At 61.1% G+C, this 113,570-nt stretch carries 108 protein-coding genes and 1 pseudogene (2 of these 109 only partly in view); 55 read left to right on the forward strand and 54 right to left on the reverse strand.

What is annotated here, in order from left to right:
- On the forward strand, positions 1-1,333 hold the 3' portion of the coding sequence (locus CAY82_RS08890; protein ID WP_087500894.1) for a NorM family multidrug efflux MATE transporter. It extends 56 nt beyond the left edge of the window; the window shows 1,333 of its 1,389 coding nt (coding positions 57-1,389); the start codon falls outside the window, past its left edge; it ends in the stop codon at positions 1,331-1,333.
- 100 nt (positions 1,334-1,433) lie between these two features.
- Here CAY82_RS08890 and CAY82_RS08895 read toward each other — a convergent pair whose 3' ends face one another.
- A complete protein-coding gene (locus CAY82_RS08895; RefSeq protein ID WP_087500895.1) occupies positions 1,434-3,101 on the reverse strand; it encodes a bifunctional diguanylate cyclase/phosphodiesterase in 1,668 nt (555 codons plus the stop codon).
- Positions 3,102-3,353: 252 nt separating this feature from the next.
- Between CAY82_RS08895 and rep the strand changes: the two genes are divergently transcribed.
- Both rep and CAY82_RS08905 read left to right on the forward strand, forming a co-directional pair.
- On the forward strand, positions 3,354-5,363 hold the full coding sequence (rep, locus tag CAY82_RS08900) for a DNA helicase Rep (RefSeq protein ID WP_087500896.1): 2,010 nt from the start codon (positions 3,354-3,356) through the stop codon (positions 5,361-5,363).
- A 65-nt stretch (positions 5,364-5,428) separates the two neighbouring features.
- Positions 5,429-6,001 carry a xanthine phosphoribosyltransferase gene (locus CAY82_RS08905; protein ID WP_003253535.1) on the forward strand — a complete coding sequence of 191 codons (573 nt, stop codon included), beginning with the start codon at positions 5,429-5,431 and terminating at the stop codon, positions 5,999-6,001.
- Positions 6,002-6,111: 110 nt separating this feature from the next.
- Here the strand turns inward: CAY82_RS08905 and CAY82_RS08910 are convergent, their stop codons facing one another.
- From CAY82_RS08910 to dadA, 5 genes are all read right to left on the reverse strand, one after another.
- Complete coding sequence (locus tag CAY82_RS08910) at positions 6,112-7,974, reverse strand: acetyl-CoA hydrolase/transferase C-terminal domain-containing protein (RefSeq protein WP_087500897.1); 1,863 nt, start codon at positions 7,972-7,974, stop codon at positions 6,112-6,114.
- A 120-nt stretch (positions 7,975-8,094) separates the two neighbouring features.
- Positions 8,095-8,499 carry a cytochrome c5 family protein gene (locus tag CAY82_RS08915; protein ID WP_038408395.1) on the reverse strand — a complete coding sequence of 135 codons (405 nt, stop codon included), beginning with the start codon at positions 8,497-8,499 and terminating at the stop codon, positions 8,095-8,097.
- 154 nt (positions 8,500-8,653) lie between these two features.
- Positions 8,654-9,202 carry a cupin domain-containing protein gene (locus CAY82_RS08920; protein WP_013974777.1) on the reverse strand — a complete coding sequence of 183 codons (549 nt, stop codon included), beginning with the start codon at positions 9,200-9,202 and terminating at the stop codon, positions 8,654-8,656.
- Between the two features lie 109 nt (positions 9,203-9,311).
- Positions 9,312-10,385, reverse strand: coding sequence for an alanine racemase (gene alr / locus CAY82_RS08925; protein ID WP_087500898.1), 1,074 nt, complete (start codon positions 10,383-10,385; stop codon positions 9,312-9,314).
- A gap of 146 nt (positions 10,386-10,531) precedes the next feature.
- A complete protein-coding gene (dadA, locus tag CAY82_RS08930) occupies positions 10,532-11,836 on the reverse strand; it encodes a D-amino acid dehydrogenase (RefSeq protein ID WP_087500899.1) in 1,305 nt (434 codons plus the stop codon).
- Between the two features lie 156 nt (positions 11,837-11,992).
- Between dadA and dadR the strand changes: the two genes are divergently transcribed.
- Positions 11,993-12,481 (forward strand): transcriptional regulator DadR, encoded by a 489-nt coding sequence (dadR, locus tag CAY82_RS08935; protein ID WP_039581953.1) that lies wholly within the window; start codon positions 11,993-11,995, stop codon positions 12,479-12,481.
- 2 nt (positions 12,482-12,483) lie between these two features.
- On the opposite strand, the gene CAY82_RS08940 is transcribed toward dadR, so the two are convergent.
- Positions 12,484-12,837: a YkgJ family cysteine cluster protein gene (locus tag CAY82_RS08940; protein WP_013974780.1), complete on the reverse strand. Its 354-nt coding sequence runs from the start codon at positions 12,835-12,837 to the stop codon at positions 12,484-12,486.
- Between the two features lie 210 nt (positions 12,838-13,047).
- Here CAY82_RS08940 and CAY82_RS08945 point away from each other — a divergent pair, with 210 nt between their 5' ends.
- Positions 13,048-14,340: an FAD-binding oxidoreductase gene (locus tag CAY82_RS08945; protein WP_087500900.1), complete on the forward strand. Its 1,293-nt coding sequence runs from the start codon at positions 13,048-13,050 to the stop codon at positions 14,338-14,340.
- Between the two features lie 144 nt (positions 14,341-14,484).
- Here the strand turns inward: CAY82_RS08945 and CAY82_RS08950 are convergent, their stop codons facing one another.
- Positions 14,485-14,715 carry a DUF1127 domain-containing protein gene (locus CAY82_RS08950; RefSeq protein WP_085615949.1) on the reverse strand — a complete coding sequence of 77 codons (231 nt, stop codon included), beginning with the start codon at positions 14,713-14,715 and terminating at the stop codon, positions 14,485-14,487.
- Positions 14,716-14,893: 178 nt separating this feature from the next.
- On the opposite strand from CAY82_RS08950, the gene CAY82_RS08955 reads away from it, so the two are divergent.
- Together CAY82_RS08955 and CAY82_RS08960 are read left to right on the forward strand one after the other, a co-directional pair.
- Positions 14,894-16,324: a PLP-dependent aminotransferase family protein gene (locus CAY82_RS08955; protein ID WP_170931055.1), complete on the forward strand. Its 1,431-nt coding sequence runs from the start codon at positions 14,894-14,896 to the stop codon at positions 16,322-16,324.
- 60 nt (positions 16,325-16,384) lie between these two features.
- A complete protein-coding gene (locus CAY82_RS08960) occupies positions 16,385-17,941 on the forward strand; it encodes a phospholipase D family protein (RefSeq protein ID WP_087500902.1) in 1,557 nt (518 codons plus the stop codon).
- 44 nt (positions 17,942-17,985) lie between these two features.
- On the opposite strand, the gene CAY82_RS08965 is transcribed toward CAY82_RS08960, so the two are convergent.
- Entirely contained in the window at positions 17,986-19,125 is a 1,140-nt protein-coding gene (locus CAY82_RS08965) for an MFS transporter (RefSeq protein ID WP_087500903.1), read from the reverse strand.
- 129 nt (positions 19,126-19,254) lie between these two features.
- Positions 19,255-20,748 carry an aldehyde dehydrogenase gene (locus CAY82_RS08970; RefSeq protein WP_087500904.1) on the reverse strand — a complete coding sequence of 498 codons (1,494 nt, stop codon included), beginning with the start codon at positions 20,746-20,748 and terminating at the stop codon, positions 19,255-19,257.
- A gap of 195 nt (positions 20,749-20,943) precedes the next feature.
- Here CAY82_RS08970 and CAY82_RS08975 point away from each other — a divergent pair, with 195 nt between their 5' ends.
- Entirely contained in the window at positions 20,944-21,303 is a 360-nt protein-coding gene (locus CAY82_RS08975) for a cupin domain-containing protein (protein ID WP_003258971.1), read from the forward strand.
- Positions 21,304-21,373: 70 nt separating this feature from the next.
- Here the strand turns inward: CAY82_RS08975 and rpmG are convergent, their stop codons facing one another.
- On the reverse strand, positions 21,374-21,529 hold the full coding sequence (gene rpmG / locus CAY82_RS08980) for a 50S ribosomal protein L33 (RefSeq protein ID WP_003253507.1): 156 nt from the start codon (positions 21,527-21,529) through the stop codon (positions 21,374-21,376).
- Between the two features lie 10 nt (positions 21,530-21,539).
- A complete protein-coding gene (rpmB, locus tag CAY82_RS08985; protein WP_003258972.1) occupies positions 21,540-21,776 on the reverse strand; it encodes a 50S ribosomal protein L28 in 237 nt (78 codons plus the stop codon).
- Between the two features lie 361 nt (positions 21,777-22,137).
- Between rpmB and CAY82_RS08990 the strand changes: the two genes are divergently transcribed.
- Positions 22,138-23,745 (forward strand): ABC transporter substrate-binding protein, encoded by a 1,608-nt coding sequence (locus CAY82_RS08990; RefSeq protein ID WP_087500905.1) that lies wholly within the window; start codon positions 22,138-22,140, stop codon positions 23,743-23,745.
- Positions 23,746-24,094: 349 nt separating this feature from the next.
- On the opposite strand, the pseudogene CAY82_RS08995 reads toward CAY82_RS08990, so the two are convergent.
- Positions 24,095-24,262, reverse strand: a pseudogene (locus tag CAY82_RS08995) (JAB domain-containing protein); the annotation flags it as partial.
- 201 nt (positions 24,263-24,463) lie between these two features.
- Between CAY82_RS08995 and CAY82_RS09000 the strand changes: the two are divergent.
- From CAY82_RS09000 to CAY82_RS25940, 4 genes are read left to right on the forward strand one after another with little or no spacing between them, the layout of a single operon-like run.
- On the forward strand, positions 24,464-25,498 hold the full coding sequence (locus CAY82_RS09000) for a site-specific integrase (RefSeq protein ID WP_170931056.1): 1,035 nt from the start codon (positions 24,464-24,466) through the stop codon (positions 25,496-25,498).
- Positions 25,498-27,129 (forward strand): site-specific integrase, encoded by a 1,632-nt coding sequence (locus CAY82_RS25930; RefSeq protein WP_140399093.1) that lies wholly within the window; start codon positions 25,498-25,500, stop codon positions 27,127-27,129. The genes CAY82_RS09000 and CAY82_RS25930 overlap by 1 nt, the downstream gene beginning before the upstream one ends.
- Positions 27,098-29,485 carry a hypothetical protein gene (locus CAY82_RS25935; RefSeq protein ID WP_170931057.1) on the forward strand — a complete coding sequence of 796 codons (2,388 nt, stop codon included), beginning with the start codon at positions 27,098-27,100 and terminating at the stop codon, positions 29,483-29,485. The genes CAY82_RS25930 and CAY82_RS25935 overlap by 32 nt, the downstream gene beginning before the upstream one ends.
- A gap of 1 nt (position 29,486) precedes the next feature.
- Positions 29,487-29,909: a hypothetical protein gene (locus CAY82_RS25940; RefSeq protein WP_140399095.1), complete on the forward strand. Its 423-nt coding sequence runs from the start codon at positions 29,487-29,489 to the stop codon at positions 29,907-29,909.
- Between the two features lie 407 nt (positions 29,910-30,316).
- Here the strand turns inward: CAY82_RS25940 and CAY82_RS09005 are convergent, their stop codons facing one another.
- The 4 genes from CAY82_RS09005 to CAY82_RS09020 all read right to left on the reverse strand — a co-directional run bounded on the left by CAY82_RS09005 (position 30,317) and on the right by CAY82_RS09020 (position 32,196).
- A complete protein-coding gene (locus tag CAY82_RS09005) occupies positions 30,317-30,943 on the reverse strand; it encodes a hypothetical protein (RefSeq protein ID WP_087500906.1) in 627 nt (208 codons plus the stop codon).
- Between the two features lie 184 nt (positions 30,944-31,127).
- A complete protein-coding gene (locus CAY82_RS09010; protein ID WP_087501085.1) occupies positions 31,128-31,334 on the reverse strand; it encodes a hypothetical protein in 207 nt (68 codons plus the stop codon).
- A gap of 13 nt (positions 31,335-31,347) precedes the next feature.
- Positions 31,348-31,557, reverse strand: a complete 210-nt coding sequence (locus CAY82_RS09015) for a hypothetical protein (protein ID WP_087500907.1) — start codon at positions 31,555-31,557, stop codon at positions 31,348-31,350.
- Positions 31,558-31,923: 366 nt separating this feature from the next.
- Positions 31,924-32,196, reverse strand: a complete 273-nt coding sequence (locus tag CAY82_RS09020; RefSeq protein WP_087500908.1) for a helix-turn-helix domain-containing protein — start codon at positions 32,194-32,196, stop codon at positions 31,924-31,926.
- Positions 32,197-32,286: 90 nt separating this feature from the next.
- Here CAY82_RS09020 and CAY82_RS09025 point away from each other — a divergent pair, with 90 nt between their 5' ends.
- Both CAY82_RS09025 and CAY82_RS27040 read left to right on the forward strand, forming a co-directional pair.
- Entirely contained in the window at positions 32,287-32,793 is a 507-nt protein-coding gene (locus tag CAY82_RS09025; protein WP_087500909.1) for a hypothetical protein, read from the forward strand.
- A 170-nt stretch (positions 32,794-32,963) separates the two neighbouring features.
- Positions 32,964-33,356, forward strand: a complete 393-nt coding sequence (locus CAY82_RS27040; RefSeq protein ID WP_087501086.1) for an antitoxin Xre-like helix-turn-helix domain-containing protein — start codon at positions 32,964-32,966, stop codon at positions 33,354-33,356.
- A 106-nt stretch (positions 33,357-33,462) separates the two neighbouring features.
- Here CAY82_RS27040 and CAY82_RS25945 read toward each other — a convergent pair whose 3' ends face one another.
- From CAY82_RS25945 to CAY82_RS09045, 4 genes are all read right to left on the reverse strand, one after another.
- A complete protein-coding gene (locus CAY82_RS25945) occupies positions 33,463-34,929 on the reverse strand; it encodes a hypothetical protein (protein ID WP_140399096.1) in 1,467 nt (488 codons plus the stop codon).
- 4 nt (positions 34,930-34,933) lie between these two features.
- Complete coding sequence (locus CAY82_RS09035; RefSeq protein ID WP_368681555.1) at positions 34,934-37,087, reverse strand: hypothetical protein; 2,154 nt, start codon at positions 37,085-37,087, stop codon at positions 34,934-34,936.
- 107 nt (positions 37,088-37,194) lie between these two features.
- On the reverse strand, positions 37,195-37,887 hold the full coding sequence (locus tag CAY82_RS09040; protein WP_087500911.1) for a helix-turn-helix domain-containing protein: 693 nt from the start codon (positions 37,885-37,887) through the stop codon (positions 37,195-37,197).
- Positions 37,888-38,149: 262 nt separating this feature from the next.
- Positions 38,150-38,812, reverse strand: a complete 663-nt coding sequence (locus CAY82_RS09045; protein WP_306460812.1) for a JAB domain-containing protein — start codon at positions 38,810-38,812, stop codon at positions 38,150-38,152.
- A 128-nt stretch (positions 38,813-38,940) separates the two neighbouring features.
- Here CAY82_RS09045 and coaBC point away from each other — a divergent pair, with 128 nt between their 5' ends.
- The 4 genes from coaBC to argB all read left to right on the forward strand — a co-directional run bounded on the left by coaBC (position 38,941) and on the right by argB (position 43,061).
- The gene (gene coaBC / locus CAY82_RS09050) at positions 38,941-40,152 is read left to right on the forward strand and encodes a bifunctional phosphopantothenoylcysteine decarboxylase/phosphopantothenate--cysteine ligase CoaBC (RefSeq protein WP_003253409.1); all 1,212 of its coding nucleotides are present in this window, start codon (positions 38,941-38,943) and stop codon (positions 40,150-40,152) included.
- A gap of 5 nt (positions 40,153-40,157) precedes the next feature.
- On the forward strand, positions 40,158-40,613 hold the full coding sequence (dut, locus tag CAY82_RS09055; RefSeq protein WP_015272329.1) for a dUTP diphosphatase: 456 nt from the start codon (positions 40,158-40,160) through the stop codon (positions 40,611-40,613).
- Between the two features lie 111 nt (positions 40,614-40,724).
- A complete protein-coding gene (locus CAY82_RS09060) occupies positions 40,725-42,125 on the forward strand; it encodes a phosphomannomutase/phosphoglucomutase (RefSeq protein ID WP_087500912.1) in 1,401 nt (466 codons plus the stop codon).
- Between the two features lie 30 nt (positions 42,126-42,155).
- Positions 42,156-43,061 (forward strand): acetylglutamate kinase, encoded by a 906-nt coding sequence (gene argB, locus CAY82_RS09065; protein WP_003258198.1) that lies wholly within the window; start codon positions 42,156-42,158, stop codon positions 43,059-43,061.
- Positions 43,062-43,235: 174 nt separating this feature from the next.
- Here the strand turns inward: argB and pyrE are convergent, their stop codons facing one another.
- Positions 43,236-43,877: an orotate phosphoribosyltransferase gene (gene pyrE / locus CAY82_RS09070; protein ID WP_003253405.1), complete on the reverse strand. Its 642-nt coding sequence runs from the start codon at positions 43,875-43,877 to the stop codon at positions 43,236-43,238.
- An 80-nt stretch (positions 43,878-43,957) separates the two neighbouring features.
- Here pyrE and CAY82_RS09075 point away from each other — a divergent pair, with 80 nt between their 5' ends.
- A complete protein-coding gene (locus CAY82_RS09075; RefSeq protein ID WP_003253401.1) occupies positions 43,958-44,737 on the forward strand; it encodes an exodeoxyribonuclease III in 780 nt (259 codons plus the stop codon).
- Positions 44,738-44,769: 32 nt separating this feature from the next.
- On the opposite strand, the gene CAY82_RS09080 is transcribed toward CAY82_RS09075, so the two are convergent.
- Both CAY82_RS09080 and rph read right to left on the reverse strand, forming a co-directional pair.
- The gene (locus tag CAY82_RS09080) at positions 44,770-45,138 is read right to left on the reverse strand and encodes a DUF4870 domain-containing protein (RefSeq protein ID WP_087500913.1); all 369 of its coding nucleotides are present in this window, start codon (positions 45,136-45,138) and stop codon (positions 44,770-44,772) included.
- A gap of 23 nt (positions 45,139-45,161) precedes the next feature.
- Positions 45,162-45,884, reverse strand: coding sequence for a ribonuclease PH (gene rph / locus CAY82_RS09085; RefSeq protein ID WP_087500914.1), 723 nt, complete (start codon positions 45,882-45,884; stop codon positions 45,162-45,164).
- 228 nt (positions 45,885-46,112) lie between these two features.
- On the opposite strand from rph, the gene CAY82_RS09090 reads away from it, so the two are divergent.
- Together CAY82_RS09090 and gmk are read left to right on the forward strand one after the other, a co-directional pair.
- Entirely contained in the window at positions 46,113-46,976 is an 864-nt protein-coding gene (locus CAY82_RS09090; protein WP_087500915.1) for a YicC/YloC family endoribonuclease, read from the forward strand.
- Positions 46,977-46,989: 13 nt separating this feature from the next.
- Positions 46,990-47,610: a guanylate kinase gene (gmk, locus tag CAY82_RS09095; RefSeq protein ID WP_087500916.1), complete on the forward strand. Its 621-nt coding sequence runs from the start codon at positions 46,990-46,992 to the stop codon at positions 47,608-47,610.
- A gap of 123 nt (positions 47,611-47,733) precedes the next feature.
- On the opposite strand, the gene CAY82_RS09100 is transcribed toward gmk, so the two are convergent.
- From CAY82_RS09100 to CAY82_RS09110, 3 genes are all read right to left on the reverse strand, one after another.
- Entirely contained in the window at positions 47,734-49,275 is a 1,542-nt protein-coding gene (locus CAY82_RS09100) for an APC family permease (RefSeq protein WP_087500917.1), read from the reverse strand.
- A 113-nt stretch (positions 49,276-49,388) separates the two neighbouring features.
- A complete protein-coding gene (locus tag CAY82_RS09105) occupies positions 49,389-50,162 on the reverse strand; it encodes a gamma-glutamyl-gamma-aminobutyrate hydrolase family protein (RefSeq protein WP_087500918.1) in 774 nt (257 codons plus the stop codon).
- Positions 50,163-50,165: 3 nt separating this feature from the next.
- Positions 50,166-51,548, reverse strand: a complete 1,383-nt coding sequence (locus CAY82_RS09110) for a glutamine synthetase family protein (RefSeq protein ID WP_015272334.1) — start codon at positions 51,546-51,548, stop codon at positions 50,166-50,168.
- A 206-nt stretch (positions 51,549-51,754) separates the two neighbouring features.
- Here CAY82_RS09110 and CAY82_RS09115 point away from each other — a divergent pair, with 206 nt between their 5' ends.
- The 5 genes from CAY82_RS09115 (at position 51,755) to CAY82_RS09135 (ending at position 56,513) form a co-directional block, all read left to right on the forward strand.
- A complete protein-coding gene (locus CAY82_RS09115; protein WP_087500919.1) occupies positions 51,755-52,627 on the forward strand; it encodes a LysR family transcriptional regulator in 873 nt (290 codons plus the stop codon).
- Between the two features lie 261 nt (positions 52,628-52,888).
- Positions 52,889-53,152, forward strand: a complete 264-nt coding sequence (rpoZ, locus tag CAY82_RS09120; RefSeq protein ID WP_003253383.1) for a DNA-directed RNA polymerase subunit omega — start codon at positions 52,889-52,891, stop codon at positions 53,150-53,152.
- Positions 53,153-53,211: 59 nt separating this feature from the next.
- Positions 53,212-55,320, forward strand: a complete 2,109-nt coding sequence (spoT, locus tag CAY82_RS09125; protein ID WP_013974799.1) for a bifunctional GTP diphosphokinase/guanosine-3',5'-bis pyrophosphate 3'-pyrophosphohydrolase — start codon at positions 53,212-53,214, stop codon at positions 55,318-55,320.
- 21 nt (positions 55,321-55,341) lie between these two features.
- Complete coding sequence (locus tag CAY82_RS09130; RefSeq protein WP_009684531.1) at positions 55,342-55,722, forward strand: RidA family protein; 381 nt, start codon at positions 55,342-55,344, stop codon at positions 55,720-55,722.
- 59 nt (positions 55,723-55,781) lie between these two features.
- Entirely contained in the window at positions 55,782-56,513 is a 732-nt protein-coding gene (locus CAY82_RS09135; protein ID WP_087500920.1) for a hypothetical protein, read from the forward strand.
- Positions 56,514-56,643: 130 nt separating this feature from the next.
- Here CAY82_RS09135 and CAY82_RS09140 read toward each other — a convergent pair whose 3' ends face one another.
- Complete coding sequence (locus CAY82_RS09140; protein WP_087500921.1) at positions 56,644-57,501, reverse strand: SDR family oxidoreductase; 858 nt, start codon at positions 57,499-57,501, stop codon at positions 56,644-56,646.
- Positions 57,502-57,691: 190 nt separating this feature from the next.
- Here CAY82_RS09140 and exbB point away from each other — a divergent pair, with 190 nt between their 5' ends.
- From exbB to CAY82_RS09170, 6 genes are all read left to right on the forward strand, one after another.
- Positions 57,692-58,654 carry a tonB-system energizer ExbB gene (exbB, locus tag CAY82_RS09145; RefSeq protein ID WP_087500922.1) on the forward strand — a complete coding sequence of 321 codons (963 nt, stop codon included), beginning with the start codon at positions 57,692-57,694 and terminating at the stop codon, positions 58,652-58,654.
- Between the two features lie 3 nt (positions 58,655-58,657).
- Positions 58,658-59,086 carry a TonB system transport protein ExbD gene (exbD, locus tag CAY82_RS09150; protein ID WP_087500923.1) on the forward strand — a complete coding sequence of 143 codons (429 nt, stop codon included), beginning with the start codon at positions 58,658-58,660 and terminating at the stop codon, positions 59,084-59,086.
- A complete protein-coding gene (locus CAY82_RS09155) occupies positions 59,083-59,814 on the forward strand; it encodes an energy transducer TonB (protein ID WP_085588821.1) in 732 nt (243 codons plus the stop codon). The genes exbD and CAY82_RS09155 overlap by 4 nt, the downstream gene beginning before the upstream one ends.
- A gap of 94 nt (positions 59,815-59,908) precedes the next feature.
- The gene (locus CAY82_RS09160) at positions 59,909-60,835 is read left to right on the forward strand and encodes a hydrogen peroxide-inducible genes activator (RefSeq protein ID WP_087500924.1); all 927 of its coding nucleotides are present in this window, start codon (positions 59,909-59,911) and stop codon (positions 60,833-60,835) included.
- A 3-nt stretch (positions 60,836-60,838) separates the two neighbouring features.
- Positions 60,839-62,917 (forward strand): ATP-dependent DNA helicase RecG, encoded by a 2,079-nt coding sequence (recG, locus tag CAY82_RS09165; RefSeq protein ID WP_087500925.1) that lies wholly within the window; start codon positions 60,839-60,841, stop codon positions 62,915-62,917.
- 78 nt (positions 62,918-62,995) lie between these two features.
- Positions 62,996-64,399 carry an aminoacyl-tRNA deacylase and HDOD domain-containing protein gene (locus tag CAY82_RS09170; protein WP_087500926.1) on the forward strand — a complete coding sequence of 468 codons (1,404 nt, stop codon included), beginning with the start codon at positions 62,996-62,998 and terminating at the stop codon, positions 64,397-64,399.
- A 126-nt stretch (positions 64,400-64,525) separates the two neighbouring features.
- Here the strand turns inward: CAY82_RS09170 and CAY82_RS09175 are convergent, their stop codons facing one another.
- The 4 genes from CAY82_RS09175 to CAY82_RS09190 form a co-directional block, all read right to left on the reverse strand.
- Positions 64,526-64,900, reverse strand: a complete 375-nt coding sequence (locus CAY82_RS09175) for a hypothetical protein (RefSeq protein ID WP_063912243.1) — start codon at positions 64,898-64,900, stop codon at positions 64,526-64,528.
- A 148-nt stretch (positions 64,901-65,048) separates the two neighbouring features.
- Positions 65,049-65,348 carry an HU family DNA-binding protein gene (locus CAY82_RS09180; RefSeq protein ID WP_013974808.1) on the reverse strand — a complete coding sequence of 100 codons (300 nt, stop codon included), beginning with the start codon at positions 65,346-65,348 and terminating at the stop codon, positions 65,049-65,051.
- Between the two features lie 186 nt (positions 65,349-65,534).
- Positions 65,535-66,683: an NAD(P)/FAD-dependent oxidoreductase gene (locus CAY82_RS09185; RefSeq protein ID WP_087500927.1), complete on the reverse strand. Its 1,149-nt coding sequence runs from the start codon at positions 66,681-66,683 to the stop codon at positions 65,535-65,537.
- Positions 66,684-66,699: 16 nt separating this feature from the next.
- Positions 66,700-66,867: a rubredoxin gene (locus tag CAY82_RS09190; protein ID WP_003253349.1), complete on the reverse strand. Its 168-nt coding sequence runs from the start codon at positions 66,865-66,867 to the stop codon at positions 66,700-66,702.
- 247 nt (positions 66,868-67,114) lie between these two features.
- Between CAY82_RS09190 and CAY82_RS09195 the strand changes: the two genes are divergently transcribed.
- Both CAY82_RS09195 and ubiA read left to right on the forward strand, forming a co-directional pair.
- Complete coding sequence (locus CAY82_RS09195; protein ID WP_087500928.1) at positions 67,115-67,672, forward strand: chorismate lyase; 558 nt, start codon at positions 67,115-67,117, stop codon at positions 67,670-67,672.
- On the forward strand, positions 67,672-68,562 hold the full coding sequence (gene ubiA, locus CAY82_RS09200; RefSeq protein WP_087500929.1) for a 4-hydroxybenzoate octaprenyltransferase: 891 nt from the start codon (positions 67,672-67,674) through the stop codon (positions 68,560-68,562). Before CAY82_RS09195 ends, ubiA begins: the two co-directional genes overlap by 1 nt.
- Positions 68,563-68,679: 117 nt before the next feature.
- On the opposite strand, the gene CAY82_RS09205 is transcribed toward ubiA, so the two are convergent.
- The gene (locus CAY82_RS09205) at positions 68,680-69,051 is read right to left on the reverse strand and encodes a hypothetical protein (protein WP_087500930.1); all 372 of its coding nucleotides are present in this window, start codon (positions 69,049-69,051) and stop codon (positions 68,680-68,682) included.
- 173 nt (positions 69,052-69,224) lie between these two features.
- Here CAY82_RS09205 and phoB point away from each other — a divergent pair, with 173 nt between their 5' ends.
- From phoB to CAY82_RS09220, 3 genes are all read left to right on the forward strand, one after another.
- On the forward strand, positions 69,225-69,914 hold the full coding sequence (gene phoB, locus CAY82_RS09210; protein WP_003253341.1) for a phosphate regulon transcriptional regulator PhoB: 690 nt from the start codon (positions 69,225-69,227) through the stop codon (positions 69,912-69,914).
- 48 nt (positions 69,915-69,962) lie between these two features.
- A complete protein-coding gene (gene phoR, locus CAY82_RS09215; protein ID WP_087500931.1) occupies positions 69,963-71,270 on the forward strand; it encodes a phosphate regulon sensor histidine kinase PhoR in 1,308 nt (435 codons plus the stop codon).
- Positions 71,271-71,443: 173 nt separating this feature from the next.
- Complete coding sequence (locus CAY82_RS09220; protein WP_087500932.1) at positions 71,444-72,784, forward strand: hemolysin family protein; 1,341 nt, start codon at positions 71,444-71,446, stop codon at positions 72,782-72,784.
- A gap of 33 nt (positions 72,785-72,817) precedes the next feature.
- Here the strand turns inward: CAY82_RS09220 and CAY82_RS09225 are convergent, their stop codons facing one another.
- The 8 genes from CAY82_RS09225 to CAY82_RS09260 form a co-directional block, all read right to left on the reverse strand.
- Positions 72,818-73,714 carry a M23 family metallopeptidase gene (locus CAY82_RS09225; RefSeq protein WP_087500933.1) on the reverse strand — a complete coding sequence of 299 codons (897 nt, stop codon included), beginning with the start codon at positions 73,712-73,714 and terminating at the stop codon, positions 72,818-72,820.
- A gap of 151 nt (positions 73,715-73,865) precedes the next feature.
- Complete coding sequence (locus CAY82_RS09230; protein WP_087500934.1) at positions 73,866-74,762, reverse strand: response regulator; 897 nt, start codon at positions 74,760-74,762, stop codon at positions 73,866-73,868.
- Between the two features lie 164 nt (positions 74,763-74,926).
- Positions 74,927-75,697, reverse strand: a complete 771-nt coding sequence (gene phoU / locus CAY82_RS09235) for a phosphate signaling complex protein PhoU (RefSeq protein ID WP_087500935.1) — start codon at positions 75,695-75,697, stop codon at positions 74,927-74,929.
- Between the two features lie 187 nt (positions 75,698-75,884).
- Positions 75,885-76,718 carry a phosphate ABC transporter ATP-binding protein PstB gene (pstB, locus tag CAY82_RS09240; RefSeq protein WP_003258171.1) on the reverse strand — a complete coding sequence of 278 codons (834 nt, stop codon included), beginning with the start codon at positions 76,716-76,718 and terminating at the stop codon, positions 75,885-75,887.
- 71 nt (positions 76,719-76,789) lie between these two features.
- Positions 76,790-78,406 (reverse strand): phosphate ABC transporter permease PstA, encoded by a 1,617-nt coding sequence (pstA, locus tag CAY82_RS09245; RefSeq protein WP_170931060.1) that lies wholly within the window; start codon positions 78,404-78,406, stop codon positions 76,790-76,792.
- A gap of 71 nt (positions 78,407-78,477) precedes the next feature.
- A complete protein-coding gene (locus CAY82_RS09250) occupies positions 78,478-80,766 on the reverse strand; it encodes an ABC transporter permease subunit (RefSeq protein ID WP_087500937.1) in 2,289 nt (762 codons plus the stop codon).
- A gap of 139 nt (positions 80,767-80,905) precedes the next feature.
- Positions 80,906-81,904 carry a phosphate ABC transporter substrate-binding protein PstS gene (locus CAY82_RS09255; protein ID WP_087500938.1) on the reverse strand — a complete coding sequence of 333 codons (999 nt, stop codon included), beginning with the start codon at positions 81,902-81,904 and terminating at the stop codon, positions 80,906-80,908.
- Between the two features lie 225 nt (positions 81,905-82,129).
- Positions 82,130-83,419 carry an MFS transporter gene (locus tag CAY82_RS09260; protein WP_087500939.1) on the reverse strand — a complete coding sequence of 430 codons (1,290 nt, stop codon included), beginning with the start codon at positions 83,417-83,419 and terminating at the stop codon, positions 82,130-82,132.
- A gap of 360 nt (positions 83,420-83,779) precedes the next feature.
- Here CAY82_RS09260 and CAY82_RS09265 point away from each other — a divergent pair, with 360 nt between their 5' ends.
- On the forward strand, positions 83,780-84,178 hold the full coding sequence (locus tag CAY82_RS09265) for an acyl-CoA thioesterase (protein WP_003253317.1): 399 nt from the start codon (positions 83,780-83,782) through the stop codon (positions 84,176-84,178).
- A gap of 71 nt (positions 84,179-84,249) precedes the next feature.
- Complete coding sequence (locus tag CAY82_RS09270; RefSeq protein WP_087500940.1) at positions 84,250-85,146, forward strand: D-hexose-6-phosphate mutarotase; 897 nt, start codon at positions 84,250-84,252, stop codon at positions 85,144-85,146.
- 124 nt (positions 85,147-85,270) lie between these two features.
- Here CAY82_RS09270 and CAY82_RS09275 read toward each other — a convergent pair whose 3' ends face one another.
- The 5 genes from CAY82_RS09275 to CAY82_RS09295 all read right to left on the reverse strand — a co-directional run bounded on the left by CAY82_RS09275 (position 85,271) and on the right by CAY82_RS09295 (position 88,883).
- Positions 85,271-85,840 carry a DUF3299 domain-containing protein gene (locus CAY82_RS09275; protein ID WP_170931058.1) on the reverse strand — a complete coding sequence of 190 codons (570 nt, stop codon included), beginning with the start codon at positions 85,838-85,840 and terminating at the stop codon, positions 85,271-85,273.
- 12 nt (positions 85,841-85,852) lie between these two features.
- On the reverse strand, positions 85,853-86,098 hold the full coding sequence (locus tag CAY82_RS09280; protein ID WP_087500941.1) for a GlsB/YeaQ/YmgE family stress response membrane protein: 246 nt from the start codon (positions 86,096-86,098) through the stop codon (positions 85,853-85,855).
- A 96-nt stretch (positions 86,099-86,194) separates the two neighbouring features.
- Positions 86,195-87,277, reverse strand: a complete 1,083-nt coding sequence (locus CAY82_RS09285; RefSeq protein WP_087500942.1) for a 5-(carboxyamino)imidazole ribonucleotide synthase — start codon at positions 87,275-87,277, stop codon at positions 86,195-86,197.
- A gap of 10 nt (positions 87,278-87,287) precedes the next feature.
- Positions 87,288-87,779, reverse strand: coding sequence for a 5-(carboxyamino)imidazole ribonucleotide mutase (purE, locus tag CAY82_RS09290; protein WP_003253304.1), 492 nt, complete (start codon positions 87,777-87,779; stop codon positions 87,288-87,290).
- A gap of 171 nt (positions 87,780-87,950) precedes the next feature.
- Positions 87,951-88,883 carry a LysR substrate-binding domain-containing protein gene (locus tag CAY82_RS09295; RefSeq protein ID WP_161797629.1) on the reverse strand — a complete coding sequence of 311 codons (933 nt, stop codon included), beginning with the start codon at positions 88,881-88,883 and terminating at the stop codon, positions 87,951-87,953.
- A 182-nt stretch (positions 88,884-89,065) separates the two neighbouring features.
- On the opposite strand from CAY82_RS09295, the gene aspA reads away from it, so the two are divergent.
- The 4 genes from aspA (at position 89,066) to CAY82_RS09315 (ending at position 94,059) form a co-directional block, all read left to right on the forward strand.
- Positions 89,066-90,490: an aspartate ammonia-lyase gene (gene aspA, locus CAY82_RS09300; protein WP_003260072.1), complete on the forward strand. Its 1,425-nt coding sequence runs from the start codon at positions 89,066-89,068 to the stop codon at positions 90,488-90,490.
- Between the two features lie 199 nt (positions 90,491-90,689).
- Entirely contained in the window at positions 90,690-91,682 is a 993-nt protein-coding gene (locus CAY82_RS09305) for an AraC family transcriptional regulator (protein ID WP_087500943.1), read from the forward strand.
- Between the two features lie 230 nt (positions 91,683-91,912).
- Entirely contained in the window at positions 91,913-92,956 is a 1,044-nt protein-coding gene (locus CAY82_RS09310) for a histone deacetylase family protein (protein ID WP_087500944.1), read from the forward strand.
- On the forward strand, positions 92,956-94,059 hold the full coding sequence (locus CAY82_RS09315) for a polyamine ABC transporter substrate-binding protein (protein WP_087500945.1): 1,104 nt from the start codon (positions 92,956-92,958) through the stop codon (positions 94,057-94,059). Before CAY82_RS09310 ends, CAY82_RS09315 begins: the two co-directional genes overlap by 1 nt.
- A gap of 80 nt (positions 94,060-94,139) precedes the next feature.
- On the opposite strand, the gene CAY82_RS09320 is transcribed toward CAY82_RS09315, so the two are convergent.
- A complete protein-coding gene (locus CAY82_RS09320) occupies positions 94,140-95,693 on the reverse strand; it encodes a PLP-dependent aminotransferase family protein (RefSeq protein ID WP_087500946.1) in 1,554 nt (517 codons plus the stop codon).
- A gap of 90 nt (positions 95,694-95,783) precedes the next feature.
- On the opposite strand from CAY82_RS09320, the gene CAY82_RS09325 reads away from it, so the two are divergent.
- From CAY82_RS09325 to CAY82_RS09335, 3 genes are read left to right on the forward strand one after another with little or no spacing between them, the layout of a single operon-like run.
- Positions 95,784-96,413 (forward strand): FMN-binding negative transcriptional regulator, encoded by a 630-nt coding sequence (locus tag CAY82_RS09325; protein WP_087500947.1) that lies wholly within the window; start codon positions 95,784-95,786, stop codon positions 96,411-96,413.
- Between the two features lie 11 nt (positions 96,414-96,424).
- Complete coding sequence (locus CAY82_RS09330; protein WP_087500948.1) at positions 96,425-96,871, forward strand: GNAT family N-acetyltransferase; 447 nt, start codon at positions 96,425-96,427, stop codon at positions 96,869-96,871.
- A gap of 7 nt (positions 96,872-96,878) precedes the next feature.
- Positions 96,879-97,550: a GNAT family N-acetyltransferase gene (locus CAY82_RS09335; RefSeq protein WP_087500949.1), complete on the forward strand. Its 672-nt coding sequence runs from the start codon at positions 96,879-96,881 to the stop codon at positions 97,548-97,550.
- Positions 97,551-97,765: 215 nt separating this feature from the next.
- Here CAY82_RS09335 and oadA read toward each other — a convergent pair whose 3' ends face one another.
- The gene (gene oadA / locus CAY82_RS09340; RefSeq protein WP_087500950.1) at positions 97,766-99,574 is read right to left on the reverse strand and encodes a sodium-extruding oxaloacetate decarboxylase subunit alpha; all 1,809 of its coding nucleotides are present in this window, start codon (positions 99,572-99,574) and stop codon (positions 97,766-97,768) included.
- An 11-nt stretch (positions 99,575-99,585) separates the two neighbouring features.
- Complete coding sequence (locus tag CAY82_RS09345; protein WP_087500951.1) at positions 99,586-101,001, reverse strand: acetyl-CoA carboxylase biotin carboxylase subunit; 1,416 nt, start codon at positions 100,999-101,001, stop codon at positions 99,586-99,588.
- A 189-nt stretch (positions 101,002-101,190) separates the two neighbouring features.
- Here CAY82_RS09345 and CAY82_RS09350 point away from each other — a divergent pair, with 189 nt between their 5' ends.
- A complete protein-coding gene (locus CAY82_RS09350; protein WP_087500952.1) occupies positions 101,191-102,153 on the forward strand; it encodes a LysR family transcriptional regulator in 963 nt (320 codons plus the stop codon).
- Here the strand turns inward: CAY82_RS09350 and CAY82_RS09355 are convergent.
- Positions 102,095-102,313, reverse strand: a complete 219-nt coding sequence (locus CAY82_RS09355) for a PA3496 family putative envelope integrity protein (protein WP_087500953.1) — start codon at positions 102,311-102,313, stop codon at positions 102,095-102,097. The two genes, CAY82_RS09350 and CAY82_RS09355, sit on opposite strands and share 59 nt — an antisense overlap.
- Positions 102,314-102,460: 147 nt before the next feature.
- Positions 102,461-103,327, reverse strand: coding sequence for a transcriptional regulator HexR (hexR, locus tag CAY82_RS09360; protein ID WP_011536461.1), 867 nt, complete (start codon positions 103,325-103,327; stop codon positions 102,461-102,463).
- Between the two features lie 103 nt (positions 103,328-103,430).
- Here hexR and zwf point away from each other — a divergent pair, with 103 nt between their 5' ends.
- The 5 genes from zwf to CAY82_RS09385 all read left to right on the forward strand — a co-directional run bounded on the left by zwf (position 103,431) and on the right by CAY82_RS09385 (position 109,117).
- Positions 103,431-104,873 carry a glucose-6-phosphate dehydrogenase gene (zwf, locus tag CAY82_RS09365; RefSeq protein WP_087500954.1) on the forward strand — a complete coding sequence of 481 codons (1,443 nt, stop codon included), beginning with the start codon at positions 103,431-103,433 and terminating at the stop codon, positions 104,871-104,873.
- A gap of 88 nt (positions 104,874-104,961) precedes the next feature.
- Positions 104,962-105,276: a hypothetical protein gene (locus tag CAY82_RS09370; RefSeq protein ID WP_087500955.1), complete on the forward strand. Its 315-nt coding sequence runs from the start codon at positions 104,962-104,964 to the stop codon at positions 105,274-105,276.
- Positions 105,277-105,406: 130 nt separating this feature from the next.
- On the forward strand, positions 105,407-107,593 hold the full coding sequence (uvrD, locus tag CAY82_RS09375; RefSeq protein WP_087500956.1) for a DNA helicase II: 2,187 nt from the start codon (positions 105,407-105,409) through the stop codon (positions 107,591-107,593).
- 148 nt (positions 107,594-107,741) lie between these two features.
- Entirely contained in the window at positions 107,742-108,596 is an 855-nt protein-coding gene (locus CAY82_RS09380; protein ID WP_087500957.1) for a Tim44 domain-containing protein, read from the forward strand.
- Between the two features lie 113 nt (positions 108,597-108,709).
- Complete coding sequence (locus CAY82_RS09385; RefSeq protein ID WP_087500958.1) at positions 108,710-109,117, forward strand: SMI1/KNR4 family protein; 408 nt, start codon at positions 108,710-108,712, stop codon at positions 109,115-109,117.
- Positions 109,118-109,380: 263 nt separating this feature from the next.
- On the opposite strand, the gene CAY82_RS09390 is transcribed toward CAY82_RS09385, so the two are convergent.
- Complete coding sequence (locus tag CAY82_RS09390) at positions 109,381-111,141, reverse strand: cation:proton antiporter (protein ID WP_087500959.1); 1,761 nt, start codon at positions 111,139-111,141, stop codon at positions 109,381-109,383.
- A gap of 342 nt (positions 111,142-111,483) precedes the next feature.
- Between CAY82_RS09390 and CAY82_RS09395 the strand changes: the two genes are divergently transcribed.
- Positions 111,484-111,969 carry an acyl-CoA thioesterase gene (locus CAY82_RS09395; RefSeq protein ID WP_009683536.1) on the forward strand — a complete coding sequence of 162 codons (486 nt, stop codon included), beginning with the start codon at positions 111,484-111,486 and terminating at the stop codon, positions 111,967-111,969.
- On the opposite strand, the gene pdxY is transcribed toward CAY82_RS09395, so the two are convergent.
- Complete coding sequence (gene pdxY / locus CAY82_RS09400) at positions 111,966-112,838, reverse strand: pyridoxal kinase PdxY (RefSeq protein WP_087500960.1); 873 nt, start codon at positions 112,836-112,838, stop codon at positions 111,966-111,968. The two genes, CAY82_RS09395 and pdxY, sit on opposite strands and share 4 nt — an antisense overlap.
- Positions 112,839-112,958: 120 nt before the next feature.
- On the opposite strand from pdxY, the gene CAY82_RS09405 reads away from it, so the two are divergent.
- Positions 112,959-113,351, forward strand: coding sequence for a DUF3301 domain-containing protein (locus CAY82_RS09405; protein WP_013974846.1), 393 nt, complete (start codon positions 112,959-112,961; stop codon positions 113,349-113,351).
- Here CAY82_RS09405 and CAY82_RS09410 read toward each other — a convergent pair whose 3' ends face one another.
- A protein-coding gene (locus tag CAY82_RS09410; RefSeq protein ID WP_087500961.1) for a GTP-binding protein crosses the window boundary here: on the reverse strand, positions 113,352-113,570 show its end. It continues 753 nt past the right edge of the window; the window shows 219 of its 972 coding nt (coding positions 754-972); the start codon falls outside the window, past its right edge; it ends in the stop codon at positions 113,352-113,354.

A 113,570-nucleotide genomic window follows, 5' to 3' on the forward strand; every position in this document is an offset into this window, starting at 1 on the left:
GATCGCCTCGCAGTTGGCGCACATGCTGATGGTGCTGACCGATACCCTGATGATGGCCCGCATCAGCCCGCAAGCCCTGGCCGGTGGCGGCCTGGGCGCAGCGAGCTACTCGTTCGTGTCGATCTTCTGCCTGGGCGTGATCGCGGCGGTCGGCACCCTGGTGGCGATCCGCAAGGGCGCCAACGACATCGAGGGTGCCACCCGCCTGGCGCAGAGCGGCCTGTGGCTGGCCTGGGGCCTGGCGCTGTTTGCTGGGCTGGTGCTGTGGAACCTGGAGCCGGTACTGCTGCTGTTCGGGCAAAAGCCCGAGAACGTTGCTTCGGCCGCCGAATTCCTCACCCTGCTGCCACTGGCCCTGCCCGGCTACCTGACCTTCATGGCCTTGCGCGGCTTCACCAGCGCGCTGGGCCGCTCGACCCCGGTGATGGTCATCAGCCTGGTCGGCACGGTGCTCAACTACCTGTTCAACGTGGCGCTGATCGAAGGCATGTTCGGCCTGCCCAAGCTGGGCCTGATGGGCATCGGCCTGGTCACCGCGGTGGTGTCGATGGGCATGGCCATCGCCCTGGCGCTGTATATTCGCTGGCACCCGGCCTATGCCGCCTACCCGCTGCGCAAGGGCCTGTCGCGCCCGTCGTTGCCGGCCCTGCGCGAGCTGTGGCGGCTGGGCCTGCCGATTGGCGGCACCTACATGGTGGAAGTCGGCCTGTTCGCCTTCGCTGCGCTGTGCATGGGCGTGCTGGGCAGTACCGAGCTGGCGGCGCACCAGATCGCCCTGCAGATCGTCTCCACGGCATTCATGGTGCCGACAGGGTTATCGTATGCAGTCACCATGCGCGTGGGGCTTTACTACGGCGCCGGCAACCTGCTGGCAGCGCGCAGCGCCGGGCGGGTGGGCATCGGCTTCGGGGCGATGATCATGTTTGCCTTCGCCGCGCTGTTCTGGCTGCTGCCCGATGCACTGGTGGGGCTGTTCATCGACCGTGACGACCCGGCATTTGCGGCGATCTTCCAGCTGGCGGTGCAGTTGCTGATGGTGGCGGCGTGGTTCGAGCTGTTCGATGGCATGCAGACGATCGCGATGGGCTCGATCCGTGGGCTGAAGGATGCCAAGACCACCTTCCTGATCGGGCTGGTTTGCTACTGGCTGGTGGGGGCGCCGAGTGCCTGGCTGTTCACCTTCAACCTGGGCGGTGGTGCGGTCGGAGTGTGGTGGGGGCTGGCGTTGGGGTTGGCGTGTGCGGCGGTGGCACTGACCTTTGGCTTTGAGTGGCGCATGAAGCGGCTTTTGGGTAAGGCCGGGATGGGTGGCGCGGTTACGGCTTCGGCCTGACTTGCGGGCCTCTTCGCGGGTAAACCCGCTCCCACAGGGAATGCGCAGAGTCTGAATCCTGTGCAAAGCCTGTGGGAGCGGGTTCACCCGCGAAAGGGCCCTAAAGGGCTGCGCCCAACTGGCAGCCGGTCGCCTGCAGCAAAAACTCTATCAACTCCCCCACCGGCAGCGGCTTGCTGACCAGGAAACCCTGCACCTGGTCACAGCCAAACCCACGCAGCAACGCCATCTGCTCTTCGCTTTCCACCCCTTCGGCCACCACCTCCAGGTTGAGGTTGTGCGCCAGGTTGATCATGGCGTGCACAAGCTTGCGGTTCTCCTCGCGCATTTCCATTTCCGCGACAAAACTGCGGTCCACCTTGAGCAAGGTAATCGGCAGGCTGTTGAGGTGCACGAACGAAGAGAACCCGGTACCGAAATCATCGAGCGAGAAGCGCACGCCCAGGCGTCCCAGGGCGTCCATGGTCTGGCGCACCAGCTCGTTGCGGCGCATCACCGCCGTTTCGGTCAGCTCGAATTCCAGCCAGCGGGCATCCACGCCATGCTCCAGAATCAGGCGGCTCAAGGTCGCCAGCAGCTGGCTGTCCTGGAACTGGCGGAAGCTCAGGTTGACCGCCATGTGCAGCGGCTCCAGGCCACCTTCGCATAGCGCTTGCATGTCGCGCAGGGCACGGGAAATCACCCAGTAGCCCAGCGGCACGATCAGGCCGCTCTGCTCGGCCAGCGGCACGAATTCGCTGGGCGGCAACAGACCGCGCTCGGCATGCCGCCAGCGCACCAGCGCCTCGAGGCCGACGATACGTCCGTCGGCCAGGTTCAGCCGCGGCTGGTAGTGCAGTTCCAGCTCGTCACGACGCAGGGCGCGGCGCAATTCGCTTTCCAGGTCGGCAAGGCTGCGGGCGTTGCGGTTGATGCGTTCATTGAAGACATGATACGTGCAGCCCTGGCTGGCCTTTGCCTGGCGCATGGCAATGTGTGCGTGCCACATCAGCGGATCGGCCCCACCCTGGGCGCGGGCATGGGCCAGGCCCAGGCTGCAGCCCAGCAACAGGCTTTCGCCATCGATCCAATAGGGTTCGGCCAGCGCCTCGACGATGCGCTCGGCCATCCATTCGGCACGGTTGGCGTCACGGCGGGTGTCGATCAGCAGGGCGAACTCGTCACTGCCCAGACGTGCCAGTTGGTCACCCGCCTCCAGTTGCTGCTTCAACCGCGCCACCACCTGCAGGATCAGGCGGTCGCCGCTCTGGTGGCCAAGGGCATCGTTGACGTGGCGGAAGTTGTCCAGATCCAGGTGGCCGAGGGCAAGACCGCGACCGTCGTTCTCGGCCAGGCGCGCGGTCAGCAAAGCCTGGAAGCCCTGGCGGTTGGCGATGCCGGTCAGCGGGTCCTGCTCGGCCAGGCGCTGCAAGGTGGCCACCAGCACGCCGCGCTCGCGCACATGGCGCAGCGAGCGGCGCACGGTGTCGGCATTGAGCTGGTCACGCACCAGCCAGTCGCTGACGGCGCTAGGCGCTACCTGGGGTTCGTGGTCGAGCAGCAGGATGGTCGGCAGCTCGCAGCGCCCGGGCGCGGGCTGCAGGGCCGGGGTTGCAAGCACGACAGCCTGGCGATCATGGCTGAACAGGCTGTCGACAGCCTCCCAGTTCGGTGCCGTCAGCAGCACGGCGCTGCCACCCAGGGCAGGCATGCACGCGCGTAGCAGCCCGGCCCATTCCGGCTCATCGGCCAACAGCAGCAAACGCAATGGTTCGACAGGCGTGGACAAGCGGGCTCCTTAGGGCTTCACGGTGCAACGGAACGGTCAGGTATGCTACTGCATTAATGAAAATGATTTTCACTTTAATACATGTTTCTACGGGCGTAGCATCCCGACGTATTTTGTCGTGCATCCTGCGCGAAACTGCGCCAGCCGGCAAATCCCGTTTACATATTTGACTCAGACGTCAGACGGTCGCGCCACAACCGCCCCATGCCTGTTAGAATGCGCGGCTATTTTCTGGCGACCCCGGTTTCTAGCATGTCCCGACTCAATCCCCGGCAGCAGGAAGCCCGTGACTATGTCGGCGGCCCTCTTTTGGTGCTCGCCGGTGCAGGCTCGGGCAAGACCAGCGTGATCACGCGCAAGATTGCCCACCTCATCCAGAACTGCGGCATCCGTGCCCAGTACATCGTAGCGATGACCTTCACCAACAAGGCCGCGCGCGAGATGAAGGAACGGGTTGGCACCCTGCTACGTCCGGGGGAAGGCCGTGGCCTGACGGTGTGCACCTTCCACAACCTGGGCCTGAACATCATCCGCAAGGAGCACGAGCGCCTGGGCTACAAGCCGGGTTTCTCGATCTTCGACGAGTCCGACATCAAGGCGTTGCTGTCGGACATCATGCAGAAGGAATACTCCGGCGACGACGGCATCGACGAGATCAAGAACATGATCGGTGCCTGGAAGAACGACCTGATCCTGCCCGCCGAGGCCCTGGAGAAGGCGCGCAACCCGCGCGAGCAGACCGCCGCCATCGTCTACACCCACTACCAGCGCACGCTCAAGGCGTTCAACGCGGTGGACTTCGACGACCTGATCCTGCTGCCGGTCAAGCTGTTCCAGGAGCACCCCGATGTGCTGGAACGCTGGCAGAACCGCGTGCGCTACCTGCTGGTGGACGAATACCAGGACACCAACGCCAGCCAGTACCTGTTGGTGAAGATGCTGATCGGCATGCGCAACCAGTTCACCGTGGTGGGCGACGACGACCAGTCGATCTATGCCTGGCGTGGCGCCCGGCCGGAAAACCTCATGCTGCTCAAGGAGGACTACCCCTCCCTGAAAGTGGTGATGCTGGAGCAGAACTACCGCTCCACCAGCCGCATCCTGCGCTGCGCCAACGTGCTGATCGCCAACAACCCGCACGCGTTCGAGAAACAGCTGTGGAGCGAGATGGGCGTGGGCGACGAGATCCGCGTGATTCGCTGCAAGAACGAGGAAGCCGAGGCCGAACGCGTGGCCATGGAGATCCTCACCCTGCATCTGCGCACCAACCGCCCGTACAGCGACTTCGCCATCCTCTATCGCGGCAACTACCAGGCCAAGCTGATCGAACTGAAGCTGCAGCACCACCAGGTGCCGTATCGCCTGTCGGGCGGCAACAGCTTCTTCGGCCGCCAGGAGGTCAAGGACCTGATGGCCTACCTGCGCCTGCTGGTGAATCCGGACGATGACAACGCCTACCTGCGAGTGATCAACGTACCGCGCCGCGAAATCGGCTCCACCACCCTGGAAAAACTCGGCAACTACGCCACCGAGCGTGGCATTTCGATGTACGCCGCCAGCGAGGAGCTGGGCCTGGGCGAGCATCTGGACGCCCGCTACACCGAGCGGTTGCAGCGCTTCAAGCACTGGCTGGACGGGGTGCGCCACAAGGTCGCCCTGGAAGACCCGATTGCCGCGCTGCACGAGATGATCCGCGATATCGACTACGAGAACTGGATCCGCCAACAGACCGCCAGCGACAAGGCTGCGGAGTTTCGCATCAGCAACGTCTGGTTCCTGGTCGAAGCGCTGAAGAACACCCTCGAAAAGGACGAAGAGGGTGACATGACCATCGAGGACGCCATCGGCAAGCTGGTGCTGCGCGACATGCTCGAGCGCCAGCAGGAAGAGGAAGAGAACGCCGAAGGTGTGCAGATGATGACCCTGCATGCCTCCAAGGGCCTGGAATTCCCCTACGTATTCATCATGGGCATGGAGGAGGAAATCCTCCCGCACCGCTCCAGCATCGAGGCCGACACCATCGAAGAGGAACGCCGCCTGGCCTACGTGGGCATCACCCGCGCGCGCCAGACCCTGGCCTTCACCTTCGCCGCCAAGCGCAAGCAGTATGGTGAAATCATCGACTGCACGCCCAGCCGGTTCCTCGATGAGCTGCCACCGGAAGACCTGGCCTGGGAGGGCCTGGACGATGCACCGGTCGAAGTGAAGGCCGCTCGTGGCAACAACGCCCTGGCCGATATCCGGGCAATGCTCAAACGCTGATCAACCATTACTCTTTAATTTTGCCGCTATGTGCGGCCACCTTTGTTACATCGAGGAATACCACAGTGGAAGCACTGCATCAGAAGATTCGCGAAGAAGGCATCGTGCTTTCCGATCAGGTTCTCAAAGTCGATGCGTTTCTCAACCACCAGATCGACCCTGCGCTGATGCAGCTGATCGGTGACGAGTTCGCCCGCCTGTTCGCGGACGCGGGCGTGACCAAGATCGTCACCATCGAAGCCTCGGGCATTGCCCCGGCAGTGATGACCGGCCTGAAGCTGGGTGTGCCAGTGATCTTCGCCCGCAAGCACCAGTCGCTGACCCTGACCGAGAACCTGCTGACCGCCTCGGTGTACTCCTTCACCAAGCAGACCGAGAACACCGTGGCCATCTCGCCGCGCCATCTCAACAGCAGCGACCGCGTGCTGGTGATCGATGACTTCCTGGCCAACGGCAAGGCGTCGCAGGCGCTGATCTCGATCATCAAGCAGGCCGGCGCTACGGTGGCCGGCCTGGGCATCGTGATCGAGAAGTCGTTCCAGGGTGGCCGTGCCGAGCTGGACAGCCAGGGCTATCGCGTTGAGTCGCTGGCCCGGGTGAAGTCGCTGGAAGGTGGTGTGGTCAGCTTCATCGAGTGATGCCACACCGTGATCCCTGTGGGAGCGGGTTTACCCGCGAATGCGATTTCGAATGTGCCATCGCATTCGCGGGTAAACCCGCTCCCACAGGGGACGGTGTGCCTCTGGAATTATCTTGTAGCCTGTAAACCCGCCAGCAACAGCCTCTGGTACAGCTCTTCCTTCAGCCCCTGCGGCTGATCCAGCTGCATCCGCGCAAGGTGCCTCGCATAGCCCTCCGGCCCCGGCGCATCCAGCGCTGCCTTGCCCAGCTCCAGCACCTCGCTCAGCTTGAACTTGCTCTTCAACCAGTTCAGCGCCCGTAGCAAATGCCGTTCTTCAGCCGTAAAGTCCGTGCCCAGCGGATACTCCGGGAACAACCGCGAGTGCCGCGCCCTGATCGCCTCCAGGCGTTGCGGCGTATTGTCGGTAAAGCGCGCCTCCAGTTGAAAATCCCTGGCCAGCTTGCCGGCGTCCTTTGCCTGCTCGATCAGCCCCGGCTGGAACCGCGAATCACATACCGCCAGCAACCGCGCAATTACCTCGCTGTCGGTCTGTCCACGCAGGTCGGCAATGCCGTACTCGGTCACCACGATGTCGCGCAGGTGCCGAGGAATGGTGCAATGGCCATAGTTCCAGAACAGGTTCGAGGTCACCTCCCCGCCCGCCTCACGCCAGCTGCGCAGCAGCAGGATAGACCGCGCGCCCTCCAGCGCATGGCCCTGGGCGACGAAGTTGTACTGCCCGCCCACGCCACTGAGCACTCGGCCATCCTCCAGCTGGTCGGCCACCCCGGCACCGAGCAGGGTCATGCCGAACACGGTGTTGATGAAGCGCGCATCGTGGCGCTGGCGGCGCTTGAGCTCCTCCTGCCCGTACAGCTCGTTGATGAAGCTGATACGAGTCATGGCAAACCGTGCGCGCTGCTCCAGCGGCATGTCGCGCAAGCGTTGGTAGAACGCCTGGGGACCGAGGAAGAAACCACCATGCAGCACTGCCGCCTCCTGCTCATCCGCCGGGCGCCGCAACAGGCCCGCTTCGGCCAGAGCCAGCAGGCCGTTGACGAACATCTCGCTGCAGCCATACAGGCCCTGGGCGAAGGTACCCAGGCCCCCTTCCCGTTCGATCAGCGCTTGCCACGGGCCGACACCCAGCGCGTCGAGCACGCTACGATAACCGGCGTTGTCAGCCTGGCGCGCCAGCAATGCGGCAGCTACTGCATCGCCCATGGCACCAATGCCGATCTGTAGCGTGCCGCCGTCGCGAACCAGGCTGCTGGCATGCAAGCCGATGCAGTGGTCCTGGGTGTTGACCGGCATGTTCGGCGTGGAGTACAGGCGGCGTTGCTCGGCTGAGTCGATCAGCAGGTCGAACGTATCGATGGGTAGCTCGGCGTCACCCGGCATGTAAGGCAGCTCGGCGTGCACCTGGCCAAGCATGAGGATTGTCTCGCCGGCGGCGCGACGCTTGGCGATCATCGGCAGCAGGTCGAGGGTGATGTCGGGGTTGCAGGCCAGGCTCAGGTTCACGGGCCTCTCGGGGGTGGCGGCCACCAGCTGCGCGATCAGGTTCAGGCCCTTGGCGTTGATGTCGCGCGCGGCGTGGCTGTAGTTGCTGCTGACGTAATCCTGCTGGGCCGATTCGCTGTGCAGCAGGCTGCCCGGCTGCATGAAGAACTGCTCGACGCGAATGTTGGATGGCAACGAGTCGTTGCGCAGGTCGGTGAGGTAGGCGAGTTCTTCGTAGTCGGCGAAAACGCGTTCGACAAAGGGTTCGAGAAAGCGCCGTTGCAAACCGTCACCCAGTGGCGGGCGGCCGAGGGACAGGGCCGTGTAGATGGTCAGCTGCCGTTCGGGCAGCTCGCGGATGCGGGTGTAAAGCGCATTGACGAAGGCGTTGGGCTTGCCCAGGCCCAGCGGCAGGCCCATGTGGATGTGAGCTGGCAGGCGCGCCAGGACTTGCTCGACAGCCTGGTCGATGGAGCAGAGGTGCATCGGGGCCTCCTGAGACATCCAAGGGTTCAGGGGTTGGACATGGGCTTTGGCGGGCCGGCACAGGCACCACAAAGACAAAGCCCGCCATCAACGGCGGGCTTTATGCAATTCAGCTGTTTCTCACAGCCCGGACATCTTCTTGATCGCCCCTTTCAGGTCATCATCCGAGCAGTCCGCGCAGGTGCCTTTCGGTGGCATGGCGTTGATGCCGGTAATGGCCTTGGCCAGGATGCCATCCAGGCCGCCCTGGTGGTCGGCGCGTTCCTTCCACGCCGCGGTATCGCCAATCTTCGGCGCGCCGAGCAGGCCGGAGCCATGGCAGGCATTGCAGTGCTTGGCGATGATCTCATCCGGCGTCTTGGCACCACCGCCACCTGCGGCGGCGGCCACCTCCATGCCCTTGCACTCCTGGCCCTGGACGCACACCTGGCCAACCGGCTCCAGGCGCTTGGCGATGTCATCGTTGGTCGCAGCGGTTGCGCTCATTGCCCAGAGGGCGAATACGGCTGCTGGTACGGCCAGCATCTTCTTGATTTGGTTCACGCGAACACCCTCATGGTGGCTAATCACGCTCGCGGCCACGGATCGGCGAGCGTTGAAAAGTATAGCGGGAACCCAGAGGCCGTGAAACGACCCTACACGGGAAAGGGGTATTGCCGAATCAATGCACTGCGCTGGATCAAAAGTTTGAAGGTGTCGCCGCACTGATCAGCCGCGCCGGCCGGTCGAACGGGTTGCGAAAGCGGTGCGGGCGGGTGCTTTCAAAGTAGTAGCTGTCGCCCTCTTCGAGGATGAAGATCTCGTTGCCGACCACCAGCTCCAGGCGACCTTCGAGCAGGATGCCGGTTTCTTCGCCGTCGTGGGTAAGCATTTCGGCACCCGTGTCAGCACCCGGTGGGTACACCTCGGTGAGGAACGCGATGGCACGGTTGGGGTGCGACTTGCCGACCAGCTTCATGGTCACCGCACCGTCGGAGATATCGATCAGCTCATGGGCCTTGTAGACGATCTGCGTGGGGCTTTCAGGTTCCAGTTCGACCGAGAAGAACTCGACCATGGACATGGGAATGCCGCTCAGCACCTTGCGCAGCGAGCTGATCGAGGGGCTCACGCTGTTCTTCTCGATCATCGAGATGGTGCTGTTGGTCACACCGGCACGCTTGGCGAGTTCACGCTGGGACAGGCCCTTGAGCTTGCGGATGGCTTGCAGTCGTTCGCCGACGTCCAAAGCTGGAGCCTCCTGAAACGGTGAAAAGGGGGGTGGATGTGAACGATATCATGGCAATGCCGTTCAGTATTTACAACACACCGCCCTTCAACCTGTCCGCTTCAGCGTGTCATTCGCCGACGTAGTCCCGAGGTACCCGCTTCAGGTTGCAGAAAATCTGGTACGGAATGGTACCCGCGTGCGCCGCCACTTCACTGGCCAGCACATGCTTGCCCCACAGTTCGACCGGACTGCCTACGGTGGCTTCCGGCACATCGGTCAGGTCGATACTGAGCATGTCCATCGACACTCGGCCGATCAGTTGGGCGCGCTTGCCGGCGACCAGCACCGGGGTACCGTTGGGCGCCTGGCGTGGGTAGCCATCGGCATAGCCCATGGCGACCACGCCAACGCGGGTTGGCCTTGGGCTGACGAACTTGGCGCCATAGCCCACCGGTTCGCCGGCGGGCAGCTCGCGCACGCTGATCACCCGCGATTGCAAGGTCATCACCGGCTGCAGGCGCTCGGCCTCGGCCTGGGCCACTTCAAACGGCGTGGCACCATACAGCATCAGGCCCGGACGCACCCAGTCGCTGGGGGCGTGCGGCCAGCCCAACACACCGGGCGAGTTGCGCAGGCTGCATTCGGCGGCCAGGCCTTGGCGGGCGGCCTCGAACACGGCGATTTGCTGGGTGGTGGCGTCGGCATCCAGCTCGTCGGCGCGAGCGAAGTGGCTCATCAGCACAATGCGTGCGACCTTGCCGCTGGCCAGCAGCCGCTGGTAGGCCTCTTGGTAATCCTTGGGGTGCAGGCCAACACGGTGCATGCCGCTGTCGAGCTTGAGCCAGACGGTAATCGGCTTGTGCAGTTGGGTCTTTTCGATCGCCTCCAGCTGCCACAGCGAGTGCACCACGCACCACAGGTCGTGCTCGGCGATCAGGGCAAGTTCGCTGGGTTCGAAGAAGCCTTCCAGCAGCAGCACTGGGGCCTTGATACCGGCGGCGCGCAGCTCCAGCGCTTCTTCGATGCAGGCCACAGCAAAGCCGTCGGCTTCGGCCTCCAGGGCCAGGGCACAGCGCACGGCGCCGTGGCCGTAGGCGTCAGCCTTGATCACGGCGAGGGCTTTGGCACCGGTCAGTTCACGGGCCAGACGGTAGTTGTGGCGCAGGGCCTGGAGGTCGATCAGGGCACGGGCGGGACGCATGGCGGCTGCCTTATGGTGGTTCACAAGTTGAAAACAGTGTTGGGTTCTTCGCGGCTAAAGCCGCTCCCACAGGGGACCGCACAATGTCCGGGAGGTTGCGATCCCTGCGGGAGCGGCTTTAGCCGCGAAGAGGCCGGTACAGGCTATTACTGCTGGTGAGCCGGCGCAGTCTGCCCGTGCTTGGCCACTCCCGGGCTGTTGCCATAACGGAAAATGTCCAGGCCTTCGGCACTGATCTGCGGCTTCTTGCGCGCAATCAGGTCGGCCAGCAGGCGACCGGAGCCGCACGCCATGGTCCAGCCCAAGGTACCGTGGCCGGTGTTCAGGAACAGGTTGCGGAACGCCGTGGCACCGACGATCGGCGTACCGTCCGGGGTGGCCGGGCGCAGGCCGGTCCAGAAGCTTGCCTGGCTCAGATCACCGCCGCGAGGATAAAGGTCGTTGACGATCATCTCCAGCGTTTCGCGTCGACGCGGGTTCAGCGACAGGTCAAAACCGGCGATTTCAGCCATACCGCCGACGCGGATACGGTTGTCGAAACGGGTAATGGCAACCTTGTAGGTCTCGTCGAGAATGGTCGAGGTCGGCGCCATGTCGCCGTTGGTGATCGGCACGGTCAGCGAGTACCCCTTCAGCGGATACACCGGGGCCTTGATGCCCAGCGGCTTGAGCATCTGCGGCGAGTAGCTGCCCAGCGCCAGCACGTAACGGTCGGCGGTTTCCAGCTTGCCGTCGATCCATACACCATTGATGCGGTCACCCGCGAAGTCCAGGCGCTGGATGTCCTGGCCGAAGCGGAACTCCACGCCCAGCTTCACGGCCATTTCGGCAAGCTTGGTGGTGAACAGCTGGCAGTCGCCAGTCTGGTCGTTGGGCAGGCGCAGGGCGCCGGCCAGGATGTCTTTGACGCCAGCCAGGGCGGGTTCTACGCGGGCAATGCCGTCGCGGTCGAGCAGCTCGTAGGGCACGCCAGACTGTTCCAGTACGGCAATGTCTTTGGCCGCGGCATCCACCTGGGCCTGGGTACGGAACAGCTGGGTGGTGCCAAGGCTGCGGTTTTCGTAGGCGATGCCGGTTTCGGCGCGCAGCTCGTCGAGGCAGTCGCGGCTGTACTCGGACAGGCGCACCATGCGCTCCTTGTTCACCGCGTAACGGCTGGCGGTGCAGTTGCGCAGCATTTGTGCCATCCACAGGTACTGGTCGACATCACCGGTAAGCTTGATGGCCAGGGGCGCGTGGCGCTCCAGCAGCCACTTGATGGCCTTCAGCGGCACGCCAGGGGCGGCCCAGGGCGAAGCATAGCCAGGCGAGATCTGGCCAGCGTTGGCAAAGCTGGTTTCCATGGCCACCGCCGGCTGGCGATCGACCACCGTTACCTCGAAACCTTGCCGGGCCAGATAGTAGGCACTGGCGGTTCCGATCACACCGCTACCAAGTACCAGAACTCGCATCGTTTTATCCCTCGCACGCGGCGCGCCGCAGACTTTTATTGAAGTGGCATTAATGCGCGCAGTATAGGAATTTGAGAGCAGTGCAATTCACTATATAAAAGCCTATTATTGGCGAGAATTCTCGGCGAAATCGCCTTTCACGGAGGGGCATCCCCTATGAGAACCCAGCACCAGAGCAAGCGTGAACTGGACAAGATCGACCGTAACATCTTGCGTATCCTGCAGAGTGATGGGCGTATTTCCTTCACCGAACTGGGCGAGAAAGTTGGGCTTTCCACCACCCCTTGCACCGAGCGGGTTCGCCGCCTGGAGCGCGAGGGCATCATCATGGGCTACAACGCCCGGCTGAACCCGCAGCACCTCAAGGGCAGCTTGCTGGTGTTCGTGGAAATCAGCCTGGACTACAAATCAGGCGACACCTTCGAGGAGTTCCGCCGCGCGGTGCTCAAGCTGCCACATGTACTGGAATGCCACCTGGTTTCAGGTGACTTCGACTATCTGGTGAAAGCGCGTATTTCCGAGATGGCGTCGTATCGCAAGCTTCTCGGCGACATCCTGCTGAAGCTTCCGCACGTACGCGAATCGAAGAGCTACATCGTCATGGAAGAGGTGAAGGAAAGCCTCTGCCTGCCGATCCCGGACTGAAGTCAGACCAGCACCTGGCGGGTGGTGGCAATGAACTGGTGGACCAGTTGCTCGGCGGCGGGCTCGATCATCTGTTCAGGGCCACGGCCACGCGGGCAGGCCAGGCGCGGAGTGGTGCCGAACAGGCGGCAGATCATCGGGCGCTCTTCATACACCGTGCAGCCGTTGGGGCCCAGGTGCACACAGTCCAGGCGCTCCAGGGCGGCGTCCTGCTCGGCCTGGGACTTGCGCGGCAGGCGGGCCATTTCTTCCGCCGAAGTGGTGACCGGGCCGCAGCAGTCGTGGCAGCCGGGTTCGCACTCGAATGAAGGGATGAGTTCGCGCAGGAAGTGGATCTTGTGGCGGTTGCAGGACATGGCTGGGTACAAAGCTAAATAGATAAGTTCGATTATAGGCCCATTCGCGGGTAAACCCGCTCCCACAGGATTGTGGATGCATCAGTCATTGCGCTGTCCCTGTGGGAGCGGGTTTACCCGCGAACGAGGGCGCAGCCCTCGCCTGGTTGCCCACCACCCTACCCCGGCTTATCCTCCTCGCCTCAGCCCACCAGCCTCAGGACCTGCCCAATGATCCATAGCGCGCAGCACGCCGCCTCCTATTACGCCGCCAGCAGCGCGCCACACCCTGACCATTCCTTCCTGCAAGGCGAGCACAGCGCCGACGTGTGCATCGTCGGCGGCGGTTACTCAGGCCTGAACACCGCCATCGAACTGGCCGAACGCGGCTTCTCGGTCATCCTGCTGGAAGCCCGCAAGCTCGGTTGGGGCGCCAGCGGGCGCAATGGTGGCCAGCTGATCCGTGGTGTCGGCCACGGCCTGGAACAATTCCTCCCGGTGATTGGCGAGGATGGCGTGCGCAGCATGAAGCTGATGGGCCTGGAAGCCGTGCAGATCGTCCGCGAGCGGGTCGCAAAGCATGCCATCGCCTGCGACCTGACCTGGGGTTACTGCGACCTGGCCAACAAGCCTGCCGAACTGCTGGGCTTTGCCGAAGACGCCGAAGAACTGCGCAGCCTGGGCTACGCACATGAACTGCGCCTGGTCGGCAAGGACGATATCCACAGCGTGGTCGGCGCTGACTGCTATGTGGGCGGGCTGGTCGACATGGGCTCCGGCCACCTGCACCCACTCAACCTGGCCTTGGGCGAAGCGGCCGTGGCCAGCCGCCTGGGCGTAAAGCTGTTCGAGCAGTCCGAGGTCACACGCATCGACTACGGCCCGGAAGTACAGGTGCACACCGCCCAGGGCCGGGTGCGCGCCAAGACCCTGGTGCTGTGCTGCAACGCCTACCACAACAACCTCAACCGCGAACTGGGTGGCAAGGTACTGCCAGCCGGCAGCTACATTATCGCCACCGAGCCGCTGGGCGAAGAGCGAGCCCGCTCGCTGCTGCCGCAGAACATGGCGGTGTGTGACCAGCGCGTGGCACTGGACTACTACCGCCTGTCCGCCGACAACCGACTGCTGTTCGGCGGTGCCTGTCACTATTCCGGCCGCGACCCGAAGGACATCGCCGGCTACATGCGGCCGAAGATGCTCAAGGTGTTCCCACAACTGGCCGACGTGCGTATCGACTACCAGTGGGGCGGCATGATCGGCATCGGCGCCAACCGCCTGCCACAGGTTGGCCGCCTGGCCAGCCAGCCGAACGTGTACTACGCCCAGGCCTACTCCGGCCATGGGCTGAACGCCACCCACCTGGCCGCGCGCCTGCTGGGCGAGGCCATCAGTGGTCAGGAAAGCGGGCGTTTCGACCTGTTCGCCAAGGTGCCACACATCACCTTCCCCGGCGGCAAGCACCTGCGCTCACCACTGCTGGCATTGGGGATGCTGTGGCATCGCCTGAAAGAGCTGATCTGAAAGCTGCACACTGCCCCTTGTGGGAGCGGCCTTGTGTCGCGAAAGGGCTGCGAAGCAGCCCCGGCAATTCATGCAGTGATGCAAATATCCTGGGGCCGCTGTGCGGCCCTTTCGCGACACAAGGCCGCTCCCACAAAGATCGCATCAGTCTTTCCAGAAGGGCTTACGCCCCTCGGTCCGGGCTTGCTCCCAGCTCAGCCCGACATCGCGCAACTCGTCATCGGTCAACTGCAGCAGCGCCCTGCGGGTGTGCCAGCGATGCAGCATCAGCCCCCAACGCCCCAACCCTTCCGGCGCGTTGAACACTTTGGCTTGCTGCCCGGCTTCCAGTTCCTTGGCCAACAGTTGCAAGCGCACATCGCTCATGCCACCCATCACCGCATCCTCTCGTTCAGTTGATACTGTGGAGAAAGCATGCGCGTCGGCAGCACCGGCAATACAGATCCAATACAGCCTTATTATTCCCATACAGAATTGGCCGTCGGCCGACTGAATGATGTATTTTCACCGCAACTGTACCGGTCGCCATGTCATTGCAGCGCAGGAGTATGCCGTGACCCTTTACCTCAACCTCGCCGAACTGCTCGGTGCCCGCATCGAACAGGGCCTCTACCGCCCCGGCCAGCGCCTGCCGTCGGTGCGCGCCCTGAGTGTGGAGCACGGGGTCAGCCTGAGCACCGTGCAGCAGGCCTACCGCATGCTGGAAGACAGCGGCATGGTCTCGCCCCGGCCCAAGTCCGGCTACTTCGTCAACGACCACCGCCACCTGCCGGCCCTGCCCGCCGTCAGCCGCCCGGCCCAACGCCCGGTGGACATCTCGCAGTGGGAGCAGGTGCTGGAGCTGGTGCGCAGTACCCCACGCCAGGGCGTGATCCAGCTCGGCCGCGGCATGCCCGACATCGACAGCCCCACCCTCAAGCCACTGCTGCGCAGCCTCGCCCAGCTAAGCCGGCGGCAGGACATGCCCGGCCTGTACTACGACAACATCCACGGCAACCTGGCCCTGCGCGAACAGGTGGCCAGGCTGATGCTCGACTCCGGCTGCTGCCTGGGCCCGGCCGACCTGGTGATAACCACCGGCTGCCATGAGGCGCTGTCATGCAGCATCCGCGCGGTGTGTGAGCCGGGCGATATCGTCGCGGTCGACTCTCCCAGCTTCCACGGCGCCATGCAGACCCTCAAGGGCCTGGGCATGAAAGCCCTGGAAATCCCCACCGACCCAGTCACCGGTATCAGCCTGGAGGCGCTGGAACTGGCCTTGGAGCAATGGCCGATCAAGCTCATCCAGATCACCCCCAGTTGCAACAACCCGCTCGGCTACATCATGCCCGAGGCTCGCAAGAAAGCACTGCTGAGCCTGGCCCAGCGCTACGACGTGGCCATTCTGGAAGATGATGTATACGGCGACCTGGCCTACACCTACCCGCGCCCGCGCACGCTCAAGTCATTCGACGACGATGGTCGGGTGCTGCTCTGCAGTTCGTTCTCCAAGACTCTCGCCCCCGGCCTGCGGATAGGCTGGGTGGCACCCGGGCGTTACCTGGAGCGGGTGTTGCACATGAAGTACATCAGCACCGGCAGCACGGCCAGCCAGCCGCAGCTGGCCATTGCCGACTTCATCGCCAGCGGGCACTACCAGCCCCACGTGCGGCGCATGCGCAGCCAGTACCAACGTAGCCGCGACCTGATGAGCGACTGGGTGACCCGCTACTTCCCGGCGGGCACCCGGGTCAGCCGGCCCCAGGGCGGCTTCATGCTGTGGGTGGAATTACCCGAACATTTCGATACGCTGCGCCTGAACCGGGCTTTACTTGAGCAGGACGTGCAGGTTGCCGTGGGCAGCATCTTCTCGGCCTCGGGCAAGTTCCGTCACTGCCTTCGCATGAACTTCGCCGCGCGGCCGACACCGCAGATCGAAGCCGCCGTGCGCAAGGTTGGTGAAACCGCCCTTCGTCTACTGGATGAAGAAAGCGCCGGCGCGTAACTTTGCGCCGCCCGCCACGGTCCAACCCATTAAGCCTTTGCTGCACAGGACGATCCACCCTTGAGACTCCAGCGAGCCCTGCCTCTGCTGCTGGCGCTACTACTTGGCCTTGCCGGCTGTGCCAGTATCGGCACGCCCCGCGAAACCAGCCAGGCGCTGCCCGCCAACGACTCAGCCTTCGGCCGCTCGGTACTGCGCCAGGCTGCACCCTACGGCGGCCGTTCGGGCTTTCGCCTGCTGCCCAACAGCAACGAGGCGTTCCGCGCCCGCGCCGAACTGATCCGCAACGCCCAGGCGAGCATCGACCTGCAGTACTACATCGTCCACGATGGCCTCAGCACTCGTGCCTTGGTGCATGAACTGCTACGCGCCGCTGACCGTGGCGTGCGTGTGCGTATCCTGCTCGACGACACCACCAGCGACGGACTGGACGTCATCATGGGCACCCTCGATGCCCACCCGAACATCCAGATTCGCGTGTTCAACCCGCTGCATCTGGGCCGCAGCACCGGCGTGACGCGCGCCGTGGGCCGCCTGTTCAACCTGTCGCGTCAGCACCGGCGCATGCACAACAAGCTGTTCCTGGTGGACAACAGCATGGCCATTGTCGGCGGGCGCAACCTGGGCGATGAGTATTTCGATGCCGAGCCCAACCTCAACTTCACCGATATCGATTTGCTGGGCGTCGGCCCGGTGGCCGAACAGCTCGGCCACAGTTTCGACCAATACTGGAACAGCGCTCTGAGCCGGCCGATTACCGACTTCCTCTGGCATGACCCGGATGCCAGTGACCTGCGCGCCAGCCGCCACCGCCTGGAAGTGTCGCTGGCCGAGGCCAGGACCCAGCGCAAAGCCCTGTATGACCGCTTGATGGCCTACCAGTCGCAGCCGCGCCTGGATGTGTGGCGCAACGAGTTGATCTGGGCCCATGCCCAGGCGCTATGGGATGCTCCGAGTAAAGTGCTGGCTGATGACGAACCAGACCCGCAACTGCTGCTGACCCAGCAACTGGCCCCCGACCTGGGCAATGTGCACCACGAGCTGATCCTGGTGTCGGCGTACTTCGTGCCCGGTGAGTCCGGCCTGCTGTACCTGACCCACAGCGCCGACGCGGGCATCTCGGTCAAGCTGCTGACCAACTCGCTGGAAGCCACCGACGTGCCGGCGGTGCATGGCGGCTATGCCCCGTATCGGCGGGCGCTGCTGGAGCATGGAGTGAAGTTGTACGAGCTGCGTCGCCAACCCGGCGACCCCAGCGCCCGGCACGGTGTGAGCTTCCATGGCAGCTCGGACTCGAGCCTGCACAGCAAGGCGATCGTGTTCGACCGGCGCAAGACCTTCATCGGCTCGTTCAACTTCGACCCGCGTTCGGTGTTGTGGAATACCGAGGTCGGGGTGCTGGTGGACAGCCCGGAGCTGGCCGAATACACCCGCGCGCTGGCGGTACAGGGTATGGCCCCTGCCTTGAGCTACCAGCCGACGCTGGTGGGTAACCAGATGGTATGGGTGACAGAGGAAAATGGCAGCCGGCGCATGCTCACATCCGAACCGGGCGGGATGTGGCGGCGGTTCAATGCCTGGATCAGCAAGGCGGTTGGCCTGGAGAAGATGTTGTAGCGGCCTTGCGTCGCGATGGGCCGCAAAGCGGCCCCAAAAAACCATCAGGCAGAAGCAGGCTCGAAGGCCCCGCGCCGTCGGGTCAACATCACCAACCCGGCAGCCCCCACCGCCATCAGCAACGGCAACGCATGCCCGTTGATCCACTGGCTTCCCGCCCCCGCCAGCAACGGCCCGAGCAGGCAGCCAATGCCCCACAGCTGCGCCACATGGGCATTGGCCCGCACCAGCGCATCATCCCGGTAGCGCTCTCCAATCAGCACCAGCGACAAGGTGAACAAGCCCCCGGCACTGGCCCCGAACAACACCCACAACGGCCAGATCGCCGGCGTGTGCAACAACAGCGGAATCGCCAGGCTGGACAACAGCAAGGTCACCGCGCAGCCGGTAAACAGGGTGCGGCGCGACATATGGTCGGCCAGCGCACCAATGGGCAGCTGCAGCACTGCATCGCCCACCACCACGGTACTGACCATGAACAGGGCGATTTCGGTGCTGAAGCCCTGCTGCAAGCAGTACACCGGCAACAAGGTCAGGATCATCGCCTCGAACGAGGCGAACAGGGCAATGGCCCAGGCGATCACCGGCAAACGCCGGCAGAAGGCGAACAGGTCACCGAAGGTGACGCTGCAGGCCTCTGTACTGGGCGCACCGCCACGCCCAAGGAGAATCAGCGGCGCCACCAGCAGCAGGCCGGTCGCGGCCCAGAAACCGAAGTCGTCATCCGAGCCGAGAAAACCCAGCACCAGCGGCCCGGCCAGCTGACTGAGGGCATAACTGCTGCCATACAGCGCCACCAGGCGGCCACGCCATTGCTCGACCACCAGTTGGTTGATCCAGCTTTCGCCGAGGATGAACACCACGGTCAGCGACATGCCGATCAGCAGGCGCAGCAGCAGCCACAGCGGGTAGCTGGGCAGCAGTGCGACCAGACCGATCGACAGCGCCCCACCCCACAGGCACAGGCGCATGGCCGAGGGCACGCCGACCCACCCGGCCAGGCGACTGGCCAGGCTGGCACCTAGCAGTACACCCAGCGCCGGCATCGCGGCCATCACGCCGATGGCGAAGCTGCCGTAGCCCCAGGCTTCCAGGCGCAGGGATACCAGCGGCATGCTCACACCAAGCGCCAGCCCGACACTGAGCACCGATGCCAGTACGGCGAAGTAGGTACCCCAACGCATCCTTGACCTCTTGATTTCTTGGGGCTGCTTTGCAGCCCATTCGCGGCACAAGGCCGCTCCTACAGGGAACGCATACCCCTGTAGGAGCGGTCTTGTGCCGCGAATGGGCCGCAAAGCGGCCCCTCGGGATTACAGCTTGATCCAGGTCGCCTTCAGCTCGGTGTACTTCTCCAGCGCATGCAGCGACTTGTCACGGCCGTTGCCCGACTGCTTGAAGCCACCGAACGGCGCGGTCATGTCGCCACCGTCGTACTGGTTGACCCAGACACTGCCAGCGCGCACGGCACGGGCAGTCTTGTGGGCCTTGGAGATGTCCGAGGTCCAGATGCCAGCGGCCAGGCCATACGGCGTATCGTTGGCAATGGCGACGGCTTCTTCAGCGGTGTCAAAGGCGATCACCGACAGCACCGGGCCAAAGATTTCTTCCTGGGCGATCTTCATGGCGTTGGTCACGCCGTCGAAGATGGTCGGCTCGACATAAGTGCCACCGGTTTCTTCCAGGGTGCGCTTGCCGCCGGCCAGCAGCTTGGCGCCGTCCTTGTGGCCAGCCTCGATGTACGACAGCACGGTATTCATCTGCTGGGTGTCCACCAGGGCACCGACAGTGGTCTGTGGGTCCAGCGGGTTGCCTGGCTTCCAGCCTTTCAGGGCCTCGACCACCATCGGCAGGAACCTGTCCTTGATCGAACGCTCGACCAGCAGGCGCGAGCCTGCGGTGCACACTTCGCCCTGGTTGAAGGCGATGGCGCTGGCGGCAGCTTCGGCAGCAGCCTGCAGGTCCGGGGCGTCGGCGAAGACGATGTTCGGGCTCTTGCCACCGGCTTCCAGCCAGACGCGCTTCATGTTCGATTCGCCAGCATAGATCATCAATTGCTTGGCGATCTTGGTCGAACCGGTGAACACCAGGGTGTCGACGTCCATGTGCAGGGCCAGGGCCTTGCCCACGGTGTGGCCGTAGCCTGGCAGCACGTTCAGCACGCCAGCCGGGATACCGGCTTCGATGGCCAGCTGGGCGATGCGAATGGCAGTCAGCGGCGATTTTTCGGAAGGCTTGAGCACTACCGAGTTACCGGTGGCCAGGGCCGGGCCGAGCTTCCAGCAGGCCATCAGCAGCGGGAAGTTCCACGGTACGATGGCGCCGACCACGCCCACTGCTTCGCGGGTAACCAGGCCAAGCTGGTCATGCGGGGTCGGGGCGACTTCGTCGTAGACCTTGTCGATGGCCTCGGCGGTCCAGTGAATGGCATTGGCCGCGCCCGGGACGTCGATGCTGGACGAGTCGCCGATCGGCTTGCCCATGTCCAGGGTTTCCAGCAGCGCCAGCTCTTCGACGTTCTTGCGCAGCAGGTCGGCGAAGCGGATCAGCTTGGCCTTGCGCTTGGCCGGGGCCAGCTGTGACCACACGCCGGAGTTGAAGGTGGCACGGGCGTTTTCCACAGCGCGGTTGGCATCGGCCAGGTCGCAGCTGGCAACCTTGGCCAGGAAGCGTCCGTCGACCGGGCTCAGGCACTCGAAGGTTTCACCGGATGCGGCATCGGTGTATTCGCCGTTGATGAAGGCACGGCCTTCGATCTTCAGTTGCTGGGCACGTTGTTCCCAGTCCGCACGAGTCAGGGTGGTCATACGAATCTCCTCCTCTTGTTTAGGTGCAACGCCGCACTGAGGACTCACAGGCGTTGTCAGAATTCTGCCCAAGTGTCGAGGGCATTTTGGCTACCGACACCCTAAACCAGGCAGTGTAAACTATCAATATATTTGACACAGAAGGCTCAAAAGCCTACTGATGTGCATTTTATTAAACAATAACAGGAGCCGCACATGAGCATCGACAGCATCATCGACTTCGCACAGGTCATCACCGAGGCCGAACGCTACCGCCCGGCAGCGGAAAAAATCCTCAAGGGCGAGCCTGACCAGGCCGTCTACAACCATTATTCCAGCCCGTGCGGGCAGTTTGCCGCGGGCGTGTGGGAAGGCGAGGTTGGGCAGTGGACGGTGAACTACACCGAGCATGAGTACTGCGAGATCGTCCAGGGCGTTTCGGTGCTGCGTGACCAGGACGGTGGGGCCAAGACTTTGCGTGCCGGTGACCGGTTTGTCATCCCGGCCGGCTTCAAGGGCACCTGGGAGGTGCTGGAGCCTTGCCGCAAGATTTATGTGATGTTCGAGCAGAAGTGATCTGAGGCCAGCACAGGCATAAAAAAACCCGCATCCTTTCGGAGGCGGGTTTTTTCAGGTCGCCGATCAATTACTTGATCTTGGCTTCCTTGTACACCACGTGCTTGCGAACAACCGGATCGTATTTCTTGATCTCGATTTTGTCCGGAGTGGTGCGCTTGTTCTTGTCGGTGGTGTAGAAGTGGCCAGTGCCAGCACTCGAAACCAGACGGATCAATTCACGCATGACGTTCTCCTTAGAACTTTTCGCCGCGAGCGCGCAGCTCGGCCAGCACTACGTCGATACCACGCTTGTCAATGACGCGCATGCCTTTGGCAGATACGCGCAGACGCACGAAACGCTTCTCGGATTCAACCCAGAAACGGTGGTGCTGCAGGTTCGGCAGGAAACGACGACGGGTTTTGTTGTTTGCGTGGGAAATGTTGTTCCCGGTTACTGGACCCTTACCAGTAACTTGACAGACTCTCGACATGACTCAGCCCTCTAAAACCACATGCCCAACCCGGCATGGGTTGGCCGCTTAATCTCTCAGTCTTTGGCGCCTGGGCGCCGTGATTCTGGAGGTCTTACCGACCGGATACGCTGACGCGACAGGCCGAGCCCCTAGAAAAGAGCGCTGCTTTATACCAGAAAGACTTGGCCACAACAACAGAAGATACGTTTCCGGCGCCGGCCAAGCGCGCCGGGCCAGCATAGCGGCAGGCCCCGCCACCCGTCGACCGCTCGTCGCCAATTTTGTGAAAAAGGGTGTGGTCATTTCCCGACGGGCACACTAGGGTAGGCCTTTTCCAGACTGCACTGGCAGATGGGCCACTGACAGCCAAGGAGTTACCATGCGTGCCGCCGCCCTTTCCTTATTGTTCAACTCCTTGTTCGCCGCCGGCGCCCTGTTCGCCGTCGGTGTTGCCCAGGCCGCACCACTGAGCGTCTGCAGCGAGGCCAGCCCCGAAGGCTTCGACGTGGTGCAGTACAATTCGCTGACCACCACCAACGCCACGGCCGATGTGCTGATGAACCGCCTGGTGGAGTTCGACGCGGCGCAAGGCAAGGTGGTGCCGAGCCTGGCGGCCAGCTGGACGGTATCGACCGATGGCCTGATCTACGACTTTACCCTGCGCGATGACGTGAAGTTCCACACCACCGCCTACTTCAAGCCAAGCCGCGCCCTGAACGCCGACGATGTGCTGTTCAGCTTCCAGCGCATGCTCTACCCCGCCCATGCCTGGCACAAGACCGCACCGGGCGGTTACCCGCATGCCCAGTCACTGCAACTGGGCAGCCTGATCAAGGCGATCGAGGCGCCCGCACCGAACACCGTACGCTTCACCCTCAACCACCCGGACGCCACGTTCCTGGCCACGCTGAGCATGGGCTTTGCCTCGATCTACTCCGCCGAATACGCCGACAAACTGCTCAAGGCCGGCACGCCGGAGAAGCTCAACAGCCAGCCGGTCGGCACTGGGCCGTTCATCTTCCAGCGCTTCCAGAAGGACGCCGTGGTGCGTTACCGCGCCAACCCTGACTACTTCGCCGGCAAGCCGGCGGTCGACCCGCTGATATTCGCCATCACTACCGATGCCAACGTGCGCCTGCAGAAGCTCAAGCGCGGCGAGTGCCAGGTGGCCCTGTCGCCCAAGCCGCTGGACATCGCCGAAGCCGGCAAGGACGGCAACCTCAAGGTGGCCACCACCCCGGCGTTCATGACCGCTTTCGTCGCCATCAATAGCCAGCACCCGCCGTTGGACAAACCGGAAGTGCGCCAGGCCATCAACCTGGCCTTCGACAAGCAGGCCTACCTGAAGGCGGTGTTCGAAGACTCCGCGGTGGCCGCCAACGGCCCCTACCCGCCCAACACCTGGAGCTACGCCAAGGACCTGCCCGGCTACCCGCTGGACCTGAAGAAGGCCAAGGTCCTGCTGACCAAGGCCGGCCTGGCCCAAGGCTTCAGCACCACGATCTGGACCCGCCCGTCGGGCAGCCTGCTCAACCCCAACCCCAGCCTCGGTGCGCAGATGCTGCAGGCCGACCTGGCCAAGATCGGCATCAAGGCCGAGATCCGCGTGATCGAGTGGGGCGAGCTGATCCGCCGCGCCAAGGCGGGCGAGCATGACCTGCTGTTCATGGGCTGGGCGGGCGACAACGGCGACCCGGACAACTTCCTCAGCCCGCAGTTTTCCTGCGCCGCGGTGCAGTCGGGGACCAACTTCGCACGCTTCTGCGACAGCCGCCTGGACCAGTTGATCAGCGCCGGGCGCACCACCAACGACCAGAGCGTGCGCAGCCGGCTGTACCAGCAGGCGCAAACCCTGATCCAGCAGCAGGCGCTGTGGGTGCCGCTGGCGCACCCGACGGCGGCGACCCTGCTGCGCCAAGGGGTCGAGGGGTATCAGGTGAGCCCGTTCGGGCGGTTGGATTTCAGCAAGGTGTCGGTGAGCCGGTAAGCTTTGGGGGGCCTGTCTTGAGGGTTGTGGCGCCTGGAAGATCGAGCGCCGCCCGCGCGGCGCTTCGCGGGGCAAGCCCGCTCCCACATTTGTTGCAACGTGGCCATGCCTGTGGGAGAGGCGTTGTCAGCCTTGGTGCAAGCCTTGAGACAAGTGGGACGGCAGCAGTGCCAACCCTGAAATCCAGCTAGCCCACCAAGGCTAGCAACCATGGCCTGACAGGTTCGGCACGTTGCAACAAATGTGGGAGCGGGCTTGCCCCGCGAAGCGCCGCGCGGGCGGCGCTCGATCTCCCAGGCGCCACAACCCTCAAGACAGGCACCTGGCAGCCCTGACCGCATTGACCTGCCTAAGCCACAATCCAACCATGCTCGACCATCGACAGCGGCTCCCCGTCACCGATGATGATGTGATCCAGCACCCGCACATCGATCAACGCCAGCCCCCGCTTCAGCGACAGGGTCAAATGCACATCATCCTGGCTCGGCTCGTTGTTGCCTGAAGGATGGTTGTGGCACTTATGTAACATGTAACGCATAACGTTGCATGAGCCATTCGTATGTACCATAACCCTCCTTCCTCGTACCAAATACGTCGCTTTGTTCGCGACCATGAAATTTGCCCTTATCTCTTGCGAGACGGTGTCCCACTCATTCTTCCTAGCCTCTGGGTAGAGGAGCTAAGGATTGCCGCGCGACCTAATACTCTTGAAAGCTATTTGAGAGACCTATCAATAGTTTATAAATGGGCGGAATTTGAAGCCATTGATATTGAAGAGCGCTTCTCAAGCTTCAGAGGATTTTCCACCCCAGAGCTAACTTCTATCGCACAGAAACTCTGTACTACCAAGAGTGGGCCAGCAAGTCGCTCAACATGCCAACGTCGACTTGAAGCTTTCAGGGACTATATCAAATTCAGTTACGATTACAATATAGAAAACGCCAAATTGTCGCTCATAGAGCAAGCTCAGGCTGAAAAAAATCGCGACAATCAGTTAAAAAAACTCACAAAAAGAATGACCCGCCATTCAAACCTATCCCCTGAGCCCCGATGCTCTACCGACCTTACTAAATCAGAGGTAGATGTCATTCTAGCTGCAATAGACCCTGGCTCCCCTAGCAACTGCTTCAAAGAAGAAAGAGTAAAAGTGAGGAACTTTGCACTCATTGCTCTTGCCTTGGAAACATTTGCCAGACGGAGTGAGCTTGTTTTGCTCGAAACGACAGACCTAGATCTGGGGTACGAACCTACCGTAACGATCAAAAAGCCCACGACGGTTAATCAGCTCAAAAGAAGAGATGGCGCGAGCATGAAAACAAGAGGCCGCATAATTCCAATCTCCCTGGAGCTTGCGAGTGTCTTGAGGTTCTACCTTGATCATGTAAGGGATGAGTTTCTTATACCGAAGCGCCCGACGACGTCCCTATTTCTGAGTTCTCGCGATGGTAGACGTATAGCAGCGATGAGCCTCAACCATATTTTGAAAAAAGTTTCTCAGATTCCAGAAATCAAACAGCTGGGAGTTAGAATCCATCCACATGGCCTCAGATCAACAGGCGCAACTGAAATAAGGCGAAAAATCGATGCTAATGGCGTTTCTTCCGGCATTATGATGGAGGAGGTGTTGAGCTATTTGGGCGGATGGGTCTCAGGCAGCCCGATGGTACGGCGCTACACGAAAACCGCTCTTTCTGAGAAGCTGGGAGCAATGGTTAGGGGTAAGAAAGCAGTTCTGGAAAGGCTAACCCCATAATGAACGAGCCGACATTAAACCCAGTAAAACTGGCTGAGAGCGTCGCCCTTACCTACGGAGTCGAAACCGAAGCCTATCCCAGTACACTTATAACAGTTTACGGTCAAGTCGTGGACCTTGTCGACAGCACCGGAGACTGGGCCAAGAATCTACATTTCGAACATTTAGCTTATGTTTCTCGCAAAGTCACGTGGGGTGAGCGATTCCACGATAATGATTACGTTGAGTGGATTATTCGTGGATGGACGATTGATAGCTTGGAGCGAAATTTGAACGTCACAGCCATTGCTGTCGTGCGGTCAAAGATAGCTGCTCTTGAGATCTATGGATCAACCGGCAATGACATCGCTGAAGCACTTTTTCAATGGTGTGAAAAATTAGTACACGAAGGGGCAGCAAGTACCGATTACGCCCCGGCTGCATCGGCAAGATCCTTGTATGAATGGGGGCTTGAGGAAGATTTAGTTGGTTTCAGCGAGCATCGACTATTTTCATTGGCCCAAGTTCGTAGAGCACGCCAAAGCACTGGCGCATTAGTCAGCATGCAAGATACAGACTTCGGGCCTTTTACTAGAACTGAGCTATCTTTCATAGAAGAAGCTATGAAGAGCTTCGTCGAAGTCACTACAGCCGAAAGAGCCGCTTATTACCTGGCTAGGGACTGGGGGCTTCGACCAATTCAAATGGCGCTGCTGCATATTGAAGATTTAGGAGTAGACGAACTTGGTCCGTTTATTTCTGTACCGTGCGTAAAAGGAACTAAACGATCAATTCTAAGGCGAGCGAAAAGCAATTTTGTAAGACGATATATCGCCGACGACACTGCCGAAGCAATCCAGTGCCACATCCCGACAGCACAAACAGTTGCGGAAAATATGCGCACTAGAATCAGCTTATATATAGGCGAGAAAAAAGCAGCAAAACTGGGTACACCTTTGTTCCCTGCGAAGGCGCGCAGCGACCTAAGAATACAACGTTACTGTCGCAATGAAAAATTACTACCATACGCATTACATTGCGACTCGCACTCAATATCAAAGATGATGCGAGACCTTACCTATAAACTTAGAATACCAAGGACCAAGGACCGTTCAAGAGAAACTGATGATTACTACTTGAACATATCCGCTTATAGATTCCGGCGTACCAAGGGAACCAGCATGGTACTCGCTGGAGCCACACCCGAAGAGGTTGCTGAAGCGCTGGATCACGTCAGCGTCGACTCAATAAAATATTACTTTCGATACAACCTAGAGCTTCATGACTTTATAAATCGAGTCCATTCCGAAAGCCCTGATATTGTTAGAGCAGTTGAGGCGTGGCAAGGGCGCCTGACCAACGCCAACGAAACCTTGTCTAGTGAAATCAATATAGGCAACCTTGGTAAGTGTACACGTGGGTCTGCCTGCCCCTTTCACCCCACCGTAAGTTGCTATTCTTGCGTAAATTTCAGACCAAACAAAAACGCGAACCACAGGCAAGCACTGGTTGACATCGAAGAATTCCAAGCCTTGATGACTGATACTTCAACAGGTCCAATCAGCCAGCAACTAGAAGTAGCTATACACGGCGCTAAATCATTAATACTGGCTATTGAATATGAAGCTAGGGGAAAGAATGCAGCCTCTTGATATCCTCAATCACATATACGCGAACGCAAAATTGGTTTTCCTGCAACTTTCTGCGAAAGGTATTGTATCAGGATCGTTCAGTGACGAATCTTGGGGATATAAAGGGCATAGGCTGCTTTTTTCCGAGATTGGGTCGGGCCGGAAGGCGAAAACTTCAAAGTCAGATTTGAGCGACACAGCTGGAAAAATAGCTCGATGCTATACCGTCAGAAACATTCTTGATAAAAGCTCTCCTAGCTTAGTAATTTGCCGCCTTAATAGCTTCCGATGGCTAGCCCTCACCGTGGGTAACAATGACCATCTATGGATAAATTTTTCGCGCGCCACATTAAATTCTACAATTCTAAACATTAAGTCTGTGAGCACTATCACAACCGCGTACCACCGAGCCTGCAGCCTTACAAACTTTGTGAAATATCTAAACAATTTGACATACTCAACCAATGGCCGAGACCACCGCTTCATTGAGAAAATAATAAATTGGAAGCATGGAATTGAAAACCCTATACGTTCAACTCTCGACATAACCTCAAGCGAGCACAAGCTGAAAAGAGAAGCGCTATTCGAGGAAAATATCCATCTGGCGATTTCTCAAGCCCGGTCTTTGTTAAAAGCAAATCCGTCGCTAGAGCCTGCTCTTGGGTACGATCGAATTCGCCTGGAGTCACTATGTTTCGCAATGGCATTAGGCTTGCGCGTCGGCGAAGTATGTAGCCTACCAAAGCGAGCTGTTAAGAAAGACGAGACAACAGGACATCATTATTCTTTAATCGCAACTGAAAAAGGAGCTCTACCCTCCGCCACTGCTCTGGCAGACATATGGGTGGAACCCATTAATGAAGCCTTTACTTATTTGCTTGATTCTTGCGAAGGCCCCAGAGCGCGAGCCAAGGAGATCGAGGCTTCGGGTTTTTCCTTCGTAAAAAAGATGTTGGCAGAGTATCGACAAATAAATCCCTTAACGCCCAACAGGATCGCGCAACTCGATACAGCTGAGCTTCCTCATGAGGAGCATTATTTCATTGATGAGCTCGTCGCTACGTTCTCCGTATCTGCCAAAGAGTTCTCGCAGGGAGGGAGACGAAATAGCTGCGCTGTCCCGCTCCCACGTGAAGGGGCTGCAAAGCTCGTAGCATGGCTGGACGAACGATTTAACAATTGGGATTGGTCTTCTTACTCAAAAAACTTTGGCGGTTACAAGCTACTGTGGGGCGATATATCGACATATTCCGGCGCATCAGCTTCATCTATAAACAAATCAAATTGGTTTATTGCCGACCTAAGGAAATTGCTGGAGGAGATGACGGACGAGGGGATCTTTGACCCGGCGCACATCGTAAATGACCAGTCAAAGTGGCACAACCAATGGACTGATGTAAAGCGATCCGCTCTTAGCAACACTGGCGGTAAATCATGCGTGGCGATAAATATTGAAAAACTCATAGACCAATTAAAGACTCGATATGCCGGATTTCTTGCCGCCCACTTCAACGAAGAATTTGATGGCGAGGGAAACAAAACAGCTGACGGGTACCAAGGTAACAATGTTCGAGTAGGCATGGAAAAGAAGCTTAGCGAACATCTTATTGTGGTTTGGGAGAACCATTTCTCAGGCGGCGCTGAGCTGGGTATCATTCCGCGGCCGATTCTGCGCTCTGATTACTACAACTATTTATGTGATAAGGGCCAAAAAATCACCGCATTCAAACGGCTTGGCATTTTAGATGAGCGAGGCGCGCCTTATTCTTTCAGTCCTCACGCTATCAGAAGGTGGGTCACCACAGCTATTTTGCGATCAGGCCCCTCTGAGGCCGCAGTCGACCTATGGATGGGACGCGCCCCCAGGCAGACAAGGCATTATGATTATCGAACAGCCAAAGAACGGGCAGAGTATGCGAGGAGCAAATATATGCGTCCCAATAACTTGCCGAATGATTTTCTGGGCAGGTCAGTCGTTAGATGGCGAGAAAATGACATGGAGGAAAACCAGATTGAGTTTCTCATATCTGAAAAGCTTAGAGCACTTCACTTTACCCCTTGGGGTACCTGCTCGCGGGAACTATATGTCTCACCATGCGACAAAGGCCTGATGTGCGTCCGAGGATACGGCACTTCTGGCGCTTGCACTTCGTTTCAGGTAGACCTTGAAGACCAAGAAGCAAAACATGCAATCATTAAGCTTCGTGACAAGTATTTTTTAATGCTTAGCTCCCTCGATGCCAATTATAAATGCGTTTCCAGCAGTATTTTGGCCGAACTTAATAACGCCGAACCTTTGGATCAGCATATTGCATTTGCAGCCGATATAGTTAGAAGCTGCGACACTATCATCGCAGAATATGGAGATGGTGTTTGATATGGTTACACTCAAAGATTGGCGCAAAAAAGCGCACACCATTTTAGACGAACACATCGTCAACAGATCATTACGCCGATTAACTAAAGAATCACTCGCGAAAGAACTCGGGATATCCCGTCAAACCCTTTGGCGCGATAAGTCCGTAATGGATAAATTTGAGAAATATCGAGCAGGGTCCCGACTAGCTCCAAAGAGGAGACCACAGGAGTTACGCATCGCAGAACTTGAGGCAATTGTTTCACAATTAAAAAACGAAAATGGAATTTTGATTCTTAGCTTTATTCTCGCGTGCAACAAACTAAGAGAGAACAATCATGACCCACGCTTATACTTCAGCGAAGTTGCAACTGACATTGAAAAGCATTTCCCTTCATTCACCCCCGATCAGCTTTATGATCAGTATAAAAAAAACCCAAAATAATCTAAATTCTAGATCAATACCGAGGACTCACAAACGTGGGCGGCTTAAGCTACCGAGGCTGGGGCGGCGCCTTCACACCACATGTGGTTTGGTTACCATTGACGTTCTCAGTCACATAGGGAACGCGAACAGGTTCGCCCATAACTTTGATAAGAAAGAGAACGAGCGCTCAGCGGGAAACCGAGCGTTTGCTGTAGTAAAACAGCCTGCTTATGGGCAAAGCCTTTCAGGCTTCTGGTGATTGTAGAGCGGCGGTGAACTCGTTGCGGCCTATTTTTGTAGTGTAACCGCGCTGCCTCCATAACTGGGTGAAAGTCGATTCCTGCTACTGATAGTCGCTAGCCAGATCATCGCCTCAGCCCTACAAGATCATTTTGGTAGATGGAAAAATCGAGGTCTTGACTGAGTTACTGTCTATCTAGAGGGTAGATTGAGATGAGAGCTTGCAAGCTCTCAGGAGCCGCGTCCGACCAAGTCTGGTCCTGCACATCCGTCAGCGCGCGCTGAGTTGAAATAGGCTCAAGTACCTGTTTCGTTGAATCGTAGGTGCAAACGTGAAGGCCTAGCTCTATCGCACGAGACACCTGCCGGAACCAGTAAAATTTTCCGTTACCCATGAGCGCATCCTCCGTGAAGAGAAGGTCATAGTCGTGAACGAGATAGCTATAAAGCACCGCTCGAGAAATATCTCGAAGCACTTGCGAATGGCGCATACTTGCCGATCGCCAGACCCGATGTCTTGCGACGGGTCGGCTACTCGCTGCAGGAATCTGCAGTAGCGTTACTTTCGCATAATAAGCCACCGAGAATTCGACGTCATCCACCAGGGCGATCTCGAACTCATGTCCACCCACCTCATCCAGCCGGTGGTCGACACGAATCAAGCGGTAGCCAGACTCGATACTGAATTCCGCCTTCTCACCGATATCGCTGATCCCAACAGCTCCAGTAAGAGCTGTGTATAAAGCAGAATTGTCCGCAGAGCACGAGCATTGCTCTGGGAGCTCATCGCATTCGTTGTTAGCAAAAGGCATAAACGGTTGCCTCGTTGAAAGGTGAATTCATTTCGCTGGGCAGATCAAGATAGTTGACACGCGTAGCTGGAGCAATCGCCAATGACGGCAGCAGCATTTTGTTGGCTACGATCAGCGCATCGAACTGCTATTTAGCAGATTTAACTCAATCGCTTCAGCCGCTAGCGCATGATACTTTCGCCGATTAGTGATCGGTACCGCCGGCAAGGCCGAAGACTCTCATTTGGTAGTCTGTTACAGACTGGAACATAGACTCAGCAATCATACGTAGCCTTTCTACTTCGATCGCAGGCGCGCCTGAATCCTGAGCCTTGTGGTATCGGCGCATTGCCTCAACCGCCTCGGTGTAGGCTGGGTGATCAGGCAGCAGGAATTCGATTTTCATTGAAATCAGCGCTTCAGAGTTAGTGTATCGAGTCGGGTAGGGTGCCGGTCTCCAGCAACTGGAAATCCACGACGGCGTGATATAGAGAGTCTGCCAACAATCCAAGGCGCTCTACCTCTTCACGAGGAGCACCTAAATCCTGAGCAGTTCGATGTGCTCTTATCGCTTCAAGGGCTTCACGCAGCAGCGGCTCACCGGCTTTAGCCATGCCTTCCAATGTTCGCTTCATCCCCGTCCCCTCACGCCAGATTAAGACATTATAGGGCGCTAGCGAAGGCCGAGGATGGGATATACCGCCAGCAGGGTTGGTTCAACCGATTGCGCGCGCTAGCCGTCGAGATCGCTGACACATAAATACTTCGTGGGACAGACGATCGAAAGGCCAAGGAGTCGAATGATGGCGGATCCTAGCACCATAGCACAGAGTTCCATGATGGAACTTTTTCACGAAATGGGCGGCATCGTCACACCCATTTCAGACTGCACCGAGCTGACTTGATGCGAGGAGGTCTCCTTGATCCTAACCAAAAGGCCAAGCCCTGACCGTTGGCATGGAGTGCTAATCGTGAGCGAGACGACGATCCGGGAAGGATCATTACCTCCCTAGGTCGCGCTTGATCTTGGAGAAAATCACCTCGATGTCAGCCTCCTCATCAACGAGAAGGAAGACTTCAGTAAGCAGGCTGAGTGGATGCACATCCATTTTCGCAGCGATTTCCACCAGTTTATCCAGGGTTGGGCTTTTAATACCACGCTCCAACGTGCTCATGTAGGTTCGGCTGCTCACATCAGCAAAATCTTCCTGTGTGAGACCACGCGCTGCTCTGGTCTTACGTAACGCCTGACCGAAGGCTTGCTTAAGCTCCATTTGCGTTCAATCCACAAAAGGAATTATCAAGCCTCTTTGAATCCTATAGGACTACAATCTATAGTGTTCATTTTGATTGGGAGGTGAAAAATGCCGACTCTGCGAGTGGATGTGGAGATATTCCGCGAACGGGCGAGCTCCAACGATTCGTCGACATTTCTCGTTGTTTGTATTTTGGACCTCAGCGCTCAGGAGGATGTGATTGACGTAAAAATATGCCCAACAGGGCAGATCGCTCTCGACCTACTGAACAAGCTTGATAGACCAAATTCAGACGCGGCCGTAGTTGGTGTCCAGATTGCCCTGCCTCCTCAGCTGGGGACGGAGGGTGTTTGGACTGTGGAGCCTATCTTAGAATTCATGAGAATGGAGGTAGGAACGGCTAGTGGGCATTGCGATATCTATGCTTACCATGTCGCATCCGGTCGCTTCTTTGCAGATAACCAAGAAATTGCGCGCAGCAGCATCAAAAGCCAGCGAAGCATTTACCAAGCATCCAACGTGGATACTGACGTAGACCCAGAATTGGAAGCTTTTCAGGCTTGGATAGCTCAATTGCTTAGTAAGTTGATGAATGAGCCTTGCGTGGAAATCTGAGGGTCACGGTCGGTGTATCTGCACTGAGATTTCGAAATCGCCGCTTCTGCACAGAGGCGATTAAAGACTTGGTTGACGAGCAGAAGAGGCCGCGCTTGCTTATAGCGGTTCAGCCAGTGGCAGTCGCTAGCGGAGTCAGCGCGTATTTGGCTAGGGAATGTAAGAGGCATATTGTGATAAGCAAACAGTTTTCTAAAGAGCAATGCTCGGTCGGTCTAAAGGTAGCACTTCGCATTATTGATAAATGGCAAGCGTCACCTCGACAAGCATGCAGGATTCTTCGGATCTCCCAGTCAACTTTTCGCCGCGTTAATCAAGGCCGAAACGCAGGTGGCAGGCTTGATATAGATCAGCAGGAGCGTATCGGCCTGGTAATTGGCATTCATGCAACGCTACGGACAGTCTTTAGAGACCAATTGAATGTGCACAGCTTCCCCGGCCTAAAGAACGACAATACTTTTTTTGATGGACGATCACCACTTGACGTCATGTCCCATGGCGACATAATTTCGATTTACGAGACCTTCAAACGCATTCAGCAATTGGAATGGCTAGATCAATAATGATGGATGCGCAGGACTGGGGCTCAGAATGCTCTGCACACACGGTTATTTGCATCGCCCCCATCCTGCAACACTCGAGTTAAAAACGAATATGCGCAACAGAAAATTAATGAACTATTGTCACATCTGAATCTTTCTGTACGTTAGGTTTAAACGCAACCGCAGTCTTCCCCCAAGTAGAACGCCACTCGACAAGTCCGTAGCCATGTGGGCTCGATTTTACAAATGCCGGTTCGCAGACACGCCCGTCTTCCCCTTCTAACCCTACTCTGGGGCCTACAGCCAACCCACAAGGCTGCTCGTTCTTCTTCAATTTTTCGACCATTGACAAGCTGCTGGCAATCAGAAATCTGGCCTGGGATATAGCACTGAGCTCATACGCGCGCTGATGAGCCCAACGCTCTGTGCCCGTTCCCCAGTCCATGATTGGCACAAACACCCAGTCAGGTTGATAATTCCGTAAGATGTCCGAGGCTAACGGATAAGACTGAATATCTTGGCAGATTAAAATGACACAGCGGCCTAAGCTATCGATGTCTGCTACGACAACTTCTGTCCCAGCATGATTTTTCTCCATGAGCCTACCTGTCGGGCCAGGAATTAGATTGAGGTCTTTGGCCCGGGCTGCATCTAAACCTGCCTGCCATATTTTCTTTTGCCGCCAAAGCTCGACACCCAAGCCGTTTAGCACTCTAGCTTCATTCCAGGGTAGATCATCTTGTGTCTCGACGGTATTCCCTGAGCCGGCCATTAATAGCCTAGTCCTAATAGGCTTTGCAGAAAGGAGAGGCCCCAGCCTATCCGCAGCAGCGGCGTCGACCACCAGTTCGCCTGACATGACGATATCAGCAAACCCAACCTCATCTAGTACGCCGTCAATAACTGCAGCCGCGTCTAGACTCTCATGAAGACGAAAGTCTACATAGGAACAGTTATCTGACTCGGTCTGAGTGATAACCAAATGTTCATCTAACTGCGCGACGGGTATAAAGGCTACCTTTTCAGCTCCCGTTGAGCTAGGTGATAGTCCTGCCCCCTGACTCAAAGACCTATCAATGACTCGGGTGAAAACCTGAATAGGCCTATCATCGATAGACATTTCTCTCACTACAACTGAAAGAAACGCAAACTGGTCGGAGAATGCATATCCACTAGATGCAAACTCTTCACGAGAAGATCTGAGCAATGGCCCCCGAGGGACCAACTGATGCGATTGCGTGTAGCAATATGCCCCCTCCTCATTCCTTGAATAAACAAGCTTTCTCAACCAATGATTAAGCGGCAGCTTTTCAATCAACTTAGCACGGCTCTGGGTGCGAGGATGTACGATCTCAAAAAAGCTATCTATCGCCCTGAGAATGCAAAACATCCTCCCATTTTGAACTTTCGGATTCTCTCCTTTCTGTAAATCCAGAAGGGCTTGATATGAGTCAGATCCGTCAGTCAACTGAAGGCTTTCTTGAACTGAAATTTCAAACTCTGCACACGGAGTTACAAAATTCTGGACGTCAGGACCACTCCACTTACGAGCATGGTTCCAATTTTCAATGAACAAGTCAGCGGGCGATAACATTTAATTACTCGTCCTCTTCAGCGGGCCGACCAAGATGTGTATTTCGCATAAACAGTCGATTTTCGAGATCGCTTGCATGAGTTTCAACATGCACACCGACTCGATCGAAGAGCCCCGTCAAAAGGTCGAACTCGTTCTCCAACGCACTCCAAGTTTTATCATTCATGGTACGGCGACGGCGAATTAATCCCTTTCGAACGTTCGATGCCGCGTCAGAAAACGATGAGCAGATTGGATAGGAACGAGCCCTATCCTCATGCCTACTTATGATAACCACAAGTTCACGAACAATCTTGAAAAATTCTAGAGCCTGCTCAGGGTATCGACCATAATAATTACCCAACAGCAGACTTACTTTATTATCAGTATTGAATAGCGCCTCGCAAAATTGCACCGCCAACGAATCACAAGAACTTTGCACAACAAAGCTGCCAAGTGATATGAATCGGATAACTAAATGTTGCGATGTCCACGAATTCGAAGCTGCAGCCACAGCGTGCTCAGCTGCTTCCCGAACACTCATATAAGCCCTAGGAAACTCTGTCAATCGTATATGAATGTAGAACTTCATTCTAGATAGCATCGCAGACTCGTTTGCTACCGAAGAATGAGAGATAACAGTCAATGCGTTTAACAGCTCGCTACGCGCAGGCTGGTAGGAGTCCTTCTGAATTTCGATTTCAGCCCTAAGACGATGCACATCTGCATCAGTAGCGATCGCTTCCGCCAATTGATCCTGGGCAAGTCTGAAGCCTGCCAAATCTTTCCTGAGTGTAATAATCTCCCCAATCGTCCGCTTTAGCGGATCAATATTCTTGGCTTCGACATACACCCAAGCAGCTTTCCTTCTGAACTCAATTCTACGCAGTTTAAGATTAATCGTAGAAGAGTCAGTCAGAAAAATATCAAGCTCTTCCAGAAGCGCTAATTGTGACTCGTGTTCTAATCCATAACCGTAGTAATCTACCATTTCCGCAAGCTTGTCAACAAGCAACAAACTCCATGTATCTGGAGCGACAAAGGCGAGCGCCCTAAGCAAATCAACCGCTGACATTTTTATTGAAATGATTTCGGTCAAATCACCTAAATTGTCAGCCAATCCATCGCAAGCTTTAACAAGAGCTTTCACATAGTCAGAATCAATATAGTCTTCGTTAACGACTGACTCAAGTGCACTTTGCATCAACTGCTGAAGATCGGTAACTGCGGACTCTGGATCACGCGATTGCAAATTATCAAGATACTCTTCGGTTGCGTGACGAGGCTGCAGCCTGCGCCTGACCAGCTCTAGTGTCCTTGGATTCAAAACTGGAACCGGCAGTACTTTCCCTACAAGCTGGCTAGCTAGCTGAACATAGTTTAATGTCAACTGGTCAAATTTTGGATCCGACACTATGAAGGGTGCTAATGTTTCATATGACGGAAATTTTAGCACTGCGGGTATGGTTAAATTTTTGAAATCTTCATGTACGGCCGTGCTTGAGAAACCTCCCACCCTCACTAACTCGCTTATCGCCCGAGCTTTAGCATCGCTAACTTCTGAAGAATCGCCCGCACCACCACTCACGCGCATGGGGACCGCGCGAATAGTAATTTCTTCGTTACGCCGTTCTCTTATTGCTGATGCCACACGCGCTACGCCGTCTATATTTTGTCGGTTAAGTACAAAACATAGAGCGACCTCATCCGGCATTTGCATAGTACATATACCAGCAACATCAGCAAAACCAGTTCGACTGTCGACCAGTATCAAATCGTAATTAGATTTAGCCCAAATTTTGAGTTGCTCAAGCAGTGCGCCACCAGCATACCTTTCGAAGAAGTCCCCCCATGAAAATCTGGAAAGCGCGTCCTCATATAACAATTCATCCTTTCCGACTTTTAGCGCACCAGCGCTAAAATAGTCTAGGGTTAGTTGTTTGCCGAACAATCCAGGCTCTACCAATTGCCTTACGCACGCCGCAAAGATTTCACCCGATTCAGCTTTATTAAATAAATTTTGGACGTCTTCGTCGCTCTCGGCTTGCTCCGCCTCTACACTCCAATCCCAAAAAATATCCAATAGGCCGCGTGTGTCTTTGAGTGACTTTGCTTCGGCTGCGTCGTGAAGCCCGCGGAAATAATATGATAAACCAGGCGCCTCCATATCCCAGTCCATTACTAAGACTCGCAGTCCATCAAGCGCGGACAAGAAAGCGACGTTCGCAAGACTCATCGTACGGCCAGCCCCACCCTTGTAAGAGTAGAACGTGACTATTTTGGGCTTCATAATGCAAGCGCCCCCACCGAGCGGCTGAATCCAGGCTGATGCTGCATATAATTAGATGCAGAAAGTTTTTTGTTTTCAAAAGCCTGATTGACAGCAGCCTTAGACTTAAAGCGTTGTTCGGCCTCAAATGTTTGAATCGTACCAAGATCATTAAGTGACTGCTTGGCCGAGGCGGTAATTGAATTCATTACAGCAGTGCCAACTTTCTTGGAGTAGACAATACCCAACTCTCTGAGGCGCTTAAGCTTTCTGCTCACGGTTTCCTCAGCTTGACCCACTGTGATGGAGAGTTCCTTGTTTGTTCTAGGAGATTCCCACAGCGCTTTCAAATAGGACAAATTGGCTCGCTCAGTTAGAGCTTCAGTGAATTCTGAACTCACTCGTCTATCTAGCGATTGGGCAGCCAAAAGCTGAGCCAGATCGAGCTGACCCATTCTGTAAACTTCTTTCAGTAATACATCAGCTGCGCCATTTGCAAGAATTACCTTCTTTGCCTCTTCTGAGCACTGTGCCAGAGCTGCTTGGAAAGTCTCGATAATAGCATCATGGATTTCAACAGCTTTTTGGTTCGAAGAGCTCAGCAAAGCCTCTTCCAACCAATCGGCAAGGATTGCTCCGGTTTGTCGGCTGAGGCCCAAAGCCTCTTTGGGATTGTGCAGCAGTTCCATAAGAACTTTACCGGCCGTCATAGCGCATTCCTCCTGGTCTAGATCCACTATATGCAGAAATCAACTATGGATCAACGATGCCCCCCCCGATTAGCAGCCCTTTCATCCGAAGGAAAGGGAATCCGCCCAATATTCGTCAGAAAAACATCGCACACCTCAAAAAAGCCATTTTATTGACGCCAATGTGCGGGCTGGAATATGACTCATTGATGACTTCTTGCAAAGCAGTAGGCTCTAATAGAGGACCACCTCAATAAAACGACCCTAGGCCCTAGGCTCACCATTACCCAACGGCCTGAGCGGGCCACAAACCCGACGCGGCCCGGGAAATGCAACATTGCGAGATGTTACGTTTCTTAACCTCATTTACCTGCAAGCCACGTATCTTTACGCCTGGTAGAGATGCAACATTTTTTCTTGACATGTAACCCTTGAGGATCAACGCCGCCGCGTTGTGCAGCAGTGCCCGCCGCACTACCTCCCGCGGGTAGACACTCGCCCGGTCTATCGTGCCCCTGAACAGGATCTCGAACGCCAACGGCCGGTGCTTGGTATCCAGAAACAGGCAACCGAATACTTCACTGATCTCATGGCGCAGCATGGCCTTGAGATAACGCCGCACCGCCGCTGGGCTTTCGAGAGCCGCTGCGCGCTCGATGTCCTCATCCAGATAACGCCGGCCAATTTCCAATAGCGCCTGCAACTGTGCGTATTTCACAGCGCCAATGCCCGGCTCGCGAAGCACTGCTGCGCGATCGGCCTCGAGAAACTGCCTGAGCCCACCAAAACGCCCCAGCAGCCCCCGCGCAAGGTCCAGCACATTCCGCCCGGCAACCCCCGACCCCAACAGCACGGCGAGCAGTTCGGCATCCGACAGCGCTGCCGCCCCACGCTGCAGCAACTTCTCCCTCGGCCGCTCTTCAGCCGGCCACTCCCTAATATTCATCCCGCTCCTCTGCCCTTGCTGCGGCCCATTTCGGCCCTGTGTTAATCTATTTCGCCTCGTACATGCGACGTTCCGCCGCAGGCATTTTCAAACGTCGCCGCCCGCTCTCACTGGAAAAAGGCAAGCCTATGCAGCGGCTGTATCGCAAGCGCATCGTTCTCGGCGTGGGTGGCGGCATTGCCGCCTACAAAAGCGCCGAACTGATTCGCCGACTCCTGGAGCACGGCGCGCAGGTGCGCGTCGTCATGACCCGTGGTGGTGCAGAGTTCATCACCCCGCTGACCCTGCAAGCGCTGTCGGGCCACCCGGTGCACATGGATCTGCTCGACCCTGCCGCCGAAGCGGCCATGGGCCATATCGAACTGGCCAAGTGGGCCGACCTGGTGTTGATCGCCCCGGCCACCGCCGACCTCATGGCGCGCATGGCCCAAGGCATGGCTGACGACCTGCTGACTACCTTGGTACTGGCCACCGACGCCACCGTCGCCGTGGCCCCGGCCATGAACCAGGCGATGTGGCGCGACCCGGCCACCCAGGCCAACCTCGAGCTGCTCAAGAGCCGTGGCATCCAGGTGTTCGGCCCGGCGTCCGGCAGCCAGGCCTGTGGCGATGTCGGCCTGGGCCGCATGCTCGAAGCCACCGACCTGGCGTGGTGTGCCGCGGAAAGCTTCAAGCGCCAGGCACTGACCGGCAAGCACGTGCTGATCACCGCCGGCCCGACCCAGGAAAACATCGACCCGGTGCGCTACATCACCAATCATAGCTCCGGCAAGATGGGCTTCGCCTTGGCCGAAGCGGCCGCCGAAGCCGGGGCTCGGGTCACCCTCGTCACTGGCCCTGTGCACCTGCCGACCCCCGACCGGGTCAGCCGCATTGACGTGGTCAGCGCGCGGGACATGCTCGCGGCCTGTGAAGCGGCCATGCCGTGCGACCTGTTCATCGCCTCGGCGGCGGTTGCGGACTACCGCCCGGAAGTCGTTGCCACGCAAAAACTCAAGAAAGATCCTACGACCGGCGACGGCATGCTGCTGCAGATGGTGCGCAATCCCGATATCCTTGCCACCATCGCTGGCCGCGCCGACCGCCCGTTCAGCGTCGGCTTCGCCGCCGAGACCGAACACTTGCTCGATTACGCCACGCGCAAGCTCAAGGACAAGAACCTCGACCTGATCGTCGCCAATGATGTGGCCAACCCCAGCATCGGCTTCAACAGCGAAGAAAACGCCTTGACTGTGATCGACCGCCAGCAGCACCAGACTCTCTTCGCGCAGACCAGCAAGGGCAAGATCGCCCGGCAACTGGTCGCCTTCATCGCCGAACGGCTCAATCAGGTTCAATAAGTTACATGCACGCTCTTCAAGCCAAGATCCTCGACCCACGCCTGGGCACCGAATTCCCCCTGCCGCAGTACGCCACCCCCGGCTCCGCCGGCCTGGACCTGCGCGCCCTGCTCAAGGAAGACACCGTCCTCGAGCCAGGCCAGACCCTGCTGATCCCCACCGGCCTGTCGATCTACATCGGCGACCCGGGCCTGGCGGCAGTGATCCTGCCGCGCTCGGGCCTGGGCCATAAGCATGGCATCGTGCTGGGCAACCTGGTCGGGCTGATCGACTCGGACTACCAGGGCGAGTTGATGGTGTCGTGCTGGAACCGCGGCAACACCCCGTTCACCATCGCCGTGGGCGAACGCATCGCCCAGCTGGTGCTGGTACCGGTGGTACAGGCCCATTTCGACATCGTCGAAGCATTCGATGAAAGCCAGCGTGGCGCTGGCGGCTTCGGCCATTCCGGCAGCCACTGAGCCGAGAAATGACCGTTCAGGCCAAGGATGGCGAACTCTCTGGCGAAACCACCGTCCAAGCGTTCAGTTTGCGCCTGCCCAGAAAGCCTTTGACTAATGGAGCTTCCAGAGATGAACGACATGGCCCACCTGGTACCCGCCGCACTGCCAGACAGCATTTTCCGCGCATATGACATCCGTGGCGTGGTCGGCAAGACACTTCACGCCGAAACCGCTTACTGGATCGGCCGCGCCATCGGCGCGCAGAGCCTGGCCCAGGGCGAACCGCAGGTTTCGGTCGGCCGCGATGGCCGCCTGTCTGGCCCTATGCTGGTCGAACAGCTGATCAAGGGCCTGGTCGATGCCGGCTGCCAGGTCAGCGACGTTGGCCTGGTGCCCACCCCGGCGCTGTACTACGCAGCCAATGTGCTGGCCGGCAAGTCGGGTGTGATGCTGACCGGCAGCCACAACCCGTCGGACTACAACGGCTTCAAGATCGTCATCGCCGGCGATACCCTGGCCAACGAACAGATCCAGGCCCTGCTGACTCGCCTGAAAACCAACAACCTGAGCCGCGCCGACGGCCGTGTGGAAAAGGTCGAGATCCTCGACCGCTACTTCCAGCAGATCGTCGACGACGTGAAGCTGGCCAGGAAGCTCAAGGTGGTGGTGGACTGTGGCAATGGCGCCGCTGGCGTGGTCGCACCGCAACTGATCGAAGCTCTGGGCTGCGAAGTAATCCCGCTGTTCTGCGAGGTCGATGGCAACTTCCCCAACCACCACCCGGACCCAGGCAAGCCGGAAAACCTCGAGGACCTGATCGCCAAGGTCAAGGAAACCGGCGCCGACATCGGCCTGGCCTTCGACGGTGACGGCGACCGCGTCGGCGTAGTCACCAATACTGGCAGCATCGTCTACCCCGACCGCCTGCTGATGCTGTTTGCCCAGGACGTGCTGTCGCGCAACCCGGGCGCCGAGATCATCTTCGACGTCAAATGCACCCGCCGCCTGACCCCGCTGATCGAGCAGCACGGTGGCCGCGCACTGATGTGGAAGACCGGTCACTCGCTGATCAAGAAAAAGATGAAGCAGACCGGCTCACTGCTGGCCGGCGAGATGAGCGGTCACATCTTCATCAAGGAACGCTGGTACGGTTTCGACGACGGCATCTACAGCGCCGCGCGCCTGCTGGAGATCCTCAGCAAGACCGGGCAGAGCGCCGAAAACCTGTTCGCCGCCTTCCCGAACGATATTTCCACGCCGGAAATCAATATTGATGTGACCGACGAGGGTAAATTCAGCATCATTGATGCACTGCAACGCGACGCCGACTGGGGCGAAGCCAACCTGACCACCATCGACGGTGTACGGGTGGATTACGCCCACGGCTGGGGCCTGGTTCGCGCCTCCAACACCACCCCGGTGCTGGTACTGCGCTTCGAGGCCGACAGCGACGCCGAATTGCAACGTATCAAGGATGTTTTCCGTACCCAGTTGCTGCGGGTTGAGCCTGAGCTGCAACTGCCGTTCTGACCGACTATCTGTTCCTTACAGGAGCCCTGCATGACCCTCGATCGCGATGCCGCTTCCCATGTAGCCGAGGTTTTGTCCGAAGCACTGCCTTACATCCGCCGCTTTGTCGGCAAGACCCTGGTGATCAAGTACGGCGGCAACGCGATGGAAAGCGAGGAGCTCAAGACCGGCTTCGCTCGTGACATCGTGCTGATGAAGGCTGTGGGCATCAACCCGGTGGTGGTCCACGGTGGTGGCCCGCAGATCGGCGACCTGCTCAAGCGCCTGTCGATCGAAAGTCACTTCATCGACGGCATGCGCGTCACCGACTCGGCGACCATGGACGTGGTGGAGATGGTGCTGGGTGGCCAGGTCAACAAGGATATCGTCAACCTGATCAACCGCCACGGCGGCAGCGCCATTGGCCTGACCGGCAAGGACGCGGAGCTGATCCGTGCCCGCAAGCTGACCGTCAGCCGTCAGACGCCCGAGATGACCACTCCGGAAATCATCGATATCGGCCACGTGGGCGAAGTGGTGAGCGTGAACACCGACCTGCTGAACATGCTGGTGAAGGGCGACTTCATCCCGGTGATCGCGCCGATCGGCGTGGGTGCCAATGGTGAATCGTACAACATCAACGCCGACCTGGTGGCGGGCAAGGTAGCCGAGGCGCTGAAGGCCGAGAAGCTGATGCTGCTGACCAACATCGCCGGCCTGATGGACAAGCAGGGCGAAGTGCTGACCGGCCTGACCACCGAGCAGGTCAACGAACTGATCGCCGACGGCACCATCTACGGCGGCATGCTGCCAAAGATCAAGTGCGCGCTGGATGCGGTGCAGGGTGGTGTGAACAGCTCGCACATCATCGACGGCCGCGTGCCGAATGCGGTTCTGCTGGAGATCTTCACCGACAGCGGCGTGGGTACCCTGATTACCAACCGCAAGCAGCGCTGATCGTTAACCTGTCCCGGCCTCTTCGCGGGTAAACCCGCTCCCACAGGTACAGCACCGCCTTTGAGGGCTGTGGAGATCCTGTGGGAGCGGGTTTACCCGCGAATAGGCCGGAACAGGCGACACAAAAAAGGCGACCTTCACAAGAAGGTCGCCTTTTTCATTTCCAGGCCCGGATCAGATCCCGTACTGCGCCCGGTAAGCCTCGACAGCCGGCAGATGCTGCTTCAGCTGCGGGTCATCAGCCAGGAACTCCAGCACCTGGGTAAGCGAAACGATGCTGACCACCGGGATACCGAAGTCACGCTCCACTTCCTGAATCGCCGACAACTCGCCATTGCCACGCTCTTCGCGGTTCAGCGCGATCAGCACGCCAGCGGCCTTGGCCTGCTGGGCATTGATGATCTGCATGACCTCACGAATGGCGGTACCGGCGGTGATCACGTCGTCGATGATCAGCACGTCACCGGCCAGCGGTGCACCGACCAGGCTGCCACCCTCACCGTGGTCCTTGGCTTCCTTGCGGTTGAAGCACCATGGCACATCGAGCTGATGCTGATCGGCAAGGGCCACGGCAGTAGTCGCTGCCAGCGGGATACCTTTGTAGGCCGGGCCGAACAGCACATCGAACGGGATCTTGCTGTCGACGATGGCTGCGGCATAGCAACGGCCCAGTTCGGCCAGGGCGGAACCGGTGTTGAACAGGCCGGCATTGAAGAAATACGGGCTGGTACGCCCCGATTTCAGGGTGAATTCACCGAAACGCAGTACCCCGCGATCGATGGCAAAACGGATGAAGTCGCGCTGATACGGCTGCATGGATAGTCCCGGACACCACGGATTTAGCTAAATGGGTTGAGCTCGGGTATCATACACGCACGAGATTTTTGGGGCCATTTATGCGGATCATCAGTGTGAACGTAAATGGCATTCAGGCTGCGGCCGAGCGTGGTTTGCTCAGCTGGCTGCAAGCCCAGAATGCCGACGTCATCTGCCTTCAGGATACCCGCGCCTCGGCCTTTGAACTCGATGACCCAGCTTTCCAGCTCGATGGCTATTTCCTTTATGCCTGCGACGCGGAGGTGCCTGCCCAAGGTGGTGTGGCCCTGTATTCGCGCATGCAGCCCAAGGCAGTCATCACCGGCCTGGGCTTCGAGACAGCCGACCGCTACGGGCGTTACCTGCAAGCAGATTTCGACAAAGTCAGTATTGCCAGCCTGCTGCTGCCTTCGGGTATGAACGGCGACGAAGACTTGAACCAGAAGTTCAAGTTGATGGACGACTTCGCCAAGTACCTGGACAAACAGCGTCGCAAGCGTCGCGAATACATCTACTGCGGCTCGTTCTACGTGGCGCAGCAGAAGCTCGACATCAAGAACTGGCGTGACAGCCAGCAGTCGCCGGGCTTCCTGGCGCCGGAGCGTGCCTGGATGGATGCGATCACCGGCGAGATGGGTTACGTCGATGCCCTGCGCGAAGTCAGCCGTGAAGGCGACCAGTACAGCTGGTGGCCGGACAACGAGCAGGCCGAGATGCTCAACCTGGGCTACCGGTTCGACTACCAGATCCTCACCCCGGGCCTGCGCCGCTTCGTGCGCAATGCCCGCCTGCCGCGTCAGCCGCGCTTCTCCCAGCATGCGCCGCTGATCGTCGACTATGACTGGACGTTGACCATCTAAAAGCAATTGGGGCTGCCTTGCAGCCCCAATTGCTATTTGATCGGCCGCCAGATCATCGGGTAGCGATACGGCTTGCCCTCATTCGCCCGCACCGCCGCAATGATGATCAGGATCAGCACCGCGACCATCAGCATGGCGAACAGCACCAGCCCGATGAACACGAACATCAGCAGGAAGCAGATGAACCCGGCAATGGTCACGCTGATCTGAAAATTCAGCGCCTCTTTGCCCTGGGCGTCGATGAAAGGGTCTTGCTCGCGCTTGAGGTGCCACAGCACCAGCGGGCCCAGCAGGTGCCCGAGCGGCACCACCAGGCCCAGCAGCGCGGAGAGGTGGCAGAACATCGCCCATTGCCGGATTTCGGCATTGGGCGGGGTGATCGACAGATTCGATTCGCTCATGCCCCGCACCTCCCTGGCTGGGTTCAGTCGGCCAACGCCGCCTGCTGCAGTTCGAAGATCTCGCTCATGCCCTTCTGTGCCAGGGCGAGCATGGCGTTGAAGTCTTCAGGCTGGAACGGCGCGCCCTCGGCGGTACCCTGCACTTCGATGAAACCACCGGCGCTGGTAATGACCACGTTCAGGTCGGTTTCGGCGGCGGAGTCTTCCAGGTAGTCCAGGTCGAGCACCGCTTCGCCCTGGTACATGCCCACCGATACTGCGGCGATCATGTGCTTGAGCGGGTTGCCGGCCTTCAGGCCACCGCGCTTCTTGATCACCGCCAGAGCATCGCACAGGGCGACCATGGCACCGGTGATGGACGCGGTACGGGTGCCACCATCGGCCTGGATCACGTCGCAGTCGACGTACAGAGTGATGTCACCGAGCTTGCTCATGTCCAGCGCGGCGCGCAGCGAACGGCCGATCAGGCGCTGGATTTCCAGGGTGCGGCCACCCTGCTTGCCACGGCTGGCTTCGCGCTGGTTACGCTCGCCAGTGGAGCGCGGCAGCATGCCGTATTCGGCGGTGAGCCAGCCTTGGCCCTGGCCTTTGAGGAAGCGCGGCACACCGTTTTCCACGCTGACCGTGCAGATGACCTTGGTGTCACCGAACTCGACCAGTACCGACCCTTCGGCGTGCTTGGTGTAGTTGCGGGTGATGCGGATCGAGCGGAGCTGATCGGCGGCGCGACCACTTGGACGTTTCATCTGGGATACCTGTACTGGGACTTTGAATCTGCCGAGCATTATAAAGCCCGCAGCCCGGGGAAGACATGCCTATTGTCGCGCCCGGCACAGCCCGTCGCCTTTTCCTGCTGGCCAGGCCACCCCTCTGTAACATGGGTGGATTGGGCGCCACGGCCCCACTGCGCTACAATCCTGCGCCTTGCAGCCGAGAGGCTCCCACCGTTCATTCATCTACGCGAGGTACTCCCCATGGTGCACAGCATGACCGCTTTTGCTCGTGTCGAGCGCGCCGGCAGCCAAGGCACCCTGGTCTGGGAGCTGCGTTCGGTCAACCACCGTTACCTGGAGCCGCACCTGCGCCTGCCCGAGGCCCTGCGCGACCTCGAAGGCGCCGTGCGTGAAGGCCTGCGCCAGGGCCTGTCGCGGGGCAAGGTGGAATGCACCTTGCGCCTCAACGAAGACAGCAACGGCAAACCGCTGAAGGTGGACCGCGAGCGCGCCGCGCAGCTGGTTGCCGCCGCCGAGGAAGTGGCCAGCCTGATCAAGCAGCCGGCACCGCTGAACCCGCTGGAGGTGCTGTCGTGGCCAGGCGTGCTGGTGGCCGACGCCAGCGACCCGCAGGCACTGAATACCGAAGCCATGGCGCTGTTCGATGATGCGCTGGCCGAGCTCAAGGCTGGGCGCCAGCGCGAAGGGCAGGAACTGGCCCGGCTGATCAACGAACGCCTGGACAACATGGCCAGCGAAGTCACCACCCTGCGTGCCCTGGTGCCGCAGATGCTGGCGGCGCAGCGGCAGAAAATCCTCGACCGCTTCGGCGACATGCAGGCCGAACTCGACCCGCAGCGCCTGGAGCAGGAGATGGTACTGCTGGCCCAGAAGAGCGACGTGGCCGAAGAGCTTGACCGCCTCAGCACCCACGTCACCGAAGTGCGCCGGGTGCTCAAGGGTGGCGGCGCCGCCGGCCGGCGCCTGGACTTCCTGATGCAGGAGCTCAACCGCGAGGCCAACACCCTCGGCTCCAAGGCCTTCGACCCACGCAGCACGCAAGCGGCGGTCAACCTGAAGGTATTGATCGAACAGATGCGTGAACAAGTACAGAACATCGAGTAAGGCCACCCCGACCATGAACCACAGCAGCGGCACCCTCTACATCGTTTCGGCCCCTTCGGGCGCGGGCAAGACCAGCCTGGTCACCGCCCTGACCAAGGACGACCAGCAAATCCGCGTCTCGGTTTCGCACACCACCCGCGCCATGCGCCCGGGCGAGCAGCACGGGGTGAACTACCACTTCGTCGTCCACGAGGAATTCAAGGCGCTGATCGCCCAAGGCGACTTCCTGGAGCATGCCGAGGTGTTCGGCAATTTCTACGGCACCTCGCGCAGCGCGCTGCAGCAAACCCTGGACCAGGGTTACGACCTGATTCTGGAAATCGACTGGCAGGGCGCGCAGCAAGTGCGCAAGCTGATGCCGCAGGCGTTGTCGGTGTTCATCCTGCCGCCAAGCCAGCAGGCCCTGCGCCAGCGCCTGGACGGCCGCGGGCAGGACAGCGAAGAGATCATCGCCGGGCGCATGAAGGAAGCCGTCAGCGAGATGGTGCACTACGACGAGTATGACTACGTGATCATCAACGATGATTTCGACGTGGCGCTGGAAGACTTGAAGGCAGTGTTCCGCTCGAACCGCCTGCTACTGAAGAAGCAGCAACAGCGCAACAGCGGGCTGCTGAAAGAACTGCTCTCCTGAAAGACCGCATGGGCTGCTTTGCAGCCCATTCGCAGCACAAGGCTGCTCCTACATCGACGGCGTACATCGCGCCATTGTAGGAGCAGCCTTGTGCTGCGAATGGGGCGCGAAGCGCCCCCAGCCTTATTCCTGCAACGGCAGGGTAGCCTGCTGACGCAGGGTAGCCCCCAGGAAGTACGCCGGCGCCCGCATGCGCGACAGCATCATCAGCGCGATGCCGAGCACCGAAATGATCGCGGCAATCACGAACACCAGCCCCAACCCGCCCACATGCGAGCCGCTACCGAAGTCTGGCGAGGCGCTGTCGATGGCGGTACGCGCAAAGATCACCGACAAGATCACCCCACCCACCAGTGGGCACAGGCCGCGCATGATGAAGTGGCGCAGGCTGTCGAACAGACTGTGGCGGAAATACCAGACGCAGGCGAACGCGGTCAGCGAATAGTAGAAGCAGATCATCATGCCCAGCGCGGTAATGGTATCGGCCAGCACGTTCTCGCTCAGGGTACGCATGGTCACGTAGAACAGGCCTGCGGCCAGGCCGGCGCAGATAGTGGCGTAGCGCGGGGTTTGCGAACGCGGGCAGACGCTGGCGAACTTCTGCGGTACCGCGCCGTAGTAACCCATGGCCAACAGGGTGCGCGCCGGCGCCACGAAGGTCGACTGCAGCGAAGCCGCCGTGCTGGCCAGCACGGCAATGGACATCAGGATCGCCAGTGGCCCCATGACCGGGCCGGCCAGGTGGGCAAACACGTTTTCCTGGATGCGCGGGTTGTTCAGGCCCAGGCCAGTTTCACTGATACCGGCAAACTGCAGGGTGGCGATGGCGGTAAACAGGTACAGGCCGAGGATCAACATCACGGTCCAGGTGGCGGCCTTGCCCGGCACCTCTTCACTGCCCACCGACTCTTCGCTGACAGTCAGGCACGTGTCCCAGCCCCAGAAGATGAAGATCGACAGCGACAGCCCGGCGGCAAAGGCCGAGAACGACTCGACGCCGAACGGGTTGAACCAGGCGAAATCGAATTCCAGCGGTGGCGGCGCGGTGGTTTCGCCGAAAGCGGCAAAGGCGAAGCCGATAAGTACCAGCAACTGCAGGGCTACCAGGCCGTACTGCACGGTCATGGTGGTGGTCATGCCGCGGCAGCAGATCCACACCGCCAGAGCGATGAACACGCAACAAGTGGTTATGTTGATGAGCAGGTTGTCGGCCAATGCCGCCAGCTCATGCTTGCCGGTGATCTGGCCAAGGAACAGGTAGAAGAAGTCGACCGCCACCCCTGCCAGGTTCGACAACACGATGGTGGTAGCGACCACCAGGCCCCAGCCGCCGATCCAGCCGATCATCGGGCCGAAGGCACGCGCCGACCAGGTAAACGAAGTACCGCTGTCCGGCTCCGCCGAGTTCAGTTCGCGGTAACCCAAGGCTACCAGCAGCATCGGCAGGAAGCCGACGATGAACACGGCAGGCAGGTGCGCGCCCACTTCACGCACGGTCGGCCCAAGGGCGCCGGTCAGGGTGTAGACCGGGGCGATGGTGGAAATGCCCAGCACCACGCTGGCCAGCAAGCCCAGCCGGCCTGAGGCCAGGCCCTTGCTGCGCTGGGTGTTGCCCGCGTCGGTCGCCACGTCGGGTGGGCGGCCGGCTTCTGTGTAATTGCTCATGAGTATTTGCCGTATATTTTGGAATTGTTTTCACAGGCCTTGCGTACAAGGCCCGCTTTCACTCATTGAAAGCTTGCTGCCGGGAGCAAGTCATCCGAGACCTTCGGGTGACGTCAGAATGCCTCCTGCCGTGCGCCCTCCCGTGCTGCGTAGGCCATGCAGGCCTCGCGAAACGCCTGGAACAGGCGCAGCGAGACCGGGTTCTCGGTAAATCGCCACTCCGGGTGCCACTGCACGCCGAGCACAAAGCCCGGCGCCGCAGGCATGGACACCGCTTCGATCAGGCCATCCGGGGCCCGTGCCTCGACCCGCAGGCCCGGGGCCAGGCGGTCGATGCCCTGGCTGTGCAGCGAGTTGACCTCGAACTGCGCCGCCAGGCCCAGGCGCTCGAACAACCCGCCAGGCTCGATGCCGACGGGGTGACGAGGGCCGTATTGCACCTCCAGGGGTGCGTCCTCAGGTTCACGGTGGTCGAGGTAGCCGGGCAGTTCCTGCACGCGCTGGTGCAGGCTACCGCCCAGGGCTACGTTCAATTCCTGGTAGCCACGGCAGATACAGAACACCGGCACACCGGCGGCAATGGCCGCCTGCAGCAGCGGCAGAGTCAGGCGATCGCGTGCCAGATCATGCCGGGTGCCCACCGCGCTGGGGGCGCCATTGTAATGATGCGGTTCGATATTTGAAGGTGAGCCGGTAAAAACAATGCCATGCAGATGGGCCAACAGCGCCTGCGTGTCGCTGCCCCTGTCACGGGCCGGCAGGATCAGTGGCAAGCCGGCAAAGCCGGCAGCCTCGATATACTTGTCGCCTACCGTATGCGACGAGTTCTTCCCCACCTGCTGGCGGCAGGCGCTGACACCGATCAAGGGGACCGTATTTGCGCTCATGGGTTACACCGTGTGCAGGTACCAGTTGTACTCGAGGTCGGAAATCGACACTTCGAACTCGGCCAGTTCGCTTTCCTTGCAGGCCACGAAGATATCGATGTAGTCCGGGCTGATGTATTGGTTGAGGACTTCGCTGTCGTCCAGCGCGCGCAGGGCATCGCGCAGGTTGTTCGGCAGGCTCTGCTCCAACTGTTCGTAGGAGTTGCCTTCGATCGGTGCCTGGGGCTCGACCTGGTTGGTCAGGCCGTGGTGAACGCCGGCGAGGATCGCCGCGAGCATCAGGTACGGGTTGGCGTCGGCACCGGCCACGCGGTGCTCGAGGCGCACGTTGTCGCTGCTGTCAGTGGGCACGCGCACGGCCACGGTGCGGTTGTCCAGGCCCCAGCTTGGCGCATTGGGCACATAGAACTGCGCGCCGAAGCGGCGATAGGAATTGATGTTCGGACAAAGGAAGGCCATCGACGCTGGCATGGTCTCCAGCACACCACCGATGGCGTGGCGCAGCGCGTCGCTTTGCAACGGGTCGTCGCTGGCAAAGATGTTCTTGCCGGTTTTCTTGTCCAGCAACGAAATGTGCACGTGCAGGCCGTTGCCGGCCTGGCCCGGGTAGGGCTTGGCCATGAAGGTGGTGTCCATTTCATGGTCGTAGGCGACGTTCTTGATCAGACGCTTGAGCAGGATCGCGTAGTCGCAGGCCTTCAGCGGATCGGCCACGTGGTGCAGGTTGACCTCGAACTGCGCCGGGGCGCTTTCCTTGACGATGGCGTCGGCGGGCAGGCCCTGCTCCTTGGCGGCTTCGAGCATGTCCTGCAGGCAGTCGGCATATTCGTCGAGATCGTCGATCAGGTACACCTGGGTAGACTGCGGGCGCTTGCCCGAAATTGGCGAGCGCGGCGGCTGCGGGCGACCGTTGAGGTTGTCCTGGTCGATCAGGTAGAACTCCAGCTCGAACGCGGCGCAGATATCCAGGCCCAGGTCGTCGAACTTGCTCACCACCTGTCGCAGCACTTCACGCGGGTCGGCGAAGAACGGCTGGCCATCCAGTTCGTGCATGGTCATCAGCAGTTGGGCGGTGGGGCGCTTCTGCCACGGCTCGTCCGACAGTGTGCCGGGGATCGGGAAGCAGATGCGGTCGGCATCGCCGATGTCCAGGCCAAGCCCGGTGCTCTCGACGGTGGAACCGTTGATGTCCAGGGCGAACAGCGATGCCGGCAGGTTGATACCCTTCTCGTACACCTTGTGCAGGCTGGCCCGCTCGATGCGCTTGCCACGTACCACGCCGTTCATGTCGGAAATCAGCAGGTCGACGTACTGCGTGTCCGGATGGGCCTGGAGGAAGTCATTCATCTCGCTGGAAGAACTGGCGCACGGGGTTACCGACGTCATGGCTGTACATCCTTTGATTTGCTGCGGCGATGTGGGGATACGGCTGGCGCCTCACGGGCGACGATGGTTGCAGCTGTTGTTCTTTTCACTTTCCCATCGTGGGGATTGGTCACCCGACCGGGCACATTGATTCCCGGGGGCCGTTCCACTATAAAATGGCCAAAACGCAACAGACATTGGCAATTCGGCAAGCAGAGCGTGCACCAATGCAATATCAGATTACCCATGCCGACCTTTCCCTGGTCCTGGCCCTGGAACGTGGCCGCTCGCTGGCCAAGGCTGCCGAGTTGCTCAAGGTCGATGTGTCGACGGTTTTCCGCTCGATCCGGCGGCTGGAATCGGCGCTGGGCACCGCCTTGTTCGTCAAGAGCCGCAAGGGCTACCTGCCGACCGACACCGCCCAGGCCCTGGCCGAGCAGGCCGAGCGCGCCGAGCAGGCGCTGGAGGCGGCGCGCATCGCCATGACCAGTGGCGAGCAGGTGGTCAGCGGCACGGTACGGCTGACCTGTACCGAAGCGGTGATGCACAGCCTGCTGCTGCCAGCGCTGGCGGATTTCATGCCCAACTACCCGGCCCTGTCGCTGGAAATGGGCACCTCCAACACCTTCGCCAACCTCAGCCGGCGCGATGCCGACATTGCCCTGCGCCTGACCAATACGCCGCCGGAGCACCTGGTGGGCCGCAATCTGGGGTCCACCTCCTACGTGGTCTGCGGCCAGCCGCAGTGGCGCGAGCGCCTGGCCGAGTCACCTGTCAGCGTACCGTGGATCGCCCCCGACGATTCGATGCAGGACCACCCCACGGTGGTCTGGCGCAACCAGCAGCATCCGGGGTTGAGCCCGCGCTATCAGTGCAGCAGCATGTCGACCATCGCCCAGCTGGTTACCGCCGGGCTTGGCGTTGCGGCGTTGCCGGACTACATGGTGCACGCGCTGCCCGGGGTAGATGCGCTGAGCGGGCCGCTGCCGGGTTGCGACACCCAGCTGTGGCTGCTGACCCGGCCGGATTGCCGGGCGTTGCGCTCGGTGCAGACTCTGTTCGAGGAGCTGACCCCGCGGTTGCGTGACGCGATGCTCTGAGGTTATCGTCAGGCTCAAGTGATAGGGTGTCTGTTCCGGCCCTTTCGCGGCTGAAGCCGCTCCCACAGGGTGCGGTGATGAACCTGAGAACGATGCGGTCCCTGTGGGAGCGGCTTTAGCCGCGAAGAAGGCAACATAGGGCTTGAAGGTAACCACCCGACAAAACAGCGCTTCCCTATTGGCTGGTGATTTTTTAAACTATCGAGTCCGCCTGCCCACTATTGGGCTGCACGCCCACCGCAATTGCTACTGAGGAAGACCATGGCCCGCGTAACTGTTGAAGACTGCCTGGAACACGTGGATAACCGCTTTGAGCTGGTCATGCTCTCGACCAAGCGCGCTCGCCAGCTGGCGACCGGCGGCAAAGAGCCACGCGTTGCGTGGGAAAACGACAAGCCGACCGTTGTTGCCCTGCGTGAAATCGCCGAAGGCATCGTCACCAACGAGTTCATCGCCGCTGAAGAGATCGTCACCGAGGATCCGGTGTTCGCCGCGTTCGAGGACGAGAACAACGAGGCTGTCTGATTGATGCCAGGTCGACGTCGCACGGCGCAAGGCCCTCTTCCTCGGCAGGAGGTGAACCCATGCCGGGTATAGAAGCCTTGGCCGAACGGCTGTCGACCTATCTTGGCCCCGAACAGGTCAACCTGGTCCGGCGCGCCTATTTCTACGCCGAACAGGCCCACGATGGGCAGCGCCGCCGCAGTGGCGAGCCCTACGTGACCCATCCGCTGGCAGTGGCCAGCATCCTCGCCGACATGCACATGGACCATCAGAGCCTGATGGCAGCCATGCTGCACGACGTGATCGAAGACACCGGCATCGCCAAGGAAGCCCTGAGCCAGCAGTTTGGCGAAACGGTGGCCGAACTGGTCGATGGGGTCAGCAAGCTGACCCAGATGAACTTCGAGACCAAGGCCGAGGCGCAGGCCGAGAACTTCCAGAAGATGGCCATGGCCATGGCCCGCGATATCCGGGTGATTCTGGTCAAGCTGGCCGACCGCCTGCACAACATGCGCACCCTGGAAGTGCTGTCCGGCGAAAAACGCCGACGCATCGCCAAGGAAACCCTCGAGATCTACGCCCCCATCGCCAACCGCCTGGGCATGCACACCGTGCGCGTGGAGTTCGAGGACCTCGGCTTCAAGGCCATGCACCCGATGCGCTCGTCGCTGATCCACCGAGCGGTGAAGAGTGCACGCGGCAACCGCAAAGAGATCGTCGCCAAGATCGAGCACTCGCTGGCCAACTGCCTGGCCGCCGACGGTATCGAGGGTGAGGTCAGCGGCCGGCAGAAGCACCTCTATGGCATCTACAAGAAGATGCGTGGCAAGCGCCGCGCCTTCAACGAGATCATGGACGTGTACGCCTTCCGCATCGTCGTCGACAAGGTCGATACCTGCTACCGCGTACTCGGCGCCGTGCACAACCTGTACAAGCCGCTGCCCGGTCGCTTCAAGGACTACATCGCGATCCCCAAGGCCAACGGCTACCAGTCGTTGCACACCACGCTGTTCGGCATGCACGGCGTACCCATCGAAATCCAGATCCGCACCCGCGAGATGGAAGAGATGGCCAACAACGGCATCGCCGCACACTGGCTGTACAAGTCCAACGACGACGAGCAGCCCAAGGGCAGTCATGCCCGCGCCCGCCAGTGGGTCAAGGGCATCCTCGAGCTGCAGCAACGTGCCGGCAACTCGCTGGAATTCATCGAGAGCGTGAAGATCGACCTGTTCCCGGACGAGGTCTACGTGTTCACGCCCAAAGGCCGCATCATGGAGCTGCCCAAAGGCTCGACGGCCGTCGACTTTGCCTACGCGGTGCACACCGACGTCGGCAACAGCTGCATTGCCTGTCGCATCAACCGCCGCCTGGCACCGCTGTCCGAACCACTGCAAAGCGGCTCGACGGTGGAAATCGTCAGCGCCCCGGGCGCACGACCGAACCCGGCCTGGCTCAACTTCGTGGTTACCGGCAAGGCGCGCACGCACATCCGCCACGCGCTCAAGCAGCAGCGCCGCTCCGAGTCCATCAGCCTGGGCGAGCGCCTGCTGAACAAGGTGCTCACCGGCTTCGACAGCAGCCTGGAAATGATCCCCCAGGAGCGTATCCAGGCAATTCTCGCCGAGTACCGCCTGGAGCTGATCGAAGACCTGCTCGAAGACATCGGCCTGGGCAACCGCATGGCCTACGTGGTCGCACGCCGCCTGCTGTCGGCCGAAGGCGAGCAGTTGCCGGCACCGGAAGGCCCGCTGGCGATCCGCGGTACCGAAGGCCTGGTGCTGAGCTACGCCAAGTGCTGTACGCCGATCCCGGGTGACCCGATCGTTGGTCACCTGTCGGCCGGCAAGGGCATGGTCGTGCACCTGGAAAACTGCCGCAACATCAGTGAAATCCGCCACAACCCGGAGAAGTGCGTGCAGCTCTCCTGGGCCAAGGACATCACCGGTGAATTCAACGTCGAGTTGCGTGTCGAACTGGAGCACCAGCGCGGCCTGATTGCCCTGCTGGCCAGCAGTGTCAACGCCGCCGATGGCAACATCGAGAAGATCAGCATGGACGAACGCGACGGCCGTATCAGCGTGGTCCAACTGGTGGTCAGCGTGCACGACCGCGTGCACCTGGCGCGTGTGATCAAGAAGCTGCGTACCCTGACCGGTGTGGTCCGCATAACCCGCATGCGTACGTAGTCCGCCAACCAAGGAGTCATCATGAGCAAGACCGTCATCAACAGCGACAAGGCCCCTGCCGCCATCGGCACCTACTCGCAGGCGATCAAGGCCGGCAACACCGTCTACATGTCGGGCCAGATCCCCCTGGACCCAAAGACCATGGAACTGGTCGAAGGCTTCGAAGCCCAGACCGTACAGGTGTTCGAGAACCTCAAGGCCGTGGCTGAAGCTGCTGGCGGTTCGTTCAAGGACATCGTCAAGCTGAACATCTTCCTCACTGACCTGAGCCACTTCGCCAAGGTCAACGAGGTAATGGGCCGCTACTTCGAGCAGCCGTACCCGGCCCGCGCCGCCATCGGCGTTGCCGCGCTGCCGAAGGGCGCCCAAGTCGAAATGGACGCCATCCTGGTCATCGAATGATGCCCCCGGTGACGGGCGCCCTGCCCGTCACCTTCCCTTCTCTGCAAGGTTACCCCGTCATGCGTCAAGCACTGCCCCTCGCGCTGGCAGCCCTGCTTATGGGCGGCTGCGCCAGCCACAAACCTGAAGACCTGAACGGCACCTGGATCAACCAGAATGCCATCGATGAGGTGGTCGAAAGCGGCCGCGTTACTCAGACACTTAACAAAAACGGCATTGAACTCGAATGGAAGCTGGACGTTGCAAACCAGAAAGCGAGCTTCAGTAACGGCTTCGAAGGCGTGGATGGTCAACTGGTCATCAATGAAGACCAGTGGCAGGTTAGTACCGAAGGTGGAGAACCTGCCCGATTGATTCTGCGTGGAGACGAATTGAAAGTGGCAAACCCCACCTTCGGTGAACAGACTTTCGTGCGCGTCAAATCACCACCTGCAGCAAATGCACCGCTAGGCGGTAGCTTCGAGAAGGCACTGTACAAGGCCTACCTGGGCGGCAACTGGAAGATCGTCGAAGGCCAGGGAAAAGGTGCCAGCGTGCGCTTCGGCGACACCGGCAATGTCACCGGCCTGCCAGGGCCAGACCGTTTCGCCCTCTGCTTGACGGGCGATTGCGCGGACATGGGTGGCAGCAATGACAGCCTGTGGCTGGAGCGTAACCAGCGTGGCGCGCCGTTCATCCTCAAGCGCGATGGCGACAAGCTGGAGATCTTCCAGGCAGTAAACCGTGCGCAGCCGGATGAAAAGCCAGTGTTGGCGGCCGGCAAGCGCCAGTGGGTGCTGGAACTGAACTGAAGCCTGCTGTAATCGTGGTCGAACACACCGGCCTCTTCGCGGGTAAACCCGCTCCCACAGGTACACCACCAGGCTTGAAACCAGCGGTGCACCTGTGGGAGCGGGTTTACCCGCGAACAGGCCAGTAGCCTCAGCACCCGCCTTTCAGGATCGCCGCATAGCCTTCCTTGTAACTCGGATACACCGGTGCCCAGCCCAACGCCCGCGCCCGGGCATTGCTGCAGCGCTTGCTGCCGGTACGCCGTACCCGCTGCTCATCCGACCACTCGGTTACCCCCATGTACGCCCGCAGCCAGGCCACCACGTCGGCCAGCGGCGCCGGGTCGTCGTCGACGCCGATGTAGCAGTCATCCAGCACCTTGCCATCGGCATCGGCCTGCAACAGGAACGCCAACAGGCTGGCGGCGTCCTCGGCATGAATACGGTTGCCATACAGCGGAGGCTCCTTGGCCACGCGGTAGCCTTGGCGCACCTGACTGAGCAGCCACTCGCGGCCGGGGCCATAGATGCCGGTCAGGCGCACCACGCTGGCCGGGATGCCGCTGGCCAGTGCCAGCCGCTCAGCCTCCAGCATCAACCGCCCGGAATAGCCTTCAGGTTCGGTGGCCGCACCTTCCTCGATCCACTCGCCGTCCTTCTGTGCATACACACTGCTGCTGGACACGAACAGCAGGCGCCGTGGGCGTTGGCCGCGCTCGGCCAGCCAGGCCAGCACATGGCGCAAACCATCAACATACGCCGCCTGGTAACCCGCCTCGTCGTGCTGGCTGGCCGCCACGCAGTACACCAGGTAGTCCGGTGCACGCTGCGGCCAGGCGGCGGGAATGGAGGGCTCGGACAGGTCTGCAGCCACCGGCACGACACCCGCAGGCAACTGCCCGATCGAGCGACGCAGGCCGCACACCTGCCAACCGCGCGCAAGCATTTGCCGGGCAAGACGCCCTCCTACATCACCACAACCCACCACCATCACGGAAAGGCCTGACATCTCTAAACTCCCTGGACCAATTGATCAGCCCGCCCACGCTACACGATGGGTAGCTAGACCATAGGCGAAAAAAGCAACAAGATTACTTTTGTTAACAAGAATTACTTGCAATAATGGCCACCAAATTGTTCTCGGCCTACCTCGAGGCCTTGGAGAACGTTCACTTCATTCTTCATCAGGTCCGGCCAGCATGACACGTACTCAACCTTCCGCTTCGCCAACCCCGTCGCGCGCCTGGCGCGCCATCGCCGCGCTGACGCTCAGCCTGGTGCTGGCCCCGGTGGCCATGGCCGATGAGCCAACCGCCAATGCCACCGCGCCTGCTGCCACTACGGCACCCTCTGCTCCGGCCGCAGCGCCGGCTACCGGCGCAGTTGCCGCCACCCCGGCTGCTGCCCAGGTCGCGGTAGACCCAAGCGTCGAAGCCCTGGTTGAAGACTCCTCGCTGGGCATGGCCCATGACCTGTCCCCATGGGGCATGTACAAGAACGCCGACGTTGTGGTGAAGGCGGTCATGATCGGCCTGGCCATCGCCTCCATCATCACCTGGACCATCTGGATTGCCAAAGGCTTCGAGCTGATGGGCGCCAAGCGTCGCCTGCGTGGTGAAATTGCCCTGCTGAAGAAATCCGCCAGCCTCAAAGAAGCCAGCGACGTTTCCAACAAGGAAGGCACCCTGGCCCACACTCTGGTCCACGACGCCCTCGAAGAGATGCGCCTGTCGGCCAACGCCCGTGAAAAAGAAGGGATCAAGGAGCGCGTCAGCTTCCGCCTGGAGCGCCTGGTACACGCCAGCGGCCGCACCATGAGCAGCGGCACCGGCGTACTCGCCACCATCGGTTCCACTGCGCCGTTCGTCGGCCTGTTCGGTACCGTATGGGGCATCATGAACAGCTTCATCGGCATCGCCAAGACCCAAACCACCAACCTGGCCGTGGTTGCCCCGGGTATCGCCGAAGCCCTGCTGGCCACCGCCCTGGGCCTGGTCGCCGCGATCCCGGCCGTAGTCATCTACAACGTCTTCGCCCGCTCCATCGCCGGCTACAAGGCCCAGGTGTCCGACGCCTCCGCCCAGGTGCTGCTGCTGGTCAGCCGTGACCTGGACCACCAAGGCAGCGAGCGTGTTGCCCCGCACATGGTGAAAGTGGGGTAAGCCATGGGCCTGCATCTCAATGAAGGTGGCGACGACCTCGCCGAAAACCACGAAATCAACGTTACGCCGTTCATCGACGTGATGCTGGTGCTGCTGATCATCTTCATGGTCGCAGCCCCCCTGGCCACGGTCGACATCAAGGTCGACCTGCCGGCCTCGACCGCCAAGCCGGCGCCGAGGCCCGAGAAACCGGTGTTCGTCAGCGTCAAGGCCGACCAGAAGCTGTACGTCGGCGACGACCAGGTCCCTGCCCCCGACCAGCTTGGCCCGATGCTCGATGCCAAGACCAAGGGCGACAAGGAAACCACCATCTTCTTCCAGGCTGACAAAGGCGTGGATTACGGTGACCTGATGGAAGTGATGAACAACATGCGCACGGCCGGCTACCTGAAAGTCGGTCTGGTAGGTCTCGAGACGGCAGCCAAGAAATGACTAGAACGCGCTCAAACATGGCGCGCTACGGTGGCAGCCTGGCGATCGTGCTGGGCGTGCACGTGGTCGCCGTGCTGCTGACGCTCAACTGGTCGGTGCCCCAGGCTATCGAACTGCCCCCGGCAGCCATGATGGTCGAGCTGGCACCGTTACCGGAGCCTGCGCCACCACCACCTCCCAAAGCGGCTCCGCAGCCACCGGCGCCGGTCGAGGAACCGCCGCTGCCGAAGCTGGCCGAGGCACCCAAACCCAAGATCGCCATTCCCAAGCCGCCCAAGCCGAAGGCCAAGCCGCAGCCGCCGAAGCCTGAGAAAAAGCCTGAGCCGCCGAAGGAAGCACCGCCAACCGAACAAACGGTAGACGCACCGCCCAGCAACACGCCACCGCAGAAGTCCGCGGCACCGGCACCGAGCATTGCGTCCAACAGCAATGCCCTGCCGACCTGGCAAAGCGACCTGCTGCGTCACCTGGCCAAGTACAAGCGTTACCCGGAAGACGCGCGCCGTCGCGGCCTGCAGGGCATCAACCGCCTGCGCTTCGTGGTTGACGCCGAAGGCAAGGTAGTGTCGTACTCCATGGCCGGGGGCTCGGGTAGTGCCGCCCTGGATCGGGCGACTCTTGAAATGATCCGTCGGGCCGGCACGGTACCCAAGCCGCCACCCGAGTTGCTGAACAACGGCACGATCGAGGTCGTGGCACCGTTCGTCTACTCGCTGGACCGCCGCTGAGACTTTTGTTTCTGTCACAAATCGGCAAGTCTGATAACGTGCGTCTATCGATTGCAGCCGCTATGCTGGGCTCGCAACTTCATGGACGCACGTTATGACCCTCACAGAATTACGCTACATCGTCACACTCGCCCAGGAACAGCACTTCGGCCATGCCGCCGAACGCTGCCATGTGAGCCAGCCGACCCTGTCGGTCGGTGTGAAGAAGCTCGAGGATGAGCTTGGCGTGTTGATTTTCGAGCGCAGCAAAAGCGCGGTACGCCTGACCCCGGTTGGCGAAAGCATCGTCGCCCAGGCACAGAAGGTACTGGAGCAGGCCCAGGGCATTCGTGAGCTGGCCCAGGCCGGCAAGAACCAGCTGACCGCCCCGCTCAAGGTCGGTGCCATCTACACCGTCGGCCCGTACCTGTTCCCGCACCTGATCCCGCAGCTGCACCGCGTGGCGCCGCAGATGCCGCTGTACATCGAAGAGAACTTCACCCATGTACTGCGCGAAAAGCTGCGCAACGGCGAACTGGATGCGGTGATCATCGCCCTGCCGTTCAACGAAGCCGACGTGCTGACCCTGCCGCTGTATGACGAGCCGTTCTGCGCCCTGATGCCAGCCGACCACCCGTGGACAGCGAAAAAGACCATCGACACCGCCATGCTCAACGACAAGAGCCTGTTGCTGCTCGGCGAAGGCCACTGCTTCCGTGACCAGGTACTGGAAGCCTGCCCAACGCTGAACAAGGGTGGTGAAGGCTCCAGGCACACCACGGTCGAGTCCAGCTCGCTGGAAACCATCCGTCACATGGTGGCCTCGGGCCTTGGCGTATCGATCCTGCCGCTGTCGGCGGTGCATAGCCACCACTACGCCCCCGGCGTCATCGAAGTACGCCCGCTGACCGCACCGGCACCATTCCGTACCGTGGCCATTGCCTGGCGCGCCAGCTTCCCGCGGCCGAAGGCCATCGAGATCCTCGCCGACTCGATCCGCCTGTGCTCGGTCGCCAAAGCCCCTGCGGAACAACCGGCCTGAGTCATGAGTGAGCTGTCGAAGGTCCCGGTCACGGTACTCAAGGGGGTAGGCGAGGCCATGGCGGAGAAACTCGCCAAGGTCGGCCTGGAGAACTTGCAGGACGTGCTGTTCCACCTGCCCCTGCGCTACCAGGACCGCACCCGCGTGGTGCCGATCGGCCAGCTGCGCCCGGGCCAGGACGCGGTGATCGAGGGCGTGGTCAGCGGCGCCGACGTGACCATGGGCAAGCGCCGCAGCCTGGTTGTGCGCCTGGGTGACGGCACCGGCGTGTTGAGCCTGCGCTTCTACCACTTCAGCAACGCGCAGAAGGAAGGCCTCAAGCGTGGCACCCATCTGCGCTGCTACGGCGAAGCCCGCCCCGGGGCCTCGGGCCTGGAAATCTACCACCCGGAATACCGCGCGCTGAACGGCGACGAGCCGCCACCACCGGTCGAGCAGACCCTGACGCCGATCTACCCGTCCACCGAAGGCCTTACCCAGCAACGCCTGCGCCTGCTGTGCCAGCAGAGCCTGGGCCTGCTCGGCCCGCGCAGCCTGCCGGACTGGCTACCCGACGAACTGGCCCGGGACTACCAACTGGCGCCGCTGGACGATGCTATCCGCTACCTGCACAACCCACCGGCCGATGCCGACCTCGACGAGCTTGCCGAAGGCCAGCACTGGGCCCAACACCGCCTGGCCTTCGAAGAGCTGCTGACCCACCAGCTGTCGCAGCAACGCCTGCGTGAAAGCCTGCGCAGCCTGCGCGCGCCGGTGCTGCCAAAGGCCCGGCGCCTGCAGGCGCAATACCTGGCCAACCTGGGCTTCCAGCCGACCGGCGCGCAGCAGCGGGTGGCCAACGAAATCGCCTACGACCTTAGCCAGCACGAGCCGATGATGCGCCTGGTACAGGGCGACGTGGGTGCCGGCAAGACCGTTGTAGCCGCGCTAGCCGCGCTGCAAGCCCTGGAGGCCGGCTACCAGGTGGCCTTGATGGCACCCACCGAGATCCTCGCCGAACAGCACTACATCACCTTCAAGCGCTGGCTCGAACCGCTGGGCATCGAAGTGGCCTGGCTGGCCGGCAAGCTCAAGGGCAAGGCCCGGGCAACCGCCCTCGAGCAGATCGCCAACGGTGCACCGATGGTGGTCGGCACCCATGCACTGTTCCAGGACGAGGTGAAGTTCAAGCACCTGGCCCTGGCGATCATCGATGAACAGCACCGTTTTGGCGTGCAGCAACGCCTGGCCCTGCGCAAGAAGGGCGTGGCCGGCGAACTGTGCCCACACCAGCTGATCATGACTGCCACGCCCATTCCGCGCACCCTGGCCATGAGCGCCTATGCCGACCTGGACACCTCGGTGCTCGATGAACTACCACCCGGGCGCACCCCGGTGAACACCGTGCTGGTGGCCGACAGCCGCCGCTTCGAAGTGGTCGAGCGGGTACGCGCCGCCTGCGCCGAAGGGCGCCAGGCCTACTGGGTGTGCACGCTGATCGAAGAATCCGAAGAACTGACCTGCCAGGCCGCCGAAAGCACCTATGAGGAGCTGGGTAGCGCCCTGGGCGAGCTGCGGGTTGGGCTGATCCACGGCCGCATGAAGCCGGCGGAAAAAGCCGAGATCATGGCCGAGTTCAAAGCCGGCAACCTGCAGTTGCTGGTCGCCACCACCGTCATCGAGGTGGGTGTGGATGTGCCCAATGCCAGCCTGATGATCATCGAGAACCCTGAGCGCCTGGGGCTGGCCCAGTTGCACCAGCTGCGCGGCCGGGTTGGCCGGGGCAGCGCCGTCAGTCATTGCGTGCTGCTGTATCACCCGCCGCTGTCGCAGATTGGCCGCGAGCGCTTGGGCATCATGCGTGAAACCAACGACGGCTTCATCATCGCAGAGAAAGATCTGGAGTTGCGTGGTCCGGGCGAGATGCTCGGCACCCGCCAGACCGGTCTTTTACAGTTCAAGGTCGCCGACCTGATGCGCGACGCCGACCTGCTGCCGGCCGTGCGCGACGCCGCCCAGGCCCTGATCGCACGCTGGCCGGAGCACGTCAGCCCATTGCTCGACCGCTGGCTGCGCCATGGCCAGCAATATGGCCAAGTGTGACGCTAGTTCCATAATGGATCCAGATTTGCTCCTAGGCTGGTTATACTTCGCGTTTAAGAGAATCAGTGGATACGGACCATGACTGAAGTTGCCCTGGAAACCGCAACCCCACACGCTCCCTCGGTCATCCGGCTGCTGCTCGATAACCTCGGCGTGGCCTACCGCGAGGTGGTCGAACATCCGCACCTGCCCGCAGCGTCGCGGGTACAGGCCGTGCTGCTCGACGACGAGGTCGGGGCCCTGATGGTGCTGTTCCCGCAAAGCCAGCTGCTGGACCTCGACCGCCTGGCCGAACTGACCGGGCGCAAGCTCACGGCGGTTTCGGTGCCACGCCTGAAGCAAATGCTGGACAAGCACCAGCTCAAGGCCCTCCCGGGCATCCCTGCGCTGACCAGCTCGCCGTGCCAGTACGAAAAGAGCTTGCTCGACGCCGAGACCGTGTATATCCAGTCCGGCGAAGCCGGCCTGTTGCTGGAAATCGAGCGCACGCACTTCAAGCGCATGCTGGTCAAAGCCAGCGCCAGCAGCTTCGGCCAAGCAGTCGAGGCCATTAGTCCCAACCTGGACCGCCCCCATGACGACACCCGGGAAATCAGCCAGGCAGTGCAGGCCTTCACCGCCAGGCGCATTCAGAAGCGCCTGGAAGAAACCATCGAAATCCCGCCATTGGCCGACACCGCGCAAAAGATCATCAAGCTGCGGGTAGACCCCAACGCCAGTATCGATGACATCACTGGAGTGGTCGAAACCGACCCGGCACTGGCGGCACAGGTGGTGAGCTGGGCGGCATCGCCCTACTATGGCTCCAGCCACAAGATTCGCTCTGTGGAAGATGCCATCGTGCGGGTACTGGGTTTCGACCTGGTAATCAACCTGGCCTTGGGCCTCGCGCTGGGCAAGACCCTGAGCCTGCCGAAAGACCACCCGCAGCAGGCCACACCGTACTGGCAGCAGTCGATCTACACTGCCGCAGTCATCGATGGCCTGACCCGTGCCATGCCGCGAGCCGAACGCCCGGAAGCTGGCCTGACCTACCTGGCCGGGCTGCTGCACAATTTCGGCTACTTGCTGTTGGCGCATGTATTTCCGCCGCACTTCTCGCTGATCTGCCGCCACCTGGAGGTCAACCCGCACCTGTGCCACACCTACGTGGAACAACACCTGCTGGGCATCAGCCGCGAACAGATCGGTGCCTGGCTGATGAAGCTGTGGGACATGCCGGATGAACTGTCCACCGCGCTGCGCTTCCAGCACGACCCGGCCTATGACGGCGAGTATTCAGCGTTCCCCAATCTGGTATGCCTGGCCACCCGCCTGCTGCGCTCGCGGGGGATTGGCTCGGGGCCGCAGCAGGAGATTCCTGACGAGCTGCTGGAGCGGCTGGGGATTACCCGGGACAAGGCCGAGGATGTGGTGAACAAGGTGCTCGAGGCAGAGAACCTGTTGCGTGAGCTGGCTTCGCAGTTCCACGCACCTCACTGACATGATTGGCCCCTGTGGGAGCGGGTTTACCCGCGAAGATCGCGACGCGGTGTATGGCACTGGCGTCGCCGGTGTTCGCGGGTACACCCGCTCCCACAGGGTATGAGTCAGCAGGCCTATTGAGTTTCAGCCCTTCTTCTTCGGCTTCAGGTACTTCATCAACCCCTGGAACCACATCACCAGCGCCGGATTACCCTTGATCTGGATGTGCTTGTCCTGAATCCCCTGCATGAACGCCAACTGCTTGTTACCCGCCTGCAGGGTGGCGAAGCCATAAGCAGCGTCCTTGAAGGCAATGGCGAACGCCGGCTGCGGGTGTGCACCGCCCTTGCTGCTGATGCGTTCGTTGTTGACGATGAAGTGCCGGGCAACCTTACCGTCCAGGGTCTGCATCTGGAACACCAGGTCCTTGCCCTTGAGCTGCTGCTGGAACGCCGGGTTGTTACGGCTGGCCCTGGCCATCAACAGCCCCATGGCCCAGAGAAGAAAGCGGAACTTCATCAACGCGCCTCGAATTAAAAGTGACTAAGGCGCGCAGTTTATCCTTTTCAAGAACTATTTATGCAAGTTCGAAACATTTTGCCTGCAGAAAGCACAACGGACGCCCTGGGGCGCCCGCTTGGCTGACACTGGGGTTGTCAGGGAGCGATCACTTGCCTTTCTTGGCCGGCTTGACTGGGGCGTTGACGCTGTCACGCAGGTTCTTGCCTGGTTTGAAGGCCACGGTATTGCTGGCCTTGATCTTGACCGGCTCACCGGTTTGCGGGTTCTTGCCGGTACGCGCACCGCGATGGCGTTTTTCAAAGGTGCCGAAACCGACCAGGGTCACGGTGTCCTTGTCCAGGGCACCCGTGATGCTGTCGAGAATCGCGTTCAAAACCTGATTGGCCTTTTCCTTGGTCAGATCGGCCTTTTCGGCGATGACGGCGGCGAGTTCTGGTTTGCGCATAGTGAAGCCTCTTTGACGGAATTCTTGTTGTTATGCCGTGCTGCCCTGGGAGCAGCGCTCAAGGCACCGCAGGCTCTAATCTGCGGCTGACGGAAGTGAGAATGGCACGTGCACCAGGGCCGCGCCAGTATCTGGGCGGCCATTGTGCAAGCAACAACAGGATAAATACGACAGAACGCCGGCTATTTACGCCATTAAGGCCGGCAGCTGACGATTCAGGGCCAGCTTGTCCATCACGGCCGCCCCGGTCAGGGCGTAGCCCAGTAGCTTGCCTTCAGCATCAAGGCATAGCACTTTCAGGTCACTGCCCTGCCCCTCCACCTGCCAGGTGCCTTCGTGGCCCTGGGGCGGCGGCGAGACCACCAGCGGGCAGGCAGGGGTTTTCACGGTGATCGGCATCGGCCCGTAGGCGACCGTTGTCGGCTTGCCGGCCAGGGTTTGTGCCAGGGCCCGGGCACAGCTCATCAGCGGCATCACATAGAGCAGGTTGATGCCATCGACCTCGGCACAGTCACCAAGGGCAAAGATGTTGGCGTGGGACGTGCGCAGCTGGCGGTCCACACAGACACCGCGGTTGGTCCGCAGGCCGGCGGCGGCGGCCAGGTCGGTGCGCGGGCGCAGGCCAATGGCCGAAACCACCAGGTCGCAGGCGATCAAGTTACCATCGGACAGGTGAGCCTCCAGGCCCTGAGCCACCTGCTGCAGGCGTGTCAGTACCGGGCCCAGGTGAAAGCGCACGCCCAAACCTTCCAGCCCGGCCTGCACGGCAGCGGCAGCAGCCGGGTGCAGCAGGGTCGGCATGACCTGCTCGCACGGCGCCACCACATCGACCTGGAAGCCGCCCAGGCTCATGTCGTTGGCGAACTCGCAGCCGATCAGCCCGGCACCGAGGATCAGCACGCGCTGTTTGCCGACGGCGGCGGCACGGAAGCGCGCGTAGTCTTCCAGGTCGTTGATCGGGAACACCCGATCGCCGCCATCGCCTTCGATCGGCACCTGCACGGTCTGTGCGCCCCAGGCCAGCACCAGGTCACGGTATTCCACCGCCTCCTCGCCAATCCACAGGCGCTTGTGGCCCGGGTCGATGCCGCTGATACGGGTGTGGGTGCGGATCTCGGCGTTCAATTGCTCGGCCATGGCGCCCGGCTCGGCCATGCACAGGCCATCGGCGTCTTTCTGCTTGGCAAAGCCGGTGGACAGCATGGGCTTGGAGTAGGAACGACCGTCATCGGCGGTGATCAGCAACAGCGGCGTCTGCGCATCGAGCTTGCGAAATTCACGGGCCAGGTTGTAGCCCGCCAGGCCGGTACCGATGATTACCACAGGGGACGTCATGTCGTGCTTTCCTCGATTAGCCGATGGAGATCATTTCAAAGTCGCTCTTGCCGACGCCGCAGTCGGGGCACAGCCAGTCTTCAGGCACGTCTTCCCAGCGGGTGCCGGGGGCGATGCCGTCGTCGGGCCAGCCTTCGGCTTCGTCGTAGATCAGGCCACAGACAATACATTGCCACTTTTTCATGGGGGTGGGTTTCCTCGGTTCAGGCTGGAGCTTTGTGTTACTGCTGATGGCCCTTTCGCGGCTGAAGCCGCTCCCACAGGGACCGCACAGCATCAGAGGTTGTGCGGTCCCTGTGGGAGCGGCTTTAGCCGCGAAGAAGCCAGCGCGCAATGCGTGGGGCTTTGTAGCGGCCCTGTCGGCAGTATGCAAGCAGTTGGGGCAATCATGCTAAGCTCGCCGCCTCTCTGGTTGTAACAAGCAGACCGACGTGTCGTACGAATCCCCGCAAGCAGCCGCTGTCGCGTGGCTGCCGTATTCACAGCTGGCGACCGACATCGACCAGCCCACCCTTGACTGGCTGTTCGACGAGGGCTCGCTGACCCGCCGCTTGACCCGCCTGTCCGACGACCACTTCTCCGTCACCCCGCTGTTCGAAGGCTGGCAGCCGCTGCGCGACGATGAATGCCAGGCACTGGGCATCACCACTGGCGCCGAAGGCTGGGTGCGTGAGGTGTACCTGCGCGGCCATGGCCAACCCTGGGTGTTCGCCCGCAGCGTCGCCAGCCGCAGCGCCCTGGAGCGCGGTGGGCTAGACCTGGAAACCCTGGGTAGCCGCTCGCTGGGCGAGTTGCTGTTCTGCGACCAGGCATTCATCCGTCACCCCATCGAGGTATGCAGTTATCCACAGGCCTGGCTGCCGAGCGAAGCCGCCCATGCCGCGCTGTGGGGCCGTCGTTCGCGCTTCGAACGTGGCGGCCTGGACCTATTGGTGGCGGAGGTATTTCTGCCAGCATTATGGCAAGCGGCCAAGGAGGAAAACCGCTGATGTACCTGCAACTGCTCAAGTCGCTCAACCGCCTGCACCCACGGGCCTGGGACTTCGTCCAGCTCAGCCGCATGGACCGGCCGATTGGTATCTACCTGCTGCTGTGGCCGACCTTGTCGGCGGTGTGGATTGCCGGCAACGGCTCACCAACCCTGGCCAACGTGCTGATCTTCGGCCTCGGCGTGGTGCTGATGCGCGCCGCAGGCTGCTGCATCAACGACTTTGCCGACCGCAAGGTGGACGGTCACGTCAAGCGCACCGCCGACCGCCCCCTGGCCAGTGGCCGGGTCCGGCCACGCGAAGCACTGGCGCTGTTCGCCATCCTGGTCGGAGCGAGCTTCCTGCTGGTGCTGTGCACCAACAGCCGCACGGTGTGGCTGTCGTTCGGCGCGGTGGCACTGGCGTTCTGTTACCCGTTCATGAAGCGCTACACCTATTACCCGCAGGTGGTGCTGGGGGCGGCATATTCCTGGGGCATTCCCATGGCCTTCACCGCAGCGGGTGGCGAGCTGCCGGCCAGCGCCTGGCTGCTGTATATCGCCAACCTGCTGTGGACGGTGGGTTACGACACCTACTACGCCATGGTTGACCGTGATGACGACCTGAAGATTGGCGTGAAGTCGACCGCGATCCTGTTCGGCGACGCCGACCGCACCATCATCCTGACCTTGCAACTGCTGTCGCTGGGCTGCCTGTTGCTGGCCGGCAGCCGCTTCGAGCTGGGTGGCTGGTTCCATCTGGGGCTGCTGGGCGCGGCGGCGTGCTTTGCCTGGGAATACTGGTCGACGCGCAGGCTGGACCGGGAATCGTGCTTCAAGGCGTTTCTGCACAACCACTGGGCGGGGATGCTGGTGTTCATCGGTGTGGTGCTGGATTACGCAATGCATTGAAGATTCAGGGGCTGCCTTGCAGCCCTTTCGCGACACAAGGCCGCTCCTACAAGGTATCGCGCACTCCTGTAGGAGCGGCCTTGTGTCGCGATGGGGCGCAAAGCGGCCCCGGCAATCTCAAGGCTTGGCAACGTGCCAGACGTCCTTCAGGCCGTCACCGGTCATATCGCCGGCCTTCTTGTCCTTGATGAAGGTGTACAGCGGCTTGCCGTCATAGGCCCACTGCTTGGTGCCGTCATCGCGCATCACCACTGTCCACTTGTCCTTGGCCGGTTCGTCATTAGCCTTGACCATCAGCGGCGGCCAGTTGGTGGCGCAATCGCCATTGCACATCGACTTGCCACCCGCATCCTTGTCGAAGGTGTACAGGGTCATGCCGGCATGATCGACCAACATCCCGCCCTTCTCCATCGCATGGTCGGCCAAGGCCACCCCCGGGAGCGCCAGCGCAGTGAAAAGGGCCATCCAGCTCAGCGTTTGTCGTGTCATTGGATTCACCATTATTTCGGGGGGGATTGAGTTCGGCTTGCCACAAATGCGGCCCTTTCAAGCCTAGTTCAGTCATGGAATGTCGCCAGAACGGCCAACGCCCTGTCACACAGCTGCAATAATTCCGTTATCTAATGCGGGCCAAGACACCGTATCCAGGAGAGGTTTTGAGCATGGTTGGCAGGAACATTCTGATCGTCGACGACGAAGCGCCGATTCGCGAGATGATCGCCGTTGCCCTGGAAATGGCCGGCTATGACTGCCTGGAAGCGGAGAACTCCCAACAGGCCCACGCGATCATCGTCGACCGCAAGCCGGACCTGATCCTGCTCGACTGGATGCTGCCGGGCACCTCCGGCATCGAGCTGGCCCGCCGCCTCAAGCGCGACGAGCTGACCGGCGACATCCCGATCATCATGCTTACCGCCAAGGGTGAAGAGGACAACAAGATCCAGGGCCTGGAAGTGGGCGCAGACGACTACATCACCAAGCCGTTCTCGCCGCGTGAACTGGTCGCCCGCCTGAAAGCCGTGCTGCGCCGCACCGGCCCGAGCGACAGCGAGGCACCGATCGAAGTCGGCGGCCTGCTGCTCGACCCGATCAGCCATCGCGTGACCATCGACGGCAAGCCCGCCGAAATGGGCCCCACCGAATACCGACTGCTGCAGTTCTTCATGACCCACCAGGAGCGCGCCTACACCCGTGGCCAGCTGCTGGACCAGGTGTGGGGTGGTAACGTCTATGTCGAGGAACGCACCGTCGACGTGCACATCCGCCGCCTGCGCAAGGCGCTGGGTGAAGCCTACGAAAATCTGGTACAAACCGTCCGGGGCACCGGCTACCGCTTCTCGACCAAGAGCTGATCGAGCTGAAAAGCGCCAAGCTGCACGTCGTTGTACAAGGACCGTCAATTGAACCAGAACTGGCACGCGACCCTGATTCGTCACCTGCTGCTGCTGATCACCGTCTGCCTGATCGGCGGGCTGGTCAGCGGCTACTATGGCTGGAGCCTGGCCATCGGCCTGGCGCTCTACCTGGGCTGGACCCTCAAGCAACTGCTGCGCCTGCATGACTGGCTGCGCAACCACCAACCCGACGAAGCACCGCCCGATGGCTACGGCCTGTGGGGCGAGGTGTTCGACAGCATCTACCACCTGCAACGCCGCGACCAGCGCGTGCGCGGCCGCCTGCAGGCGGTGATCGACCGGGTCCAGGAGTCTACCGCCGCACTGCGTGACGCGGTGATCATGCTCGACAGCGACGGCAACCTGGAATGGTGGAACCGCGCCGCCGAGACCCTGCTGGGCTTCAAGACTCCACAGGACGGCGGCCAGCAGGTGACCAACCTGGTGCGCCACCCGCGCTTCAAGGAATACTTCGAGGCAGGGAACTACCTCGAGCCGCTGGAAATCCCCTCGCCGATCAACGACCGCATGCGCGTGCAGCTGCACATCACCCGCTACGGCAACAACGAGCACCTGATGCTGGTGCGTGATGTTACCCGCATCCACCAGCTGGAGCAGATGCGCAAGGACTTCGTCGCCAACGTGTCCCACGAGCTGCGCACGCCGCTGACGGTGATTACCGGCTACCTGGAAACCCTGCTGGACAACGTCGAAGACGTGAACCCGCGCTGGAACCGAGCCCTGCAGCAGATGAGCCAGCAAGGCTCGCGCATGCAGACGCTGCTCAACGACCTGTTGCTGCTGGCCAAGCTGGAGGCCACCGACTACCCGTCGGACAACCAGCCAGTGGCAGTCGATGCCTTGCTCGCCGCGATCAAGAACGACGCCCAGGCCCTGTCCGGACCACGCAACCAGCGCATCACCCTGGATGCTGAACCCGGCGTGCAGCTGAAGGGCAGCGAGTCGGAGCTGCGCAGTGCCTTTTCCAACCTGGTGTTCAACGCGGTCAAGTACACCCAGGACGAAGGCAGCATCCGTATTCGCTGGTGGGCCGATGCCCAGGGTGCGCACCTGTCGGTGCAGGACTCGGGGGTGGGTATCGATGCCAAGCACCTGCCACGCCTGACCGAGCGCTTCTATCGGGTCGATTCCAGCCGTGCGTCGAATACCGGCGGCACCGGGCTGGGCCTGGCGATCGTGAAGCATGTGCTGATGCGCCACCGCGGCAAGCTGGAGATCAGCAGCGTGCCGGGGCATGGCAGTACCTTTACCTGTCACTTTGCGCCGGCACAATTGGCTAACGGCAAAGCTTGAGATCGGGGCTGCTGCGCAGCCCTTCGCGGGCACGCCCGCTCCCACAGGGACCGCAATAATTCCGCCACCCTTTGCTTTTACGGCCCCAGCCGCTACATTGGACCCCCTGTGCCAGCAAGAGCTGGCACTTTTTTTCTCTCTATCTTGAAGACGGACCCCGTAAAAACTCCATCATGGACCCTTCCCCTGGTATCAGCCTCACCTCGTTATTCGCCGATTTCGGCATGATCATCTTTGCCTTGCTCCTGGTGCTGCTCAACGGCTTCTTCGTTGCCGCCGAGTTCGCCATGGTCAAGCTGCGCGCCACCCGCGTCGAGTCCATCGCCGAACTGCATGGCTGGCGTGGCAGCATCCTGCGCAAGGTACACAACCAGCTCGACGCCTACCTGTCGGCCTGCCAACTGGGCATCACCCTCGCCTCGCTGGGCCTGGGCTGGGTCGGTGAACCGGCGTTCGCCCACCTGCTCGAGCCGCTGCTGGCATACGTGGGCGTGGACACCCCCGAGCTGATCAAGGCGATCTCGTTCTTCGTCGCCTTCTTCGTCATCTCGTACCTGCACATCGTGGTCGGCGAGCTGGCGCCCAAGTCCTGGGCCATCCGCAAGCCCGAACTGCTGTCGCTGTGGACTGCCGTGCCGCTGTACCTGTTCTACTGGGTGATGTACCCGGCCATCTACCTGCTCAATGCCAGCGCCAACACCATCCTGCGCATTGCCGGCCAAGGGGAGCCCGGCCCGCACCACGAGCACCACTACAGCCGTGAAGAGCTCAAGCTGATCCTGCACTCCAGCCGTGGCCAGGACCCGAGCGACCAGGGCATGCGCGTGCTGGCCTCGGCCGTGGAAATGGGCGAGCTGGAGGTGGTCGACTGGGCCAACTCGCGCGAGGACATGGTCAGCATCGACGCCCATGCGCCGTTGAAGCAGATCCTGGCCCTGGTGCGCCGCCACAAGTTCAGCCGCTACCCGGTGTACGACGCCGAGCGTGAGGAATTCACCGGCCTGCTGCACATCAAGGACCTGCTGCTGGAGCTGGCCGAACTCGAGCATCTGCCCGAAACTATCGACCTGGACGACCTGGCCCGGCCGCTGGAGCGCGTGTCACGGCACATGCCGTTGGCGCAGTTGCTGGAGCAGTTCCGCAAGGGCGGCGCGCACTTCGTACTGGTGGAGGAAGCCGATGGCAAGGTAATTGGCTACCTGACCATGGAAGACGTGCTGGAAGTGCTGGTGGGCGACATCCAGGACGAGCACCGCAAGACCGAGCGCGGCATTCTCGCCTACCAGCCGGGCAAGCTGCTGGTGCGTGGCGACACGCCGCTGTTCAAGGTCGAGCGCCTGCTGGGCGTCGACCTTGACCATATCGAGGCGGAAACCCTGGCTGGGCTGGTCTACGAGACGCTCAAGCGCGTGCCTGAAGAAGAGGAAGTGCTGGAGGTCGAAGGGCTGCGCATCATCATCAAGAAGATGAAAGGGCCGAAGATCGTGCTGGCCAAGGTGCTCAAGCTGGATTGAGGGCCGGGGGGCTGCTTTGCAGCCCCGACTATCTCAAGGGTTACCCGCGGTGAAGTCAGGCAACCCGCCGATCGGCCTGTCGAACCGATAAGGTATCGACTCCAGCGCCAACCCCACATTGCGCTGCACCACGAAATGCAGGTGCGGCCCGGTGCTGTTGCCGGTATTGCCCGATTTGGCCAGCATCTGCCCTTGCCGCACCCGTTGCCCCTCTGCCACCACCACCGAACCGCGCATCAGGTGCAGATACACACCCATGGTACCGTCCGGGTGCAGGATCCTGACGAAATTGCCCGACGGATTGGGCCCGCGCCCACTCTGGCTGTTCTCTGTCTTCACCACCACCCCTTCCCGCGCCGCGATGATGGTAGTGCCTTCGGGCATGGCGATATCCATGGCATAACGCCCCTTGGGTCCAAAATGGCTGACACGGCCATTGGGACCCTGGGTCACCCGGAACGGCCCGCCGACCCAGGGGAAGGCGTAACGGAAGCCCTGGGGCCGCTTGCCAGGGTCGCCCATGGCTTGCAGCAGGGTCGAGCGGTAATTCAGCAGCATCCCGGGCCGCCCCCTGAGCACGCTGAGCATCTGCGTAGTGCGCGGCGGCAGCACCCGACGCACGATACGCGGGGCATTGCCACCTTGCGCGTTCACCAGATTGTCCAGGCGCAACTCCACTTCCACCGGCACATGCAGCTGGTTGCGGGCCGAAAAGCTCACGCCGCCGTTGAAGGTTATCGCGTTCAGCAGCACCTGGCCTTCGGGTATTTCAACCATGGGTACATACCGCACCAGTGGTTTGGCACCGGGGCCAGGCCGGTCGGAATAGGAGGTCACACGGCCATCATCGGTGATCTCGTAAATGGTCATGCCCAGGCTCGACGCCGAGGCCATGAGCAATGCACAGAACAGCAGCAGGCGGGCGGGCATGATAGTGGCTTTTTGACAGTTGTGATCTGTCGAAGCCTAGCAGCGGGTTTTGTGGCGGGTATGACAGTTGGTCGGATGGCCCTGGGTTGCGCAGCGTTTTGTAGGAGCAGCCTTGTGCTGCTCCTACAAAAAGTGCGGTGTGAGGCTGCGGTCAGGCGCCGGGGGTGAAATGCTTCTGCGCCGTCCCGCGGGCAATCAGCCGCGACAGGTAGTCGAGCTTCTGGGCATCCTGGTCGACGAACTTGAAGGTCAGTTGCAACCAGTCACTCCCTGGCTTGGGCTCCAGTGCCGCGACGGCATGCAGGTAACCGTTCAGGCGCGCGACTTCGGCGCTCTCGCCCTGCTCCAGGTCCAGCACCGCGCCTTCCAGCACCTGCGGCAGCACTTCGCCACGGCGCACCACCAACAGGGCCTCTTTCAGGCTCAGCGCCTTGATCACGCACGGCTGCATGCCGCTGGCCAGGCGCAACTGGCCCTGACCGCGACCGGTCGGCGCGGGAGCAGCGGGCCGAGGGGCATTGGCCAGTGGCCTGGCGGGTGCGGATGCCGGCGCTGGCGCCGTGACCTTCACCGCTTCAGGCTTGCCGGCTGTCAGGGCATTCAGCGAGTCATTGGCGAACGCCGAGTTGACCCGTGCCGGGCCGCTGGCCATCAGGCTGTCGAGCTTGCCGATCTTGGTCAGGGCCTTTTTCACCTTGGTCAGCAACTGCTCATTGGTGAACGGCTTGCCGACAAAATCGGAAACACCCGCCTGGATCGCCTGGATGACGTTTTCCTTGTCGCCACGGCTGGTCACCATGATGAACTGCAAGCTCTTCAACTCAGGCTGCTGGCGGCACCAGGTGAGCAGTTCCAGGCCGGACATTTCCGGCATCTCCCAGTCGCACAGGACCAGGTCGAACGCTTCCTTGCCCAGCATTGCCATGGCCTTGCGACCGTTGACGGCGTCGTCGATGGTCATGCCCGGGAAGGCATTGCGCAGGCATTTACGGACCAGGTCACGGATAAACGGGGCGTCATCCACGACCAGCACATTCACTTTACTCATCGATACTCCTTCTGAATCCCGACTAGCCTACCGCCGAATAATGGCCATTTGCTACAACCTGGTCACGCCGGGACTTCTTCACATCGTTCGCGGGTGCCTGCCGGCTCCTCGACCGCAAACGAAAACGCCCGGCCAAGGCCGGGCGTCGATGCTCGGGAGCAACCTTACTTATCGTCAGGTTCAGCCGGAACATTAGCGTTTTCGGCATCGACGACAGCGGTGCCCTGTACTTCTGCCGTCATGCGCTTGAGGCCCATGTGACGCACGTCTGTGCCACGCACCAGGTAGATAACCAGCTCGGAGATGTTGCGCGCATGGTCGCCAATGCGTTCCAGCGAACGCAGGACCCAGATCACGCTCAGTACCCGCGAAATCGAGCGCGGGTCTTCCATCATGTAGGTCACCAGCTCCCGCAGGGCGGTCTTGTATTCGCGGTCGATGGTCTTGTCGTACTGGGCCACCGACAGTGCCAGGTCGGCGTCGAAGCGGGCAAAGGCATCTAGCGCATCGCGGACCATGTTGCGCACCTGGTCGCCGATGTGGCGCACCTCGACGTAGCCGCGCGGCGACTCGCCCTCCTCGCACAGCTGGATGGCACGGCGGGCGATCTTGGTCGACTCGTCACCGATGCGCTCCAGGTCGATCACCGACTTGGAGATGCTGATGATCAGGCGCAGGTCGGAGGCCGCCGGCTGACGACGGGCGAGGATGCGCAGACACTCCTCGTCGATGTTGCGCTCCATCTGGTTGATCTGCTCGTCGACTTCGCGCACTTGCTGGGCCAGGCCCGAGTCGGCTTCGATCAGCGCAGTGACCGCGTCGTTGACCTGCTTTTCGACCAGGCCGCCCATGGCCAGCAGGTGGCTACGCACCTCTTCGAGCTCGGCGTTGAACTGCTGGGAAATGTGATGCGTAAGGCTTTCTTTGTTGATCATCGTTCGCTCCGCGAAGAAGCTGCAAGCTTCAATTTGTTCGTGTCATACCCTGGCCCACCCTGGCAAACACATCCTGTGGGAGCGGGTTCACCCGCGAACACCGGCGAAGCCGGTGCCAGACACCGCAGCGCCTGCTTCGCGGGTAAACCCGCTCCCACAGGGGCCAGGCACCTGTCCCGAGCGGCTGCTAGCCGTAGCGACCGGTGATGTAGTCTTCGGTCTGCTTCTTCGCCGGGTTGGTGAAAAGAGTGTCGGTATCCCCGAATTCGACCAGTTTGCCCATGTACATGAATGCGGTGTAGTCCGAAACACGGGCCGCCTGCTGCATGTTGTGGGTCACGATGACGATGGTGTACTTGGATTTCAATTCGTAGATCAGTTCCTCGACTTTCAGGGTCGAGATCGGGTCCAGTGCCGAGCACGGTTCATCGAGCAGCAGCACTTCCGGCTCCACGGCGATGGTGCGGGCAATGACCAGACGCTGCTGCTGGCCACCGGACAGGCCCAGTGCCGAATCGTGCAGACGGTCCTTGACCTCGTCCCACAGGGCCGCGCCCTTCAGCGCCCACTCGACCGCTTCGTCGAGCACACGCTTCTTGTTGATGCCCTGGATACGCAGGCCGTAGACCACGTTCTCGTAGATGGTCTTTGGGAACGGGTTGGGCTTCTGGAACACCATGCCAACACGGCGGCGCAGCTCGGCCACGTCTTCGCCCTTGCGGTAGATGTTGTTGCCGTACAGGTTGATGGCGCCTTCCACGCGGCAGCCGTCAACCAGGTCGTTCATGCGGTTGAAGGTGCGCAGCAGGGTCGACTTGCCGCAGCCGGAGGGGCCGATGAAAGCGGTCACGCGCTGCTTGGGAATATTCATCTGCACATCGAACAGCGCTTGTTTGTCACCATAGAACAGGCTCAGGCCCGGCACTTCGATGGCTACGGTTTCTTCGGCCAGGCGAAGGCTCTGCTTGTCGCGACCCAAGGCAGACATGTCGATGCCGTGGGTATGGGATTCTTGCTGCATGGTCAACTCCATACGCTAACAATTCGTTCAAAGGGCCACCCGGTTCACCGGCGGCACGCTTGCAATCAGGATCAGCTGTCGAGGGCCTTGTACTTCTCGCGCAGGTGGTTACGGATCCACACGGCCGAAAGGTTGAGGGCCGCGATCACCAGCACCAGCAGCAACGCCGTGGCGTATACCAGCGGGCGCGCGGCTTCGACGTTGGGGCTCTGGAAGCCGACGTCATAAATGTGGAAGCCCAGGTGCATGATCTTCTGGTCCAGGTGCAGGTACGGGTAGTTCCCATCCACCGGCAGCGACGGCGCCAGCTTCACCACACCCACCAGCATCAGCGGCGCCACTTCACCGGCGGCGCGGGCCACGGCGAGAATCATGCCGGTCATCATCGCCGGGCTGGCCATCGGCAGGACGATCTTCCACAGGGTCTCGGCCTTGGTCGCGCCCAGGGCCAGCGAGCCTTCGCGTACAGTGCGCGGGATTCGCGCCAGGCCTTCCTCGGTGGCCACGATCACCACCGGCACGGCCAGCAACGCCAGTGTCAGCGATGCCCACAGCAGGCCCGGGGTACCCAGGGTTGGCGCCGGCAGTGCTTCGGGGAAGAACAGGCGGTCGATCGAGCCACCCAGCACGTAGACGAAGAAGCCCAGGCCGAACACGCCGTATACGATCGCCGGGACACCGGCAAGGTTGTTCACCGCGATGCGGATCAGGCGGGTCACCGTCCCCTGTCTTGCGTATTCGCGCAGGTACACGGCAGCCAGCACACCGAACGGGGTGACGATCACGGCCATGATAAGGGTCATCATCACGGTACCGAAGATGGCCGGGAAGATACCGCCCTCGGTATTGGCTTCACGCGGATCGTCGCTGAGGAATTCCCAGACCTTGGTGAAGTAGGTGCCCAGCTTGGTGAAGCCCGACATCGCGTTCGGCTGGATGGCATGCACCACCTTGCTGAGGTTGATTTCCACTTCACGGCCGTCGCCATCGCGGGCCACAAGGCTGTCGCGGGCGAAAGCCTGGTGCAGGCCGGTCAGGCGGTCTTCGATGGCCTTGTAGCGGCTGTTCAGCTCGGCGCGCTCGGCGTCCATGTCGGCCTGGGCGGCGGCGTCCAGCTTGCCGTCCAGCTCCAGCTTGCGCGCCTGCAGGCGCAGGCGCTCGAGGCCATGGTTGATGGCACCGATGTCTTTCTTTTCGAGGCTTTGCAGTTCGCTGTTGAGCTGGTTGGCGCGCTTGAGGCGGGCCTGCAGCTCGTTCCAGGCGGCAGCGCCCTCGGCGACCACGCGGCCTTCTTCCTTGACGCTGACCAGGTAGCCGTAGAAGTTGCCCCACTCGCGGCGCTCCAGGGCGATCAGGTCGGTCGGGTGCTTTTCGTCGACCAGCCAGTCGCCGACCACCCAGGTGAAGTCGCTGCCGTTGAGGTCGCGGTTGCCCACCTTGATCAGCTCGCGGGTCATGAACTCCGGGCCCTGGTCAGGCACTGGCAGGCCGGCGCCCTTCAGGCGGGCGCGGGGTACTTCTTCCTTTTGCACCACTTCGCCAATGACCACGTGATCGGCCTGGCCCGGCACCTTGTAGGTGGCCTGGACAAGATCGGCCGGCCAGAAGTGGCCCAGGCCGCGCACGGCAATCACCGCCAGCAGGCCAACGGTCATGATCACGGCCATGGCCACCGCGCCGCCGCTCATCCAGACGCCTGGGGCGCCGCTCTTGAACCAGCTTTTGAGGGAATCCTTTTTCACGGATCGCTACCTTTCTATCAAAGCGACGAGTATTTCTTGCGCAGACGCTGGCGAATCAGCTCGGCCAAGGTGTTCATGACGAAGGTGAACATCAGCAGCACCAGCGCGGCCAGGAACAGCACGCGATAGTGGCTGCCGCCGACTTCTGACTCCGGCATTTCCACGGCTACGTTGGCGGCCAGAGTACGCATGCCCTCGAACAGGTTCAGCTCCATCACCGGGGTATTGCCGGTGGCCATGAGCACGATCATGGTTTCGCCCACCGCACGCCCCATGCCGATCATCAGCGCCGAGAAGATACCCGGGCTGGCGGTGAGAATGACTACGCGGGTCAGGGTCTGCCAGGGCGTTGCTCCCAGGGCCAGGGAGCCCAGGGTCAGGCTGCGCGGCACGCTGAACACGGCGTCTTCGGCGATGGAGTAGATGTTCGGGATGACCGCGAAGCCCATGGCGATACCCACGACCAGGGCGTTGCGCTGGTCGTAGGTTATCCCCAGGTCGTTGGTGATCCACAGGCGCATGTCGCCGCCAAAGAACCAGCTCTCGAGGTGCGGGCTCATGGTCAGGGCGAACCAGCCGGTGAACAGGATGACCGGGATCAGGATCGCCGCTTCCCAGCCATCCGGGATACGCAGGCGGATCGACTCGGGCAGGCGGGTCCAGGCGAAGCCGGCCAGCAAGATACCGAGCGGCATCAGCAGGAACAGGCTGAACACGCCCGGCAGGTGGCCTTCCAGGTACGGGGCGAGGAACAGGCCGGCGAAGAAGCCGAGGATCACCGTCGGCATCGCTTCCATCAGCTCAATCACCGGCTTGACCTTGCGGCGCATGCCAGGAGCCATGAAGTAGGCAGTGTAGATGGCCGCGGCAATGGCCAGCGGCGCCGCCAGGATCATCGCGTAGAACGCGGCCTTCAGGGTACCGAAGGTCAGCGGCGACAGGCTCAGCTTGGGCTCGAAGTCAGTATTCGAAGCAGTCGATTGCCAGACGTATTTCGGCTCGTCGTAGTTCTCGTACCACACCTTGCCCCACAGCGCACTGAAGGAGATTTCCGGGTGCGGGTTGCGCAGGCTCAGCGGCAGCAGCTTGCCACCTTCTTCGATGATGATGCGGTTGGCACGGGGTGACAGGGCCAGGATGCCCGGGCCTTCGGCGACCGGCTCGACCAGCAGGGTACGGTGCGCAGTGCTGTGGAACACGCCCAGCTCGCCTGCGGCGTCGAGGGCGACGAAGCCCTTGCGGCGCTCTTCGGCATCGATCTGCACGACCGCGGCCTTGCCCATCTGGAAGGTACGGATCAGCTTGAAGCGCGATTCGCCATCCGGGTCACGGGCCATGAACCACTGGGCCAGGCCGCCCTTGGAGTCACCGATGATCAGCGAAATGCCACCGACCAGCTGGGTGGTGGCGGTAATTTCGGTATCGGCGCTCTCAGACAGCTTGTAGCGGCCGTTGAGGCTTTTGTCGCGCAGGTTGAACACGTCCGCGGTGGCGCGGCCGTTGATCACGTACAGCCATTGCTGACGCGGGTCGATGAAGATGTTCTTCACCGTTTCGGTCATCTGCGGCAGTTCGATGCGGTTCTGCTCGGTGGTGACCTCTTCGGTCATCATGTTTTCGGTGCGGGTCAGCTCGACCACCTGCAGGTGCGCGCCGGTGGAACCGGCCAGCAGCAGGGTGTCGCCATTGACGTTGACGCTGACATGCTCCAGCGCACGGCCATGCTCGTCGAGCACGAACGGCTGCTCGCCGTACGGGTAGTCAATGCCGGGGGCGATGGTTTTCTTGTTGTCCGGGTAGGTAATCTTGTAGGTGTGGTGGAACACCAGCGCCTGGCCATTGGACAAGCCCAGCACCACCAGCGGGCTGCCCGGCTGGTCGGCACTGATCGAAGTGACCTGGGTGCCTGTCGGCACTGGCAGGTCGAAGCGCTTGAGCTCGTTCCCGGTCTTGGTGTCGAAGAACAGTACCTGGCCCTTGTCCGAAACGCGCATGCCCACCAGGTTCTGCTCTTCAAGCGCGATCATCAGCGGCTTGCCGGCATCCTGTTGCAGCCAGGTCGGCTCCAGCGCCTTCTTGCTGGTCAGCTCGGCGCCCTGGAACAGCGGCAGCACCACATAGGCCAGATAGAAGAAGATCAGGGTGATCGCCGCCAATACGGCAAGCCCGCCCACCAGTACATACCAGCGGGTCAGGCGGTCCTTGAGCGCACGCATGCGGCGCTTGCGTTGCAACTCCGGCGTATTGAAATCAATCCGCTCGGGCTGGGAATTTTGGGTCATTGTGGAGTTGGCCAGATCATTCATGCGCACACCCTAGCGGTCCCGTATGACAAAAACATTACAAAGCAGTGACGCACGAAAGCCCGCCGCACAGGGAGCCTGGCTTCGGGCTGGGAATTCGTGGAAGAGGCCGGGCATCAGCACCGGCCTCCCCCTCAGTTACTTACTTTTTTGCGACGTTACCTGCGTGGGACAGGCCCAGATCAGCCAAGGTCTTGTCGACGACTTTGGCCGGCAGCGGGATGTAGCCATCCTTCACCACGACCTGCTGGCCAGCTTGCGACAGCACCAGCTTGACGAACTCGGCTTCCAGCGGGGCCAGAGGCTTGTTCGGAGCCTTGTTGACGTAGACATACAGGAAGCGCGCCAGCGGGTAGGTGCCGTTCAGAGCGTTGGCTTCGTTGTCTTCGACAAACTCGCCGCCTTCCTTCTTGGCCAGGCCAACGGTCTTGACGCTGGCGGTCTTGTAGCCGATGCCCGAGTAGCCGATGCCGTTCAGCGAGGAGCTGATCGATTGCACGACCGAAGCCGAGCCAGGCTGTTCGTTGACGTTAGGCTTGAAGTCGCCTTTGCACAGGGCTTCTTCCTTGAAGTAGCCGTAGGTGCCCGATACCGAGTTACGGCCGAACAGCTGGATTGGCTTGTTGGCCAGATCGCCGGTCACGCCCAGGTCACCCCAGGTCTTGATGTCGGCTTTGCCACCACACAGGCGAGTGGAGGAGAAGATCGCGTCGACCTGGGCCATGGTCAGGCCTTTGATCGGGTTGTCCTTGTGCACGAACACAGCCAGGGCGTCTACGGCGACCGGGATGGCGGTCGGCTTGTAGCCGTACTTCTGCTCGAAGGCCTGCAGCTCGACATCCTTCATCTTGCGGCTCATCGGGCCGAGGTTGGCGGTGCCTTCGGTCAGCGCGGGTGGCGCGGTGGAGGAGCCGGCAGCCTGGATCTGGATGTTTACGTTCGGATATTCCTTCTTGTAGGCCTCGGCCCACAGAGTCATCAGGTTGGCGAGGGTGTCCGAACCGACGCTGGAGAGGTTGCCCGAAACACCGGTGGTCTTGGTGTAGGTCGGGATCGCAGGATCGACAGCGGCTACCGCGTTGGCGGTTGCAACGCCAGCGGCGGCAAAGGTGAGGGCCGCCATCAAACGCTTCAGTTTCATGCCTTGCTCCTAGCAGGAATATTGGGGTGTTGGATGGAACGGGCCCAAGTATCTGTAGGCCGCATGAATACGATATGACCTGAATATGACAATTGGATGAAAGGCCATCACCGAAAAACAGGTCCGGCCTCTTCGCGGCTAAAGCCGCTCCCACAGGTACGGCATTGCCTTGAAGCCGGTGCGATTCCTGTGGGAGCGGCTTTAGCCGCGAAGAGGCCAGCAGCCTTAACGCTTGTTGGCGAGCAGGTACAGGCCCACGGCCAGACCAACGGTACACAACCCCGCCACATAGTAGGCAGGCGCCATCGGGCTCACTTTCAGCAGCGCGGTCACCACCATCGGCGTCAGCCCGCCAAAGATCGCGTAGGCCACGTTGTACGAGAACGACAGCCCGCTGAAGCGCACCACCGCCGGGAATGCCTTGACCATCACATAAGGCACCGCACCGATTACGCCCACGCACAGGCCGGTCACCGCATACAGCGGGAACAGCAGCTCGGGCCGCGTCGGCAGGCTGTGGTAGAAGGTCCAGGAGGTCGCCAGCAGCAACAGGCTGCCGATAACGAACACCCGGCCCGCGCCGAAGCGGTCGGCCAGGCTGCCAGCGCCGATGCAGCCGAAGCTGAGCAGCACGATGGCCAGGCTGTTGGCCTTGAGCGAGTCAGTGGGGCTGATGTGGTAGATGCTCTGCAGCAGCGCCGGGGTCATCAGGATGAGCACCACGATGGCGGCCGACAGCATCCAGGTCAGCAACATCGACAGGATGATCGCACCGCGATGGTCACGCAACACAGCACGCAACGGCAGCTCCTCGGCCAGCGCCTTGCGCTGCTGCATCTCGGCGAACACCGGGGTTTCGTGCAACCAACGGCGCAGGTACACCGAGAACAGGCCGAACACACCACCGAGCAGGAACGGAATACGCCAGGCGTAATCAGCCACTTCCTGCGCGCTGTAGACACTGTTGATCAGGGTCGCCACCAGCGAGCCAAGCAGGATGCCCGCGGTCAGGCCAGCGGTGAGGGTGCCACAGGCGTAGCCGGTGTTGCGCTCTGGCACGTGCTCGGACACGAATACCCAGGCGCCCGGTACCTCGCCACCGATCGCCGCGCCCTGGATCACACGCATGAGCAGCAGCAGGATCGGCGCCCACATGCCGATCTGTGCATAGGTCGGCAGCAGGCCCATGATCAGCGTTGGCAGGGCCATCATGAAGATGCTCAAGGTGAACATTTTCTTGCGCCCGAGCAGGTCGCCGAAGTGGGCCATGATGATGCCGCCCAGCGGCCGCGCCAGGTAGCCGGCGGCAAAAATGCCGAAGGTTTGCATCAGGCGCAGCCATTCGGGCATGTCGGCCGGGAAGAACAGCTTGCCGACCACCGTGGCGAAAAACACGAAGATGATGAAGTCGTAGAACTCCAGTGCACCACCCAGGGCGGACAGTGAGAGAGTCTTGTAGTCACTGCGGGTCAGCGGCCGCGAAGGCTGCTCGATACTGCTCGGCACGGAAGTCATCGCTCGTTGTTCTCTTTGTGGGCATGCAGGCCGCTTGGCACGCGGCTTCTGGATTGGGAGACAAGCGAAGATAGCAAATAGCCGAGCTACGCCGAAAGCGATACAAAATCCCTACACATATTCATGAATGCGCGGTCGTCGCTGGCCGTTATGCTCTATATACTGGCAGTTCGTAGGAAAAGGTTGCTGCTAGCGTGGGATGTTGTGCGAAAACGCCGGTCATTATGTCAGGCGGTTTCGCAGAGTTTCCCTACGGCCGCCCAGTGAAACGAAATCGGCGTAGTATGTTTCAAGCTGAATCGTTTACCCGGCCTTTGCGCCACACCAACGAAAAGCGTCACGGGTCAGAGGCCCCATCGCATGATTGAGCTCGAACAAGAAGATCCTATCCCGCAAGGTGACCTGGCCTTGCAGATCACCGCACTGCCGCGCGAGACCAATGGGTTTGGCGACATCTTCGGCGGCTGGCTGGTCGCCCAGATGGACCTGGCCGGCACCGCCATGGCCAGCCGTGTCGCCGGCGGCCGCGTGGCCACCGTAGCCATCGACCGCATGGCCTTTCTGGTACCGGTCGCCGTCGGCGCGCAGCTGTCGTTCTATACCCAGACCCTGGAAATCGGCCGCAGCTCGATCCAGATGATGGTCGAAGTGTGGAGCGACGACCCGCTGTCCAGCGAATGGCGCAAGGTCACAGAAGCGGTCTTCGTCTTCGTCGCCATCGACGGCAGTGGCCGCACCCGTTCCGTACCTCGTCGCTGAGCCACGCCAGCGGTAAACTCATTGCATGTGCCCGGGTCCAAGGCCCACTGGCAATCAATGAGATGAATGCAATGGCTACCTTCCAGGTTGTAACCGAGCAACATGGCGAACTCAACTGCTGGCGTATCAGCAGCGACCACGCCGAACTACTGATCGCCCAGCAGGGCGCGCAGATTCTCAGCTACCAGCGCGTTGGCCAGCCACCGCTGCTGTGGCTGAGCGACCAGGCCATCTTCCGTCAGGGCAAATCGGTACGCGCAGGAGTGCCGGTGTGCTGGCCGTGGTTCGGCAACCTGCAACGCAACCCCCAGGCTGTGCAGGCCATGTACCGCGGCGAACAGGCACCCGCTCATGGCCTGGCGCGCGCGCGCGACTGGCAATTGCTGGGTATCGAGGAAGCGGGCGACCGCCTGCGCATCGAATTCGAACTGCCCGAAGCGCAGGGTGACCTGCCTGGCTGGCCTCATGACGTCGAGCTGAAGCTGGTAGTGGAGCTGGGCGAGGACCTGCAACTGAACCTGACCAGCCGCAACATGGGCAATACCCCCGTTACCATCAGCCAGGCCCTGCACAGCTACTTCGCCGTCAGTGACGTGCGCCAGGTGCGGGTCGAAGGGGTTGAGGGGCTGGGCTATATCGAGACCCTGGCTGACTGGGAGCAGCGCCAGCAGCAGGGGCCGCTGGGGTTTGCCGGGGAGACTGACCGGATCTACCTGGCGCCCCCGCAAACCCTGAGCATCGTCGACCCGCATTGGGAGCGGCGCATTACCTTGACCAGTAGTGGATCGCGCTCGGCGGTGATCTGGAACCCTTGGACTGAACGGGCCAAGGAACTGCCGGACATGGCCGATGACGGGTGGCAGCGGATGCTGTGCATCGAGACGGCGAATGTGTGGAATGACCTGGTGGAATTGAAGCCAGGGGGCAGCAGCTCACTGGGGGTCAGGATTGGCTGTGAAATGATCTGAGTTTTGCAGTGCCTGTTCGGGCCCCTTCGCGGGTAAACCCGCTCCCACAGGGTCTCCACAATATTCAGGGTTTGTGGAGACCCTGTGGGAGCGGGTTTACCCGCGAAAGGGCCGGTGCAGGCAATCAGAGGTCTGCGTCTTCCACCACCCTGACCTTCCCCGCATCCAGCGCATAGGCCGCATCGGCCAGGTCATTGCTGACCTTTTCCACTTTCAGCTTGCCGCTGACCCACAGCGGTGTATAGATGTCATCGATCTTCAAGCCCTTCGGGTAGCGCACCAGCACCAGCTGGTTCGGCGGTGGTGGCGGCACATGGATGCACGCGCCCGGGTATGGCACCAGGAAGAACAACGTGCTGTTGCCCTTGGCGTCGCTCTCCAGCGGCACCGGGTAGCCTCCCAGGCGAATGTCCTTGCCGTTCATGGCCGCCACGGTCTTGGTCGAGTACATCACCGCTGGCAGGCCCTTGCCCTGCTTCAGGCCGCCCTTGTCGGTAAAGGTGCCCATGGCTTCCGGCGAGTTGTGGTCGATTTCGGGCATTTGCTCGAGCGCCTGCTGGTCCGACTTGGGCATCAGCTCCAGCCAGTCGGTTTCCGGCAGTTCGGCATGGGCCAAGGTACTGGCCAACAGCAGTGGGATGAGGAAAAAGGCACGCATGGATATGCTCGGCAACTCGAATGAATTGCCGGGCATTCTAACCACTATTTAGCGTTTCTTGATGAATCCGTAGACCACCAGAAGGATCACGGCACCGACCAGCGCGCCAAGGAATCCCGCAGCCTGCCCGGCCTGATAGATACCCAGAGCCTGGCCGCCGTAGGTGGCCAGCAGGGAGCCGGCAATCCCCAGCAGGATGGTCATGATCCAGCCCATGCCGTCGTCGCCCGGTTTGATGAAGCGGGCCAGCAGGCCGACGATAAGGCCGATGAAGATGGTTCCAATGATACCCATGGCAATCCCTCTGCAGTGAAGATGGAACAAGCCAAAGCCTAGACAGCGCTTTGGCTTGTTGCCATTTCAGAGGGCGGGCCGCTGGTAGAAGTTCGATCAGTTGCCGATCAGGGCTTCTACTTCGGCGATCTTGCGCTCGAGGGTGGCCATGTCATGGCAGCGCAGGGTGGCGTGGCCAACCTTGCGACCGGCCTTGAAGGCCTTGCCGTAGTGATGCAGGTGGCAGTCACCGATGGCAACCACCTTGTCCACCGCTGGCACTTCACCAATGAAGTTGAGCATCGCGCTCTCGCCGACCTTGGCGGTCGAGCCCAGCGGCAGGCCGGCGACGGCACGCAGGTGGTTCTCGAACTGGCTGCATTCGGCGCCTTCGATGGTCCAGTGCCCGGAGTTGTGCACGCGCGGGGCGATTTCGTTGGCCTTCAGGCCACCGTCGACTTCGAAGAACTCGAAGGCCATCACGCCCACATAGTCCAGTTGCTCGAGCACGCGGCCCACGTAGTCTTCGGCCAGGGCCTGCAGCGGGTGCGCCTGGCTGGCGACCGACAGGCGCAGGATGCCGCTTTCGTGGGTGTTGTGCACCAGCGGGTAGAAGCGGGTTTCGCCGTCGCGGGCACGCACGGCCACCAGCGACACTTCGCCGGTGAACGGCACGAAACCTTCCAGCAGGCACGGCACGCTGCCCAGCTCGGCAAAGGTACCAACTACGTCTTCAGGCGTGCGCAGCACCTTCTGGCCCTTGCCGTCGTAACCCAGGGTGCGGGTTTTCAGCACGGCCGGCAGGCCGATGCTGGCCACCGCAGCGTCCAGGTCGGCCTGCGAGAGGATGTCGGCGAAGGCCGGGGTAGGGATACCCAGGTCGCGGAACATGCTCTTCTCGAACAGGCGGTCACGGGCGATGCGTAGCGCTTCGGCGCTGGGATACACCGGCACGAATTGCGAGAGGAAGGCCACGGTCTCGGCCGGGACGCTTTCGAACTCGAAGGTGACCAGGTCGACTTCGTCAGCCAGTTGGCGCAGGTGGTCCTGGTCGCCGTAGTCAGCACGCAAGTGCTCGCCCAGCGGCGCGGCGCAGGCGTCCGGCGCCGGGTCGAGGAAGGCGAAGTTCATGCCCAGCGGGGTACCCGCCAGAGCCAGCATGCGGCCCAGCTGGCCGCCACCGATTACACCGATCTTCATGGGTTGAGCCTCAAGCCTGGCGCGGGTCTGGGTTGTCCAGCACGGTGTCGGTCTGTTCCGTGCGGAACTGCTTGAGCGCCGCGTGGTACTGCGGGTACTTGGCGCCGAGGATGCTGGCCGACAGCAGCGCGGCGTTGACCGCACCGGCACGGCCGATGGCCAGGGTGGCTACCGGTACGCCGGCTGGCATCTGCACGATCGACAACAGCGAATCGACACCCGACAGCATCGACGATTGCACCGGCACGCCCAGCACCGGCAGGTGGGTCTTGGCGGCGCACATGCCTGGCAGGTGGGCTGCACCACCGGCACCGGCGATAATCACCTCGATGCCACGGCCCTCAGCCTCCTCGGCATACTGGAACAGCAGATCCGGGGTGCGGTGGGCGGAAACCACCTTCACTTCGTAGGGAATGCCGAGTTTTTCCAGCATATCGGCGGTGTGGCTAAGGGTGGACCAATCGGACTTGGAGCCCATGATCACGCCAACCAGTGCACTCATCGTCGAGCCTCTTCGCTTGTGCGCCCTTGGGCGCGTCAAAAAACAACAAGCCACGCGGGACGACCGGCGTGGCTTGTTTGCTGATCAGGACCGGACGCATCCGGTCGAAAGGCCGCGCAGTATACCGTAAGGTGGTGCGTTTAAGGCACCCCGGCGACCAACTGTCGCCCCTTATTTTTCGGGGCTTTGACTGACTTTTGGGTCAACCATTGCCGCCCCCTCGAGCTTGCGCCACAACAGCCTTACATTGGCCTTGCGCACGAGTGCGCAGCGGTACAGGCGGATTTCCAGCGGCACGTGCCATTGGCTGCCGCCGCAGATCGCCAGCTCGCCTCGCTCCAGTTCACCACGCATCGACAGGCGCGGCACCCAGGCGATGCCCATGCCTTCCAGCGCCATGCTCTTGAGGCTGTCTGCCATGGCGGTTTCATAAACGGTGGTATAGCGCAGGTTGCGCTGGCGCAGCAGCAAGTTGACCGAGCGACCGAGGAAGGCGCCGGCGGTATAGGCCAGCAGCGGCACGCTGCCCTCGCCTTCCAGGTCGAACAACGGCTTGCCGTCGGCATCCACGGCGCACACCGGCAACATTTCAGTGGTGCCCATGTGCAGCGACGGGAAAATTTCGGCATCCATCTGCAGGGCGGCGTCCGGGTCATAGAAAGCCAGCATCAGGTCGCAGCCACCTTCGCGCAAAGCATGCACAGCATCTCCGACGTTGGTCGCAACCAGGCGGGTGGCGATGTTCAACCCGTCGTTGCGCAGCTGGGCCACCCAACGCGGGAAAAAGCCCGACGCCAGGGAGTGTGCTGCGGCCACCTGCACCACCTCACCCTGCCCGCCTTCCAGATGATGCAAATGGCGGAGAATTTCGCTCAACTGGTCGACAACAGTACGTGCCGTGACGAGAAAAAGCTGACCGGCCTCAGTCAGTTCGATCGGCGTGCGGGAACGATTCACCAATTGCAGGCCCAAGGCCGCTTCCAGGCTACGAATGCGCCGGCTGAAGGCCGGTTGGGTGACGAAACGCCGCTCTGCCGCCTGGGAAAAACTGCGGGTGGCAGCCAGTGCGCTGAAGTCTTCCAGCCATTTGCTTTCAAGGTTCACGAAGCACATCTCCTGGCGTGCACCAAAATGGAACACGCTCAAATGTCAATTGGCGTCACATGAAACACTATGCCGTTTGTGCATAGGTTAGCGTGCAACAGCATTGGCCGCAAAATCACCTTCAGGCCTAGGATTGGCGCCATTCCGGCATGTGCCGGGTCAAAATCGAGATGATATACATCATGTCTTCTGCTGCATCGTTCCGCGTCGAAAAAGATTTGTTGGGTACCCTTGAAGTTCCTGCAGATGCCTACTACGGCATCCAGACCCTGCGCGCTGCCAACAACTTCCACCTCTCCGGTGTTCCGCTGTCGCACTACCCGAAGCTGGTCGTGGCCCTGGCCATGGTCAAGCAGGCTGCTGCCGACGCCAACCGTGAGCTGGGTCACCTGAGCGATGCCAAGCACGCTGCCATCACCGCAGCCTGCGCCCGCCTGATCAAAGGCGATTACCACGACCAGTTCGTGGTGGACATGATCCAGGGCGGTGCTGGTACTTCCACCAACATGAACGCCAACGAAGTCATTGCCAACGTCGCGCTGGAGGCCATGGGCCACCAGAAGGGTGAGTACCAGTACCTGCACCCGAACAACGACGTGAACATGGCGCAGTCGACCAACGACGCCTACCCGACGGCCATCCGCCTGGGCCTGCTGCTGGGCCACGACGCCCTGCTGGCCAGCCTCGACAGCCTGATCCAGGCCTTCGCTGCCAAGGGTAAAGAGTTCGACCACGTACTGAAGATGGGCCGTACCCAGCTGCAGGACGCCGTACCGATGACCCTGGGCCAGGAATTCCGCGCCTTCGCCACCACCATGACCGAAGACCTGCAGCGCCTGCGCTCGCTGGCCCCGGAACTGCTGACCGAAATCAACCTGGGCGGTACCGCCATCGGTACCGGCATCAACGCCGACCCTGGCTACCAGGCCCTGGCCGTACAGCGCCTGGCTGCCATCAGCGGCCAGCCGCTGGTACCGGCTGCCGACCTGATCGAAGCCACCTCCGACATGGGCGCCTTCGTGCTGTTCTCCGGCATGCTCAAGCGTACCGCAGTCAAGCTGTCGAAGATCTGCAACGACCTGCGCCTGCTGTCCAGCGGCCCGCGCACCGGTATCAACGAGATCAACCTGCCAGCGCGTCAACCAGGCAGCTCGATCATGCCAGGCAAGGTCAACCCGGTAATCCCGGAAGCCGTCAACCAAGTGGCCTTCGCCATCATGGGCAACGACCTGGCCCTGACCGTCGCCGCCGAAGGTGGTCAGCTGCAGCTGAACGTGATGGAGCCGTTGATCGCCTACAAGATCTTCGACTCGATCCGCCTGCTTCAGCGCGCCATGGATATGCTGCGCGAACACTGCATCGTCGGTATCACTGCCAACGAACAGCGCTGCCGTGAACTGGTCGAACACTCGATCGGCCTGGTCACTGCCCTGAACCCGTACATCGGCTACGAAAACGCCACCCGTATCGCCCGCGTTGCCCTGGAAACCGGCCGCGGCGTACTGGAACTGGTACGCGAAGAGAAGCTGCTGGACGACGCTATGCTCGACGACATCCTGCGTCCGGAAAACATGATCGCTCCTCGTCTGGTTCCGCTGAAGGCGTAACCAGGCCGCTGTAAACAGTCTCACCAGGTCGAGGGACTAGACACCTCTCAACCTTTCCAAGGCCCGAGCCTATGCTTCGGGCCTTTTTTTTTGCCTGAAGGATTTTGCGGCCGCTCAGAGGCTGTGGTTTCCCTTGGACCGCACATATCGGCACACAACTTGCTCCATAATGCGTCCCAGCCCAACGGGACTACCCAGCATGCTGCACAGCCACCTGACCACCCTGAACGCGGTTTCGCTGATCCTCAACGTCTTCCAGGCAGACGGTTGCGAGGCGTCGGTGCTGCTGGCCGGTAGCGGCATAGGCCCGGCAGACCTGGGTCATGCCGATGCGCGCATCACCACCCAGCAGGAACTGCAGGTGTGCGCCAACGCCGTTGCCCGACGCGAGGATATCGGCCTGGAACTGGGCCGGCGCATGCATGTGTCGTGCTACGGCATGCTCGGTTACGCCCTGCTCTCCAGTGCCACTTTGGGTGACGCCTTGCGCCTGGCGCTCCAGTATCCGGCACTGCTGGGAACAGTCTTCAAGCTGCGTTTGCTCAACGACGGCCAACGCGTCTGGTTCCGCGCCAGCGATTACCGCGACAGCCCGGCGCTGACCGCCTTCAACGCCGAGTTCTGCCTGGTGTCGCTGAAGGTCATCTGCGACGACCTGCTTGGCCGCCCACTGCCTCTGCTGGGCGCCCGTTTCGAGCACCCCCGGCCGGGCTACCATGAGCTCTATGCCGGGGCATTCCAGTGCCCGGTCGGTTTCGACGCCGAGGACAATGCATTTGCCTTCGAGCGACGCTGGCTGGACACACCTCTACCGCTGGCCGATCCGATTACCCAAAAGGCCATGAGCGAACGCTGCCGGCGCCTGAACCTGGAGTTCACCGGCCGCCAGGCCTGGCTGGGGCGGATCCGCCAACTGCTGGCGCAGCAACTGGATGCAGCGCCCGGGCTGGAAGGGCTGGCGCGGCAGATGAACTGCTCATCGCGTACCCTGCGCCGGCATTTGCAGGCGTTAGGCAGCAGTTATCAACAGCTGCTGGATGAACTGAGGTTCGAGCGGGCCAAGCAGTTGCTGGCTGATGAGCAGATGCCGATCTATCGGATTGCCGAGTGCCTGGGGTTTAGCGAGACCGCCAGTTTTCGGCATGCCTTCCAGCGTTGGAGTGGCGTCGCGCCCAGTCACTTCCGCGGTTGACCTGTACCGGCCCTTTCGCGGGTGAACCCGCTCCCACAGGGATTGCACCCACTCAGGTGCAGCACTGTACCTGTGGGAGCGGGTTCACCCGCGAAAGGGCCGGTACAGGCCTTCAACAATCCAGCCAAAGAGCTTGGCCACATCGATCCCCTTTTGGCCGTTTGCGTCGTTCTCCCCTACTGGCGTCCCCCTGAAAATGGGCCCACGCCAGTGTCCAAGGGAGAACAACAATGCTGACGATCTATTCCGATGACCACCGCCTGCACCATGGCCGCTGCGAGCTGATTGACGGCAAGCTGATGCCCTGCTTCGAAATGCCGTCCCGCGCCGACCATGTGCTCGACCAGGTAAAAAAGCGCAACCTCGGCGACATCCAGGGCCCCACCGACTTCGGCCGCGCACCGTTGCTGCGCATCCACAGCGCCGACTACCTGGACTTTTTCGAAGGCGCCTGGGCGCGCTGGGCCGCAATGGGCCAGGAAGGCGACCTGCTGCCTTTCACCTGGCCCGCACGTACCCTGCGCCAGGTAAAACCCACCGGCCTGCACGGTGAACTGGGCTACTACAGCTTCGATGCTGGCGCACCAATCACCGCCGGAACCTGGCAGGCCGCCTACAGCGCCGCCCAAGTCGCCCTCACCGCCCAGGCGGCGATCCAGCAAGGCGCCCATTCGGCCTTTGCCCTGTGCCGCCCGCCAGGGCACCACGCCGCTGGCGAAGTCATGGGCGGCTACTGCTACCTGAACAACGCCGCCATAGCCGCCCAGGCCTTCCTCGACCAGGGCCGGCGCAAGGTCGCCATCCTCGACGTCGACTACCACCACGGCAACGGCACCCAGGACATCTTCTACCACCGCAACGATGTGTTGTTCGCCTCGATCCACGGCGACCCGCGCGACGAGTTTCCGTTCTTCCTCGGCTATGCCGACGAAACCGGCGAGGATGCCGGCGAGGGCTGCAATATCAACTACCCACTGCCGGCCGGAAGCGACTGGGCCGCCTGGAGCGCCGCGCTGGAGGACGCCTGCCAGCGCATCGCCGCCTATGACGCCGACGTGCTGGTGATCTCGCTGGGTGTGGATACTTTCAAGGACGACCCGATCTCGCAGTTCAAGCTGGAAAGCCCGGACTATCTGGAAATGGGCAAGCGCATCGCCCAGCTCGGCAAGCCGACCCTGTTCGTGATGGAAGGCGGCTACGCTGTGGAAGGAATCGGCATCAATGCGGTCAATGTGCTGGAAGGCTTCCAGCGCGCCCAGCCAGGAGCCCGGTAATGGTCCGACTCAAACGTCTGCTCGCCCCGTTCATCGCCGCCACCCTGTTCACCGGCGCCCTGCAGGCCCAGGCCGAACAGCGCACCCTGCGGGTGTACAACTGGTTCGACTACATCACCCCGCAAACCCTCACCGAGTTCCAGAAAGGCAGCGGGGTGAAGCTGGTCTATGACATCTTCGACACCAACGAGGCGCTGGAAGCCAAGCTGCTGACCGGCAACTCCGGCTATGACGTGGTGGTGCCGTCCAACGTGTTCCTCGCCAAGCAGATCGAAGCGGGGGTGTTCCAGCCACTGGACCGCAGCAAGATACCGAACTGGCAGCACCTGGACCCGGCGCTGATGAAGCTGATCGAGGCCAACGACCCCGGCAACAAGTTTGCCGTGCCCTACATGTACGGCACCGTGCTGATCGGCTTCAACCCGGCCAAGGTCAAGGCTGCACTTGGCGACAATGCCCCGGTGGACAGCTGGGACTTGATCTTCAAGGAAGAGAATATCGCCAAGCTCAAACAGTGCGGCGTAGCCTTGCTCGACTCGCCGTCGGAGATCATGCCGCTGGCGTTGCAGTACCTGGGCTTGCCACCGAACAGCGACAAACCGGCTGATTACAAGGAAGCCGAAGCGCTGATGCTGAAGATTCGCCCACACATCACCTACTTCCATTCTTCGAAGTACATGGCCGACATCGCCAACGGCGATATCTGCGTGGCCGTGGGCTACAGCGGCAGCTTCTCGCAGGCCGCCAACCGCGCCCGCGAAGCGAAGAATGGCGTGGTGGTGGACATGCGCCTGCCCAAGGAAGGTGCGCCAATCTGGTTCGACATGCTGGCAATCCCGAAGAACGCGGCCAACCCGGAAGATGCCCATGCATTTATCAACTACCTGCTGCAGCCCGAGGTGATTGCGCCCATCAGTGACTTTGTCGGTTACCCGAACCCGAACAAGGATGCGACCGACAAGGTGAGCCCGGCGATTCGCAACAACCCCAACCTGTACCCGACGGCAGAGGCGATGGCCAAGCTGTATACCCTCAAGCCCCTGGCACGGGATGCCGAGCGGGCGCGAACCCGGGCCTGGACGCGGATCAAGTCCGGAACCTGAGTCGCCTGCTTCGCAAGTGAACCCGCTCCCACAGGATCTGCGCCACACCCGAGGCCAGCGCTGTACCTGTGGGAGCGGGTTTACCCGCGAATAGGCCGCCAAGCCTTGCGCAATTTCATCAATGCCTCGGCAATCTCTCCCTCCGGCACCGCCGCAAACCCCAGCACTAAGCCTGCCCTTTTATCCACAGGCACCTCACTGTCCGCCAGCCAGAAATTGCTAAGCGGCGTGACCTCCACGCCCACCGCTTCAGCCTTGGCCACCAGTTCCTGCTCCCGCGCAAAGTTATCCACATCGACTTTCACATGCAGCCCGGCCGCCACTTCCGGCATGCCGCCCAACCCCGGGATATCCATAGGCCAGCCGGCCTTGAGCGCATTGCGCCGGCTCAACGCCGCTTTGCGCATGCGCCGGATATGCCGCTGGAAATGCCCCCGGGCAATGAACTCGGCCATCACGCACTGGCTACTGACCTCCGAATGCCGCACCGCCAGCGCCCTGCCCTGGCTGAACGCCTGCGCCAGTTGCGGCGGCAGTACCAGGTAGCCCAGGCGCAACGCCGGAAAGGCGATCTTGCCGAAGGTACCGACGTACAGCACCCGCCCGTGACGGTCCAGCGCCGCGAGCGGGGCCAAGGGCGCACCGCTGTAACGGTACTCGCCGTCGTAGTCGTCTTCGATGATCCAGCCATCGCTGCGCTCGGCCCAAGCCAGCAATTCCAGGCGTCGCGCCAGGCTCATGGTCACCCCGGTCGGGTACTGGTGGGCCGGCGTGACATAGGCCAGCCGGCAATCCGCCAACTGCCCGAGCTGGCGACAGTCCATACCGTCCTCGTCCACCGGCATGCCATGCAACCTGCCACCGGCCAGCGCAAAGGCATGCCCAGCAGCGCGGTAACCCGGGTTTTCCACAGCCACGCCCTCGCCTGGCTGCAACAGCAACTGTGCACAAAGGCTGATGGCCTGCTGCGCACCACTGGTGATCACAATTTGTTCAGCCGTACAACTCAGCCCACGCGAGCGCCGCAGGTAGGCCGCGATCAGTTCGCGCAACGAAGGCTCACCCGCCGGGTCACCATAACCCAGTTGCGCAGGAGCCGGGTTGCGCCAGAAACCCGCCTGCAGCTTGGCCCAGACGTCAAACGGGAACAGGTCGAACGCCGGAATACCGACGCGAAAAGCACGCGGTGCACCGCTTCTTGGTGGTGACAAATGGTAATTTTTCAGTCGCTGAAGCGGCTCGCTGGAGCGCCGTTTGCTGGATAAAACCTCAGTATTTTCCGAGGAATATGTGGATAAGTCTGTTGATAAACCCCGGGATAACCCTGTGGATATTTGTGTGGATAGTTTTGACGTGGTGAGCTTCGGTAGCTGGCTGACATAGGTGCCGTCACCAACCCGGCTTTCGATGTAACCCTCGGCATACAGCTGGTCATAGGCCCGCACTACGCTGTTGCGTGACAGCGTCAGCATGGCAGCCAAGTCACGGGTGGCTGGCAGCCGCGTGCCACTGCTCAGGCGCCCGTCCAGTACTCGCGCACGTAGCGCCTGGTACAGCTGCTGGCTGAGCCCGCGGCGGCGATCGAGAACGATCCCGGCAGGGTCGAAAGGCAATACGAGGGGACGCTCGCTCATGGCATTGGACCTATAAAAATAGCTCTAAATGGCTCTTACATAGAACCAATAGCCTGCCTAGGATGGGGCCATTGCACAAGGAAACCGAGCATGTACAACAGCAAACCCCATCAGGAACTCGACCTCGGGCGCCTGCACCAGCACATGCTCGACACCCGCCTGGCCATTCTGGTCAGCCAGGGCGAACACGGCCTGCTGGCCACGCACCTGCCGGTGCTGGTCGATATCGCCGAAGGCAAATACGGCACCGTCTATGCCCACCTCGCACGGGCCAATTGTCAGTGGCAGGACCTGGCGCAAGGTACCGAGGCCCTGCTGGTGTTCCCCGGCGCCGATGCCTATGTCAGCCCTGGTTACTACCCGAGCAAGGCCGACAACCCAAAGGTGGTGCCAACCTGGAACTACCTGGCCGTGCACGCCTATGGACAGGCCGAAGTGATCCACGACGCCGAGCCACTGCTGGCGATTGTCAGCCGCCTGACCGACCGCCACGAACAAGGCCGCAGCGAAGCGTGGAAAGTCACCGACGCCCCGCATGACTACCTCGACGGCATGCTCCGCGCCATTGTCGGCATCCGCCTCCCCATCACCCGCCTGCAAGGCGCGCGCAAGCTCAGCCAGAACCGCTCCGAGCAAGACATTGCCGGCGTGCGCGAAGGCCTGAGCGCCAGCCCCGATTACCTGGATAACCAACTCGCGGCGCACATGCGCCAACTCTGAAGGAATAGCCCATGTCCAGCGTCACCCTGCGTCCTGTAACCGCCCAAGACCACGCTGCCTGGCTTGCCCTGTGGCAGGCCTACTTGCACTTCTATGAATCCGAATTGGCCGAAGAGGTCAGCCTCAGCACCTGGCAACGTCTGCTCGACCCGAACGAACCGACCCATTCGGCCCTGGCCTGGGTCGATGGCAAGGCGGTGGGAATGGTCAATTTCATCTACCATCGTTCCAACTGGAGCATCGAGAACGCCTGCTACCTGCAGGACCTGTACGTGGACCGCGCGCAACGCGGCCTGGGCATCGGCCGCCAGCTGATCGAGCACGTCTACGCCAAAGCCAAGGCCGACAACTGCATCAAGGTGTACTGGGTGACCCACGAGACCAACGCCACCGCCATCAGCCTGTACCAGCAGGTTGCCGAGCGCTCGGGCTTCATCCAGTTCCGCAAAGAGTTTTAAGCCGAACATGACCGACGCACTGAACTGGAAACCCGCCACAGCCCCTCAGGCAGAGCCCATCGACGGCCGCTTCATCCGCCTGGAAAAGCTCGACCCGGCGCGCCATGGCGACGACCTCTGGGAGGCGCTGCAAGGCCCGGCTGCCGACCCGGCGCTGTGGGACTACTTGCCCTACGGCCCGTTCGCTGAACGTGGCGCCTTCGCCCGTTGGCTGGAAGGCAACGCCGCCGGCCGCGACCCGCTGTTCTACACCGTGATCGACCGCTCCAGCGGCCAGGCCCAGGGCATCCTCAGCCTGATGTCAATCGTGCCCGACCACGGCCGCATCGAAATCGGCCACGTCGCCTTCGGCGCCGCCATGCAGCGCACGCCCAAGGGTACCGAGGCGGTGTACCTGCTGGGCAAGCTGGCCTTCGAACTGGGCAACCGCCGGCTGGAGTGGAAGTGCAACAACGCCAACGCCCGCTCCAAGCGGGCGGCGGAGCGGTTTGGCTTTGTATTCGAGGGGGTGTTCCGCAAGCACTTGGTGGTGAAGGACCACAACCGGGATACGGCGTGGTATTCGATTACCGATGATGAGTGGCCGGCGGTGGCAGCGGGGTTTGAGCGGTGGTTGAGCGATACCAACCAACAACCTGGAGGTCAGGTAGAAACCCTTGAGGCGTGCCGCAAAGGTTAAAAGTTGTGTTGGATCCGCCGGACTCTTCGCGGGTAAACCCGCCCCCACAGGTACAACACTGGCCTCAGGCTTGTGGGGGGCCTGTAGGAGCAGCCTTGAAGGCGGTACCGGCCAGGTGGGAGCGGGTTTACCCGCGAAGAGGCCGACAGATTCAACGCAAAAAAAGGGGAGCATCCGCTCCCCAGAGGTTAACCGCTTGTAGATGAGGGCTTATCTCAGCCTTCGATCTCGATCAGGATCTCACCCGGCGTCACACGGTCGCCCTTGGCCACGTGGATGGCCACGACCTTGCCAGCGATTGCCGCCTGCACTTCGGTCTCCATCTTCATGGCTTCGGTGATCAGCACGGCCTGGCCGACCTTGACCATGTCGCCTTCCTTGACCAGCACATCGACGATGTTGCCTGGCATGGTGGTGCTGACGTGGCCCGGGGCACTAGCCTGCTTGCGCTTGCTGCCGCCGCCGCCGACGAATTCGTTGAGCGGCTCGAACACCACTTCTTCCGGCATGCCGTCAATCGACAGGTAGAAGTGGCGCTTGCCTTCAGCCTTCACGCCCACGCCGGTGATGTCGACGCGGTAGGTTTCGCCGTGCACGTCGATGACGAACTCGGTCGGTACACCTTCGCCGCTATGGGACGCCACTGCGCCGGCTTCAGGAATTGGCAACAGGACTTCAGGGGTCAGAGTGCCGGCTTCGCGTTCTTCGAGGAATTTGCGGCCAATGTCCGGGAACATGGCGAAGGTCAGCACGTCTTCTTCGCAACGGGCCAGGGAGCCGATGTCGGCACGCAGCTTGGCCATTTCCGGCTTCAGCAGGTCGGCCGGGCGCACGTCGATCACTTCTTCACTGCCGATCGCCTGGCGGCGCAGTTGCTCGTTGACCACGCCCGGGGCCTTGCCATAACCGCCCTGCAGGTACAGCTTCACCTCATTGGTGATGGTCTTGTAGCGCTCGCCGGCCAGCACGTTGAAGAACGCCTGGGTGCCGACGATCTGCGAGGTCGGGGTCACCAGCGGCGGGAAGCCAAGATCTTCACGCACACGCGGGATCTCTGCCAGCACTTCGTTCATGCGGTTGAGAGCGCCCTGCTCCTTGAGCTGGTTGGCCAGATTGGAAATCATGCCGCCCGGTACCTGGTTGACCTGCACGCGAGTGTCCACGGCGGTGAACTCGCTTTCAAACTGGTGGTACTTCTTGCGTACTGCGTAGAAGTACAGGCCGATTTCCTGCAGCAGCTCCAGGTCCAGGCCGGTGTCGAATTCGCTGCCCTTGAGGGCGGCAACCATCGACTCGGTACCCGGGTGGCTAGTGCCCCAGGCGAAGCTGGAGATAGCGGTGTCGATATGGTCGGCACCGTTTTCCACCGCCTTCAGCTGGCACATGGCGGCCAGCCCGGCAGTGTCGTGGGAGTGGATGAACACCGGCAGCGACTGCTCGGCCTTCAGCGCCTTGACCAGTTCGCCGGTGGCGTACGGGGTCAGCAGGCCAGCCATGTCCTTGATCGCCACCGAGTCGCAACCCATGGCTTCCATCTGCTTGGCCTGGTTCACGAAGGCTTCGATGGTGTGCACCGGGCTGGTGGTGTAGGCAATGGTGCCCTGGGCGTGCTTGCCGGCAGCCTTGACCGCTTCGATGGCAACACGCAGGTTACGCACGTCGTTCATGGCGTCGAAGATGCGGAACACGTCGATGCCGTTGACCGCAGCCTTGGCGACGAAGGCCTTGACCACGTCGTCGCTGTAGTGGCGGTAGCCCAGCAGGTTCTGGCCGCGCAGCAGCATTTGCAGGCGGGTGTTGGGCAGCGCCGCGCGCAGCTTGCGCAGACGCTCCCACGGATCTTCCTTGAGGAAGCGCACGCAGGCGTCGAAGGTGGCGCCACCCCACACTTCCAGCGACCAGTAGCCGACCTTGTCGAGCTTGTCGCAGATCGGCAGCATGTCTTCGGTACGCATGCGGGTGGCCAGCAGGGACTGGTGGGCGTCGCGCAGGATCGTGTCGGTTACGTGAATTTTCTTGGACATTATGGGGTTCCTCACAGGCCTGCGTGGGCGGCGATGGCGGCGGCGATGGCCAGGGCCAGCTCTTCGGGTTTGCGCTTGATCGAGTAGTTAGTCAGTTCCGGGTGGCTTTCGACGAAGCTGGTATTGAACTGGCCGCTACGGAATTCCGGGTTGCGCAGGATTTCCTGGTAGTACGCGGCGGTGGTCTTCACCCCTTGCACGCGCATGTCGTCCAGGGCCCGCAGGCCGCGGTCCATGGCTTCTTCCCAGGTCAACGCCCACACCACCAGTTTCAGGCACATGGAGTCGTAGAACGGCGGAATGGTATAGCCGGTGTAGATCGCCGTATCGGTACGAACGCCCGGGCCGCCGGGGGCGTAGTAACGGGTGATCTTGCCGAAGCTGGGCAGGAAGTTGTTCTTCGGGTCTTCGGCGTTGATGCGGAACTGCAACGCGTAACCGCGGTGCTGGATGTCTTCCTGCTTGACCGACAGCGGCAGGCCCGAAGCAATGCGGATCTGCTCACGGACGATGTCGATGCCAGTGATTTCCTCGGTGATGGTGTGTTCCACCTGCACCCGGGTGTTCATTTCCATGAAGTACACCTCGCCATCGGCGAGCAGGAACTCCACGGTACCGGCATTCTCGTAGTTCACCGCCTTGGCCGCACGCACCGCCAGGTCGCCGATGTAGGCGCGCTGCTCGGGGGTGAGCTGGGGGCTCGGGGCGATTTCGATGAGCTTCTGGTTGCGGCGCTGGATCGAGCAGTCGCGCTCGAACAGGTGCACCACGTTGCCAAAGCTGTCACCGAGGATCTGCGCCTCGATGTGCTTGGGGTTGACGATGCACTTTTCCAGGAACACTTCCGCAGAACCAAAGGCCTTGGTAGCCTCGGAGATGACGCGGGGGAAGTTCTGTTCCAGTTCTTCGCGGCTGTTGCACCGGCGAATACCACGGCCACCACCACCTGAGGTGGCTTTGAGCATGACCGGGTAGCCGATGCGGTCACCTTCGCTCAGGGCTTCGTGAATATCGGCAACGTTGCCTTCGGTGCCCGGGGTTACCGGCACACCGGCAGCGATCATGGTGCGGCGCGCTTCGGTCTTGTCGCCCATGCGGCGAATGACATCGGCGGCCGGGCCGATGAACTTGACCCCGCGCTCGGCGCAGATCTCTGCCAGCTCAGCGTTTTCCGACAGGAAACCATAGCCAGGGTGCAGGGCATCACAGCCGGTTTCCACAGCCAGGTTCACCAGCTTGCGCGGGTTCAGGTAACCGGCCAGCGGCTCGGCACCAATGCTGTGGGCTTCGTCGGCGCGCTTGACGTGCAATGCGTGTCGGTCGGCGTCGGAATAGATCGCCACCGAGCGAATGCCCATCTCGGCGCAGGCGCGCACGATACGAACTGCGATTTCACCTCGGTTGGCGATCAGGATTTTTTTTATCACTGGAGTCTTCCCAAAGCCGTAGGAACAGTCGAGCCGGTTCTACCGGTCGGCGCGTGACCAGACGTTGCTGGCCAGTCGCACATTCACCCTAGCGCTGTAGGTCGATAAACAAAAATCAATATTTGTTAGAGGCTGTATTAGCAAAAGCTTATAGTTCGGTAACAAGGTATTGCCGAAGGGCGGAGAAAAATGCGTAAGTCCTTGATGCGTATGACTTTGCGTCAATTGCAGATCTTCAACGAAGTGTGCGATTTGCGCTCGTACAGCCGTGCGGCAGAAGAGATGGCGCTGACGCAACCCGCCGTTAGTCTACAGATCCGCCAGCTTGAGGAACTGATCGGCCAGCCGCTGTTCGAGTACGTGGGCAAGAAGCTCTACCTGACCGAAGCTGCCGAAGCCCTGCAACGCGCCAGCCGCGATATCTTCGGGCGCCTGGAGAGCCTGGACATGCAACTGTCGGACATGCAGGGCTCATTGCAGGGGCAGCTGAAACTGGCAATCGAGTCCAGTGCCAAGTACTTCGTGCCACACCTGTTCGCTGCCTTCAAGCAGCGTCACCCGGAGGTCAACCTGACCCTGACGGTGGTCAATCGCGCCCAGGCCATCCGCCGCTTGTCGGACAATCGCGACGACCTGATCATCATGTCCATGGTGCCGCAGGACATGGGTCTGGATTTTCTGCCATTCCTCAACAACCCGATCGTCGCGGTGGCACCGCCCGAGCACCCGCTGTGCAAGCTGGAGCAGCTGCGCCTGCAGGACCTGGAGCCTCATACCCTGCTGGTCCGCGAACAAGGTTCAGGCACGCGCAAGGCTTGCGAGGAATACTTCAAGGACAAGCGCGTGCACTTCACCCAGACCCTGGAGGTGGCCTCGGCCGACGCCCAGCGCGAATGCGTGATCGCCGGTCTGGGCATTGCCATGTTGACCCGCCATGCAGTCAACCTGGAGCTGGCCACCGGTGTGCTGAGGGAACTGCCCGTGGAGGAACTGCCGCTGTACCGCAGCTGGTGCGTGGTGCAGTCCAAGGCCAAACGGCAGTCGCCAGTGGCCTTGGCCTTCCTGGCGTTCATCCGCAGCGAACGGGCGTTGATCAGTGCGCTGGTTGAGCGTTTTTCAGGGAAGTTGCCGCCGACGCCTGCCAGACCGTGAGCTCTTGCAACTCAGGGTAGTCTGCCAGGTCGCGGAGCAGTTGACGTTGGTCGCAATAGCTCTCGATCGCGCGGCGGTATTCCATGCGGCGCTGATCCTTTTCCTGCTGCTTGCGAGCCTTGGCGCTGGGTTGGTATGTACCGTCGAAGTCACGAGCCATTGCCTGTCTCCCTGATAGGATGCGGGGAGTTTCAGACTGGCTTGAGTGGTTTACGGTTTGGCTGTGGAATGGTGACAAAACAGTGAATTTTTGCTGCCTGCACCGGCCTCTTCGCGGGCTTGCCCGCGAAGAGGCCGGTGCAGGAGTTCAGTCGTCGGTAGCCTTGATCGACTTGGGCGACAAGCGCAGGCTGCGCAAGCTGCGCTTCACGCTCTTCAGGTGGTTGACCAGGCTCGGCCCGCGCGCCATGGCCACGCCCATGGCCAGCACATCGATCACCACCAGGTGGGCGATACGCGAAGTCAACGGAGTGTAGATTTCGGTGTCTTCATGCACGTCGATCGCCAGGTTGACCGTAGATAATTCTGCCAGCGGTGTCTGGCTTGGGCACAGGGTAATCAGGTTGGCACCGCTCTCACGGACCAGGTTGGCGGTGATCAGCAGGTCCTTGGAGCGGCCCGACTGGGAAATGCACACTGCCACATCGCCCGGCTTCAGGGTCACCGCCGACATCGCCTGCATGTGCGGGTCGGAATAGGCTGCCGCGCTGAGCAGCAAGCGGAAGAACTTGTGCTGGGCATCGGCCGCCACCGCACCGGAAGCACCAAAGCCATAGAACTCAACACGCTGCGCCTGGGCCATGGCGGTCACCGCCTGCTGCAGCGCCTGCGGGTCGAGGTGTTCACGCACTTCCATCAGGGTGTGCAGGGTGGTGTCGAAGATCTTCAGACTGTAGTCGGCGACCGAGTCATCTTCATGAATGGCGAACTGACCGAAACTGGCCCCCGCGGCCAGGCTCTGCGCCAGCTTCAGCTTCAGATCCTGAAAACCCGAGCACCCGATCGCGCGGCAGAAACGCACGATGGTCGGTTCGCTGATACCCACGCTGTGCGCCAGGTCGGCCATGGAGCTATGCATGACGGCAGCCGGGTCAAGTAGCACATGGTCGGCCACTTTCAGTTCCGATTTGCGCAGCAGGTGGCGCGATTGGGCGATATGTTGCAACAGATTCACAGGCTGGACTCGGTTATGATCGGCTGGCCGGGTTGTAGCTTTCTTGTAGTTATACTACATGGACGCCAACCCGCCCAGTTAAACGAACGTGGAGAGTGGTGGTTTGACTATTCCTTGCGACATTCTGGTCTTCGGCGGCACCGGCGATCTGGCCCTGCACAAATTGCTTCCGGCGCTCTACCACCTGTTTCGCGAGGCCCGTCTTGACCCTGCCGTACGGATCATCGCGCTGGCACGACGCAACTTGCCACGTAACGATTATCTCAAACTCGCCGAACGCCATTGCCGGGCACAGATCGCCCGCAACGACTTCGAGGAAGAGGTCTGGCAGCGGTTTTCCGCACGGATCGACTACTTCGCCATGGATGCTTCGCAAAGCGCCGACTTCGGCCGCCTGGCGCGCTACCTGGGCGAGCCCGGCGGCTTGACGCGAATCTTCTACCTGGCCACCGCCCCCAACCTGTTCGTGCCGATTGCCAGGCACCTGCATAACGCCGGCCTGGCCGACGCCGAAGCGCGCATCGTGCTGGAAAAGCCGATCGGCCACTCGCTGGAATCGGCTACCGCCATCAACGAAGCGATTGGCGCAGTGCTGGAGGAAAACCAGGTATTCCGCATCGACCACTACCTGGGCAAGGAAACCGTGCAGAACCTGATGGCCCTGCGCTTTGCCAACGCCCTGCTGGAGCCGGTGTGGCGCAACAACCAGGTCGACCACGTGCAGATCAGCGTTTGCGAGACCCTGGGGGTAGAGAACCGCGGCGCCTACTACGACCGCGCCGGGGCGACCCGCGACATGCTGCAGAACCACCTGCTACAGCTGCTATGCCTGGTGGCCATGGAGCCCCCCGCACAGTTCGAGGCCGAAGCGGTACGTGACGAAAAAGTGAAGATCCTGCGCGCCCTCAAGCCCATCACTGGCCAGGACGTACAGGACAAGACGGTACGCGGCCAGTATGGCGCCGGGCGCATCGGCGGCCAGGAAGTGCCGGCCTATTACTTCGAAAAGGACGTCGACAACGACAGCGACACCGAAACCTTCATCGCCATCGAGGCGCACATCGACAATTGGCGCTGGGCCGGTGTGCCCTTCTACCTGCGCACCGGCAAGCGCATGGCACGGCGCTCATCGCAGATCGTCATCCAGTTCAAGCCGGTGCCCCACGAGCTGTTCAATGGTGGCCAGGTCAACCAGCTGCTGATCCAGCTGCAACCGGACGAACGCATCAGCCTGCGCATGATGACCAAGAGCCCGGGCAAGGGCATGCGCCTGGAACCCGTGGACCTGGACCTGAACCTGGCCCAGGTGTTCAGCCAGACGCGCCGCTGGGAGGCCTACGAGCGGCTGCTGCTGGATGTGCTGGAAGGCGACTCGACGCTGTTCATGCGCCGCGATGAAGTGGAAGCGGCCTGGGCCTGGATCGACCCGATCATCAAGGGCTGTGAAGAGCACTTCCAGGCGCCGCGACCGTACCCGGCAGGCAGCAACGGGCCGGAGCAAGCCAACAGCCTGCTGGCCAGGCATGGCAGGCACTGGCATAGCTGAAGCACTGCCCTGCTCCTGTAGCAGGTGAAAGGGCAGAAAGTAGCCCCTGCGCGCTGGCGCTACTTTCAACCCGAGACAGGAGCAGACAATGGCTACTATCACCAACCTCGTTGCAATCAATGACATCGCCAACGGCAAGCAGGTTTTCAGGGTTCACGGCACCGTTACGGTCGGCTGCCCGGCCATCGAACCGGTGCTGGTCGAACCCAAGGTGCGCCACAAGGGCGGCTGGGAAGTGCTGGAGCTTCAACTGCTCGATAGCGGCGCAATCACCCCGCAAGTGGTGACGGAAAAAACCGTGGTTTTCGAACGTGCAGGCGGCACGCCCTGGAAAACCGTGGAAATCATTCATGGCGACGGTTCGCAGCGCTGCGAAATACGCAACATAGAGACGATCGACTGAACCACTGACGGCCAGGTCGCCCGAGCGGCGACCTGGCACCTGCCATCGGCTCGATGAACGGGCATGCGGCAGGTGAATATTCATACAGTAGAAGTTTGCCCCATTTCCTGCCGGGCCCTAGAATGGCCCGATGCACACAGACGACCTCTCCCTCCTGCTGAATTCCCTCAACGATGCCCAACGCCAGGCCGTAGCGGCCACGCTCGGGCGTCAACTGGTGCTTGCTGGCGCCGGTTCCGGTAAAACCCGCGTGCTGGTGCACCGCATTGCCTGGCTGATCCAGGTGGAGCAGGCATCGCCGCACTCGATCCTGTCGGTGACCTTCACCAACAAGGCCGCGGCAGAAATGCGCCAGCGGATCGAGCAACTGCTGGGCATCAACCCAGCGGGCATGTGGGTTGGCACCTTCCACGGCCTGGCCCATCGCCTGCTGCGGGCCCACTGGCAGGAAGCCCGGCTGGTGCAGAACTTCCAGATCCTCGACAGCGACGACCAGCAGCGCCTGATCAAGCGGGTGATGCGCGAGCTGGGCCTGGACGAGCAGAAATGGCCGGCACGCCAGGCCCAGTGGTTCATCAACGGGCAGAAGGACGAAGGCCTGCGCCCGCAGCATATCCAGGCCGGGGGCGACCTGTTCCTGTCGACCATGCGCGACGTGTATACCGCGTACGAGCAGGCCTGCGAACGCGCCGGGGTCATCGACTTCTCCGAGCTGCTGCTGCGCGCCCTGGACCTGTGGCGCGACCACCCGGGCCTGCTGGAGCACTATCAGCGGCGCTTCCGCCACGTGCTGGTGGACGAGTTCCAGGATACCAACGCCGTGCAGTACGCCTGGCTGCGCCTGCTGGCGCGCGGCGGTGACAGCCTGATGGCGGTGGGCGATGACGACCAGTCGATCTACGGCTGGCGCGGCGCCAAGATCGAGAACATTCACCAGTACACTGCCGACTTCCCCGACGCCGAAATGATCCGCCTGGAGCAGAACTACCGCTCCACCGGCGGCATCCTCAAGGCGGCCAACGCGCTGATCGCCAACAACAGCGGGCGCCTGGGCAAGGAGCTGTGGACCGACATGGGCGAAGGCGAACCGCTGACCCTGTATGCGGCCTACAACGAGCACGACGAAGCGCGTTACGTGGTGGAAACCATCGAGAGCCTGGTCAAGCAGGGCAATGCGCGCAACGAGATCGCCATCCTGTACCGCTCCAACGCCCAGTCGCGGGTGCTGGAAGAAGCCCTGCTGCGCGAGCGCATCCCCTACCGCATCTACGGTGGCCAGCGCTTCTTCGAACGCGCCGAAATCAAGAACGCCATGGCTTACCTGCGGCTGATCGAAGGTCGTGGCAACGATGCCGCCCTGGAGCGGGTGATCAACGTGCCGCCACGTGGCATCGGCGAGAAAACTGTCGAAGCCATCCGCGAGCACGCCCGCCACAGCCAGCTGTCGATGTGGGAGGCCATGTGCCAGCTGCTGGCCGCCAAAGCCCTGAAAGGCCGCGCCGCCAGTGCCCTGGGTGCGTTCATCGAGCTGATCGAGGGGTTGGCAGCCAGGGTCGTGGACATGCCACTGCATACCATGACCCAGACCACCATCGAGCAGTCCGGGCTGATCATCTATCACCAGGAAGAAAAGGGTGAAAAGGGCCAGGCACGGGTAGAAAACCTTGAGGAACTGGTCAGCGCAGCGCGCAACTTCGAGTCCACCGACGAAGATGCCGATCTCTCGCCACTCTCGGCGTTCCTCGGCCACGCCTCGCTCGAGGCAGGCGATGCCCAGGCCGACGAGCATGAAGACAGCGTCCAGCTGATGACCTTGCACAGCGCCAAGGGCCTGGAGTTCCCGTATGTGTTCCTGGTGGGCATGGAAGAAGGCCTGTTCCCGCACAAGATGAGCCTGGAAGAGCCCGGCCGCCTGGAGGAGGAACGCCGCCTGGCTTATGTGGGCATCACCCGCGCCATGCGCCAGCTGGTCATGACCTACGCCGAAACGCGTCGCCTGTATGGCAGCGAAACTTACAACAAAGTGTCACGTTTCGTACGCGAAATTCCGGCGGGCCTGATTCAGGAGGTGCGCCTGTCCAACAGCGTCAGCCGCCCGTTCGGCGGGACCAAGACGGCCACGAACAGCAACCTGTTCGCCAATGCCAGCATTCCGCAGACTGCGTTCAACCTGGGCCAGCGTGTGCAACATGCGGTGTTCGGCGAAGGTGTGATCCTCAACTTCGAGGGCTCAGGCGCCCAGGCGCGGGTGCAGGTGAATTTTGCCGAAGGCAGCAAGTGGCTGATGCTGGGGTATGCCAAGCTCGAGGCCATCTAAAAACCTGCGCAGGCCGCTCCTAGAAGGGCCGGTCGTGCCAGGTTTGTAACATTCAGGCAAAAGCTCGAAACATTATGTCGCTGGTCATGTGCCCGGGAACCTGTGCACCATGACGCGCGTGCAATCCACAACAGGGGATATCCCACTTATGCAACGTTTTCTTAGCATCGCTCTGGCGCTCTGCGTCGGCCTGACGCTGAGCCTGGACGCCAACGCCAAGCGTTTTGGCGGCGGCAAGAGCTCGGGCTCCGCGCCTATTCACCAGACCCGCCAGGCCACGCCAACCACGCCTGCCGCCGCGCCGACCGCACCTGGCCGTGCAGCCCCGGCCGCCAGCGGTGCTTCGCGCTGGTTGGGCCCACTGGCCGGCCTCGCCGCCGGTGGCCTGCTGGCTTCCATGTTCATGGGCGATGGTTTCGAAGGCTTCCAGATCATGGACTTCCTGATCGTGGCGCTGATCGCATTCCTGGTGTTCCGCTTCATCGCCGCGCGCCGCCGCCAGCAGCAACCGCAAATGGCCATGCCGGGCCATGCACCAATGCACCGTGAAGCTCACGCCCAGCCTGCCCAGCCGTCCATCTTCGGTGGTTCGGCCGAACCTGCTGCCGCTGCAGCCCCGGTGATCAACGCCCCAGCCTGGTTCAACGAACAGAACTTCCTGGCTGCCGCCCGTAACCATTTCCAGGCACTGCAGCAGCACTGGGACGCCAACGAGATGGACAAGATCGCCGAGTTCGTCACCCCACAGATGCTCGAGTTCCTCAAGCGCGAGCGCGCTGAACTGGGTGATGGCTTCCAGTCCACCTACATCGACAACCTCGATGTGCAGCTGGACGGTGTCGACGACCGCGCCGACCGCACCGATGCCACCCTGACCTTCCGTGGCGTGTCGAAGAACTCGCGCTTCGACCAGGGCGAAGTGTTCAGCGAAAGCTGGCACATGGTCCGTGCCCAGGGCGAAAACCAGCCTTGGCTGGTGGCCGGTATCCGTCAGAACGGTTAACCGCTGCCTGCTGCACAAAAAACCCCGGGCCTGTCCCGGGGTTTTGCTTTTGCCAGAGTGGCCTACTAGGGTATAACGCGCAGCGTTGTCATCTAGGTCAGAGGAAGTGAACCGTGGAAGAAGTGATCGAACAACTCCGTGAAGCCAATGAGCCGGTACCGGTGCCCTTGGAGCTTCCAGACGAGGACCAGCTGGTAGAGATCGAAGAGCAGCTGTTCATCAACATTCCGTTCGTGTTCAAAGAGTTCCTGCTGACCGTCAGTGACGTGGTGTATGGCTCACTGGAGCCGGTGACCGTAACCGACCCACAGTCTCATACCTACCTGCCCGACGTCGCCGCCAATGCCTGGGACGCCGGCGTACCCCGTGACCTGATTCCGCTGTGCCAGGACGGTGACAACTACTACTGCGTCGAAGAGGATGGCACCGTGGTGCTGTGGGATGCCGAAGAGGAAATCGTTGGCGAAGACAGCTGGGAATCGGTGTGGCACTGGGCGCGGGATGTCTGGCTGGAGAGCTGATTCCAACCTCTGATTTGATGCTGCCTGTGCCGGCCTCTTCGCGGGTAAACCCGCTCCCACGGGGACTGCACGATGCTCAACACCTGTGCAGTCCCTGTGGGAGCGGGTTTACCCGCGAAGAGGCCGGCACAGGAATAGGAAAATTTATGGCTCAGTGCCATCAATGTAGTTAAAATCGCCAGGCTTTCTGCGCCGGGCGACATCGCTACCGCTCCATCCCCTCGGACGACGGTGAAATCTTGCGCAGGGAGCATTACCCCCCTTCAGTGCATGTTCTCGCGGCTGTTCTCCAGCGTCTCCAGCAAGGCAATCTGCATGCGCGTATGCACGCGGATAAACCAGCGCCACAGCAAGGCCACCACCACCGCAGCCACCACGGCAATCACCAGCAGCAGCTCGCTGGTAGGCAGAATGCTCGCCGACAGCGCAGACAGCAGCAGGAAAATCACCAGCAGCGACAATAGGGGGATCACCTCGGCAATAACACGGCGCACACGCTGGGTATGCCGCCCGGCCATTTCCGGTTTCACCCCCATCTCCGCCAGCAGCATCGACAGTGCCTTGAGCTTGCGGTAGGCGGCAATCAGGAATGGCAGCGACAGCAACAACGCCGCCCCCCAGATAAGCGCTTTCTGCTGGCTGGCATCGCTGAGCCACTCGCTGAGCCAGTTGCCGATACGCCCGGCGAAGTAACCACCACTGAAGAAGATGGCGATCACCAGCGCCAGGTTGACCCCCACCTGCAACAGGATGCGCCGGATCATCGCTGCCAGCATGGCGCTCTCGCCCTGCGGCTGGATGCTACGCAACCATTCGCCATACAACGACAGCACTCGCGCCAGGCGGCTGGGCACTACCTTGCCCAGCTTGAGTGACAGCGGGTCGGCGGCACGGATCAGGTAGGGTGTCAGCAGTGTAGTGATTGCTGATACCGCCACAGCCACCGGGTAGAGGAAGTCGCTGGTCACCTGCAGGGTCATGCCCAGCGCGGCGATGATGAAGGAAAACTCGCCAATCTGCGAAAGCCCCATGCCCACGCGCAGCGATGTACGTCCGTCATTGCCGGCAATGAACGCACCCATGCCACACGACAGCATCTTGCCCAACACCACCGCCAGGGTAATGACCACGATCGGCCAGGCGTAGTCGATCAGCACCTGGGGGTCGATCATCAGGCCGATGGCGACGAAGAAGATGGCGCTGAACAGGTCGCGTACCGGTTCGATCAGGCTCTCGATCTTCAGCAACTGGCGCGATTCGGCCATGATTGCGCCAATCAGGAAGGCGCCAAGCACCATGCTGTATTCCAGCTTCACCACCAGCAGGCAGAAGCCGAAGCACAGGCCCAATACGGTAATCAGCAACATCTCGTTGCTTTCGAATTTGGCCACATAGGCCAGCAGCCGCGGCACCAACAGGATGCCGATGACCAGCGCTACGATCATGAACAGCGACAACTTGCCAACAGTGGAGAACACCTCGCCCGAGCTGACCGTACCGCTGACGGCGATGCCCGACAGCAGGGCGATGATGCCGATGCCAAGTATGTCCTCGACGATCAGCACGCCGAAGATAAGCTGGGCAAAACGCTCATTCTTCATCTTCAGGTCGTTAAGTGCCTTGACGATGATGGTGGTCGAGGAAATCGCCAGGATGGCACCTAGGAACAGCGAGTCCATGGTGTTCCAGCCGAACCAGCGGCCGATCTCGAAGCCGATCCAGATCATCAGCACGATTTCCAGGAACGCCGCGATGAATGCCGTGGCACCTACCTTGAACAGCTTGCGCAGGCTGAACTCGAGCCCCAGGCAAAACATCAGAAAGATCACCCCCAGCTCGGCGAGGGTCTTGATGGTGTCTTCGTCGTGAATCAAACCGAACGGTGGAGTGTGCGGGCCGATGATGAAGCCGGCGACGATGTAACCCAGCACCACGGGTTGCTTGAGGCGGTGAAAGAGAACGGTCACCACGCCAGCAACCAGCATGATGACTGCCAGGTCCTGGATGAAGCTGATGGCATGCATGGCGTGATACTCCTTTTCTCGTCCGTTGCTGGGTGCCTGGGCAGACCGCTCCTCTGCCAAGGCAACCCTGAGCGAGCAGCAAGTACATACTGTTTTGAGTGCAGGAAAAGCCCACGTCGCATGGGTTTAGTCAGGTTAACATCGCACCTCACCGCAAAAAGGCGGTGCAATATGCAGAAACAGATCGGCTGAAAAAGCGCCGCTGATGGCATGATCGGCGTGACGATGGACCGTCAGCCAACGTCCCGTACCAGGAAGGCAAATTCAAAAGAGGGGAAAGAAGTGTCTGCAGATAATGCCCCCCATTCGCCCGATTCAGCGCAACCTCACCGTGAGCACACTATGGAACCTGGAAACGCCCAGCTGAGCATGACCGTCCTGATGACCCCGGACATGGCCAACTTTTCTGGCAACGTACATGGCGGCACCCTGCTCAAGTACCTCGATGAAGTGGCCTATGCGTGCGCCAGCCGCTATGCCGGCAGCTATGTGGTCACCCTGTCGGTCGACCAGGTGATCTTCCGCGAGCCGGTGCACGTGGGTGAACTTGTGACCTTCCTGGCATCGGTCAACTACACCGGCAACACCTCGATGGAGGTGGGCATCAAGGTGGTGACCGAGAACATCCGCGAGCGCTCGGTGCGCCATTCCAACAGCTGCTTCTTCACCATGGTCGCGGTCGACGACAACCGTCGCCCGGTACCGGTACCGCCGCGCCAGCCGCAGAGCAGCGAAGAAAAGCGCCGCTTCCTGCAGGGCCAGCAGCGCCGGCAGATCCGCCAGGAACTGGAAAAGCGCTATCAGGACCTGAAAACCGACGCCATTTAAAGCGCCAGCAGTTGTGCCTCGAAACGTACCCGTGGGTGCGCGATGCGGTCCTGGGCCCGCACCAGTTGCAGCTCGTAGCTGGCGCAGGCCTGGGTTTCCAGCAGCACTTCGTGCGTGGCCGCAGCGGTGAATTCAAACGCCTGCAACCAGCTGTCGCCGAGCAGCACGCGGGCCAGGAAAAGGCCTGAGGTCAGATCACCCACCCCCACCGGCTGCCGCGGGAACGCCAGCAGCGGGCGGCGCAGGTGCCAGCTGTGCTCGGCGGTCACCAGCAGCATCTCGAACTGGTCCTCGGCACGTCCGGGATAGGCCAGGTGCTTGACCAGCACCACCTGCGGCCCGCGCCGCAGCAGGCTACGCGCCATGTGCACACAGTCCTCCAGCGATTGCGCCCGGCGCCCACAGAAGCTGTCCAGCTCAAGCTGGTTGGGGCACAGGATGTCAGCCCTGGCGGCCGCCTCGTCGAGCAGGAACTCGCTGACTTCCGCTGGCACGATGCAGCCCTTCTCCGGGTGCCCCATGACCGGGTCACACAGGTACAAGGCCTTTGGGTTCACCGCCTTGATCCGCGCAACGCCGGCCAGAATCGCCCGCCCTTGCTCGGCACTGCCCAGGTAGCCGGACAGCACCGCGTCGCAGTGGCCCAGCTCGCCAATGTTGGAAATGCCTTCCACCAACGCAGGAATTTGCGCCGGGGCAAGCACTTCACCCGCCCACTGGCCATACTGTGTGTGGTTGGAGAACTGCACGGTATTGAGCGGCCACACATTGACCCCGATACGCTGCATGGGAAACACCGCAGCGCTGTTGCCGGCGTGGCCGAACACCACATGGGACTGAATGGCGAGCAAGTGCGGGGTACGTTTCATGCGGGAGGTTTCCAAAGCTGTTTCAAGGATTGTGCGCAGCGCAGTATGAACTTGATTGCCACCTGTACGACAGGCCAGGGACGCAGTTAAGCTGGATCGACCTGTTTGGAGCATATGCAAATGTTGACCCTGGAAAACCTCTTCGTCCTGATGCTGGTAGCCACGGCAGGCGCCTGGTTATGGCACAACCACGGGTTGCGCGAGAAAGCCCTGGAGCGGGTCAAACAACATTGCGCCAAGCTCGACCTCGAACTGCTCGACGATGCAGTCGCACTCAAACGTATCGCCTTTGTCCGTGACGCCAACGGCCGCAAGCGCCTGGCGCGCGTCTATGCCTTCGAGTTCACCGTCACCGGCGAGCAACGCCACCCCGGTACCGTGACCCAATTCGGTGCCCACAGCGTGCAGATCGAACTGGCGCCCTACCCGTTCGAGATCAAGACCCCGCCCCGCGCCGACAATGTCATCGAGATGCAGCAGTGGCGCCAGGAGCACAACCGCTGGCGCAACTGATCAGCTGACGCGGCATTCGCTCAAACCGGCTTGCAGCGCGGGTTGCGATTGCGGCTGATCGAAAATCAGCTCGATCCGAGTATCCCTGCGCCAGTCGCTGGGCTGCCAGGTAGGCATATCCCCGTTCAGGCCATTGAATGATTGCCAGCCCTCCACACTGTGGATAACCCCTTTGGCCCGCCGCCATGGCCAGGCGCGCAAGAACGCCTGCAACCGCTG

The sequence above is a fragment of the Pseudomonas sp. SID14000 genome (genome assembly GCF_002165135.1).
Taxonomy (GTDB): Bacteria; Pseudomonadota; Gammaproteobacteria; order Pseudomonadales; family Pseudomonadaceae; genus Aquipseudomonas.

Excerpts from the sequence above, each read along its gene's own strand:
- gmk (WP_087500916.1), top strand. The coding sequence starts at position 46,990 with ATGAACCACAGCAGCGGCACCCTCTACATCGTTTCGGCCCCTTCGGGC.
- pstB (WP_003258171.1), bottom strand. The coding sequence starts at position 76,718 with ATGCAGCAAGAATCCCATACCCACGGCATCGACATGTCTGCCTTGGGT.
- CAY82_RS09260 (WP_087500939.1), bottom strand. The coding sequence starts at position 83,419 with ATGACTTCCGTGCCGAGCAGTATCGAGCAGCCTTCGCGGCCGCTGACC.
- CAY82_RS09170 (WP_087500926.1), top strand. The coding sequence starts at position 62,996 with ATGACTGAAGTTGCCCTGGAAACCGCAACCCCACACGCTCCCTCGGTC.
- CAY82_RS08910 (WP_087500897.1), bottom strand. The coding sequence starts at position 7,974 with ATGCACCTCTGCTCCATCGACCAGGCTGTCGAGCAAGTCCTGGCGCGC.
- coaBC (WP_003253409.1), top strand. The coding sequence starts at position 38,941 with ATGCAGCGGCTGTATCGCAAGCGCATCGTTCTCGGCGTGGGTGGCGGC.
- CAY82_RS09330 (WP_087500948.1), top strand. The coding sequence starts at position 96,425 with ATGTCCAGCGTCACCCTGCGTCCTGTAACCGCCCAAGACCACGCTGCC.
- spoT (WP_013974799.1), top strand. The coding sequence starts at position 53,212 with ATGCCGGGTATAGAAGCCTTGGCCGAACGGCTGTCGACCTATCTTGGC.
- dadA (WP_087500899.1), bottom strand. The coding sequence starts at position 11,836 with ATGCGAGTTCTGGTACTTGGTAGCGGTGTGATCGGAACCGCCAGTGCC.
- pyrE (WP_003253405.1), bottom strand. The coding sequence starts at position 43,877 with ATGCAGCCGTATCAGCGCGACTTCATCCGTTTTGCCATCGATCGCGGG.
- CAY82_RS09160 (WP_087500924.1), top strand. The coding sequence starts at position 59,909 with ATGACCCTCACAGAATTACGCTACATCGTCACACTCGCCCAGGAACAG.
- CAY82_RS09315 (WP_087500945.1), top strand. The coding sequence starts at position 92,956 with ATGGTCCGACTCAAACGTCTGCTCGCCCCGTTCATCGCCGCCACCCTG.
- CAY82_RS09270 (WP_087500940.1), top strand. The coding sequence starts at position 84,250 with ATGGCTACCTTCCAGGTTGTAACCGAGCAACATGGCGAACTCAACTGC.
- CAY82_RS09060 (WP_087500912.1), top strand. The coding sequence starts at position 40,725 with ATGAACGACATGGCCCACCTGGTACCCGCCGCACTGCCAGACAGCATT.
- CAY82_RS09115 (WP_087500919.1), top strand. The coding sequence starts at position 51,755 with ATGCAATATCAGATTACCCATGCCGACCTTTCCCTGGTCCTGGCCCTG.
- argB (WP_003258198.1), top strand. The coding sequence starts at position 42,156 with ATGACCCTCGATCGCGATGCCGCTTCCCATGTAGCCGAGGTTTTGTCC.
- CAY82_RS09130 (WP_009684531.1), top strand. The coding sequence starts at position 55,342 with ATGAGCAAGACCGTCATCAACAGCGACAAGGCCCCTGCCGCCATCGGC.
- CAY82_RS09285 (WP_087500942.1), bottom strand. The coding sequence starts at position 87,277 with ATGAAGATCGGTGTAATCGGTGGCGGCCAGCTGGGCCGCATGCTGGCT.
- CAY82_RS25945 (WP_140399096.1), bottom strand. The coding sequence starts at position 34,929 with ATGTTATCGCCCGCTGACTTGTTCATTGAAAATTGGAACCATGCTCGT.
- CAY82_RS09220 (WP_087500932.1), top strand. The coding sequence starts at position 71,444 with ATGGACCCTTCCCCTGGTATCAGCCTCACCTCGTTATTCGCCGATTTC.
- alr (WP_087500898.1), bottom strand. The coding sequence starts at position 10,385 with ATGCGTCCCGCCCGTGCCCTGATCGACCTCCAGGCCCTGCGCCACAAC.
- CAY82_RS09225 (WP_087500933.1), bottom strand. The coding sequence starts at position 73,714 with ATGCCCGCCCGCCTGCTGCTGTTCTGTGCATTGCTCATGGCCTCGGCG.
- CAY82_RS09405 (WP_013974846.1), top strand. The coding sequence starts at position 112,959 with ATGTTGACCCTGGAAAACCTCTTCGTCCTGATGCTGGTAGCCACGGCA.
- CAY82_RS09230 (WP_087500934.1), bottom strand. The coding sequence starts at position 74,762 with ATGAGTAAAGTGAATGTGCTGGTCGTGGATGACGCCCCGTTTATCCGT.
- recG (WP_087500925.1), top strand. The coding sequence starts at position 60,839 with ATGAGTGAGCTGTCGAAGGTCCCGGTCACGGTACTCAAGGGGGTAGGC.
- CAY82_RS08990 (WP_087500905.1), top strand. The coding sequence starts at position 22,138 with ATGCGTGCCGCCGCCCTTTCCTTATTGTTCAACTCCTTGTTCGCCGCC.
- CAY82_RS09350 (WP_087500952.1), top strand. The coding sequence starts at position 101,191 with ATGCGTAAGTCCTTGATGCGTATGACTTTGCGTCAATTGCAGATCTTC.
- pdxY (WP_087500960.1), bottom strand. The coding sequence starts at position 112,838 with ATGAAACGTACCCCGCACTTGCTCGCCATTCAGTCCCATGTGGTGTTC.
- CAY82_RS09380 (WP_087500957.1), top strand. The coding sequence starts at position 107,742 with ATGCAACGTTTTCTTAGCATCGCTCTGGCGCTCTGCGTCGGCCTGACG.
- CAY82_RS09100 (WP_087500917.1), bottom strand. The coding sequence starts at position 49,275 with ATGAGCAATTACACAGAAGCCGGCCGCCCACCCGACGTGGCGACCGAC.
- phoB (WP_003253341.1), top strand. The coding sequence starts at position 69,225 with ATGGTTGGCAGGAACATTCTGATCGTCGACGACGAAGCGCCGATTCGC.
- CAY82_RS09080 (WP_087500913.1), bottom strand. The coding sequence starts at position 45,138 with ATGAGCGAATCGAATCTGTCGATCACCCCGCCCAATGCCGAAATCCGG.
- CAY82_RS09175 (WP_063912243.1), bottom strand. The coding sequence starts at position 64,900 with ATGAAGTTCCGCTTTCTTCTCTGGGCCATGGGGCTGTTGATGGCCAGG.
- dut (WP_015272329.1), top strand. The coding sequence starts at position 40,158 with ATGCACGCTCTTCAAGCCAAGATCCTCGACCCACGCCTGGGCACCGAA.
- CAY82_RS08975 (WP_003258971.1), top strand. The coding sequence starts at position 20,944 with ATGAGCATCGACAGCATCATCGACTTCGCACAGGTCATCACCGAGGCC.
- CAY82_RS09280 (WP_087500941.1), bottom strand. The coding sequence starts at position 86,098 with ATGGGTATCATTGGAACCATCTTCATCGGCCTTATCGTCGGCCTGCTG.
- CAY82_RS09390 (WP_087500959.1), bottom strand. The coding sequence starts at position 111,141 with ATGCATGCCATCAGCTTCATCCAGGACCTGGCAGTCATCATGCTGGTT.
- CAY82_RS08965 (WP_087500903.1), bottom strand. The coding sequence starts at position 19,125 with ATGCGTTGGGGTACCTACTTCGCCGTACTGGCATCGGTGCTCAGTGTC.
- CAY82_RS09090 (WP_087500915.1), top strand. The coding sequence starts at position 46,113 with ATGGTGCACAGCATGACCGCTTTTGCTCGTGTCGAGCGCGCCGGCAGC.
- aspA (WP_003260072.1), top strand. The coding sequence starts at position 89,066 with ATGTCTTCTGCTGCATCGTTCCGCGTCGAAAAAGATTTGTTGGGTACC.
- CAY82_RS09020 (WP_087500908.1), bottom strand. The coding sequence starts at position 32,196 with ATGGAGCTTAAGCAAGCCTTCGGTCAGGCGTTACGTAAGACCAGAGCA.
- exbD (WP_087500923.1), top strand. The coding sequence starts at position 58,658 with ATGGGCCTGCATCTCAATGAAGGTGGCGACGACCTCGCCGAAAACCAC.
- CAY82_RS09040 (WP_087500911.1), bottom strand. The coding sequence starts at position 37,887 with ATGACGGCCGGTAAAGTTCTTATGGAACTGCTGCACAATCCCAAAGAG.
- CAY82_RS09135 (WP_087500920.1), top strand. The coding sequence starts at position 55,782 with ATGCGTCAAGCACTGCCCCTCGCGCTGGCAGCCCTGCTTATGGGCGGC.
- CAY82_RS09395 (WP_009683536.1), top strand. The coding sequence starts at position 111,484 with ATGGAACCTGGAAACGCCCAGCTGAGCATGACCGTCCTGATGACCCCG.
- dadR (WP_039581953.1), top strand. The coding sequence starts at position 11,993 with ATGAGAACCCAGCACCAGAGCAAGCGTGAACTGGACAAGATCGACCGT.
- phoU (WP_087500935.1), bottom strand. The coding sequence starts at position 75,697 with ATGATCAACAAAGAAAGCCTTACGCATCACATTTCCCAGCAGTTCAAC.
- CAY82_RS09005 (WP_087500906.1), bottom strand. The coding sequence starts at position 30,943 with ATGCCTTTTGCTAACAACGAATGCGATGAGCTCCCAGAGCAATGCTCG.
- CAY82_RS09180 (WP_013974808.1), bottom strand. The coding sequence starts at position 65,348 with ATGCGCAAACCAGAACTCGCCGCCGTCATCGCCGAAAAGGCCGATCTG.
- CAY82_RS09275 (WP_170931058.1), bottom strand. The coding sequence starts at position 85,840 with ATGCCCGGCAATTCATTCGAGTTGCCGAGCATATCCATGCGTGCCTTT.
- purE (WP_003253304.1), bottom strand. The coding sequence starts at position 87,779 with ATGAGTGCACTGGTTGGCGTGATCATGGGCTCCAAGTCCGATTGGTCC.
- CAY82_RS09190 (WP_003253349.1), bottom strand. The coding sequence starts at position 66,867 with ATGAAAAAGTGGCAATGTATTGTCTGTGGCCTGATCTACGACGAAGCC.
- CAY82_RS09025 (WP_087500909.1), top strand. The coding sequence starts at position 32,287 with ATGCCGACTCTGCGAGTGGATGTGGAGATATTCCGCGAACGGGCGAGC.
- CAY82_RS09355 (WP_087500953.1), bottom strand. The coding sequence starts at position 102,313 with ATGGCTCGTGACTTCGACGGTACATACCAACCCAGCGCCAAGGCTCGC.
- CAY82_RS09075 (WP_003253401.1), top strand. The coding sequence starts at position 43,958 with ATGCGGATCATCAGTGTGAACGTAAATGGCATTCAGGCTGCGGCCGAG.
- rpmB (WP_003258972.1), bottom strand. The coding sequence starts at position 21,776 with ATGTCGAGAGTCTGTCAAGTTACTGGTAAGGGTCCAGTAACCGGGAAC.
- CAY82_RS09105 (WP_087500918.1), bottom strand. The coding sequence starts at position 50,162 with ATGAGCGCAAATACGGTCCCCTTGATCGGTGTCAGCGCCTGCCGCCAG.
- ubiA (WP_087500929.1), top strand. The coding sequence starts at position 67,672 with ATGTACCTGCAACTGCTCAAGTCGCTCAACCGCCTGCACCCACGGGCC.
- CAY82_RS09255 (WP_087500938.1), bottom strand. The coding sequence starts at position 81,904 with ATGAAACTGAAGCGTTTGATGGCGGCCCTCACCTTTGCCGCCGCTGGC.
- uvrD (WP_087500956.1), top strand. The coding sequence starts at position 105,407 with ATGCACACAGACGACCTCTCCCTCCTGCTGAATTCCCTCAACGATGCC.
- CAY82_RS09205 (WP_087500930.1), bottom strand. The coding sequence starts at position 69,051 with ATGACACGACAAACGCTGAGCTGGATGGCCCTTTTCACTGCGCTGGCG.
- CAY82_RS09325 (WP_087500947.1), top strand. The coding sequence starts at position 95,784 with ATGTACAACAGCAAACCCCATCAGGAACTCGACCTCGGGCGCCTGCAC.
- CAY82_RS08915 (WP_038408395.1), bottom strand. The coding sequence starts at position 8,499 with ATGCTGGCCGTACCAGCAGCCGTATTCGCCCTCTGGGCAATGAGCGCA.
- CAY82_RS09015 (WP_087500907.1), bottom strand. The coding sequence starts at position 31,557 with ATGAAGCGAACATTGGAAGGCATGGCTAAAGCCGGTGAGCCGCTGCTG.
- CAY82_RS08940 (WP_013974780.1), bottom strand. The coding sequence starts at position 12,837 with ATGTCCTGCAACCGCCACAAGATCCACTTCCTGCGCGAACTCATCCCT.
- CAY82_RS09335 (WP_087500949.1), top strand. The coding sequence starts at position 96,879 with ATGACCGACGCACTGAACTGGAAACCCGCCACAGCCCCTCAGGCAGAG.
- CAY82_RS09320 (WP_087500946.1), bottom strand. The coding sequence starts at position 95,693 with ATGAGCGAGCGTCCCCTCGTATTGCCTTTCGACCCTGCCGGGATCGTT.
- rpoZ (WP_003253383.1), top strand. The coding sequence starts at position 52,889 with ATGGCCCGCGTAACTGTTGAAGACTGCCTGGAACACGTGGATAACCGC.
- CAY82_RS08970 (WP_087500904.1), bottom strand. The coding sequence starts at position 20,748 with ATGACCACCCTGACTCGTGCGGACTGGGAACAACGTGCCCAGCAACTG.
- CAY82_RS08945 (WP_087500900.1), top strand. The coding sequence starts at position 13,048 with ATGATCCATAGCGCGCAGCACGCCGCCTCCTATTACGCCGCCAGCAGC.
- CAY82_RS25935 (WP_170931057.1), top strand. The coding sequence starts at position 27,098 with ATGAAGCTAGGGGAAAGAATGCAGCCTCTTGATATCCTCAATCACATA.
- CAY82_RS09265 (WP_003253317.1), top strand. The coding sequence starts at position 83,780 with ATGATTGAGCTCGAACAAGAAGATCCTATCCCGCAAGGTGACCTGGCC.
- CAY82_RS09305 (WP_087500943.1), top strand. The coding sequence starts at position 90,690 with ATGCTGCACAGCCACCTGACCACCCTGAACGCGGTTTCGCTGATCCTC.
- CAY82_RS09250 (WP_087500937.1), bottom strand. The coding sequence starts at position 80,766 with ATGAATGATCTGGCCAACTCCACAATGACCCAAAATTCCCAGCCCGAG.
- CAY82_RS09185 (WP_087500927.1), bottom strand. The coding sequence starts at position 66,683 with ATGACGTCCCCTGTGGTAATCATCGGTACCGGCCTGGCGGGCTACAAC.
- CAY82_RS09370 (WP_087500955.1), top strand. The coding sequence starts at position 104,962 with ATGGCTACTATCACCAACCTCGTTGCAATCAATGACATCGCCAACGGC.
- oadA (WP_087500950.1), bottom strand. The coding sequence starts at position 99,574 with ATGTCCAAGAAAATTCACGTAACCGACACGATCCTGCGCGACGCCCAC.
- CAY82_RS09110 (WP_015272334.1), bottom strand. The coding sequence starts at position 51,548 with ATGACGTCGGTAACCCCGTGCGCCAGTTCTTCCAGCGAGATGAATGAC.
- CAY82_RS09035 (WP_368681555.1), bottom strand. The coding sequence starts at position 37,087 with ATGGACTGGGATATGGAGGCGCCTGGTTTATCATATTATTTCCGCGGG.
- CAY82_RS09310 (WP_087500944.1), top strand. The coding sequence starts at position 91,913 with ATGCTGACGATCTATTCCGATGACCACCGCCTGCACCATGGCCGCTGC.
- CAY82_RS25930 (WP_140399093.1), top strand. The coding sequence starts at position 25,498 with ATGAACGAGCCGACATTAAACCCAGTAAAACTGGCTGAGAGCGTCGCC.
- rph (WP_087500914.1), bottom strand. The coding sequence starts at position 45,884 with ATGAAACGTCCAAGTGGTCGCGCCGCCGATCAGCTCCGCTCGATCCGC.
- CAY82_RS09155 (WP_085588821.1), top strand. The coding sequence starts at position 59,083 with ATGACTAGAACGCGCTCAAACATGGCGCGCTACGGTGGCAGCCTGGCG.
- rpmG (WP_003253507.1), bottom strand. The coding sequence starts at position 21,529 with ATGCGTGAATTGATCCGTCTGGTTTCGAGTGCTGGCACTGGCCACTTC.
- rep (WP_087500896.1), top strand. The coding sequence starts at position 3,354 with ATGTCCCGACTCAATCCCCGGCAGCAGGAAGCCCGTGACTATGTCGGC.
- pstA (WP_170931060.1), bottom strand. The coding sequence starts at position 78,406 with ATGAGCGGCGGCGCGGTGGCCATGGCCGTGATCATGACCGTTGGCCTG.
- exbB (WP_087500922.1), top strand. The coding sequence starts at position 57,692 with ATGACACGTACTCAACCTTCCGCTTCGCCAACCCCGTCGCGCGCCTGG.
- CAY82_RS09140 (WP_087500921.1), bottom strand. The coding sequence starts at position 57,501 with ATGTCAGGCCTTTCCGTGATGGTGGTGGGTTGTGGTGATGTAGGAGGG.
- CAY82_RS09045 (WP_306460812.1), bottom strand. The coding sequence starts at position 38,812 with ATGAATATTAGGGAGTGGCCGGCTGAAGAGCGGCCGAGGGAGAAGTTG.
- CAY82_RS08950 (WP_085615949.1), bottom strand. The coding sequence starts at position 14,715 with ATGGGTGGCATGAGCGATGTGCGCTTGCAACTGTTGGCCAAGGAACTG.
- CAY82_RS25940 (WP_140399095.1), top strand. The coding sequence starts at position 29,487 with ATGGTTACACTCAAAGATTGGCGCAAAAAAGCGCACACCATTTTAGAC.